Origin of the sequence: Ectopseudomonas khazarica, assembly GCF_004521985.1 — a bacterium.
GTDB classification, from domain to species: domain Bacteria; phylum Pseudomonadota; class Gammaproteobacteria; order Pseudomonadales; family Pseudomonadaceae; genus Aquipseudomonas; species Aquipseudomonas khazarica.
Map to the genome: position 1 here is coordinate 57,672 of NZ_SBHZ01000012.1, position 108,578 is coordinate 166,249.

The following is a 108,578-nucleotide window of genomic DNA, read 5'->3' on the forward strand; positions in this document are numbered from 1 at the left end:
TGCGGCGGCAGCGACGCCTTCTCCGGCATCACCGCCAACCCGGCCCTGGGCGTGGCCGCCGACCTGCTGGTGCGCGCCGGTGCCACGGTGATGTTCAGCGAGAACACCGAGGTGCGTGACGGTATCCATCTGCTCACTCCGCGTGCCGCCAGCGTCGAGGTGGCCGATGCGCTGATCCGCGAGATGGACTGGTACGACCGCTACCTGCAGCGCGGCATGGCCGACCGCAGTGCCAACACCACGCCGGGCAACAAGAAGGGCGGGCTGAACAACATCGTCGAGAAGGCCATGGGCTCGATCGCCAAGTCCGGCAACAGCCCGATCGCCGGGGTGGTCGCGCCGGGCGAGCGCATTCGCGGCAAGGGCCTGTGGTTCTGCGCCACGCCGGCCAGCGACTTCATCTGCGGCACGCTGCAGCTGGCGGCGGGGATGAACCTGCATATCTTCACCACCGGGCGCGGCACGCCCTACGGGCTGTCCATGGTGCCGGTGATCAAGGTGGCCACGCGCACCCAGCTGGCCGAGCGCTGGCCCGACCTGATCGACGTCGACGCCGGGCAGATCCTCTCCGGACGCATGACCCTGGAACAGATGGGCTGGCACATCTTCCAGCTCTACCTGGACATCGCCAGTGGCCGCAAGCAGGCCTGTGCCGAGCGCCTGCGCCTGCACAATGACCTGGTGCTCTTCAACCCGGCGCCGGTGACCTGAGATGACACGACTTCCCGAAGACCTGCTCCCGGCCCTGCACGACGCACTGGGCGAGGCCGGCCTGATCACCGATGCCGAGCGCATGCAGAGCTACCTCAGCGACTGGCGCAACGCCTACCGTGGCCAGGCTGCGGCGGTGTTGCGCCCGGGCACGACCGAGGAGGTCGCGGCGGCGGTTCGCCTGTGCGCGCAGGCCGGCGTCGCGCTGGTGCCGCAGGGCGGCAATACCGGCCTGTGTGGCGGCTCGATTCCGGATGCGTCGGGTGCGCAGATGGTGCTGTCGCTGACCCGCCTGAAGCGCATTCGCGAGGTGGATGTGGCCAACGCCACCATCACCGTCGAGGCCGGGGTGATCCTGCAGCAGCTGCAGGACGCGGCAGCCGAGGTCGGTCGTCTGTTCCCGCTGTCGCTGGGCGCCGAAGGCAGCTGCACGGTCGGCGGCAACCTGGCGACCAACGCCGGCGGCACGGCCGTGCTGCGCTACGGCAACATGCGCGACCTGGCGCTCGGCCTGGAGGTGGTACTGCCTGACGGGCGCATCTGGGATGGCCTGCGCGGCCTGCGCAAGGACAACACCGGCTACGACCTCAAGCAGCTGTTCATCGGCAGCGAAGGCACGCTCGGCATCATCACGGCTGCCGTGCTCAAGCTGTTCCCGGCGCTGCGCAGCCTGACCACCGCCTGGGTTGCGCTGCCCAGTCCGCAGGCAGCCGTGACGTTGCTCGGGCAGATGCGCGGGCTGTGCGGCGACCGCCTGACCGGCTTCGAGCTGATGTCACGGCAAAGCCTGGAGTTCGTCCTGCGCCATGTCGTGGGCTCCAGCGATCCCTTCGCCGAGGGGCATCCCTGGTACGTCCTGATCGAGCTGAGCGACACCCAGCCCGATGCCGCGTTGAACGACCTGCTGGAGCAGGGCCTGGGCGAAGCCTTCGAACAGGCGCTGGTGCTCGACGCCGTGGTCGCTGGCAGCCAGGCCCAGGTCGAGGCCCTGTGGGCGCTGCGCGAAGGCATTTCCGAGGCGCAGAACCACGAGGGGCCGAGCCTCAAGCACGACATCAGCGTGCCGGTCAGCCGCATCCCCGACTTCATCGCGCGTACCGACCGGGCGCTGCAGCAGGCCTTTCCCGGCGTGCGCATCGTGGCCTACGGTCACGTCGGCGACGGCAACCTGCATTACAACATCAGCAAGCCGCCCGGCAGCGACGATGCGCCCTTCAAGGCCCAGGCCGAGGCGATCATGCGGGTGATCTACGACTCGACCCTGGAGGATGACGGCAGCATCAGTGCCGAGCATGGCCTGGGGCAATCCAAGCGTGCGGCGGCGCAGCACTACAAGGCGCCGCTGGAACTGGAGCTGATGCGCAGCATCAAGCAGGCACTCGATCCCGCCGGGCTGATGAACCCGGGCAAGCTGTTGTGAACCCGACCGATATCCACGCCGCTGACGGCGTCCACAGACCGACGAGAGAGGAGGCATCATGAGCAAGGTCCGAGTGTTGCAAGTCGCGCCGCTGAGCGAGCGTTTCAATCGTGAGCTGGCCGAGCGGTACGAGGTCAGCGCCCTGTGGCAGCAGGCCGATCCGCTGGCCTTCCTGCGTGAGCAGGGCGAGCGGTTTCGCTACCTGGTGTCGTCGGCGCGCTTCGGTTGCAGCGCCGAGCAGCTGGCGCTGCTGCCCAATCTCGAGGTGATCAGCAGTTTCGGCGTTGGCTACGACCCCTATCCGCTGGAGCTGCTGCGTGATCGCGGCATCGCCATCAGCACCACCCCGGATGTGCTCAACGACTGTGTCGCCGACCTGGCCTTCGGCCTGATGCTCGACAGCGCCCGGCGTCTGAGCGAGTCCGACCGTTTTACCCGCAGCGGTGCCTGGAACGGTGCGGCGTTCCCGCTGGGGCGGCGGGTCAGTGGCAAGCGTCTGGGCATCGTCGGCATGGGGCGCATCGGCGAGGCGGTGGCCTTGCGGGCGTCGGGCTTCTCCATGTCGGTGCGCTACCACAACCGGCGCCCGGTCGCGGGCAGCAGCTACCAGCACGAGCCGGATCTGCTGACGCTGGCGCGCTGGGCGGACTTCCTGGTACTGACCTGCCCCGGTGGCAAGGCGACCCATCACCTGATCGACGCGGCGGTGCTCGCGGCGCTGGGCAGCGAGGGTTTCCTGATCAACGTGGCGCGTGGTTCGGTGGTGGACGAACCGGCGCTGATCGACGCCTTGCAGAACAATGTGATCGCCGGGGCCGGTCTGGACGTCTACGAGCAGGAACCCCAGGTGCCGGCGGCGCTGCGCGAGCTGGACAACGTGGTGCTGCTGCCGCACGTCGGCAGTGCCAGTGTCGAGACACGCCAGCAGATGGCCGACCTGGTGCTGGACAACCTGCGTGCTTATATCGACACCGGCACGCTGCTGACTCCGCTGTAGGGCGGCTGCAACCCGCCAACCAGGGCGCTGGGTTTCACCCGCCCTGCGGTTCTGAATACGCCGGGTTGGCAATCGCTGCCTGGCCTATCGTTGCCGCGCCACAAGCGCGGCGATCGTTTCTTTCCTCTCCTGCTGCATTCCGGCGCACCACAAGTGCGCCGTTTTTCATGCCGCGCGATGATCGGGCCGCACAAGCCCTGTAGACTGCGGTGTTTTCCGCAGGCAAGGGATCAGTCACCGTGCAGTCGGTCATTACCATCGAACAATTGAACAAGACCTATGCATCGGGCCACCCGGCCCTGCAGGGTATCGACCTGGACATCCGCCAGGGCGAGATCTTCGCCTTGCTCGGCCCCAACGGTGCCGGCAAGACCACCCTGATCAGCATCATCTGCGGCATCGTCAACCCCGGCGAGGGCAGGGTGCTGGTCGGCGGCAAGGACATCGTCCGCGACTACCGTGCGGCCCGCTCGCAGATCGGCCTGGTGCCGCAGGAGCTGGTCAGCGACGTGTTCGAAACCGTGTGGGCCACGGTCAAGTTCAGCCGTGGCCTGTTCGGCAAGAAGCCCGATCCGGCCTACCTGGAGCAGCTGCTCAAGGACCTCTCGCTGTGGGACAAGCGCAACGCCAAGATCATGGAGCTGTCCGGCGGCATGAAGCGCCGGGTGATGATCGCCAAGGCGCTCTCCCATGAGCCGCAGATCCTCTTTCTCGACGAGCCCACCGCCGGCGTCGACGTCGAGTTGCGCCGCGACATGTGGAACATGGTGCGGCGCCTGCGCGAACGCGGCGTGACCATCATCCTGACCACCCACTACATCGAGGAGGCCGAGGAAATGGCCGATCGCATCGGGGTGATCAGCGCCGGAAGGATCGTGCTGGTGGAGGACAAGCAGGTGCTGATGCACAAGCTGGGCAAGAAGCAGCTGACCCTGCAACTGCAGCAGCCGCTGTCCTGCGTGCCGGCGGAGCTGGCGCGCTACGGCCTGGAACTGGCGGACCAGGGCCATGCGCTGGTGTACACCTTCGATGCCCAGCACGAAAACACCGGCATCGCCGAACTGCTGCGTGATCTGGCGCAGCACGGCATCGATTTCAAGGACCTGCAGTCGAGCCAGAGCTCGCTGGAGGAGATCTTCGTCGGTCTGATCAAGGAGGCGCGCGCATGAGCCTGTATGCCATCAAGGCCATCTACCTGTTCGAGCTGGCGCGCACCTGGCGCACCCTGCTGCAGAGCATCGCCACCCCGGTGATCAGCACGTCGCTGTACTTCGTGGTGTTCGGCTCGGCCATCGGCTCGAGCATGACCCAGGTGCAGGGGGTGAGCTACGGCGCCTTCATCATTCCCGGGCTGATCATGCTGGCGCTGCTGACCGAGAGCATCTCCAACGCCTCGTTCGGCATCTACATGCCCAAGTACTCGGGGAGCATCTACGAGATTCTCTCGGCGCCCGTCTCCTACCTGGAGATTCTCATCGGCTACGTCGGTGCGGCGGCGACCAAGTCGGTGATCCTCGGCGTGGTGATCCTGATCACGGCGCGGCTGTTCGTCGACTTCGAGATCCAGCACCCGCTGTGGATGGTGGCGTTTCTGCTGCTCACGGCGCTGACCTTCAGCCTGTTCGGCTTCATCATCGGCGTCTGGGCCGATGGCTGGGAGAAGCTGCAGATCGTGCCCGCGCTGATCGTCACGCCACTGACCTTCCTGGGCGGCGCCTTCTACTCCATCAGCATGTTGCCGCCGACCTGGCAGACAGTGACCCTGTTCAATCCGGTGGTGTACCTGATCAGTGCGTTCCGCTGGAGCTTCTACGGGGTGTCCGACGTCAACGTCGGCGTCAGCCTGGCGATGGTGCTGGGCTTCCTGCTGCTGTGCATCGCCCTGGTGGGCTGGATCTTCAAGAGCGGTTACCGCCTCAAGAGCTGATGCCGCGCCTGTGCTCGGCTAACGTCGTGCGAGCCTCAAACTGTAGGAGCGGCTGCAGCCGCGAAACGAGGGCGCGAGGGCATCATGCCCTGCCCATGTTCAGCCGGTAGGGCGGCTGAAACCCGCCATGAATAGGTGGCGGGTTGCACCCGCCCTGCGAGTCGTCGCGGCTGAAGCCCTCTCACAGACGGCGTAGGCTGGATGTCGCTTTTCACATCCACCACCCGGCTGGATCGACAAGGCGCGATCCAGCCTGAGCAGTCGTCTGTCTCACTTCACCCGCAGTTCGCAGTCGAAGGTATCCGCGGGCGGTACGCTCGGCTCCCAGGGCTGCTGGTAGGTCAGCAGCAGGCGTCCCTCGCCCGGCTCACGGGCGCTGAAGCGCCAGGTGGAGATACCGCCTGCGCCCACCAGACCGGCATCCTCCGGGTTGGTGTAAACCTCCGGGCCAAGGCTTTGCAGCACGTTCGTCGCCGTGTCGCGCAGCATCCAGCGGAAGCCGGTGGTGGGGTTGCTGGGCAGGCTGAGAATCAGCAACTGGCCCTTGGTCAGCGTCAGTGGGCACTGCCGATCCTTCTTCAGCTCCAGCGTGCCGGACTGATGGGCGCAGGCCGTGAGCAGTGCCAGGGCGGACAGGGTGAGCAGGCGCAAGGGGGCGTGCATGATGAACTCCAATCGATGAAACCTGGCTCAGCATAGCCGCACGAGCAAGCCTCAAGCTACAGGTTGCACGCGACAAGCCGAAGCGCGCGCCGCTCTTTCCTGCAGCTTGAAGCTGGCCGTCAGCGGCTATTCGAAAAGCACCTTGGCCACGTCGCCAAAGCGTCTGGCGAAGTGCACCGTCAGGCCTTCCTTGAGGTAGTCGGGCAGCTCTTCGTAGCTGCCGCGGTTGGCTTCCGGCAGGATCAGCTCATGCAGCTTCTGCCGGCGCGCCGCGATGACCTTCTCGCGCACACCGCCGATCGGCAGGACCTGGCCGGTGAGGGTCAGTTCACCGGTCATGGCCACGCCTTTCTTCGGCGCCTGGTTGCGTGCCAGGGAGAGCAGGGCGCTGGCCATGGTGATCCCCGCGCTGGGACCGTCCTTGGGCGTGGCGCCTTCCGGCACGTGCAGGTGGACGAAGGCCTGGTCGAAGAAGCTCGGGTCGCCGCCGAACTGCTTCAGGTGCGAGCTGACGTAGCTGTAGGCGATCTCCGCCGACTCCTTCATGACGTCGCCGAGCTGCCCGGTGAGCTTGAAGCCGCGATTGAGGGTGTGGATGCGCGTCGCCTCGATCGGCAGGGTGGCGCCACCCATGCTGGTCCAGGCCAGGCCGGTGATCACCCCGGTGCCGGCGAGTACCCGCTCGTTGCGGAACACCGGCATGCCGAGGGCCTCTTCCAGGTCCTTGGCACCGATGCGGATCTTCGCCTCGGGGTCGTCCAGCAGTTTCACCACGGATTTGCGCACCAGCTTGCCCAGCTGCTTCTCCAGCTGGCGCACGCCGGCTTCACGGGCGTAGCCCTCGATCACCGCGCGCAGGGCGGCATCGCTGATGCCCAGGCGTGATTTCGGTACGCCGGCCTTTTCCAGCTGCTTCGGCCACAGGTGGCGCTTGGCGATGGCCAGCTTTTCCTCGGTGATGTAGCCGGACAGGCGGATCACCTCCATGCGGTCGAGCAGCGGCCCGGGAATCGAGTCGAGGGTGTTGGCGGTGCAGACGAACAGCACCTTGGACAGGTCCAGGCGCAGGTCCAGGTAGTGATCGAGGAATTCGACGTTCTGCTCCGGGTCCAGCGTTTCCAGCAATGCCGAGGCCGGGTCGCCCTGGTAGCTGGTGCCCATCTTGTCGATCTCGTCGAGCATGATCACCGGGTTCATCACCTCGGCTTCCTTGAGGGCCTGGACGAGCTTGCCGGGCATGGCGCCGATGTAGGTGCGGCGGTGGCCCTTGATCTCGGCCTCGTCGCGCATGCCGCCCAGCGAGAAGCGGTAGAACGGCCGGCCGAGGGATTCGGCGATCGACTTGCCGATGCTGGTCTTGCCCACGCCGGGCGGGCCGACCAGCAGCACGATGGAGCCGGCGATTTCGCCCTTGAAGGCGCCGACCGCGAGAAACTCGGTGATGCGCTGCTTGATGTCGTCCATGCCGGCGTGGTGCTTGTCCAGCACCTTGCGCGCGTGGCCGAGGTCGAGCTTGTCCTGGCCCTGGACGCCCCAGGGCAGGGCGGTGGCCCAGTCGAGGTAGTTGCGCGTGACGGCATACTCCGGAGAGCCGGCCTCCAGGATCGACAGCTTGTTCAGTTCTTCGTCGATGCGCTTCTGCGCGGCGGCCGTCAGGGTCTTGCCTTCCAGGCGGGCGAGAAACTCTTCGCGGTCGGCGCTCTTGTCGTCCTTGCTGATGCCCAGCTCCTGCTGGATCAGCTTCAGCTGTTCCTTGAGGAAGAATTCGCGCTGGCGCTCGCCGATCTGCTTGTTGACCTCGGCCGACAGCTCCTTCTGCAGGCGGCCGACCTCGACCTCCTTGCGCAGCAGCGGCAGCACCTTCTCCATGCGCTTGAGCATGGGCACGGTGTCCAGCACCTCCTGCAGCTCATGGCCGGAGGCGGTGGTCAGGGCGGCGGCGAAGTCGGTGAGCGGCGACGGCTCGTTGGGGCTGAAGCGATTGAGGTAGTTCTTCAGCTCTTCGCTGTACAGCGGGTTGAGCGGCAGCAGTTCCTTGATCGCGTTGATCAGCGCCATGGCGTACGCCTTGACCTCGTCGCGCGGATCGGCAGGCGCCTGCGGGTACTCCACCTCGGCCAGGTACGGGCCACGGCGGCTGAGCCAGCCCCGAATGCGCACGCGGGTCAGGCCCTGGGCGACGAACTGCAGCTTGCCGCCTTCCTCGCTGACATGGTGCAGGCGCACCAGCGTGCCGTGCTCCGGCAGGCTGTCGAGGTCGAACTCGCCGTGCTCGTCGGGCGGCGTGTCGACGTAGAACACCGCCAGGGATTTGTGCTCGGTATTCTCCACGCGCTTGAGCGTGCGTCCCCATGGGTGCTCGTTGACCATCACCGGCAGGACCTGCGCCGGGAAGAACGGGCGGTTGTTGATGGGGATGATGTAGAGCTTGTCCGGCAGTCGCTGCGCGGGCAGAACCAGACCGGTCGCGCCAGGCTGTACGGTTTCGTCGACTGCTTCGGGGTGGATGTCCTGATCGTTCATGGAGCACCTTTGCTTGCACGTTGCTTGCTACATGGGGCGGCAGCGCCAGGTTTTCAACGCTTCAATCCAGGCCCAGGCGAATACCCTGCAGGCGTTGTTCGATCAACGGCGTGAGCAGGGCGAAGCAGTCATCCGGGCTCAGTTGCACCTGAGAGGACTCGATCAGCTCGGTCTGCAGGCGCTCGATCAGGGCCTGCAACGGCGGCGCTTGCTGCTGGCTCAGCAGGCGCTCGCAGAGAAAGCGCAGCTGCATCTGCAGCCCCGGCGGACAGCGCTCGTAGCTCGCTGCGCGAACCGCCAGGCCGCGCAGGCGAGAGAGGTCCTCGAGCGAGCGGCAGGCTTCGCCCAGGCCGCGGATGGCAGGGTGGTCGTGGCGATAGAGGCGGTCTTCGAGCTGTTCGATCACCGCCAGCAGGGCTTCTATCAGGCGGCAATGCGCGTCGAAGTCGCCGGGCTTGCGCCGTAGCTGCGGCCAGTCCTGCTGCAGGGCTGGCAGCTGCAGGCTGGCGCCGGGCCAGTTCAGCCACAGGTCGTCGAGCTGCCGGGCCACTCGCGTGCGCTGCTCGAGTTTCCCGGCACCCTGCATGGCTCCCAGCCCGCGATGCAGCTGCAGTGCCTGGAGCAGGTCCAGGCAGCGCTGCGCGACCTGCCTGTGCTGCTGCAGGCGTGCCGACTGCTGGCGGGACTCCTGGCGCTTAGTCAGCCAGAAGCTCAATGCCAGCAGGGTGATCAGCAGGGTGACGGCGAAGAGGGTGGCATGACTCATGGAGGCTCGTGGGGGGCGGCGTGCAGGTTCATCCTTCGATGAAGCAACTCCCCTGCCAGCCGCAGAGGGGGCGGATTCCGGCCGTACGCGCCTGTCGCACTGCACGGAAATGGAGCAGGCGACCGCGCCGGGGTGCCTGATGGTGCCTGGGTTGCTAAAGGTGCAACCTTGTTGCTGATGGGTGGTTGCGGCGTTTTCTTGCGGAAAAGAGTAAAGTGCAACCCTTGTTTCGTGCTGTCAGTCTGCCGTTATGTTGCAAGCCCGTGTGATCCGCCTGGATGAACAGGCCCATGAACATGCCCATGATCATCATCAACTGGTGATGTCCCTGGTCGGTCGCGCCGAGTTCGAGGTCGGTGGCCGTGGTGGGGAGGTCTGCCGCATGCGTGCCTGCCTGGTGCCCGGGGATGCGGCTCACCAGTTCGCCGGCATGGGCGAGAATCGCATGCTGATTCTCGACCTGGACGAGCAGGACACGCCCAGCGAGGACCTCGAACTGCTTCACCGCCTGTTCGAGAAACCCTGCTACCCGGCGCTCGATGTCGACTTCCAGAACCTGCTCAATTACGCCGGCTCCGAGCTGGAGCGCTACGGCAGCGACTCGATCCTGGCGCGTTCGATCGGCGGCGTGCTGCTGCGTGCGCTGCACCTGCGGCTGTTCGGCGAGCAGCGTCGTCCGGCACAGGGCGCGCTGGACCTGCAGCGCCTCGATCACTACATCGGCGAGCACCTGGCGCGGCGCATCAGCGTTGCCGAGCTGGCCCAGGTGATGTGCCTGAGTCCGAGCCACTTCCATGCGCAGTTCAAGGACAGCGTCGGCCTCACCCCGCACCAGTACCTGCTCAAGACCCGTCTCGACCGGGCTGCCCGCCTGCTGCGCGAGAGCAACCTGCCGCTGGTACGGGTCGCCGAAGAGTGCGGCTTCTCCAGCCAGAGCGCCCTGACCACCGCGATGCGCCGCTACCTGGGGTTGACGCCCAAGCGGGTACGTGCCGCCTGAAGTCACCTCACCTTCTGCGCTCCGCGTCCTGTGTGCAGTAGCGTACCCGGTGCGCCTCGGTCGGTAGCGGTACTTCCCATTTGAACAGCATGCGCCGCAGCGCTTCATTGCTCAGGCTGGTATCGCGCTGCCTGTTGCGCTGGAAGATGGTCGCTTCGGGCATCTCCAGATAGACGATCTCGACCTGAGCCTGGTAGGCGTAAAGCAGGTCGAGTGTCTTCTTGCGCATCTGTGCCGACAAGTGGGTGGAGTTCCATACGAACGGGCGTTGTTCGCGCAGGAGCGCCTTGGCCTGTTCGATCGCATGGTGCGCTGCGGCGCCTTCGTTCTCGCCGTGGCGCAGGCCCAGCTGCTGGCGTGCGTCATCGAAGGACACCACCGGCAGCTGCGGATGCTGCTGCTCGACCCAGGTATTCTTTCCGCTGGCGGGCATGCCGGACAGCATGATCACCTGCGAGCCCGAGGGCTCATGCAGGGCGTAGTCCGGATGCACGCGGGCGCCACGCAGGTACTGCACGCGGGTGTAGTCGTCGGCATAGGCACGCGGGCCGTGCAGGCAGCCTTCCTCGGCGGCGAGCTGGCGAAACAGTTCGATGTCGTCGAGTACGGCGGCCTTGCCGATGTAGTCGCGGCCCTGCATGTCGGCCTCGGCCACTGCGCAGAGCATCCACACCGGTAACTCCCACGACAGCTTGTGAAGGATGAACTCGGCGCTGTGACCGCTACGCGAATCGCCCAGGGCGAAGAACGGCAACTGGTGCACAGCGATGATCCGACAGATCTGCTCGCGCCACTCGAATGGTACGCCCGCGCGCCAGAGCAGCAGGCGCGTGTCCACTGCGCCGCGCCGCGAGTGGCCGGGTTGGCCGATGCGTCCGCTTTCGCTGTCGATCACCGTGGTATCCGGTTTGGCGATGTCGTGCAGCAGGGCGGCGAAGAACAGCACGAAGCGTTGCGCGTCAGTCGCTTGCTGGTACGCGCGCTGCTCGAGCAGCGCCTCGACCACCATGCAGGTGTGAATCCAGACATTGCCCTCGGCATGGTAATGGGCGTCCTGCGGGGTTTCGGCCAGCCGGCCGAGGGCCGGAATGGCCGCGAGGCAGGCTGCCGGGTCGAAGCGCTGGCCCGCGTCGGGCACCAGGCGCTGCAAGTGTTGAATGTCCATCTCAGTAACTCCCTGAGTAACCCTCACGCGGGCCGTTCCAGTCCAGGGCCAGGCGAGGGGAATAAAGATCGGCCAGCGTGGCCAGCTGGTTGGCGATGAAAGGCTGGCTGGCGTGGTGCTGGTCGGCGTCGACGATCGCCTGAACGAAGTCCTGGCGAACCCATTTGAGGCGAGAACGGGTGCAGTGCTCGTCTTCCACCTTGAGGTACAGTCCTTCCATCAGGCTTGAGCGATCGCATTGACGCCAGGCACGAGGCAGGTCCAGTCCTTCACGCGCCACCGCTGCCTCGAAGGTTTCCTGCCAGATTGCGGACTTGGCCAGCGAGTGGCCGACCAGCTCCAGCAGGTCTTCCAGGCGCCTGGGCGCCGGCCCTTCATGCAGTACCGGTACCGACAGCACCGGGCCGTCCTGCAGCAGGTAGCGCCTTGCTGCGGTGGAGAGGTACAGCCCCTGGGCGCGGTCCCAGATGTCGAACTCACAGAAATAGTGCGGCAGCTGGTCGTAGAACACCGAGTGCTTCTTGTGCAGCCATTCGCCGAACAGCACGTAACGGTCTTCCAGGCGTTCCAGTAACCAGCGTTCGTGGGCCACGGCCCACTGCTTGAACAGATTGAACTGCCGCTCGCGACCGCCGCCGGTAAGGTAATGGCCGCGCGATTGCAGCAATAGCTCTCCGGCGCTGGAAAAGCTGATGCCGGCGTTGGCGCCATCGAGTTTTTCCTCGACCACCAGCCACTGGCCATGCAGTTCGTGGTAACGCACCTGGTCGGCGTTGCTGTCGCCAGGCTGCAGTCGCGAGCCTTGCAAATGCGGTGTGCGTGGGTACTTGTGCAGTTCGAGGTTGTGCAGATTGCACGATGAATCCATGTTCATGGGTTTTCTCCTTGGGTATCAGGGAAAACCGACGACAGGACTCGAGCAGCAGGGCGTGGGAAGCGTCCGCGCAGGTGCGCGGGCAGCCATCAGGCGCGATGGACCGTCGTCGGTATCAGGCGAGTTGGCAGGTGCAGGGCACGTCGTTCACCACTTGGGAGATAGGTTGAATAGCGAAGGGCGCGCATTCAAACGCCAACCTGGCCGGTTGTCAAGCACGGCCAGGGGCGAGAAGGGCGTTTCAGGCGTAGTTCTGCGGGCTCAGCTTGCGTTCGATCAGCTCGATGAGGATGTGCAGCACCTTGATGTGCAGTTCCTGCACACGGTCGGCGAAGTCGCCGCCGGGGGCGCAGATGCACACGTCGGCCAGGCCTTCCAGCAGCGAGCCGGGCTTGCCGGTCAGGGCGATCACCTTCACGCCGAGCGCCTTGGCGGCTTCGGCGGCCTTGACCACGTTGGGGCTCTTGCCGCTGGTGCTGATGGCGATCAGCACGTCGCCTTCGCGGCCGTGCGACTCGATGTAGCGCGAGAAGATGAAGTCGTAGCCGAAGTCATTGGCCACGCAGCTGATGTGGCTGGGGTCGCTGATCGACACGGCGGCGATGCCGGGGCGGTTCCTGCGGTAGCGTCCGGTCAGCTCCTCGGCGAAGTGCATGGCGTCGCACATCGAGCCGCCATTGCCGCAGGAGAAGGCCTTGCCCTTGTGCTCGAAGCTCTCGACCAGCAGCTCGGCAGCACGCTGGATGTTGGCCAGGGTCTGTTCGTTGCCGAGGAAGGCTTCCAGCGCGCGCTGGGCTTCCTGCAGGCTGTTGCGGATATGTTCGATCATGGCTGGTCTTGGAACCTCTTTGGCAGTTTCGCGAGCCAGAGCCATGCAAGGCGAAAGCTGGCGAGAAAGCGGAGTTTACGCGTTGTAAATGGGCATTTCGACCGGGCTGGCGCTTCAGCCGGTGCAACACGGCAGGGCTGAAGCGCAGCGGATTTCAACAGGTTTCAGGGCAGCTCGGGGCTCGAATAGAACGCGGTCAGGACCTTCACCAGGTGATCCAGGTCATGGCTGCCGGCGAGTTCGCGAACCGAGTGCATGGCGAAGGTGGGCAGGCCGATATCGACCGTACGCACGCCCAGCTGGCTGGCGGTGATCGGGCCGATGGTCGAGCCGCAGCCCATGTCGCTGCGCACCACGAAACTCTGCACCGGTACTTCGTTCTCCAGGCACAGGTGGCGGAAGAAACCGGCAGTCTCGCTGTTGGTGGCGTAGCGCTGGTTGCTGTTGATCTTGATCACCGGGCCGGCGTTGAGCTTCGGGCCGTGGTTGCCGTCGTGCTTGTCGGCGTAGTTCGGGTGTACGCCATGGGCGTTGTCGGCCGAGACCAGCAGCGAGCGCTGGATGGTGCGGACGAAGCCCTCGCCTGTCGGCAGGACGCGGCGCAGTACCTGTTCGAGGAAGGGGCCGTCGGCGCCACAGGCCGAGCAGGAGCCGACCTCTTCGTGATCGGTGCACACCAGTACGCAGGTTTCTTCGTCGCTGGAGTCGATCAGCGCCTGCAGACCGGCGTAGCACGACAGCAGGTTGTCCAGGCGCGCACTGGCGATGAAGTCCTGGTTGAGGCCGACGACGGCGGCGCTCTGGGTGTCGTAGAAGCTCAGCTCGTAGTCGAGCACCGCGTCCGGGTTGAAGTCATGCTCCATGGCCAGCTGTTCGGCGAGCAGGGCGCGGAAGTCGGCGGTCTCGCTGCTGGCGAGCTGGGCGAGAATCGGTGGCAGCTCGGTCTGCGGGTTGATCGCCCAACCCTGGTTGGCCTCGCGGTTGAGGTGGATGGCCAGGTTGGGGATCACGGCGATCGGCTGGTAGAAGTCGATCAGCTGGCTTTCCACCTTGCCGTCGCGCCGGTAGGTGACGCGGCCGGCCAGCGACAGGTCGCGGTCGAACCAGGGTGCGAGCAGGGCGCCGCCGTAGACCTCCACGCCGAGCTGGAAGTAGCCCTGGCGCTGTAGCTCCGGGCTGGGTTTCACCCGCAGGCAGGGGCTGTCGGTGTGGGCGCCGACCAGGCGCAGGCCGCCTTCGAGGGCCGGGCGCTTGCCCAGCTTGAAGGCGATGAGCGACGAGTCGTTGCGGGTCACGTAGTAGCGGCCGCCGGTCTCGAGATGCCAGGTCGCGCGTTCGTCCAGGTGGCGATAACCGGCCGCTTCCAGGCGCATGGCCAGGCTGGTGGTCGCGTGGAAAGGCGTGGGAGAGGCGTTGAGAAAGTCGATCAGCCCGATATTGAGTTCTTCGCGCATGCATGGCTCCAGACAGCGATGGCGCAGTTTAACCGTTTTACCCCGGCTTGGCAGAGACGTAACCGGCAGCTCAGAACGGCGCCGGGCACTCGAAGCGCATGCGCTCACCGCTTTGCGGGTGGGTAAGGGCGAGCATGCTGGCGTGCAGGCACAGGCGCTCGTGGGCGGCGAGGGCCTGTTCGTGCGCATAGAGGCGGTCGCCGAGCAGCGGGTGGCCGATGGACAGCATGTGCACGCGCAGCTGGTGCGAGCGCCCGGTGATCGGCGTCAGCTCCACCCGGCACCAGTCGCCACAGCGCTCGAGAATGCGCCAGTGGGTCAGGGCGTGCTTGCCCAGTTCGTGGTCGACGACATGGCGCGGCTTGGTCGGTGGGTCGTAGCGCAGGGGCAGGTCGATGCTGCCACTGTCGGCCGTGGGCTGGCCCCAGCACAGCGCGGTATAGGCCTTCTCGGTCTCGCGGTCGTGGAACTGCCGCGACAGTTCGCGGTGGCTGTCGGCGTCGCGCGCTAGCACGATGATCCCGGAGGTTTCCCAGTCCAGCCGATGGACGATGCGTGCCTCGGGGTAGCCATTTTCCTGCAGGCGGGTGACCAGGCAGTCCTTGTTGTCCTCGGCTCGGCCAGGCACCGACAGCAGCAGGGTGGGCTTGTTGATCACCAGCAGGGCGGCGTCCTGGTGAATGATTTCGATCTGGCTTAGCGGCATGGGCTGTGGCTGGTGTCGGAGCGAACGGATTCGCGATGTGTCTGGCCTGCGCAAGCGACGCAGATGATGCGCTCGTGCAGGTGCGTGTTGCTACAAATGAACACGGCGGCCGAAGCCGCCGTGAGCGCCGCCGGTGTCGATCAACGATCCGGCAGGGTGATGTTCAGTTCCAGGATCGAGCAGCTACCCTGGTCTTCCAGAGCGACTTGCACGTCCTTCTGGTCGATGTTGACGTACTTGCGGATCACCGCGACCAGCTCCTGCTGCAGGGCAGGCAGGTAGTCGGGCTGGCTGCGCTGGCCACGTTCGTGAGCCACGATGATCTGCAGGCGTTCCTTGGCGATGGATGCTGTGGTTTCCTTCTTGCGCGAACGCAAGAAGTCGAAAATATTCATTCTCGACCTCCAAATAGGCGCTGCAGGAAGCCCTGCTTCTTCACATCGAGGAAGCGATGCGGCATGTCCTTGCCCAGCAGGCGGTCGACAGCGTCGCTGTAAGCCTGGCCGGCATCGCTCTGGTCGTCGAGGATGACCGGGATACCCTGGTTGGAAGCCTTGAGCACGGCCTGCGACTCGGGAATGACGCCGAGCAGGCGGATGGCGAGGATTTCCTCGACGTCCTCGACGCCGAGCATTTCGCCCTTGGTCACGCGCTCGGGGTTGTAGCGGGTCAGCAGCAGGTGCTCCTTGATCGGCTCCTCGCCTTTCTCGGCGCGGCGCGACTTGCTCGCCAGCAGGCCGAGCATGCGGTCGGAGTCACGCACCGAGGACACTTCCGGGTTGGTCACGACGATGGCTTCGTCGGCGAAGTACATCGCCAGGTGCGCGCCTTTCTCGATACCGGCTGGCGAGTCGCAGACCACGTATTCGAAGTTCTCCGACAGCTCGGCGATGACCTTCTCGACGCCTTCCTGGGTCAGCGCGTCCTTGTCACGGGTCTGGCTGGCGGCCAGCACGTAGAGGTTTTCCAGGCGCTTGTCCTTGATCAGGGCCTGGGTGAGGGTGGCTTCGCCGTTGACGACGTTGACGAAGTCGTACACCACGCGGCGTTCGCAGCCCATGATCAGGTCGAGGTTACGCAGACCGACGTCGAAGTCGACGATGACGGTCTTGTGCCCGCGCAGGGCGAGGCCGGTACCGATGGCAGCGCTGGTGGTGGTTTTACCGACGCCACCCTTGCCGGAAGTGACTACGAGGATCTTGGCCAAGGTGATTCACCCCAAAAAAAGAAGATAACGCGGGAATCCGTGGCCATTTAAGGCTTCCAGATGCCCTTTCTGTGTCCCTGAAAAATGGCCGCAGTATCCGTTAAAGGCGGGTGATGTTCAACACGTCACCCGACAGGCTGACCTGGACGGCATCCCCCCACAGCGGGTCACGTCGCAGGTCTTCGGCGACCTTGTAATGGCCGGCGATCGACAGCATTTCGGCGCCCATCTGTTGACAGAATATGCGTGCCTTGGCGTTGCCCTTTATACCTGCCAGGGCGCGGCCGCGCATGGGCGCGTAAACATGGATGTTGCCATCGGCGAGAAGTTCCGCCCCGGCGCTGACCGGGGCGAGGACGATCAGGTCCGCACCCTGGGCATAGATCTGCTGCCCGCCACGCACCGGTGTGGTGACGATGCGGCTGGGCTTGTGCTCGGGTTCGGCGGGTTTCTCTTCCACCTTCTTCGGCGCCGGGTCGAGCGGGCGTTCGCGCGCGCCGGACGGCGGCAGCACCGGCAGGTCCAGGGCTTCGGCGGCGGCCACGTCGCTCTCGCGGCAGGCGCGGATGGCCAGGGTGCGCAGGCCATGGCGACGGCACACGGCCATCAGTTCGGCCAGGTCCAGCTGCCCTTCGCCTTCCGGGAGCTTGTCCAGCGCCAGGACCAGCGGGGTGTTGCTGAAGAACGCCGGGGCCTGGGCGACCTTTTCCGTCAGCTGGGCGTCGAGGCGTTCAAGGTCGTTGTGGGCCAGCTCCATCACGGTGATGGCCAGCATGCTGCCCTTGAGCTGGAATACGGGGTCTTGGGCGAGGAGATCGGCTTGGCTCATGGTCGAAAGAGGAGACTTCTGCAGCACTACGAAAGGTTGCCGGACTTATAGCGGTATCGACTGCGCACCGCAACTCGAAGGCCGGTTGCAGGACATTGACCGGCAAACCCTGACAGCGTTCGCATGGCGTGCGGCTGGTTGGCGAGTCAGGCCGGCAAAGTGGGGTAGAATGCGCGGCCCTGCCTGTGACCGGACCCGCTACATGGAACGCCCCCGCTTTCGCGCCTACTTTCTGCACCCGCGCTTCTGGCCACTGTGGCTGGGTTTCGGCGTGCTGTGGCTGGTGGTGCAGTTGCCCTATCGCCTGCAACTGCAGCTCGGGCGTCTGCTGGGCTGGCTGATGTTCCGCCTGGCCGGCCCGCGCCGGCAGATCGCCGAGCGCAACCTGCAGCTGTGTTTCCCGGGCAAGAGCGCGGCCGAACGCGAGCGGCTGCTGCGTGAGAATTTCGCCTCCACCGGCATCGCCTTCTTCGAGATGGCCATGAGCTGGTGGTGGCCCCGATCGCGCCTGGCCCGCCTGGCACATGTCGAGGGGCTGGAGCACCTGCAGCAGGCGCAGGCCGCCGGGCAGGGCGTGATCCTCATGGCGGTGCACTTCACCACCCTGGAGATCGGTGCGGCGCTGCTGGGCCAGCAGCACACCATCGACGGCATGTACCGCGAGCACGACAACCCGCTGTTCGATTTCATCCAGCGCCGTGGACGTGAGCGGCACAACCGCGACGCCACGGCCATCGAGCGCGAGGACATTCGCGCCATGCTCAAGGTGCTGCGTGCCGGTCGGGCCATCTGGTACGCGCCGGACCAGGACTACGGGCGCAAGCAGAGCATCTTCGTGCCGCTGTTCGGCATACCGGCCGCCACGGTCACGGCCACCACCAAGTTCGCGCGTCTGGGCAAGGCACGCGTGGTGCCCTTCACTCAGCAGCGCCTGGCCGATGGCAGCGGTTATCGCCTGGTGATCCACCCGCCGCTGGCCGATTTCCCCGGGGACAGCGAAGAGGCCGATTGCCTGCGCATCAACCAGTGGATCGAGCAGGTCGTCAGTGCCTGCCCCGAGCAGTACCTGTGGGCGCACCGACGCTTCAAGACGCGTCCCGAGGGCGAACCGAAGCTGTACGGGACGCGCAAGTAGCCCATCTATACTGCAACGAAAAACAGGACCGCCCGATGACCGTCATTGCCCACCCTCACGAGCCCGTTACCGGGCTGATTCTTTCCGGTGGCGGGGCGCGGGCGGCCTATCAGGTGGGTGTGCTGTCGGCCATTGCCGATCTGCTGCCGGACGCCTCGCACAACCCCTTTCCGGTCATCGTCGGCACCTCGGCGGGGGCGATCAATGCGGTCAGCCTGGCCTGCGGTGCGTTGCAGTTCGGTGAGGCGGTGCGCCGTCTCACCTCGGTCTGGCAGGGCTTTCATACGCGGATGGTGTACCGCAGCGACTGGCCGGGCGTGCTGCGCCAGGCTGCGCGCTTCGTGGGGCACAGCCTGCTGGGTATCGGGCGCGACATCCCGGTGGCGCTGCTCGACAGCTCCCCGTTGCGCGAGTTGCTGGCCCGTGAGCTGGATTTCTCCGGCATCGCCGCAGCGGTGCGCCATCGCCGCTTGCGGGCGATCGCCGTCACGGCATTCGGCTACGAAAGTGGCCAGGCGGTGACCTTCTACCAGGGGCGGGCGACCATCGACCCCTGGTTTCGCCATCGCCGTGTCGGCATTCCCACCCGCCTGAACCTCGAGCATCTGCTGGCCAGTGCGTCGATCCCGCTGATCTTCCCGCCGGTGAGAATCCACCGTGAGTACTTCGGCGACGGCGCTGTGCGGCAGGCGGCGCCCATCAGCCCGGCATTGCACCTAGGTGCCAGCCGGGTGCTGGTGATCGGTGTCAGCGGCAATACCCAGGGCGAATCGGAGGCGCCGGCACCACGGGTCTCCAGCAACCGGCCACCGAGCCTGGCGCAGATCGGCGGGCACATGCTCAACAGCACCTTCATCGACAACCTGGAAACCGATATCGAGCTGCTCGAACGGCTCAACCAGATGAGCGAACTGGTGCCGCCCGAGCTTCGGCCCAGGGGCCTGGGGCTGAACCCGGTGGACGTGCTGGTGATCGCCCCGAGCCAGCCACTGGATCAGATCGCGGCGCGCCACCAGCGTGAGCTGCCCCGCGCGCTGCGCCTGTTCCTGCGTGGTCCGGGGGCGACCAAGACCAGCGGCGCCGGGGTGCTCAGCTACCTGTTGTTCGAGCCCGGCTACTGCAGCGAACTGATCGAACTGGGTTACCAGGACGCCATGGCGCGCAAGGCCGAGCTGAGTCGCTTCCTCGGCCTCACCGAGCTGACACAGCCCGCCTGACGCGCGTTACGCCAGCACGCCGTCCCGGAAGTCGCGCAACGCCTGTTCGATCTCTTCGCGACTGTTCATCACGAACGGACCGTACTGCACGATGGGCTCGTTCAGTGGCGTGCCCGCGATCAGCAACACCCCCGCACCCTGGGCACTGGCCAGTTGCAGCTGGCCTTCGTCGGACAGTCGTACCAGGCGACCGGCGCCGACCGTCTGCGCGCTGGCAGCGGCGAGCTGCAGTTGACCCTCGTAGACGTACAGCATCACCCGTTGGCCATCGGCCAGACGCGGTGCGACCTGGCTGCCGGGCGCCAGGCGCAGGTCGAACAGCTGGGGCTGGGTATGCGGGCGCTGCACGGCGCCGACCTGGCGCTGTTCGCCGTCGTCGAACTCGCCCGCGATCACCACCACCTCCACGCCGGTGCGGGTGACGAGGCGTGGAATGTCGGCGGCCGGAATGTCGCGGTAGCCGGCTTCGCCCAGCTTGTCCCTGGCTGGCAGGTTGAGCCACAGCTGGAAGCCGCGCATGGCGCCGGACTCCTGCTCGGGCATTTCGCTGTGGATGATGCCGCGAGCAGCGGTCATCCATTGCACGCCACCGCTGCCCAGCAGGCCGACGTTGCCGAGGTGGTCCTCATGGCGCATGCGCCCCTCGAGCATGTAGGTGATGGTCTCGAAGCCACGGTGCGGATGAGGCGGGAAGCCGGCGATGTAGTCGTCGGGATTGTCGGTGGCGAATTCGTCGAGCATGAGGAACGGGTCGAAGCGCTCCAGGCCCGGTCCGCCGATCACGCGGTTGAGGCGCACGCCGGCGCCGTCGGAGGCCGGCTGGCCTGGCTGGATGCTGATGATGCGGCGCTGTTGGGTCATGGCAATGGGCTCCGTTCGAGGCGAGGAATGAGCCCATGCTATGCCGATCATGTCGATCGATGGTCGCAATTTTCCCGCGCTAAATATCGAACTGATCGATGTTTGGCGCGGGTATCTCAGTCGGCAATCTTGAGTTTGCGCGACTCATGGTAGAAGTAGCGGATCTTCTCGTACTCGAATGGCGAGTTGAGCTGGCCGTAGCGGAAGCTGGTGTTGGCCCTCTCATCGACGGCGCGTATCGCGATGGGCAGCGCCTCGCTCAGGCTGGCATCGACCACGCCGAGATAGTTGACCGTGCTCGCCAGGCTGTAGTCCACCGTCAGCCCGGCGGTGTCACGCAGGTTGGAGGGGCCCAGCAGTGGCAGCATCAGGTAGGGGCCCGCGGGTACCCCGTAGTGGCCCAGCGTCTGGCCAAAGTCTTCTTCCTGGCGCGGCAGCCCCATCATCGTGGCCGGATCCCAGATGCCACCCACGCCGATGATGGTGTTGAACAGCAGCCGTGCCGTGCTGTTCATCGCCCGCTGCCCCTTCAGCTGCAGCAGGCTGTTGGCCAGGGTCGGGATCTCCCCCAGGTTGCTGAAGAAGTTGTGCACGCCGCTCTGCACCAGGTTCGGGGTGACGTAGCGGTAGCCTTTGACGACCGGCAGGAACACCCACTGATCGAAACGGTAGTTGAAGTGGTAGACGCGGCGGTTCCAGGGTTCCAGCGGGTCATAGACCCGCAGTGCGTCGCTGGAGGCGCGTTCGAACTCCTGCTGGTCCAGTCCGGGGTTGAATTTCAGGTCCTGCAGCGGGTTGGTGAAGCCGTCGGCGTCGACCTCGCCGGCCCAGGCGTGTGCACTGGCCAGCAGCAGGGCGATGATCAGGGTGCTGTGCTTAGCCACGGAAGAACTCCAGCATGGCGTCGCTGTTGACGCGGTAATTGAGGTTGCCGCAGTGCCCGCCATGCGGGTACAGGGTCAGGCGCTCGCCGAAGGTGCGCCGCAGGAAACCGATGTCGCCCTTGCCGAGAATCAGGTCGTCGGCGTTGTGCATCACGGCGATCTTGTCGCTGCCGCTGAGGTAGTCCTCGAGGGCGTAGAGGCTGCTCTGTTCGATCAGCTGGTTGAGGCTGCCGCCGTCGTAGCGGGCACGCCACATGGGCATCAGTTGTTCGGCGATGTAGCAATCGAAGTCGCAGCGCAGCGCCAGCTGGAAGAACGGGGTGAGGCTGGTGCTCTCGGTGATGCGGTAGTCGCGCGGGGTGATCAGCCCGCGCCGGTTGAGCAGGTCCGAGGTGAAGACGATATCGGCGGAGGAGAAGCGGAACGAGGTGCCGATGAGCATGGCCATCTGCTCGTCGGAGAGCTTTTCCTTGGATTGCTGGAAGTCGTAGAGCATCGCCTCGTTGATATCGAGGTAGCCCTTGTCGTTGAAGTAGCGGGTCAGCTTGCCCAGCACCAGCTCATAGAAGTTGGTGCTGTTGTCGATGCCCTGCACCCGGGTCTGCACCAGCTTGTCGAGGTTGCTCACCGAGGTGTAGAGGTTCACCGGCGGGTTGAGCAACAGCACGCGCTTGAAGTTGAAGGCGCGGCGGGTTTCGTCGATCTGGCTGACGAAGGCGGCATGCAGCGCACCGAGGCTGTAGCCGGTGAGCAGGTATTCGCTGACTTGCAGCTTCGGGTGCTGGGCGCGCACCGCCTGCATCGCCCGGTACAGGTCGTCGGCATCGTCCGGGCTGTAGCCTGGCGTGGCGAAGCGCGAGGCGGCGGCCATGAAGTCGTAGCTGGTTGGCGAGGACAGCTGCACGACATGGAAGCCGGCACCGTAGAACAGCTTCTTCAGGTATTCGGTGATGCTGCTGGCGTAGCTGGCGCCGGTGCCGGAGATGATGAAGATCAGCGGCGCGCTGCCCTTCTGCTCGGCCAGGCGGTATTGCAGCTTGGTCACCGGCCAGAAGTTGTCCAGCAGTTCGAACTCCCGGTCCGGGCGCAGGCGAACCGAGTAGTCGCTCTGGTCGATGTCACGGTCATCCGGCAGGGCAGGGCGCAGTTCGGGCGGTGTGGTGGCGATGGTCGCCTCGAACGGGTTGGCCAGCGGATAGCCGTAGCTTTGCGCGTCCACATCGGCGGCCGTCGCGGAGACACAGAAGACCAGGCCGCCGAGCAGGGCGGCGAGTCGGGCAAGGCTGGGCATGTGGTAAGACCCTTTTAATAAGCGAACATCGGGATTGAAGCGCTCGCTTATGACAGCAGCAAGTCGGGCAAAGTGCCACGTTGCCGTCAACAAGATACATCGAGTCGGTCTGTCCAGCGTCCTTTTCGTCGCCTGCGGGTGTCGCCCTCGGGATAGGCGGATGCCGGCGTCACGCGTGGTGATGCAACCAGGCGTGCTTGGGAATCAAGTCCTCGCGCTTGCGCTGCTCCAGGCGTGCCCAGACTTTCTCGTGGAAGTAGAAACCGACCGAGTTGCACAGCGGCTCCACTGCAGCCACCAGGCCGCTGACCGCGATGCTACCGGTCAACAGGTAGGCCACGCCGAAGGCGATGCAGAAGTGCATGATGGTGAAGGTCAGGGTCTTGAGCATGGCGCACCTCGATGAGAATCATTTACCGATGAGGCTCAGGTTAGTACGCCGCGGGTGCCCGGTGAAATGCGCTGTGTCCATGGCCTCGATAGCCTGCGCACATGAAAGCTTCTCGTGTGAAAGCGGCCGTCTATTCACTTCTCCCGCTTGCCTGCGGCGCGCTAGAGTGCCGCTCTTCATCACAGGGAGTCCCGGTTCATGCACATCCGCGATATCGCCTTCGGCATCACCGACTGGTCCGCCGTCACGCCAACCGAGCACCCGGGCGAAACCGGTCTCGCGCGCTGGAGAACCTGCCAGTTTGGCGAGGTACGGGTGCGCATGGTCGAGTACTCGCCGGGCTATCTGGCCGACCACTGGTGCCGCAAGGGCCATGTGCTGCTGTGCCTGGAGGGCGAGCTGCACACCGAGCTGGAGGACGGCCGCGTCTTCGTGCTGCGTCCGGGGATGAGCTACCAGGTGGCTGACGACGCCGAAGCGCACCGTTCCTTCACCGAACAGGGCGCACGGCTGTTCGTGGTCGACTGAACCCTCGCCCGCCGTGGCAATTTGCCTTGCCTATTCATGAGTCTGATGGAGGGCGGTGTCCCCGGTCTTCCTCGCTACACTCTCTGGCATTCCCACAGGACATGTAAGGCAGGTTCGCTATGCAAAACCGCATGATGATCACGGGGGCCGGTTCCGGCCTGGGGCGCGAGATTGCCTTGCGCTGGGCTCGCGATGGCTGGCGCCTGGCGCTGGCGGACGTCAACGAGGCTGGCCTGGCGGAAACCCTCAAGCTGGTGCGCGAGGCCGGCGGCGACGGCTTCACGCGCCGCTGCGACGTGCGTGACTACAGCCAACTGACGGCACTGGCGCAGGCCTGCGACGAGCAGTTCGGCGGCATCGACATCATCGTCAACAATGCGGGGGTGGCTTCCGGTGGCTTCTTCAGCGAGCTGTCGCTGGAGGACTGGGACTGGCAGATCTCGATCAACCTGATGGGCGTGGTCAAGGGCTGCAAGGCGTTTCTGCCGCTGCTGGAGAAGAGCAAGGGCAAGATCGTCAACATCGCCTCGATGGCGGCACTGATGCAGGGGCCGGCGATGAGCAACTACAACGTGGCCAAGGCCGGCGTGGTGGCGCTGTCGGAGAGCCTGCTGGTGGAGTTGCGGCAGCAGGAGATCGGCGTGCATGTGGTCTGCCCGTCGTTCTTCCAGACCAACCTGCTGGATTCCTTCCGTGGCCCGACCCCGGCAATGAAGGCCCAGGTCGGCAAGCTGCTGGAAAGCTCGCCGATCAGCGCGGCGGACATCGCCGGCTACATCCATGACGAGCTGGCCAAGGGCAGCTTCATGATCCTGCCGCACGAGATGGGGCGCATGGCCTGGGCGTTGAAGCAGAAGAACCCGCAGGCGCTCTACGACGAGATGGCCGGCATGGCCGAGAAGATGCGCGGCAAGGCCCGATCCGTCAGCTGACCAACAGGTCAGTTATTTGCCCCTGCAGGCTTGCCTGGCAAGGCCTGCGGGGGTAGGGTGACGGCCCCGGCCTGCCTGCCGCCCTGACCTTGGATACTCCGTGAAACCAGCCTCTCGGGCCCTGTTGTTGATGGCCCTGGTGCTGGCGGCGATCAATTTGCGCCCCGGCATCACCTCCCTCGCGCCTCTCATCGAACGCATCGCCGACGAACTGTCGCTCAGTCGCGGTTTCATCAGCCTGACCACGGCACTGCCGGTGCTGTGCATGGGCCTGTTGGCTCCTCTGGCGCCCCGTCTGGCCGTGCGTTGGGGGCTGGAGCGCACGATCATGCTCTGCCTGGCCCTGATCGGCCTGGCCCTGCTGGCCCGTCTGGCCGCGCACCAGAGCGCCGTGCTGATCGGCAGTGCCATTGCCCTGGGCGCCGCCATTGCGGTCGCCGGGCCCTTGCTGTCCGGTTTCATCAAGCGCCATTTCGCCGGTCAGATGAGCCGTGTGGTGGGCTGGTACTCGCTGGGCATGGCCATCGGCGGCGCCGGTGGTGCCGTGCTGACTGCGCCGGCGACGCAGCTGTTCGGTGACGCCTGGCACCTGGGGCTGGCCATATGGGCGCTGCCGGCGCTGCTTGGGGTGATGCTCTGGCTGTGCCTGCCCAACCAGAGCGGCAGCACGGAGGAACGCGAAGGCGGCGGGCTGCCCTGGCGCCAGCCGCGCGCCTGGCTGATCAGCGGCTTCTTCGCGATTCAGGCCGGTCTGTTCTACGCCATCGCGACCTGGGCCGTGGCGCGCTACCACGAAGCGGGCCTGAGCATGCTGCACAGCAACTCGCTGCTGAGCTTCATCATGCTGATGGGCCTGCCCAGCTCCTTCCTGCTGCCCTGGCTGGCGCAGCGCTACGACGCACGCTATCAGCTGTTGCTGGCCTGCGGCGTGATCACCTGCAGCTGTCTGGCGATGATCACCTTCCTGCCACGCGTGGTGCCGGAACTGTGGGCGGTGATCATGGGCTTCTCCCTGGGCGGCTCCTTCGCCCTGTCGCTGGTGTTGCCGCTGTACGAGGCAGGCTCGCCGCTGGCGGTCAGCCGCTGGACCGCGATGATGCTCTTCACCGGGTATGGTCTCGGCTGCCTGACGCCGATTCTCACCGGTCTGGCGCGGGACCTGTCCGGCAGCTACCAGTTGCCGTTCATGGTGCTCACGGCCCTGGCCCTGGTGATGATCCTGATGGCCTGGCTGCTGGGGCGCGGTCGACGCCGGCAACGCTAGAATTCGCGCCAGTTCCTTTCTTGCCCTGGCAGGCTGTGTTAGAAGGCTTTCTGCTTATCCAGGAGTGCCGGTGTGGAGTCAGAATCCATCGTCTATGGCTGTATCCGCGACTGGCCCTCGGATGATCCCGAGCTACGTCGCTTGCGTCGTGAAACCAACCACGGTGTGCTCGCCGAACTGCCGGCCGGTGAACTCTGGCCGTTTCTCGGTCGCGAGATGTTCTCCTTCTGCGAACTGCCGGGGGCGGGGCTCTATCAGACCCAGGTGATCCACTTCGGCGCCAGCTACGGCGCGGTGGAATACGAATGGAACCTGTGGATCGAGGCCTTCGAGGCGCTGCTCAAGCGTCTGTACTGGGCCAGCGCGGTGGTCCATCTGGAAACCGAGCTCAACGGTATGCACACCTTCCGTTGGGAGTCCGACAGTGGCTTTCACAGCCCGCAGGAGGGTTCCCTGCGCGTGCGTTGTGCCTGGGAGCGCGAAGGCGCCTTGCGCGGCTAGGCTGGGGCGATGATCAATTACCTGTGGTTCCTGCTCGCGGCCGCGTTCGAGATCGCGGGCTGCTACGCCTTCTGGATGTGGCTGCGGCTCGACCGCAGTGCCTGGTGGATAGTGCCGGGGCTGCTCAGCCTGGCACTGTTCGGCCTTTTGCTGACCCGTGTCGAAGCCGCCTTCGCCGGGCGCGCCTATGCGGCCTATGGCGGCGTGTACATCGTCGCCTCGCTGGCGTGGCTGGCACTGGTCGAGAAGAGTCGGCCGCTACTCAGCGACTGGCTGGGGGCGGCGCTGTGCCTGGCGGGTGCCGCGATCATCCTGCTCGGGCCGCGCATCCAGGGCCCCTGATCCGCTTATAAGCAGTGGAAGTAAAAAAGTTCCGCTGTAATCAAATCTTTATATATCGGCAACTGAGCTGAAATAACCCCCCGCCAAGATTCCCCCCAACACGAACGAGCCCATCGCTCGGGTGTTTTCAACACTTAAAGTTCAACAGGGGAATCCTCGATGATCCGTAAGCACTTCGCCGGTTTCGCAGCCAGCGCTCTGGCTCTGGCCGTCTCCGCCCAGGCTTTCGCCGGTACTGTTACCACTGACGGCGCCGACCTCGTGATCAAGACCAAAGGTGGCCTGGAAGTCGCTACCACCGACAAGGCGTTCAGCTTCAAGCTGAGCGGCAAGCTGCAGTGGGATGCCACCAACTTCGATGGTCTGATGGCTGCCGATCAGAACCAGCCGTTCGACGATACCTTCAACACCTTCATCCGTCGTGGTGAGTTCGGTCTGGAAGGCACTGCCTACAGCGACTGGGACTGGGGTCTGCGTGTCAGCTATGACGAGTACGACGACACCAGCGTCGACCGTGCTTTCATCGCGTACAAGGGCCTGGACTTCGCCAAGATCACCGTTGGCCGCTTCGGTGTGGACTACGGTCTGGAAAACACCACCAGTTCGTCCTGGATTACCGCCATCGAGCGTCCGTTCATGTACGACTACCTGAACGGTGACGAGGACACTCAGTTCGGTGTGAACATCAAGCACTCCGGCGATAACTACGGTCTGATGGCTCAGGTCGCCACCTACGAAGACAAGTACGAGAGCGACGACAACAACGAGCTCTACGGTTACACCCTGCGTGCCCACTGGGCGCCGTACCTCAACGGCACCGATGTCATCCACCTGGCGGCCAACTACCACAACTCCGAAGCCGATGACGAACGTGCACGCGCACGTACCCGCATGGGCATCCGCAGCGACAATGACTTCCGCCTGACCCTGGGTGACGTCACCGTTGCAGACAAAGACAACGAGTGGGTTCTGGAGTCCGGCGCGCAGTTCGGTGCTTTCCGTGCCCAGGCCGAGTACTTCCAGCGCCAGATCAGCGGTGAAACCGCTGGTGGTGCCAACTCCGACGTCGATATCAGCGGCTACTACGGTCAGGTTTCCTACATGTTCAACGGCGTGCGTCAGTACAAGGCTGCCGATGGCAAGTGGGACAAGCCGGACAACATGAACGGCTCCTGGGAAATCTTCGCCCGTTACGAAAGCTCCACCGTCGACTCTGACGCCAATGCTATCCCCGCCAACCTGGGTATCGCTGGTCTGGTGGCTGATGACGCCAGCAAGGAGTTCGAAACCAAGGCCATGGTGCTGGGTGTGAACTACTTCGTGAACCCGGCGGTGCGCGTGAGCCTGAACTACGTCGACTATGAGGTCGACAACCTGGATACCTCCAGCCAAGTCAACGGCGAAGATGTACAGGACGACGGTAAGGCCATCGTAGGTCGCCTGCAGTACGTCTTCTAAGCTTCACTCCCTTGAAGTGTTGCTCCTGATTCGAGCCCCGCGTTTCGCGGGGCTTTTTTATTCCTTTGTATTGATGGAAAAGCGCTATGCGTAAGACTACCGCTCTGCTGCTATCGATCGGTTTCAGCGCCATTGCCCTGGCGCAGGATTACAGTGCGGCCAAACCGGGCGAATTGCTCCAGGTGCCGCTGACGTCCTTGCATCCGACTCAGGCAGCAGTGGGCTATGACCAGATTTTCTATAAGCTCGGGCGCTTCGCCAATGAGCGCAACAAGCTGTTCGATGAGTACTGCGAGGCCAACGGCCAGGGCGAGAGCGCCAGGGTGCCTGGCGATGCAGACCTGCACAAACCGGACAGCTTCAGCTGCCAGAACGCGGTTGGCACTCGCAGCAGCGAGATGAAAACCGTCGTGATCGGTCCGCAGGGCAAACTGTTCCTGACCGATGGCCATCACACCTTCACCGTGCTGCTGGAGCATCCCGATGCTGGCGCCGACCTGAACATGTGGGTGCGCGTTACCGACAACTTCAGCGACAGTGCCGACATGGCCAGCTTCTGGCAGCGCATGGCGCAGGCACGCAAGGTATGGCTCAAGGATGGCAATGGGCGAAGCATCGACCCGCAGCAGATACCTGCCCAGCTGGGGCTTCAGCACTTGGCCGACGACCCTTATCGTGCGCTGGTGTACTTCACCCGCGAGGTCGCTTATGACAAGCCGCGCTCCGGAGAGGTGGCCCCTGAGTTTCTCGAGTTCTACTGGGGTAACTGGCTGCGCTCGGTGATGCCGCTGGAAGGTTATGACCTGAGTGATCGTGGCGATTACCGGGACGCCGTCGAGGCCGCCGCGAAGAAGATGGTGGCCCTGGCCCCGGACGAGATCGTCGGTGACAGCGGCTTCAAGGCGCGCGAACTGGGCGGTTACTCGTCCATCGACCGCAAGGAGCTGAACAAGGTCGCTGGACGCAAACTGAACTATGCCACCCGTTACAAGAAGGCGCTGGCCGAGGGAAGCTGAGGCCTGTAACGAAAAAGCCCGGCGCTGGGCCGGGCTTTCTTCTGCGCTTGCTCGGCTCAGTTCTGCTTCTTGTAGTTGTCCAGCGCTGTCTGGATCATCTGCCGCGCTTCGGCGGCATTGCCATAGCCATTCAGCTCGACTTTCTTGCGGCCTTCCGGCAACTGCTTGTAGACGCGGAAGAACGCCTCGATGCGCTGGCGCTCGATGGCCGGCAGGTCGCCGATGTCCTTGATGCTGTCGTAGGTCGGGTCGATATCGCTGCTGGGGACGCCGATGATCTTCTCGTCGTGCTCGCCGCCGTCGATCATCTTCAGGTAGCCGATGGGGCGGAACTTGATCAGCACGCCCGGGTGCAACGGCTCACGAGTCAGTACCAGGCCATCCAGCGGGTCATTGTCGCCACCCAGGGTACGAGACAGAGAGCCATAGTTGGCTGGGTAGACGACCGGCATCGACTGGAAGCGGTCGACGAACACCAGGCCTTCCTCGTTGATCTCATACTTGGTGAAGCTGCCCGCGGGAATTTCCACCGCCATGTGAACGTTGTTCGGAGCATCCTTCGCCTGGCTCGCGTGAAACGGGTGGGTGATCGACTGCTGCGCGAGTGCGGCACCGCTACCGAGAAGCATGGCGACGCCAAGGGCGAGAAGGGACTTTTGCATGGATGACTCCTTTGCAGAGCTGAAGGTTATAAAGGTTGGCCTTCTCATATTGCGGGCGCATTGTTAGAGATATATTGCAACCTCGCTTCTGGGATTCGTTGTCATGCCCGTCACCACCCTCGATTCACTTCACGCGCTCTCCGCCGATACCTGGGACGCCCTGCTGCCCGGTGCTCAGCCGTTTCTGCGGCATGCATTTCACAGCGCTCTCGAAGACAGCGGCAGTGTCGGGGGCGACACTGGCTGGCAGCCGTCGCATCGTCTCTGGTGCGATGACCAGGGGCAGGTGAGGGCGGCGTTGCCGGCCTATCTGAAGCGGCATTCCTATGGCGAGTACGTGTTCGACCACGCCTGGGCCGATGCCTGTCGGCGCGCCGGGATCGCCTATTACCCGAAGTTGCTGGGCGCCGTGCCGTTCTCGCCGGTTGCCGGTGCGCGGCTGCTGGGGGAGCCCCGCTGTGCGGGCGCGATGCTCGATGAGCTGACGGCCGAGCTGGAGGCGCAGGGGTTGTCGAGCCTGCACATCAACTTCACCAGCCCGGCATGCGATGCGTTGCTGAACGGCCGTGACGGCTGGCTGGAACGCCTGGGTTGCCAGTTCCACTGGAACAATCGCGGTTACCGTGACTTTCAGGACTTTCTCGACGCGCTCAGCTCGCGCAAGCGCAAGCAACTGCGCAAGGAGCGTGAGCAGGTCGCGGGGCAGGGCATCGAGTTCGAGCGACGCCTGGGCCATGAGCTGAGCGAGCAGGAGTGGGACTTCGTCTACCACTGCTACGCCAACACCTATCACGTTCGGGGGCAGGCACCCTATCTGACGCGGGCCTTCTTCAGCCTGCTGGCCGAGCGCATGCCGGAGATGATTCGCCTGGTGTTCGCGCAGTTGCGCGGTCGGCCGGTGGCCATGGCATTCAGCCTGGTGGACGGGGATACCTTCTATGGCCGCTACTGGGGCTGCCTGGCCGAGTTCGACCGGCTGCATTTCGAAACCTGCTTCTACCAGGGCATGGAGCTGGCCATCGCCGAAGGCTTGCGGCGCTTCGATGCCGGCGCGCAAGGGGAGCACAAGCTGATCCGTGGTTTCGAACCGGTCATCACGCGTTCCTGGCACTATCTCTGCCATCCGGGGCTGCGTGCTGCCGTCACCGACTTCCTCGTGCAGGAGCGTTCCGGCGTGCTGTCCTACGCGGAAGAAGCACGCAGCTACCTGCCGTTTCGCCATGCTGGCGAGAGTTGACCAGTCGCTCAGGTAGTGCCGGCGGGCATGCAGCTGCCGTTCGCCGGAAGTTCCCCGGGGCGTAGGTTTCTGCAAAAACTCCAGAGTTTTCGGCAAGAAGCCCGTTCGGTTCTGCCACTAAATTCCGCCCTTCACTTTCGTTACGACCGTTTTTACCCTTATGTATTGGTCAGACCAGCGTTGCTGGGCTAGACCCTTAGCCAGGGCATTGCGTGATTGCAGTACGGTCGTGACGCGATTCGGTGGCCGCAGGCGTCAGCCTGGGAGATCGGGAAGGATGCTTCCTGGTCGTGCTCACCCGGCATCGGTGTGACGAGGAAAAGAGACCGAAGCCCGCATCCGCACAGGTGGATGCAGCATGCCTTCAGGGTTCGGTGCCCGAGAACAACAAACGAGAGGGGAGCCCCCCAATGACAGCTAGTACTCCAATGCTCGTCACCTTCGTGGTGTACATCGCAGCCATGGTACTGATCGGCCTGATCGCCTATCTGCGTACCAAGAACCTTTCCGATTACATCCTGGGTGGTCGCAGCCTCGGCAGCTTCGTGACCGCGCTGTCCGCAGGTGCCTCCGACATGAGCGGCTGGCTGCTCATGGGCCTGCCGGGCGCGATCTTCGTTGCCGGTATTTCCGAAAGCTGGATTGCCATCGGCCTGGTCATCGGTGCCTACCTCAACTGGCTGTTCGTCGCCGGTCGCCTGCGCGTGCAGACCGAGCACAATGGCAACGCCCTGACCCTGCCGGACTACTTCACCAATCGCTTCGAAGACAACAGCCGCATCCTGCGCATCTTCTCGGCAGTGGTCATCCTGGTGTTCTTCACCATCTACTGCGCCTCCGGCGTGGTGGCTGGCGCCCGTCTGTTCGAAAGCACCTTCGGCATGAGCTACGAAACCGCCCTGTGGGCCGGTGCCGCAGCGACCATCGCCTACACCTTCATCGGTGGCTTCCTGGCGGTGAGCTGGACCGACACCGTGCAGGCCACCCTGATGATCTTCGCCCTGATCCTGACCCCGGTATTCGTGCTGATCGGCACCGGTGGCTTCGATCCGGCGATGACCGCCATCGAGGCGGTCGACCCGAGCCACTTCGACATGCTCAAGGGCGCCACCTTCATCGGCGTGATCTCGCTGATGGCCTGGGGCCTGGGCTACTTCGGCCAGCCGCACATCCTGGCGCGCTTCATGGCCGCCGACTCGGTCAAGTCGATCCCGGCTGCCCGTCGCATCTCCATGACCTGGATGATCCTGACCCTGGCCGGTGCCGTGGCCGTCGGTTTCTTCGGCATCGCCTACTTCTCCGCGCATCCTGAACTGGCCGGCCCGGTCGGCGAGAACCCGGAGCGCGTCTTCATCGAGCTGTCCAAGCTGCTGTTCAACCCCTGGATCGCCGGTATCCTGCTGTCCGCCATCCTGGCAGCGGTGATGAGCACCCTGAGTTGCCAGCTGCTGGTGTGCTCCAGTGCGCTGACCGAGGACTTCTACAAGGCATTCCTGCGCAAGGGCGCTTCGCAGTCCGAGCTGGTCTGGGTCGGCCGCGGCATGGTGCTGCTGGTCGCGCTGGTCGCCATCGCTCTGGCGGCCAACCCGGAAAACCGCGTACTTGGCCTGGTGTCCTACGCCTGGGCCGGCTTCGGTGCCGCTTTCGGTCCGGTGGTGATCCTCTCGCTGCTGTGGAAAGGCATGACGCGCAATGGCGCGCTGGCCGGCATGCTGGTTGGTGCCACCACCGTGATCGTGTGGAAGAACTGGATTGGCATGGGGCTGTACGAGATCATCCCGGGCTTCATCCTCGCCACCCTGGCGATCGTGATCTTCAGCCGCATCGGTCAGGCCCCGAGCCAGTCGATGCTCAGCCGCTTCGATGAGGCCGAGAAGGAATACAAGTCGGCGTAAGTGCGCTGGCTGTAGCCGAAGGCGATGACTGGCAGACAGTCATCGCCTTTTTCTTTGCGCTGGCGTTAAGGTAGGCGCCTGCCATTTCGCAACGGATGTCCGCATGACCAGCAACGATCCTCTCCACGGCCTGACCCTGCAGGCGATTCTCGGCGCATTGGTGGAACGCCTGGGCTGGGATGGCCTGGCGCGGCAGATCGATGTGCGCTGTTTCAAGCATGAGCCCAGCATCAAGTCGAGCCTGGCCTTCCTGCGCAAGACGCCCTGGGCCCGTGCCAAGGTCGAGCAGCTCTACCTCCAGCAGTTCAAGTCCTGAGTCCGCTCAGTTGGGCGACAGGCCAAGCGTCTGCAGCGCCTGACGGTAGTTCGCACCGGCCATGCGCAGGCCGTTGTTGTGGTTGGCGCCGTCGATCAGCAGCAGTTGCTTGGGTTCACTGGCCGCGGCGAACAGCTCCTCGCTGAAGCGCGACGGCACGTAGCGATCATCACGACCGTGGGCGATCAGCACCGGCACACCGACTGCGCCAATCTTGCCGAGCGAGTCGAAATCCTGCGACAGCAGCCAGCGCACGGGCAGCGAGGTATGGGTGACTGCAGCGGCAATGTCGCCCAGGTTGGTGAAGCTGGATTCGACGATCAGCCCGCCGGCTTGTGCGCTGCTGTGTTCACTGGCCAGTTCATGGGCCAGGTTGACGGCCACGGCGCCACCGAGGGAGTGGCCGTAGATGAAGCGCTTGCCCGGCTCGGGTTGCAGGCGAGCCAGGTGCTGCCAGGCGATCGCGGCGTCCTGGTAGACGCTACGCTCGGAGGGCAGCGCGCCACGACTCTGACCGAAACCGCGGTAGTCCACGGCCAGCACCGAGAATCCCATGGCATGCAGCTGCTCGATGCGAAACAGCTGGCCTGTCAGGTTCCAGCGAGAGCCGTGCAGATAGAGCAGGGCTGGCGCGTCCTGCCGGCTGGCGGGCCACCACCAGGCATGCAGGCTTTCCTCGGCCGTCAGCTCGGGGGATTGCAGTTGCACGTCCTCGAGCCCGGCCGGCAGGCCATTGAACCAGCGGGCGGTGCCCGGCTCGATACGGAACACCAGTTCGCGCTCGGTCTGCTCCAGTTTGGCGCAGCCTATCGGCAGCAATGCCAGCAGGCACGCGAGGATGATCAGGCTCAGGCGACGACGGCGCAGCAGGGCCAGCCAGGACAGGGGCATGGGCGACACTCACGAAAGAAAAACGCTGGTGCTGCCATGGACTGCACAGGCGCTGCCGGGTTTCCTGCGCCTGCCCCCGCGCTGGTTACCAGGTGTTACCGCCAACTGATCTGAGGGGCGCTCAGGGGCGCCTGGCATCCGGTCGCGCTGCCTGGTTCCAGATAGGGCGCGAGTATCGGCGCCATGCCCTTGAGCACCTGCACCGGCAGCGCCGAGGTGAAGGTGAAGCGCTCGGCTTCGCGCCCCGGCACGAAGGCGGTGAGCGTGCCGTAATGGCGCGGGCCGAGGAAGAACACGAAGGTGGCCGTGCGGTTCATCGCCCGTGAGCTGATCACCCGGCCGCCGGCGCCAACGCTCTCGACACGGTTGTCGCCGGTGCCGGTCTTGCCGCCGAGCGTCAGGCTGTGGCCATCCTGCAACTGGAAGCTGCCTTGCAGCCGGCGTGCGGTGCCTCCCTCCACCACCTGGGACAGGGCGTCACGCAACGCGGCGGCGACTTCGGAGGCCATCACCCGCCTGCCGCCCTGGGTGTCGCGCTCGACGCGGGTTTCGTAGGGCGTGTCGGCGGCGAAGTGCAGCGCATCGATGCGCAGGACGGGCTGGCGAATGCCGTCGTTGAGGATGATGCCCATCAGCTCTGCCAGCGCTGCCGGCCGATCCCCGGAACTGCCCAGCGCGGTGGCCAGCGACGGCACCAGATGCTGGAAGGGGTAGCCCAGGTTCTGCCAGCGGCGATGGATGTCGGAGAAGGCTTCGACTTCCAGCATGATGCGGATGCGACTGTCGCGCGCGCTCTTGTGGCGGCTGCGCAGCAGCCAGCCGTAGACCTCCTGGCGCTCGTCGACGCTGGCGGCGACGGCGTCGTTGAAACTGGCCTGCGGGTGGTCGATCAGGTAGCCCAGCAGCCACAGCTCCAGCGGGTGCACACGGGCGATGTAGCCCTGGTCGGGGAGGCTGTAGGCGCCAGGCCCGTAGTCCTGGTAGAGGCGCGTGATGCGCTGCTCGCTGAGCCGTTCCTGCGGCAGCTGGGCGCGCAGGAACGCGGCGAAGCTGGCCTCGTCGGCGTGCGGCAGCAGATAGCGGTGCACGGCGGCGAGGCGCACCGAGGTCTGGCGCAGGCCGCTGATGAAGGTCTCCAGGCGCTGTTGCTCGGGCTGGCCCTGGTACTTGCGCCAGAAGCGCAGGAGAAAGGTGCGTCCTTCGCGGTCGGCGAAGCGCTGCAGGTATTTCAGGCGGCGCGGGTCCTTGTCGTCCTTGAGCAGCTCGGCGCTGTTCTGGTAGGTGCTGTAGCGCACCAGATCGCGCATCAGGCGCACGAAGGGCAGGTTGATCGACTCGCGCAGGGCCTCGCGCAGGGTCGGGTTGCGGGCATTGTCCTCGCGGCGGAAGTTGCCGAAGCTGTGCAGGCCGCCTCCGGTGAAGAAGCGTTCGTTGGGATTGGCCGAGTAGCGCCGCTCCAGCGCCGCCTGCAGCATGCCGGCCAGGTCCGCCTGCGGGTTGGCCTGCAGGTAGTCGACCGCCCAGCGGCTCAGGTGATCCTGGCGGGCGATGTCCACCTCACGCAACTCGGCCGGGGTCTTGCCTGCGTGCTGCCGATGCAGTTCGGCGATGATCTCCAGGTAGGTGGCCAGCACGCGCAGCTTGGCGGTCGAGCCCAGTTCGAGCTTGCTGCCCTCGTTGATATCGAACGGCTGGTCGGTACTGTCGGTCTGCACCCGCACCCGACTGCCAGTCGCGGTGCGCTCGAACAGGGTGAAGCTGTAGCGCACCTCTGCAGTCTTTTCCGGGGACAGCAGGCGCTCGCCGAACAGGCCGATCTGCCCGGCGAACTGCGGTTCGGCCAGCTGCTGCAGGTAGTGGCTGACCTGCTGCTGCAGGTCGTACTGCAGGGTGCTGCTGGCGGCGAGGTCGAGGCGGTCGAGGTCGTAGAACGGCATGCCCAGCAGGTTGGAGAGACGCGAACGGGCGACGCTGATGCCTTTGTCGTTCTCCTGCACGCGCAGGTTGGGCTCCAGTTGCCAGTCCCGATAGACCAGGCGCTGGCCCAGGGCGGCGTCCAGCAGGTCATGGTCGATCAGCCCGCCACTGGCCAGCAGGCGGATGTGGCTCTCGGTCAGGTCCTCCAGGTCGTGCCGGCCCTGGGCCAGGTAATAGGAGGGGCGGCGCTGGGCGATCATCAGCGACAACACCTGGCGCAGCGCCAGGCCACGTTCGGCGAGGCTGGCCTCGGTCGAGCGGGCGGGGTCGAGCAGCGCATTGATGCGTTCGAAGTCCGCGCCGTACCAGATGCGCAAGCCGTCCGCCAGGCCGTGCACCTCGCCATGGCCTGGCGCGGCGGAGAGCGGCACGCTGTTGAGGTAGTCGCGCACGATGCGCTGGCGCGTCTCCAGCGTCTGCGGGCCCTGCTGGTAGGCGCGCACGCTGGCGGAAATCATCTGCCGCAGCTTTTCCCCGGCAGACAGGGTCAGCCCGTCCGGGGAGTGACGGTACTTCTCCAGCTGGGTTGCCAGCGTACTGCCGCCGGCCGACTGGTCCTGAAGGTCGAGCACCTTGCCCACCTGGGACAGCGCGGCAATGGCGAAGCGTGGCCAGTCCACCGCTGGGTTGGCCAGCGGTTGTGCGTGGTCGAGCAGGTGACGGTTCTCGATGAACAGCAGGCTGTTCACCACCAGGGGCGGAATGCTGGCGAAATCGGCATAGCCCTGGCGTGGATAGAGAAATGTGTAGAAGGGGCTGCCACGGCAGTCGCTGATGCTCAGGCCACTTTGGCTCTTCTCGGCGAACGGCGGGAAGAGGCCGCGGCGGGTGTAGGCCAGCAGTGCGTCGGAGAAGCGCGACTGCGTGCTGATCAGGTAGTCGCGCTGCTGCAGGCGCTCCAGCATCAGCGGCAGGTAGGCATAGCCCTGGCGCTTGTCGAACGGCCCATCGGACGGGTAGACGATGCGTTCGCTGGGGCCGGGTTCGACCTGGTAGCCGAGGCTGGCCGCATAGCGGCTCAGCTCGCGTGACTGGAAGTGCGCGCTGCGCGACTCGTATACCAGCAGCGCCGTGCCGAGCAGCACCAGCAAGGTCAGCAGGAGATAGAGGTAGGTGCGCCAGCGACGCTTGCTGGTCGGCGCACCAGGCGAGTCCTGCAGGTCGGGCGAGCGGACCAGGACACCGTGCTGCGGGTTGGATTGCCATGATGCGCCCATATACCACCGGCCCGGCCTGTCGGCCCCATGTGAACTGCACCAGTGCTCGCGTGCCGGCAGCACTGCGTTCGTCGCCACTCATGCCCTACAGCTTAGTCGATGGCGCCTGCGGTATTGCTCCGCCAACAGGGCTGCTAGACTCGCTGCAACGCAAGATGCAGGGGGCCCCGCATGCAGCGCGACCATCGAGAACAGCTTCAGCAGAGCTGGCAGGCCAACGCCGATGCCTGGGCTGCCGCCGTGCGCGAGCAGCGCATCGAGAGCCGTCGCCTGGTCACCGATGCCGCCATCATCCAGGCGGTGCTGGCGCTGCAGCCCAGGCGTGTGCTGGACATCGGTTGCGGCGAGGGTTGGCTGTGCCGGGGGCTGGCCGAACATGGCATCGAGCCGGTCGGCGTGGATGCTTCGGCACCCCTGATCGAAGCCGCTCGTGCCGCCTGCGACGGGCGCAGCCAGTACCGTGTCTGTGGCTATGCCGAGCTGGATCAGCATGCCGAGCAGCTCGGGCGTTTCGAGGTGCTGGTGTGCAATTTCGCCTTGCTGGAGGAGCCCCTGCAGCCGGTGTTGCAGAGCCTGCATGCCCTGCTCGCACCCGGCGGTAGCCTGCTGATTCAGACCTTGCACCCCTGGCGCGCCAGCCATGGCGAACCCTACCAGGATGGTTGGCGGGTGGAGGACTTCGCCGGTTTTGGCGAGGGCTTCCAGGCGCCCATGCCCTGGTTCTTCCGCACCTTGCAATCCTGGCTGACGCTCTTCGGCGAGACCGGCTGGCGCCTGGAATGGCTGCAGGAGCCGTTGCACCCCGAAAGCGTCCAGCCGGTTTCCCTGCTGCTTCTGCTCAAGCCACTCTGAACCGGCCACGTTCGTCGGCCATGGCGCGGCAGTGAGCCGCGCTCAATCACTCGAGGATCTGTCGATGCGCAAGATTGAACTGGCTGGTAGCCAGGTACCGGTGATCGGGCAGGGCACCTGGCGCATGGGGGAAGACCGGCAGCAGCGCGCGCGCGAGGTCGCGTCGCTGCGTGAGGGGCTGGATCTGGGCATGACGCTGATCGACAGCGCCGAGATGTATGGCGAGGGTGGTGCCGAGCAGGTGGTGGGAGAAGCCATTGCCGGGCGTCGTGACGAGGTGTTCCTGGTCAGCAAGGTGTACCCGCACAATGCCAGCCTGGACGGTGTGCAGGCGGCCTGCGAGCGCAGCCTCAAGCGCCTTGGCTGCGAACGTATCGACCTGTATCTGCTGCACTGGCGCGGCCGTTATCCGCTGGCGGAAACCGTGGCAGGCTTCGAGCGCTTGCGCGAACAGGGCAAGATCGGCGCCTGGGGTGTTTCCAACTTCGACCTGGACGATCTGCTGGAGCTGGATCAGCCGGGCTGCAGCACCAATCAGGTGCTGTACAACCTCGAGGCACGTGGCATCGAATATGACCTGCTGCCCTGGCAGCAGCGTGCCGCGATGCCGTTGATGGCCTACTGCCCGCTCAGCCAGGCGGGGGCGTTGCTGCAGGCGCCGGCGTTGCGCGCGGTCGCCGAGCGGCATGGGGTTACGCCGGCCCAGCTGGCGCTGGCCTGGACACTCAGGCAGGACGGGGTGATCGCCATTCCCAAGGCGGTTGGCAGCGCGCACCTGCGCGACAACGCGGCGGCGGCTGCCATTGTCCTCGATACGCACGACCTGGAGTCGCTGGATGCGGCCTTCGCGCCGCCGCAGCGCAAGCGTCCGCTGGAGATGGTCTAGCGCCCCGGAGCGGGGCAGACCGGTGCTCAGTTGGCCGGGTCGGCGGCCAGACGCCCGGCATCCTTGAGCAGAGCCTTGAGGAAGGCATCCTGCAGCTCGGGGTCGTTGCGGGTCAGTTCGATCAGGCTCTGCTCCAGCTCGCTGGCTTCTTCCTCCAGGCCCAGATCGGAAAGGCGTTTGACCCGGTGCACCCACTGGGCGACATCATCGCCTTCGAGGTCGTCGAAGATCAGGTCGTGCGCCTCGCGCAGCTTGCCGCGCAGGGTGTGGCTGACCATCAGGGTCGTTTCGGCGCGGGCCAGGTCGTCGCCCAGCCGTTCCTCGACGCTCAGCTGCAACAGGTTCAGTCGCGTGATGTCCTGCTCGGTGAACGGGCTGTCCAGCAGATTGAGACGCAGCACGCCGGTGCTGTCGGTAAGCAGCTCGAAGCGTTGCTCCCCGGCCTGGACCTGTACCGCTCTCTCGGCCCAGGGCAGGTTGGTGTACTCCATGCGCCGATCGCGCTGCAGCTCCTCGATGCTCGCCAGGTTCTGCTCGGCACGGCCGTTGGATTCCACGTTCATGAACGGATTCAGGCCCGCCATGCCGTAGCTGACCCAGTCGCGGGTCGCGGTTTCCGGCAGGCTGCCGAGCAGCACCACGTTGAGCACGTTGGCGCCGACGCCGGCCACGACCGCGACGGCCCCCACCGGCACCTCGTAAAGCTCGCGCCAGGGCTGATAGGGCGTATAGCGGTCGTAACGGCGCGTGACCTCGAATGCGGTCACTTCGTAGCTCTTCTGGTCATGCACGCGGATACGCCGTTGCGGCAGCTCCAGCACCTTGGGCTCGCCCGTATCGATCTGCAACTGGTGATCCAGCAGTTTGCGCTCGATACGCTCCTCATGCTCGCTGCGCTGGGGGAGCTGGTTGGCGCAGCCGCTGAGAAAGAGGGAGCCGCACAGTGCGGCGCCAGTCAGGCGAAGGTTGTTGCTCGTGTGCATGATGTCTCGGTGCTACGTGATCAGCGGCTGATACGGGCTTGCAGGAAGGACAGGATTTCCGCCAGCGGTACAGCTTGCGGCTCGGTTTCGGCGCGGCTCTTGTACTCGAGGTTGCCCTCTGCCAGGCCGCGATCGCTGACCACCACGCGATGCGGGATGCCGATCAGCTCCATGTCGGCGAACTTGATGCCGGGGCTGGTCTTCTTGTCGCGATCGTCGAGCAGCACCTCGAAGCCCGCTGCGGTCAGTTGCGCATACAGCTTGTCGGTGGCTTCGCGCACCTGCTCGGTTTCGTAGCGCAGCGGTACCAGGGCGATGTGGAAGGGCGCCAGGGCGTCGTTCCAGCGGATGCCGCGCTCGTCGAAGTTCTGCTCGATGGCGGCGGCCACGACACGCGATACGCCAATGCCGTAGCAGCCCATGCTCAGGGTCACCGGCTTGCCGTTCTCGCCGAGCACCTGGCAGTTCATCGCTTCGCTGTACTTGGTACCCAGCTGGAAGATGTGCCCGACCTCGATGCCGCGTTTGATCTCCAGGGTGCCCTGGCCGTCCGGGCTGGGGTCGCCCGAGAGGACATTGCGCAGGTCGGCGACGGCGGGCAGGGGCAGGTCGCGCTCCCAGTTGACGCCGAAGTAGTGCTTGTCCTCGATGTTGGCGCCCGAGGCGAAGTCGCTCATCAGGGCGACACTGCGGTCGATCACGCAGGGAATCGGCAGATTGACCGGGCCCAGCGAGCCGGGGCCGGCGCCGATGGCGGCACGAATCTCGGCCTCGCTGGCCATCTGCAGGGGGCTGGCAACGAGTTCCAGGTTGGCGGCCTTGATCTCGTTCAGCTCGTGGTCACCACGTACCACCAGCGCGATCAGCTTGCCTTCCTCGGCGGCGTGCACCACCAGGGTCTTGATGGTCTTTTCGATGGCCAGGCCGAAACCGTTGACCAGCGCCTCGATGGTCTTGGTGTCCGGGGTGTCGACCAGGCGCATTTCCTCGGTCGCGGCGCCGCGCGCGCTTTCACGCGGCACGGCCTCGGCCTTCTCGATGTTGGCGGCATAGTCGGAGACGGTGCTGAACGCGATGTCGTCCTCACCGGATTCGGCCAGTACGTGGAACTCGTGCGAGCCGGTGCCGCCGATGGAGCCGGTGTCGGCCTGCACCGGACGGTAGTCCAGGCCCAGGCGGCTGAACACGTTGCAGTACGCCTGGTGCATGCGGTCGTAGGTTTCCTGCAGCGACGCCTGGTCGGCATGGAAGGAGTAGGCGTCCTTCATGATGAACTCGCGACCGCGCATCAGGCCGAAGCGCGGACGAATCTCGTCACGGAACTTGGTCTGGATCTGGTAGAAGTTGATCGGCAGCTGCTTGTAGCTGTTCAGCTCGTTGCGCGCCAGATCGGTGATCACTTCCTCGTGGGTCGGACCGACGCAGAACTCGCGGTCATGACGGTCATGAACCCGCAGCAGCTCGGGGCCGTACTGCACCCAGCGACCGGATTCCTGCCACAGTTCGGCGGGCTGGATGGCCGGCATCAGCACTTCCAGCGCGCCGGCGGCATTCATTTCCTCGCGCACCACGTTCTCAACCTTGCGCAGCACGCGCAGGCCCATCGGCAGCCAGGTGTACAGGCCGGAGGCCAGTTTGCGGATCATGCCGGCACGCAGCATCAGCTGGTGGCTGATCACCACGGCGTCGGAGGGAGTTTCTTTCAGGGTCGAGAGCAGGAACTGACTGGTACGCATGTTTGGCCGTTCTGTCGGTTGCTAGGGCTTGGAGTAGGCCGGCATTGTACGGTGCCTGTACAGTGGCGTACAGGACGGTTGCAGGTACTGCGACCGGCATTGGGCGCGGCGCTGCGTTAATCCAGGAGGGCGATGCTGTGGGACTGACTGCGCGTGAGGTTCAGACATTGATTCGGGCCGGGTTGCCCATGGCCGAGGACATCGACCTGCGTATCGACCGGCTCGACGAGGCGGGGGTGCTGGCGCGGGTTCCCTTTCATGCCAAATTGGTGCGTCCGGGCGGCACCTTGTCGGGGCCGACCATCATGGCGCTGGGCGATGCGGCGATGTACGCCGTGGTATTGGGGCGTCTGGGGCGCGTGGAGATGGCGGTGACCTCCAATCTCAACATCAACTTCCTGGTCAAACCTCAGCCGGTGGACCTGCTGGCCGAGGCGAGCATCCTGCGCTTGAGTCGGCGCCAGGCCGTCTGTGAGGTTTCGCTGTATTCGGCGGGGAACGAGGCTGAGCTGGTGGCCCACGTGACCGGGACATACGCCTTGCCAATCTGACCCGGCGTCCTGCCTATAAAAAGAAACCCGGCCTAGGCCGGGTTTCTTTGTTGTCGAATCACGCAGTCGTTACAGAACGCTCAGCGGGTATTCGACGATCAGGCGGAAGTCATTGACGTCGCCCTGGGTGTTGTTGCGGTAGAAGGCGTTACGAATGCGGAAGGACAGGTCCTTGGCCGCGCCTTCCTGGATCACGTACTTGGCTTCGAGGTCCAGTTCGCGCTCGGTGAAGCTGTCAGCACCGGTACCACGGATGTAGCGGCTCATGAAGCTCAGGCCCGGAACGCCGTAGGACGCCATGTTGATGTCGTAGCGAGCTTGCCAGGAGTTCTCGTCTTCGGCGTTGAAGTCGGAGTACTGAACCGAGTTGGCCAGCCAGATGGTGCCGCCGCCGTCTACGCCGTAGTCGTAGCCACGGTCGCCGGAGGAGCGCTGGTGAGCCAGGGTGAAGGTGTGGGCACCCATCGAGTAGGCAGCCGCGAGGCTCCAGATGGTGTTGTCTTCATCGCTGGTAGTGTTGGTGTACTGCTTGTCGTAGTCGGTCTTGTAGATGTTGAAGTCGAAGTTCAGAGCTTGTTCTTCAGCCAGCGCCAAGTTGTAGTTGACGTTGCCGTAGTACTTCTTCCAGTAGTCTTCTACATCCGACGCGTGGAAAGCCGCGCTCAGATCGTCGGTGAAGGAGTAGGAGGCGCCCACGATGTTTGCGTACTTCAGGCCAGACTCGCCTTTGCCGTTGATGTCATCGCGGCTGGAGCCGGTTTGGCTGCTCATGGCAGTGAAACGACCAGCGCTCAGCTCGAGGCCTTTGATTTCGTTGCTGACCAGGTAAGTACCGGTGGCAACTTCAGGCAGGATACGGCTGTCGTCGGTGGAGAACACCGGGCTGGCCACGAACTGGCTGCCATATTTCAGAACGGTATCGGAGATACGGAACTTGATGGCGCCGCCAACTTCGGTCTGGGTGTCGTCTGCGCGACCATCGTCGGTTGTGGCGAACAGGCCGTTTCCAACGCGGCCACGACCGCTGTCAATTTTGATACTGCTCAGGGAGTGAGCGTCAAAGCCGACGCCTACGGTGCCTTGGGTGAAGCCGGACTCATACAGCAGGCGGATGCCCAGACCTGTCTCTTCACGGTAACCGGCCCGGTTGGCGGAAGAGCTATTGCTGTTCGGGCCATTACGGAAGTCACGGTTCATGTACAGGGCACGGTTGAAGATGTTGAAGCTGCTATCTTCGATGAAACCGTTCGACTCGGACTGGCTGGATGCCACTGCCATCTGGGAAGTGCCCGCGGCGACTGCCAGGGCGATTACGCTCCACTTCATCACTTGCATCGTGATTGCTCCTTTGGTTTAGAAGAGTTGCGCTGCCCACTATTTTATTGTATGGGCGGCTCTTTCTTTTTGTGTCGGCGGTAACTTATAGCACGCAGCCAATTATGGCGATAGTTGCAGTCTATTCATTGCGGGTTCGTTCAGAACGGTGTCGCATGGCGTAATGAAGGATGTCGCAAATCTGTAGATCTTCACTTGCGTTGCGTTATGCCGACGCTCTCGCGGTTCTGGGTTGCCTGGTACCGCTGTTATTGATCGACTGCACGGCGTGCCGGGCATTGCTCTGACAGTTAGCAAAAGTCGTGCTCAAAACGCCAGGGATTCTGCAAAAACGTGATTTCCCGGTGCGAACCCCACGCGCGGCTGCGTGGGCGTTGCATTCTGTGGGCTTGCCTGTCGCCTGCGTGGGCGGTTGCGGCGTTTTCTCCCGGTGCGAAGGGTGCACTGTGGTGAGGCGTCGCGGTAACGCTTGAGGCGAGGTATTACGGGAGGAAACAAAATGGTGCACGCCGACGGTGCGGGTGCCTGTGACGTGCCTTGTACTGGTGCGACGCTTGCGGGTGAATTGTCGCGCGACCCTGCGTATGCTGCGCGCCATCGCGCCGGGTGTGGCTGGCGCTAAGCTTGATAGGGTCGGGTAAAGGAGGAAAACATCATGTTCACCCTGGATTCACGTCTTCAGCAGGACTGCCTGCTGGTCGGAGACTTTCCTCTCTGTCGCTTGCTGTTGATGAACGACGCCAGCTACCCCTGGTTCATTCTGGTGCCCCGGCGTGAAGAGGTCAGCGAGATCTTTCAGCTTGATGGCGCCGATCAGCGTCAGTTGTGGCAGGAGACTTCGTTGCTGGCCGAGACCCTCAAGGATACCTTCGCCGCCGACAAGATGAATGTGGCGACGCTGGGTAACGTGGTCAGCCAGTTGCACATGCACGTCATCGTGCGGCGACGTGATGACGCGGCGTGGCCGGCACCCGTCTGGGGGCGGCAGCCGGCCAGGCCTTACGGGGACGCGCAGATACGCCAGATCATCGACAAGTTGCGTCTGGTGTTGACCGAGGACTTCCAGTTTGCCGGAGGCCTGGCATGAGCCTGGAAGCCAGAATCATGGAGCTGGAAAGTCGTTTGGCCTTCCAGGACGACACCATCCAGGCGCTGAGCGACGAGTTGGTCGAGCAGAACAGGCGCATCGAGCGCATGCAGCTGCAACTGACAGCGCTGGCGCGTCGCCAGGAGGAGTTGAACGGCCAGGTCGGCATTGCCGAGGACGAAGCACCGCCACCGCACTACTGATATGAAAAAGCCCGGTTTCCCGGGCTTTTTCTTGTCGTCTTCAGCGCCGTGAGGGCGCGGCAGCGATCACATCTTCTGCCTGCAGGCCTTTGTCGCGCTGCATTACCGAGAACTCCACGCGCTGGCCTTCGATCAGGACGCGGTGGCCTTCACCGCGAATGGCGCGAAAGTGCACGAAGATATCCTCACCCGAGTCGCGGGAGATGAAGCCGAAGCCCTTGGAGGTGTTGAACCACTTCACCGTGCCGGTCTCGCGGTCTTCCTGGCTGGCGCTGTGCTGTGCGACGGCGCGTGGCTGGCTGTCACGCGGTTGCGGATTCAGCTGGGCGGTCAGTTGGAAGGCTACCGCGATACCGATGGTCAGTAGTGGCAGCCAGATCGCCGGCTGGCCGCCGATGTTGGGTAGCGGGGCGAGCAGGATCAGGCTCTGCACCACGGCCGCCAGGATCAGCAGTGCCGATGACAGGTTGGCCAGTTGCTGGCGCGGGGCAGGCGTGTTCTGTTGCGCTGCGGCAAGCAGGTTGAGCAGGCCGATCAGGGTCAGATAGATGGCATCGGGTGTGGCGAGGAACGCACTGGAAAAACCGGGAACGGCAGACAGCAGCAGGGCGGCAAACCCTGTCACGAAATGGGCAATCTTCAACATGTTGGACGAACTCACTGATTGAATGATGACTCAAGGTGTTGCGGAGGGAGCGCACGCTGTGGATGGCCAGTCGAACGGTCATCCTGGGCGCCTGTGGAGCAAGGTCGGCGCCGCCGCAGGGTGATAATGCGGCGTGCCGTCCTATTTAACAGCAAAGGCGGGGGCTTCTCAAATCAAGCGCTTAGCATTGTTTCGCTCTTGGCGGGGTGGACCTGGTTGCGGCCGCTGCGCTTGGCTTGATAGAGCGCATCGTCCGCTCGGGTCAGCAGCGACTCGAAGTCGTCTTCCGCCTCGGCCATCGCGCAGCCGAACGACGCGGTGATGCTGTCCAGGACCTGGTCGGTGCGCCTGACCTTGATGCGCAGCGACTGGATCTTGTTGCGCAGCTGTTCGGCGAACTCGATCACTTCGCTGAAACCCTTGCGGTCGCGCAGTACCACGCAGAACTCCTCGCCACCGTAGCGCGCCGCAAAGGCGCCGGGAGGCAGCAGGTCGCGCAGGAGTTGGCCGACATGCTGCAACACCCGGTCGCCGAGCGGGTGGCCGTACTGGTCGTTGAACTGCTTGAAGTGATCGATATCCAGGATCACCAGCGCCAGGCCCTGCTGGGACTCCGCGAGGGCGCGCTCCAGCAGGCGGGTGAAGGCGTGGCGGTTGAAGACGCGTGTCAGGCTGTCCAGCGTCGCGGCCATGTGCGCGCGCTCCAGCTGGCCACGCAGATGGGTGATCTCCTGTTGCGCGGCGCGCAGGCGATAGAGGAATTTCTCCTGCTGATCCTGCATCAGCTGGGTGCTTTCCTGCAGGTCGTTGAGGACGCTGGGCAGGTCGTCGATGATCGGTTCCTGCAGGGCGCTGAGGCCCTGGCTCAGGCTCTGCTGGTAGTGCTGGCTGCCGATGACGCTGTGCGAGACGTCGTCTTCGATGTCGTCGACCAGTTCGATCACCTGCTGCTGGCCGGCACGTGCCTCTTCCAGCTCGCCGCGGATGATGTAGTCGCGGAACAGCCGGCTTGCGGTCTCCGTCGGGAAGACATCGAAGTCTTCCACCGCCTTGTCCATGCGCCGATTGAGTTCCGGTTCGCTGCCCCGGCTGTAGGTGTACCACAGCGCGTAGTGCACCGGGTTCGGCGGTATGTCGTGGCGCATCATCAGGGGTACGGCCTGCTTCAGCAGCGAAGCCGCCTTGCGGGTTTCCTCCGGATACAGCTCGATGATGCTTGGCGGTCTGCTTGGTTGACTCATGGGGCGCGGGAACTCATTGGCGATTGGCCAGAGCATAGATCAGAGCGAGGCGGCGTGCCTAATGAAAAGGCCCGGATTACCGGGCCTCAGGGATGTTCAGGCAGCCAGCAGGCTACGCAGCATCCAGGCGGTTTTCTCGTGCACCTGCATGCGCTGGGTCAGCAGGTCGGCGGTGGGTTCGTCGCTGACCTTGTCCAGCAGCGGGAAGATGTTGCGCGCGGTGCGCACGACGGCTTCCTGACCCTGTACCAGCAGCTTGATCATCTCTTGCGCGCTGGGAACGCCTTCCTCTTCCTTGATCGAGGAGAGGCGGGCGTAGGCGGCATAGGTGCCAGGGGCCGGGAAGCCCAGTGCGCGAATACGCTCGGCGATCGCATCCACTGCCAGGGCCAGTTCGGTGTACTGCCCCTCGAACATCAGGTGCAGGGTGTTGAACATCGGGCCTGTGACGTTCCAGTGAAAGTTGTGGGTCTTCAGGTACAGAGTGTAGGTGTCGGCCAGCAGGCGCGAGAGGCCTTCGGCGATGGCGGCGCGATCCTGTTCAGCGATTCCGATGTTGATTTCCATGATCTTTCTCCTTTCAGGTGGGCCTGGGGAAGTCTGTTCCGCAATGTTGGGACGAGCCTAACATGCAGGATCCGAGAATAATCTTGGCTTCTGTCAATGAAAGCGATGTTTAGAAGCTATCGAGCGCGCACAGTTCATTTCTTATGACCAAATGGCCTGGTTCTGCGCCTGATGCTGTTCATTTTGGGCTCCCCTCGCCCATTCATGGGGGAGGGGCTGGGGGAGAGGGCTGAAACTGCCGCAAAACGGCCGGTTTCCCCCTCTCCCCAAGGGGGGCGTGGGGGCTGATCGCGTCCGACCACTTCCCATGTGAACAGCACTATGGCTCTGCCCCGGCGATCAGGGGTGCGCCAGGCCGGGGCGCTGTTGCAGCGTGCGATTGAACACCTCCACCCAGTGACGGCTGAACTGCTGGCCGGCGAGGTTGTTGATCTCGAGAATGGCGCGCAGTAGCGGGCGCTTGCTCAGGGTCTGGTGCGCGCGTTCGTGGGTGCGTGCATCGAAGGTGTCGACGATATGCAGGATCAGTGCGCCTGGGGTGATCTCCATTTCCCGCAGCCCCTTGGGGTAGCCGCTGCCGTCCGCATGTTCCTGGTGCTGCAGAACGATCTCCATGGCCGCAGCCCAGTCGGGCATGCGCTTGAGCAGTTCGCTGGCCAGGCGCGGGTGGCCTTGCATCAGGCGGCGCTCCTCGCGGCTGAAGTGGCTTTGCTTGTGCAGCAGATCCAGGGGCAGGAAGGCCATGCCGAGGTCATGCAGGCACACGGCCGCTGCCAGTTGCTCGGGGCGTTCCGCGTTGGCGCCGGCCGCGTTCATGCTGAGTGCCAGTTCGAGCAGGCGCAGGTTGCGTCCTTGCCAGTAGCTGGAACGTTGCTCGGCGGCCTCGGTGAGGGCGCAGAAGAACTGCAGGTCGGGGTGGATGGCGATGCCGTGGCGAACCAGCAGCGCTTCGGTCTGGCTGGGTTCGGCTGACGGGGGCGCTTGCAGGCGGGTGCTCGGGTCCATGTGCAGCAACAGCTCGCGGCGCACCTCGGTCTGTTGCCCGGCGGGCGCCATGGCCAGGGCGTGCAGGGCCTGACACAGCGTATCGAGCTGGGCCGCGCTCAGGGGCGCGTCCGCTCCGTCGAGTGCCTGGTCCACCAGGGCGCGCAGGTGATCGAGGCAGAGCAGGAGGATGTCGCCCAGCAGGCTGTCGAAGCTCAGGCGCCCCGAACGCAGGGCGTCGAGCACGTCTTCCATCGCCTGCGGCAATGGCATCAGCTGGTTGAGGTCGACGTAACCGAGATTGCCCTTGAGCGTATGTATCAGGCGAAACAGCTCGCGCAGCCGCTCCGTGCTCCTCGGTGCCTGCTCCAGCTCGATCAGCAGCTGCTCGCAACGCGGGAACTGCTCCGCAGCGTCGAGCCGGAAGTCTTCCAGCAGGTCGCTGGACAAATCGGTGTGGTGGGGCGTGGCCATGGCGATTCTCCACGGTGGCGGCCCCGTTCATTATAGAAGGCTCTTGCCGGGCGGCTGCGTCTCGGCGATTTACGCTATATAATCCCGCTCTTTATCGAAGCGCGGCGTGGACGTTCGCCGCGATGTGGCTCCTGCCCAAGGCGTTGGGGGCTGCCTGACCTATCCCAGACCTTAGAGAAGCGAAACACGATCATGATGCGCAGCCACTATTGCGGCCAGTTGAACGAGAGCCTGGATGGCCAGGAAATCACCCTTTGCGGCTGGGTACACCGTCGTCGCGACCATGGCGGGGTGATCTTCCTCGATATCCGTGACCGTGAAGGCCTGGCCCAGGTGGTGTTCGATCCGGATCGTGCCGAGACCTTCGCCAAGGCCGACCGCGTGCGCAGCGAATACGTGGTGAAGATCACCGGCAAGGTGCGTCTGCGTCCGGAAGGCGCGCGCAACGCCAACATGGCCAGTGGCGCCATCGAGGTGCTGGGTTACGAACTGGAGGTCCTCAACGAAGCGGAAACCCCGCCGTTCCCGCTCAACGAGTACACCGACGTGGGCGAGGAAACCCGCCTGCGCTACCGCTTCATCGACCTGCGTCGTCCGGAAATGGCCGAGAAGCTCAAGCTGCGTTCGCGCATCACCTCGAGCATCCGTCGTTACCTCGATGACAACGGCTTCCTCGACGTGGAAACGCCGATCCTGACCCGCGCCACGCCGGAAGGCGCTCGCGACTACCTGGTGCCGAGCCGCACCCACGCCGGCAGCTTCTTCGCCCTGCCGCAGTCGCCGCAGCTGTTCAAGCAGCTGCTGATGGTCGCTGGCTTCGACCGTTACTACCAGATCGCCAAGTGCTTCCGCGACGAAGACCTGCGTGCCGACCGTCAGCCGGAATTCACCCAGATCGACATCGAGACCAGCTTCCTCGATGAAAAAGACATCATGGACATCACCGAGACCATGGTGCGCAACCTGTTCAAGGAAGTGCTGGACGTCGAGTTCGACACGCTGCCGCACATGACCCTGGCCGAGGCCATGCGTCGCTTCGGTTCGGACAAGCCGGACCTGCGCATCCCGATGGAGCTGGTGGATGTCGAGGACCAGCTCAAGGACGTCGAATTCAAGGTCTTCGCCGGCCCGGCCAACGATCCGAAGTGCCGCGTCACCGCGCTGCGCGTACCGGGCGGGGCGAGCATGCCGCGCAAGCAGATCGACGACTACACCAAGTTCGTCGGCATCTACGGCGCCAAGGGCCTGGCCTACATCAAGGTCAACGAGCGTGCCGCCGGTGTCGAAGGCCTGCAGTCGCCGATCGTCAAGAACATCCCGCTGGACAACATCAACGTGATCCTCGATCGCGTCGGTGCCGTCGACGGCGATATCGTGTTCTTCGGCGCCGACAAGGCCAAGATCGTCTCCGAGGCGTTGGGCGCGCTGCGCATCAAGCTGGGTCACGACCTGAACCTGCTGACCTGCGAGTGGGCGCCGCTGTGGGTCGTCGACTTCCCGATGTTCGAGGAAAACGACGATGGCAGCCTGACCGCCATGCACCACCCGTTCACCTCGCCCAAGTGCAGCCCGGAAGAGCTCAAGGCCAACCCGGGCGCCGCGCTGTCGCGCGCCTATGACATGGTGCTCAACGGTACCGAGCTGGGTGGCGGTTCGATCCGTATCCACGACAAGAAGATGCAGCAGGCCGTCTTCGAGGTGCTGGGCATCAGCGAAGCGGAGCAGGAAGAGAAGTTCGGCTTCCTCCTCGATGCGCTGAAGTTCGGTGCGCCGCCCCACGGTGGCCTGGCCTTCGGCCTGGATCGCCTGGTGATGCTGATGACCGGTGCACAGTCGATCCGCGAAGTGATCGCCTTCCCGAAAACCCAGAGCGCGGCCTGCGTCATGACCCAGGCGCCAGGGCTGGTGGACGCCAAGTCGCTGCGCGAGCTACACATCCGCCTGCGCGAGCAACCCAAAGCCGAGTGATAACCTGCTGCGCTTGGTCATGCTGCGTTGGAAAGAGGTTCGAAATGCTCATTTGCTTCAGCAAACTGCGCTTTCTCACCTCTTCCCGCCTTGCCTGACCTGCGCTCGCGACGGCTCTCATCTCGGCTTGTGCCGGTTGTAGTTTGTTTTGAAAAAGATGGAGTGAGTTATGGCTGGTCATTCCAAATGGGCCAACATCAAGCACCGCAAGGGGCGTCAGGACGCCAAGCGCGGCAAGATCTTCACCAAGCTGATTCGCGAGCTGACCGTGGCCGCCAAGCACGGTGGCCCGATTCCTGCCGATAACCCGCGTCTGCGCCTGGCCGTGGACAAGGCGCTGACCAACAACATGTCGCGTGATGTCATCGACCGTGCCATCGCCCGTGGTGCCGGCAACAACGAAGCCGACAACGTCGTCGAGTTCAGCTACGAGGGCTACGCGCCCAGTGGCGTGGCGATCATCGTCGAGGTGATGACCGACAACCGCAACCGGACCGCCGCCGAAGTCCGTCATGCCTTCAGCAAGTGCGGTGGCAACCTCGGCACCGACGGGTCCGTGGCCTACATGTTCGAGCGCAAGGGCCAGATCAGCTTCGCTACGGGTGTGGACGAGGATGAACTGATGGAAGCCGCGCTCGAGGCCGGCGCCGATGACGTGGAAATGGGCGAGGAGGGCGCCGCGCTGGTGTCGACCAGCTTCAGCGAGTTCCATGCCGTGATCGAGGCGCTGGGGGCGGCGGGCTTCAAGGGTGAAGAGGCGGAAATCGCCATGATTCCCTCGATCAGCGCGCCGATCGATGACCTGGAGACCGCGCAGAAGGTCTTCAAGCTGATCGACATGCTCGAAGACCTGGACGATGTGCAGAACGTCTACCACAACGCCGAGGTCGCGGACGAGATCATGGAGCAGCTTGGCTGAACTGCCCGTTCGTGCTGGTCAGAAAGCCGGAAGCGTGCACAGCGTTTCCGGCTTTTTTGTCGGGCCATCGGCTTTTCACGGGGCCGGCGGATGACGGCGCCGGGGTCGCGCCGTATACTCGCGAACTGGATAAATAGACAGTTGCTGACATGACCCTGATCCTTGGCATCGACCCCGGCTCGCGCATCACCGGCTATGGCGTGATACGCGACACCGGACGGGGGTGCGAATACGTGGCTTCCGGCTGCATCCGTACCGGCAACGGGGCGCTGGCCGAGCGCCTGCAGATCGTCTTTCGTGGCGTCAGCGAGGTCATCGCCACTTACGGGCCCATGACCATGGGCATCGAGCAGGTGTTCATGGCGCGTAACGCCGACTCGGCGCTCAAGCTCGGCCAGGCGCGCGGTGCGGCCATCGTCGCGGCCGCCGAAGCGGGGCTGGAAATCAGCGAGTACACCGCCACCCAGGTCAAGCAGGCCGTGGTCGGCACCGGGGCTGCCGACAAGCAGCAGGTGCAGATGATGGTCATGCACCTGCTCAAACTGGTGCAGAAACCGCAGATCGACGCCTCCGATGCCCTGGGCATTGCCTTGTGCCATGCCCACCACCGGCAAAGTCTCATTCCCCATGGGCTGGCCAGCGCCAAGCGGCGCGGCGGTCGTCTTCGTTTATAACCTGTTAAGGAATCTCTGGTGATCGGACGTTTGCGCGGCACCCTGGCGGAGAAACAGCCGCCGCATTTGCTTCTGGATGTGAATGGCGTCGGTTACGAACTGGAAGTACCGATGACGACCCTTTATCGTCTGCCGGCGCAGGGTGAGACGGTGACCCTGCACACGCATCTGGTGGTGCGTGAGGATGCGCATCTGCTCTACGGTTTCTATGAAAAGCGTGATCGCGAGCTGTTCCGCGAGTTGATCCGCCTCAATGGCGTCGGGCCCAAGCTGGCGCTGGCGCTGATGTCGGGGCTGGAGGTCGACGAGTTGGTGCGCTGTGTGCAAGCGCAGGACACGGCGGCGTTGACCAAGGTTCCCGGCGTTGGCAAGAAGACTGCCGAGCGCCTGCTGGTGGAGCTCAAGGATCGCTTCAAGGCCTGGGAGTCGATCCCTGCCATTGCGCCCCTGGTGGTGGAACCTCAACTGGCCCAGGCAGTCTCAAGCGCGGAGAACGATGCGGTCAGCGCGCTGATTTCCCTCGGTTACAAGCCGCAGGAAGCCAGTCGAGCGGTTGCCGCCGTCAAGGAGGATGGCATGAGCAGCGAAGATTTGATCCGACGCGCACTGCGCGGCATGGCGTAGGCTGGATGACGCCGTTTTCATCCACCGGTTTTCCGGTGGAAAACGCTGCACCGCAATTCAATGGACTCTTAGTGGAACACCTCGATGATCGAAGCCGATCGCCTGATCACCTCCAGCCCGCGCGAGCGTGAAGAACAGCAGGACCGCGCCATTCGGCCGCTGCGGCTGGCCGACTACACCGGGCAGCCCGTCGTGCGCGAGCAGATGGCCTTGTTCATCCAGGCCGCGCGGGGGCGGGCGGAAGCGCTCGACCATACCCTGATCTTCGGTCCGCCCGGCCTGGGCAAGACCACCCTGGCCAACATCATCGCTCAGGAGATGGGCAGTTCGATCAAGAGCACCTCGGGCCCGGTGCTGGAGCGTCCGGGTGATCTGGCGGCGCTGCTGACCAACCTGGAAAGCGGCGATGTGCTGTTCATCGACGAGATCCATCGTCTTTCCCCGGTGGTCGAGGAAGTGCTGTACCCGGCCATGGAGGATTTCCAGCTCGACATCATGATCGGCGAGGGTCCGGCCGCACGTTCGATCAAGCTGGATCTGCCGCCGTTCACCCTGGTCGGCGCCACGACCCGTGCCGGCATGCTGACCAACCCGTTGCGTGACCGTTTCGGTATCGTCCAGCGCCTGGAGTTCTACGGTGTCGACGACCTGGCCACCATCGTCTCGCGCTCCGCCGGCATTCTGGGGCTGCCCATCGAAGCCAAGGGAGCCTACGAGATTGCCCGCCGCGCCCGGGGTACGCCGCGTATCGCCAACCGCCTGCTGCGCCGGGTGCGTGACTTCGCCGAAGTGCGCGGCTCCGGGCAGATCTCCCAGCTGATCGCCGACCAGGCGCTGAACCTGCTGGATGTCGACGAACGTGGCTTCGATCACTCCGACCGTCGCCTGCTGCTGGCGATGATCGAGAAGTTCGACGGTGGCCCGGTCGGGCTCGACAGCCTGGCGGCAGCCATCGGCGAGGAGCGCCACACCATCGAGGATGTGCTCGAGCCCTATCTCATCCAGCAGGGCTACATGATGCGTACCCCGCGTGGGCGTGTAGTGACTCGGCATGCCTACCAGCACTTCGGTCTTAACACGCCGTCACGCCAGGCCGAGCCGCCTGCCACCGACCTGTTCGCGGCGGGCGACGAATGACGAAAAAATTGTTACCAGGCCGGATTGGCAAGCGAAAGGCCGAGGAATAGAGTATGCGCGCGCCAAACGGAGTCCAGCCGTTCAGCCACCGCTGTCGGGTCTATTACGAAGACACCGACGCCGGCGGTATCGTCTACTACGTCAACTACCTCAAATTCATGGAGCGGGCTCGCACCGAGCGCCTGCGTGAGCTGGGTTATGCCCAGTCGACGCTGGCCGGTGAGGGCCTGTTGTTCGTCGTGCATTCGGCCGAAGCGCGTTACCACGCCCCGGCCCGCCTGGATGACGAGCTGCTGATCAGCGCCGATGTGATCGAATTGAACCGTGCCAGCCTGCGTTTTCGTCAACAGGTCAGGCGGGCTACGGATGATGCGCTGCTCTGCGAAGGGCAGTTCCTGGTGGCCTGTGTGCGCGCCGACAACTTGAAACCCCGGGCCATCCCCGAAACCCTGCGACATGCGTTCGCCGGGACGCAGGCGCGGACTTAAATTGCAGCAGGAGAGTAAGCGTGGAAGCTAACGCCGTTGACCATATGTCGATGTGGAGTCTGATCAGCAATGCCAGCCTGGTGGTCCAGCTGGTGATGCTTACCCTGGTGGCCGCGTCGGTCATTTCCTGGGTCATGATCTTCCAGCGCAGCAGTGCCCTGCGTGCCGCCAAGCGTGCGCTGGACAACTTCGAGGACCGCTTCTGGTCCGGCATCGACCTGTCCAAGCTCTATCGCCAGGCGGGCAGCAATCCGGACCCGGACTCGGGCCTGGAGCAGATCTTCCGCGCCGGCTTCAAGGAGTTCTCGCGCCTGCGTCAGCAGCAGGGTGTCGACCCGGACGCCGTGATGGATGGTGTTTCGCGCGCCATGCGCGTGGCCATCTCGCGTGAGGAGGAGAAGCTGGAAACCGCGCTGCCGTTCCTCGCCACCGTCGGTTCCACCAGCCCCTACATCGGCCTGTTCGGTACCGTATGGGGCATCATGAACTCCTTCCGTGGCCTGGCCCAGGTGCAGCAGGCCACCCTGGCCACCGTCGCTCCGGGTATCGCCGAGGCACTGATCGCCACGGCCATCGGCCTGTTCGCCGCGATCCCTGCGGTCATCGCCTACAACCGTTTCTCGGCGCGCGGCGAGATGCTGATCGGCCGCTACTACACCTTCGCCGACGAGTTCCAGGCCATCCTGCACCGCAAAGTGCACACCTCGGAAGACTAAGGGCAGGTTTCAGCCATGGCGAGAATTCGCAACAGACGCAAACCGGTCGCCGAGATGAACGTGGTGCCCTACATCGACGTGATGTTGGTGCTGCTGGTCATCTTCATGGTGACTGCACCGATGCTCAACCAGGGTGTCAAGGTCGACCTGCCGAAGGTCAGCAGCGAAGTGCTGCCGCAGGACAACGACGCCCAGGTGCTGACCATCTCCATCAAGGCCGACAAGACCTACTACTGGAACATGGGTAGCGAAGTGGACGTCGACACCGAGCAGGAGCGCGCCTCCACGCTCGAGCAGATGACCCAGGCCGTCACGGCGATCATTGCCGAGAACCGTCGCCAGGGTAAGCAGGTGCAGGTCTTCGTGCGCGGTGACAAGGCGGTGGACTACGGCACCGTGATGGCGGCCATGGGCGGTCTGCAACAGGCCGACGTCGGTAACGTCGGATTGATTACCGAGGCCCCCTGATGCAGCAAACCGAGCGTTCGCAATCGGAAAGCTACTTCTGGCCCATCGTCTGGGCCGTGGGTCTGCACGTCCTGATGTTCGCCATGCTGTTCGTCAGCTTCGCCTTCAGCCCGGAGCTGCCGCCGGCGCGTCCGGTGGTGCAGGCTACGCTGTATCAGCTGAAGTCGCAGAGCCAGGCCACCACCCAGACCACGCAGAAGGTGGCGGGCGAGGCGCAGAAGACCTCGGCGCCGCAGTTCGAGACGGAGCGTCTGGAGCAGAAGAAAGCCGAGGAGCAGAAAGTCGCCGCAGCCAAGAAGGCTGAGGAACAAAAGCAGGCCGAGCAGGCCAAAGCTGAGGCGGCCAAGGCCGAAGCTGCGAAGAAGGCCGAGGCCGAGAAAGCCGCCGAGCAGAAGCGCCAGGCGGATATCGCCAAGAAACGCGCCGAGGAAGAAGCGAAGAAGAAGGCGGCTGAAGAGGCCAAGAAAAAAGCGGCAGAGGAGGCCAAGAAGAAGGCCGCTGCTGCCGAGGCAGCGAAGAAGAAGGCAGCCGAGGACGCGAAGAAGAAAGCGGCCGAGGATGCCAAGCGCAAGGCGGCGGAGGAGCAGAAGGCAGCGGCGCTGGCCGAGCTGCTTTCCGACAACGTGCAGAACCAGCAGGCGCTGGCCGAAACCCATGGTGACCAGGTCGCGGGCAACCTCGACGATCTGATCATCAAGCTGATTACCGAGAACTGGCAGCGTCCGATGTCGGCGCGTCGCGGTATGAGTGTCGAACTGCTGATCCAGATGCTGCCCGATGGCACCGTCACCAATGCCAGCGTATCGCGCTCCAGCGGCGATGCCGCCTTCGACAGTTCGGCGGTGGCCGCCGTGCGTAACGTTGGTCGTATTCCCGAGATGCAACAATTGGATCGCGCTACCTTCGATCGTCTGTACAGGCAGCGCCGCGTCATTTTCAAACCGGAGGATTGAGCTCTGTGAATACCCTGATTCGTATCGCCCTGCTGGGGCTGGTCATGCTGGTCGGCAGCGTCCAGGCAGCCGACCCGCTGGTGATCTCGCATGGCGCCGACCGCGCCACGCCGATCGCCGTCGTCCCGTTCGGTTGGCAGGGCGGCAACGTGCTGCCCCAGGACATGGCCGAGATCATCGGCAACGACCTGCGCAACTCCGGCTACTTCGAGCCGATTCCGCGGCAGAACATGATCAGCCTGCCGACCCAGGCCAGCGAAGTCATCTATCGCGACTGGAAGGCCCTTGGCGCGCAGTACGTGCTGGTCGGCAACATCGTGCCCAACGGTGGTCGCCTGCAGGTGCAGTACGCGCTGTTCAACGTCAACACCGAACAACAGGTGGTGACCGGCAACGTCGGCGGTGGCACAGATCAGCTGCGCGACATGGCGCACTACATCGCCGATCAGTCGTTCGAGAAACTCACCGGCGTCAAGGGTGCGTTCTCGACTCGTCTGCTCTACGTCACTGCCGAGCGCATGGGCACCAACAACACCCGCTACACCCTGCAGCGCTCCGACTATGACGGTGCGCGCGCGGTGACCCTGCTGCAATCGCGTGAGCCGATCCTGTCGCCGTCCTTCGCCCCCGATGGCCGCCGTATCGCCTATGTGTCCTTCGAACAGCGTCGTCCGCGCATCTTCGTACAGCACATCGATACCGGTCGCCGCGAGCAGATCACCAACTTCGAAGGCCTCAATGGTGCTCCGGCCTGGTCGCCGGACGGTGCGCGCCTGGCGTTCGTGCTGTCCAAGGATGGCAACCCGGAAATCTACGTGATGGACATGGGCAGCCGGCAGATTCGCCGCGTGACGAATCATTATGCCATCGATACCGAACCTTTCTGGGGCAAGGACGGTCAGACCCTGTACTTCACCTCGGATCGTGCGGGTAAGCCGCAGATCTATAAAACCAACATCAATTCCGGTGCGGTAGAACGAGTCACCTTCGTCGGTAACTACAACGCCAACCCGAAATTGTCGGCTGACGAGAAGACGCTGGTCATGATTCATCGCCAAGACGGTTTCACCGTGTTCAAGGTCGCCGCCCAGGACCTTGAAACCAACCGTCTGCGCATACTCTCCGACACAAGTTTGGATGAGTCGCCCACTGTTGCGCCAAATGGCGCCATGCTAATCTACGCCACCCGCCAGCAGGGCCGGGGAGTCTTGATGTTGGCGTCCACCAATGGACGCGTGAGGCTCCCTCTTCCTACCGCTCAAGGCGAAGTTCGAGAGCCTTCTTGGTCCCCTTACCTGAACTGATGCGGCGCTTCACCAATCTTGCTTAACACAACTGGGGTTCATTAGGAGTTACATGATGGAAATGCTGAAATTCGGTAAGTTCGCTGCGCTGTCCCTGGCTCTCGCCGTTGCTGTAGGTTGCTCCTCCAAAGGCGGTGACGCTGCTGGCGAAGGCGCAGTAGACCCGAACGCCGGCTACGGCGCCAACACCGGTGCTGTCGACGGCAGCCTGAGCGAAGAAGCGGCCCTGCGCGCTATCACCACCTTCTACTTCGAGTACGACAGCTCCGACCTGAAAGCCGAAGCCATGCGCGCTCTGGACGTACACGCCAAGGACCTGAAAGCCAACGGCAACCGCGTCGTTCTGGAAGGCCACGCTGACGAGCGCGGTACCCGCGAGTACAACATGGCTCTGGGCGAGCGTCGCGCCAAGGCCGTTCAGCGCTACCTGGTTCTGCAGGGCGTTTCCCCGGCTCAGCTGGAGCTGGTTTCCTACGGTGAAGAGCGTCCGGTTGCCACTGGCAACGACGAGCAATCCTGGGCTCAGAACCGTCGCGTAGAGCTGCGCAAGTAATTTGCCATGCTTAAGTGCCGCCGTACTCTGACCGTTCTGACGCTCGCCTTGCCACTCGTGGCAATGGCGGAAGTTCCCGTGCTGGAAAGCAGCTCCATGCAAGGCAGCAGCTATCCTCCGGCGGGTTATGGTACGGCCGGCGCCTCCGCCGGTACCGGGGCAGGTGCCCAGGTATCGGCGCAGGGCATGCTGTTCAATCAGCTGCAGCAGATGCAGCAGGAGATCGCCCAGCTGCGTGGCATGCTGGAAGAACAGCAGAATGAAATCCAGCGCCTCAAACGGGAAGGCCTGGAGCGTTACCAGGATCTGGATCAACGCCTTTCCTCCGGCGCCGCTGCCGGTGGTACTCCCGCACAGAATTCTGCCGATGGCGCGGTGAACGCCAACGACACCCCGACGCCGCCTGCCGCTCAGCAGCAGGGCAGCGCCGAGGCGGCCGATCCGGCCAAGGAAAAGCTCTACTACGACGCCGCCTTCGACCTGATCAAGGCCAAGGACTTCGACAAGGCGTCTCAGGCATTCACTGCGTTCCTCAATCGTTACCCCAACAGCCAGTACGCCGGCAACGCGCAGTACTGGCTGGGTGAAGTGAACCTGGCCAAGGGTGACCTGCAGGCTGCCGGCAAGGCCTTCGCCAAGGTCAGCCAGGCCTACCCCAGCCATTCCAAGGTGCCGGATTCGCTGTTCAAGCTGGCCGATGTCGAGCGTCGCCTGGGTAACAACGACAAGGCGCGGGGCATTCTCCAGCAGGTGATTGCCCAGTATCCGGGCAGCTCTGCCGCACAACTGGCGCAGCGCGACCTGCAGCGTCTGTAAGGCGCACCATCGCTTGGCCACGAACCCGCGCTTGTCGCGGGTTTTGCTTATCTGCGCGAGCGACTTCCTTTAGAATGCGCGGCGCGTCGCACGCGGGGTTTCAGCTCGGCTGATGTTCCTGCGCTGGCGCCATTGCCGGATCGGGCTTTACTGCCTGTATCCATCGTCTTTCCCGCAACGGAGGCGGATGGCCTGTTTCGTCATCACGCCCGTGGCTATTTATGCAAGCAACCCTGCGCATCACCGAGATTTTCTACTCGCTGCAGGGCGAGACGCGTACCGCCGGCCTGCCGACGGTATTCGTACGCCTGACCGGCTGCCCCCTGCGCTGTCAGTACTGCGACACCGTCTATGCCTTCAGTGGCGGCGAAGTCGTCAGCCTGGACAGCATCCTGGCCCAGGTCGCGGCCTACAAACCGCGTTATGTCTGCGTCACCGGGGGTGAACCGCTGGCCCAGCCCAACTGCCTGCCGCTGCTGCAGCAACTCTGTGACGCCGGCTACGAGGTGTCGCTGGAAACCAGCGGCGCGCTCGATGTCTCGGCCGTCGATCCACGGGTGAGCAAGGTGCTCGACCTGAAGACCCCGGGTTCGGCCGAGGTGCAGCGCAATCGCTACGAGAACATCGAATGGCTGACGCGCAACGACCAGGTCAAGTTCGTCATCTGCTCGCGCGAGGACTACGACTGGGCGGTATCCAGGCTGATCCAGCACGACCTGGCTGCACGTGCCGGCGAGGTGCTGTTCTCGCCCAGCCACAAGCAGGTCGATGCGCGTGCGCTGGCTGACTGGATAGTGACGGACAACCTGCCGGTACGCCTGCAGCTGCAGCTGCACAAGATTCTCTGGAACGACGAGCCGGGACATTGAGCATGAGTGACAAGAAAGCGGTAATTCTTCTCTCCGGCGGCCTGGATTCGGCCACGGTGGTGGCCATGGCCAAGGCCGAGGGCTACAGCTGCTACAGCATGAGTTTCGACTATGGGCAACGCCATCGCGCCGAGCTGCAGGCGGCCGAGCGCGTGGCGCAGCAGCTGGGCGTCGTCGAGCACAAGGTCATCGGCCTCAATCTCAACGGCATCGGCGGTTCGGCCCTGACGGACAGCAGCATCGCCGTGCCCGAATCACCGACCGAGGGCATCCCGGCGACCTACGTGCCGGCGCGCAACACGGTGTTCCTGGCGCTCGCCCTGGGCTGGGCCGAGGTGCTCGGAGCACGCGACATCTTCATCGGCGTCAACGCCGTGGACTATTCCGGCTATCCCGATTGCCGGCCCGAGTTCGTCGAGGCCTTCGAGCGCATGGCCAACCTGGCCACCAAGGCCGGCGTAGAGGGGCAGGGCTTCAGCATTCGCGCTCCGCTGCAGCAGATGAGCAAGGGCGAAATCATCCAGGCCGGCATGCGCCTGGGTGTGGATTATGCGCTGACCGTGTCCTGTTACCAGGCCGATGACGACGGCCGCGCCTGCGGCAAGTGCGACAGCTGCCGGCTGCGTGCGGCCGGTTTCGTTGCGGCCGGTGTGCCCGACGCTACCCGCTATTTCTGAAAAATTTTTCGCAGAGTGTTGATTTCCTGAATTAAATCAGTATCATGCGCCTCGCGTTGGGTCGTTAGCTCAGTTGGTAGAGCAGTTGGCTTTTAACCAATTGGTCGTAGGTTCGAATCCTACACGACCCACCAAATCGCAAAAGCCAGTCGCAAGACTGGCTTTTTTTTGCCCTGAAAAAGCCCCCGGCCAGGTCCGTGTCCTGAGTGTGGCAGTAGCTGCGCAGAGCAGGGTGTATACTCGCGGCTCGCGTACGAGCGCCACAGGTTTGAGATATGTCGCAGATTTCCGAACGCCTTCTGGTTCAGGCCCACCTCGATGCCAAGCAGCCCAAGCCGCTGACGGCCGAAGAGGAGGCCTTCTATCGCCGTGAGATCGCCGCCGAGCTGAAGAAGCAGAACGCCGTACTGGTGGCGCACTACTACTGCGACCCGGTGATCCAGGCGCTGGCCGAGGAGACCGGGGGCTGCGTCTCCGACTCGCTGGAGATGGCCCGTTTCGGCAATCAGCATCCGGCGCAGACCGTGGTGGTGGCCGGGGTCAAGTTCATGGGCGAGACGGCGAAGATCCTCAATCCGGAAAAACGCGTGCTGATGCCGACGCTGGAGGCGACCTGCTCGCTCGACCTGGGTTGCCCGGTAGACGAGTTCAGCGCGTTCTGCGACCAGCACCCGGAGCGCACCGTGGTGGTCTACGCCAACACGTCGGCGGCGGTGAAGGCGCGTGCCGACTGGGTGGTGACCTCCAGCTGCGCGCTGGAAATCGTCGAGAGCCTGATGGACAACGGCGAGACCATCATCTGGGCGCCGGACAAGCACCTGGGCAACTACATCCAGCGCGAAACCGGCGCCGACATGCTGCTCTGGGACGGTGCCTGTATCGTCCACGAGGAATTCAAGTCCAAGCAGTTGCTGGACATGAAGGCGCTGTACCCGGATGCCGCCATCCTGGTGCACCCCGAATCGCCGCAGAACGTGGTCGAGCTGGCCGATGCGGTGGGTTCCACCAGTCAGCTGATCAAGGCCGCGCAGACCCTGCCGAACTCCACCTTCATCGTCGCCACCGACCGTGGCATCTTCTACAAGATGCAGCAGCTGTGCCCCGACAAGACCTTCATCGAGGCGCCCACGGCCGGCAATGGCGCGGCCTGCCGCAGCTGCGCGCATTGTCCGTGGATGGCGATGAACACCCTGGAGCGTGTGCTGACCGGGCTGCGCGAAGGCTCCGGGGAGATTCAGGTCGACCCGGCGCTGATTCCCAAGGCGATCAAGCCGCTCAAGCGCATGCTCGATTTCACCCAGGCGGCGCGCATGAAGGTGGCAGGCAACGCCTGAGCCTGTGCTGCCAACGAAAAAGCCCAGCCAGTGCTGGGCTTTTTGCTGTGTGTCACCCGGATTGCATCCGGGCTACGGGCGTGATGCCCAGTTCGCCGGCTCGTTGACGAAGTCCAGCAGCGCACGCAAGCGGCCGTAGTCCCGGCCGTTGAAGGCGAAGGCCAGACGAGTCAGGTGGCAGAGTTCCGGCTCGTCGCGCTCCTGCTCGCAGTACGGCTGCTGGACGAAGCCGCCTTCCTTGTACAGCCCGGCGAAACTGTCGTGCAGCTGCGCCAGTGCCGCGTCACTCAGCGGGTGGTTGAGGCGAATCACGAAGCGCTCCTTCAGCCAGCGGCTGGAGTGGAAGTTGCGGTAGAACCGCGCGATCTCATCCACCGCTTCCTCGGCGCTGTGGACTAGGTGCAGCAGGTTCAGATCCGTGGGCAGGATGTAGCCGTTGCCTTCGAGCTGGCGGCGAATGAAGCCCAGCGCGTCTTTCCAGTAGCTGCCCCCCGGCTGGTCGAGCAGCACCACGGGGACCAGTGGGCTCTTGCCGGTCTGGATCAGCGTCAGCACTTCCAGGGCTTCGTCGAGCGTGCCGAAGCCGCCCGGGCAGAGGACCAGGCCGTCCGCCTCCTTGACGAAGAACAGCTTGCGCAGGAAGAAGAAGTGGAACGACAGCAACTGGTGGCTGCCGCGCACCGTGGCATTGGCCGTCTGCTCGAAGGGCAGGGTGATGTTGAAGCCCAGGCTGTTCTCGCTACCGGCACCTTCGTGGGCCGCCGCCATGATGCCGCCACCGGCGCCAGTGATCACCATCAGGTCGCGTCGCGCCAGCAAGGCGCCCAGTTCGCGAGCCTGCTGATACAGCGGATGATCGGCAGGAGTGCGTGCCGAGCCGAATACCGTGACCTTGCGGCGCCTCTTCAGTTGCTCCAGCACGCCGAAGGCATGCTCCATCTCGCGCAGCGTCTGCAGCATGATCTTGGCGTCCCAGCGGTTGCGATCCGCCTGGGCCATGTGGATCACGGTAGTGAACATTTCCCGGTACAGCGGCAGGTTGGGGCTGTTGCCTGGCGCTGCCAGTGCCACCAGTTCGTCGACCCTGCTGCTCAGGTCGACTTCGCTGGTCTGCACGTGACGCGACAGATAGTCATCCGGTTCATAGGGCATGCGCGTTCTCCTCTGGTCCGGCGGGTTCCCGGTTCACATGCCCACAGCTTGCCACAGCCAGGTTGGCGTTTCGCTGTCGGTGCTACAGGGCGATCTGCTCGCTGGGTTCGGGAATGTTGGCGATCCAGTTCAGCCGTTCGCGCAGGGCTTGCTGCAGCGCCTGCATCTTCTCCAGTTCACCGTGCACCAGGTACAGCTCCGGGTGGTGTTCGAACCGGCTGGCCCAGTCGAGCAGCTGCGACTGCCCGGCATGGGCGGAGAAGCCGCCGAGGGTATGTACTTTGGCTTTCACCGCGATGCGCTGGTGCAGCACCTTGACCGTCTCGGCGCCCTCCACGATCAGGCGGCCGAGCGTGCCCTTGGCCTGGAAGCCGGGGAAGATCAGGTGACAGTTCTCGCGCCAGAGGTTGTGCTTGAAGTGATGGACGATGCGCCCGCCATTGCACATGCCGGCGCCGGCGATGATGATCGCGCCGCTCTTGATCCGGTTGATCGCCATCGATTCCTCGGCCGTCGGCGTGCAGCGCAGCACGGGCAGCCAGTCCTCGATGCGTTTCACCCCCTTGGCCGCCAGTGCCGCCCGGTCCGGGGCGGCGAACTGGTCGTGGAAGCGGCTGTAGATGGCGTTGGCGCGAATGGCCATGGGGCTGTCGAGGAACACCGCCTGCTGCGGCAGGCGGCCCTCCTGGTAGAAGCGTCCGAGGTAGTAGATCAGGTCCTGGGTGCGGCCGACCGCGAACGACGGAATCAGCACGTTACCCCCTTCGTTGTGTGCCTGCTGCAGGATCGCGGCCAGCTCTTCCAGGGTGTCCTCGCTGCAGCGGTGGTCACGGTCGCCGTAGGTCGACTCCATCAGCAGCACGTCCGCCCGGTTCAGGTGCGCAGGTGCCTGCATCAGTGGCGAGCAGGTGTTGCCCAGGTCGCCGGAGAACACCAGGTGGCGCTGCAGGTGATGATCCTCCACCTGCATCTCGACGATCGCCGAGCCGAGAATGTGGCCGGCATTGTGAAAGGTCACCGTTATGCCCTTGGCGACCTCGACCGCTTCGCCGTAGGCATGCGGCCGTCGCTGGCTGAGCGCCTGCTCCGCGTTGGCCTGAGTGTATAGCGGTTGAACGGCAGGCTTGCCCTGGCGCGCCCGCCAGCGGTTCTCCCACTCGGCGTCCTTTTCCTGGAGGAAGGCGGAGTCCAGCAGCATCAGCTCGAGCAGCTCGCAGCTGGCTTCGGTGGCGTGGATCGGGCCGCGGTAACCCTCCGCCACCAGGCGCGGAAGCAGGCCGCTGTGATCGAGGTGGGCGTGGGAGATGACCACGGCATCCAGGCTGCCCGGGTCGAACGGAAAGCGGCTGTGGTTCTGTTCCTGCTCCTGGCGGCGGCCCTGATGCATGCCGCATTCGAGCAGTACCCTGGCGCCGTCGCGGCTTTCCACGAGGTAGCAGGAGCCGGTGACTTGCTGGATCGCGCCGATGAAGGTGAGCAGGGCCATGGTTCTATCCTTGTCGTGGTGATGGCTCGAGTCTGCCGGCTCTGCGCGTGGTGAGGCTTGACGCAGATCAGCCGACGTCCGGGCGTGCAGCGCTACCTTCACTCAGCATAGTCATCCCGCAGCGCTGCCGTTCGTCCGAGTGGCCGGGCTGTGTTCGGTCGTCTGATTTACTTGTTGGATGCGGGGCCGATTCATCTGTGCGGCTGCTGCGCAGGGACGCCCGCGCCGGGTGCGGGCGACTCCGCCCGGCGTGTCCTGGCGACTACAGGCGCGCCATCTGCAAGCGACCAGGGCAGGGAAGGGGAACCTCGCTGTCGGCGTCGAGTCTGCTGTGAGGTAAACAGGAAGGGAGGGGCAGGTATGCCCAGTTTGATTCTGCAGGTCGAGGCGGAGCTCTACGACATGCTGCAACAGGCAGCACGCACCAACCAGCTGAGCCTCGAGGACGAATGCTTGCGACGTCTGGAGGGCGGTGTGCGCCGCTCGCGCTACATGGAGGCACTGCTCGCCGAGCTGCGCGCGGATGACGCGCAGCGCCGAGCGGAGAGGGGCTGAGCGAGGCGTTCGCTCAGATACCGCAGTCGCTCTTGTCGAAGACCTCGACGGTCACAGGGCGGTTGCTGCGGTATTCGCTGAACTGGTAGCGCAGCTGCGCGCCATCGGCCAGCAGCTTGCGATAGCCCGGGTTGCGGCAGACGCTCGCCGCCAGTTGCGAGCGAACGGTGTCCGGGTTGCCACGCATCTGCGCGGCATGCGCCGGACGCACGCTGAGATGGTTGATCAGCGTGTGCCCTTCCACCGTATAGCCCTGGTCGAGAATGTCCTCGTTGATCGCGCGTGGCGTGCCTTCGCTGCTCTGTCGGGCGACCTGTTCCAGTGTCCGAGTCAATTCCATTTCCTTCAGCGAAGCGGCCTGGGCGGTCGGCAGCATCAGGCTGAGCGCGAGAGCGGGAAGGATGTAACGCAACATGGGGTGTGACTCCTGAAAGCTTGGACGAGGGTTGGACAGGGCCCCCGCACGAATGTTCGCGAAATGGCCACTGGCCCCTTTGCCAGCGGTGTTACCGACGGCCACATGCTGGCCAAACGCTGTCTTCCGCCATCACGACCAAAGGCCGGGGATCATCGGCCAAACCTGCACGTCTCAACCTTGAGCCGCGTTGCAGTCGGACGCCGCCTGCGCAGACCTGCCTGAAGTCTGTCGCGAATGAGGCGTTGGCTGCTGGGTGTTCAAGCAGCGTGCAGGAGAATAACAATGACAAGACTCTATCGGCGTTGGCCATCGCATGTGATGGTCGGCAGTCTACTGGTTTCGCCCGTTACGCAGGTACAGGCATCCGGTTATCACTTTGGTTCGCAGTCGGTGGCGGCGCAGGGTTCCGCGCATGCCAATGGCGCCGAGGCGGCCGATCCTTCGACCATTTTCTACAACCCGGCGGGCCTGACCCGACTCAAGGGTACGCAGGTGACGTCCGGCCTGACCATCCTGCTGCCCGATGGTGACTACGAGGACAAGGGCAGCACGGACGTGTTCGGCAATCCGCTATCGGGGGATGCGGGCGAGTTTCTCCCGGATGCCGCCGCCGCGCCCAATTTCTACATCTCTCACGAGATCAATGACCGGGTCACGATCGGCCTGGGCATCTTCACGCCGTTCGGCGCCAAGCTGGACTACAAGGAGGACTGGGCCGGGCGCTACGCCATCCAGTCGGCCAGCCTGGAAACGGTGACGTTCAACCCGAGCATCGGCTTTCGCTTCAACGAGCATCACAGCATCGGCTTCGGCGTGTCGGCGCAGTACATCAAGTCGGTCCAGCGCGGTGCGGCGGACGTCAAGGGGGCGTCGAGGCAACTGGCGGGGCAGTTCGTCGACGCCAACTACCAGGACACCCGTAATGCCGCCAGCCCCATTCTGGGGCCTATAGTCGGAGGCATCGCCGGTGTTCCCGTCCCCGAGGAAATCCGCTCGTGCAACGGCGTGGCCGATCGGGATGGTTTCGTCGATTGCGTGGCCAGCAACTTTGCCGACAACGTCCAGGGCGATGGCTACTTCCGCGTCAAGGGCGACGACTGGGGCTTCGGCTGGAACATCGGCTACCTGTGGGAGCCCACCGAGTCGACGCGCTTCGGGGTGTCCTATCGCTCGCGTATCAAGCACACCCTCGAGGGCGAGAGCAAATGGAGCTTTGCCGATGTGCAGGGGGGCGTGCCCTCCCCGGACATATCCCTCAAGGGGGGCAGGAGAATCCTGGGTATCTACGTGCCGCCCGCCAGTGCGCTGCAGCAACTGTTCGACGAAGACAACTGGGTGAACCCCGGCGACTTCGCGGCGACGAGGCTGCACCCGAACTCCAGGGCTAAGACGGCCGTCGACACCCCGGAAATGCTCTCCTTCAACGTCTTCCATCAGCTCAACAACAGGGTGGCGTTGATGGCGGACCTGACCTTTACCCGTCATTCGCGACTGGACGAGGTGCGCATCGGCATCGATCAGGTGGCCGGCTATCCCTATTTCAATGGCGTCACCGAGGGGGATCTGAACGTCGAGCAGGACTGGAAGGACACCTACAAGATCTCCCTGGGCATGAACTACCAGTACAGCGACGACCTGCTCCTGCGCAGCGGGGTCGCCTACGACCGTTCGCCCGTCAACTCGCCGCAGCTGCGCCACCCGGCGTTCCCCGATGCGGATCGCTACTGGCTGTCGCTCGGTGCCAACTACAGGATGACCCCCGATACCTCGGTGGACCTGGCCTACAGCTACGTGCAGTTCTCCAGCGGCAAGATGGATTACCAGGACGGCTGCTCCCCGGCCGGCTGGGCACCGGGGGTCGGAGGTCTGTATCAGGACAGCGGAGTGCGCTGCACCGGCAACGGCGGCAACTTCCGTGGCGAGTACGAAACGCGCATCCACTTCATCGGCCTGGCGTTGAACCACCGCTTCTGAGGCGCCTGGGCGGCGGATGGGGGTGCTAGACTTGCGCCCCCTTTCGCCGTTGTCGCCTTCATGAGCCATCCCGCCCCACATGCCGTTGCCCGTCTGCGTGCAGAACGCCTGGCACGCAGCCTGAAACCCTTCGTCGCGCGCGGTTCCCGTGCCGAGCGTTGCCCGCATTGCCGCGTGCAGCCGGACTACTGCCTGTGCGCCTGGCGTCCGCAGGTGCAGGCGAATGCCGCCATGTGCCTGGTGATGCATGACATCGAGGCGCTCAAACCGAGCAACACGGGCTGGCTGATCGCCGACGTGGTGCCCGAAACCCATGCCTTCGGCTGGACGCGCACGGCGGTGGAACCGGCGCTGCTCGCGCTGCTGGCCGACCCGCAATGGCAGCCTTACCTGGTCTTTCCCGGCGAGTACGTGGCGCCGCAGCGCGTGGTGGAGGAGGTGCAGCTGACGCCCGGCAAGCGGCCGTTGTTCGTGCTGCTCGATGCCACCTGGACCGAAGCCCGCAAGATGTTTCGCAAGAGCCCCTACCTGGACGCGTTGCCGGTGCTCAGCCTGACCCCGGCGCAGCTGTCACGCTATCGCCTGCGTCGCTCCACGCGCGGCGAGCACCTGTGCACCGCCGAAGTGGCGGCCATGTGCCTGGAGCTGGCAGGCGACTCGCGCGCGGGCGAGGCCCTGGACGATTACCTGGATGCCTTCAGTCAGCACTACCTGGCAGCCAAGCGGCGCTTGCCGCTCGACCTCAACGACGCGTTGCATCAGCGCCTGCAGGGCTATCGCTGAGCGCGGCCGGCAGCGGCTTCGGCCACAACTGGGCCAGCAGCATGCCGCCGAACATCAGGGCACACCCCAGGTAACCGCGTGGCGCCAGCATCTCGCCCAGCAGCAGGGCGCCGGCGATGGCGGCGAACACCGCCTCGAGGGACAGGATGATCGCCGCATGCGAGGCGATCGCATGTTGCTGCGCGACCACCTGCAAGGTGAAGCCCACTGCGACGCCGAACAAGCCGCCATAGACGATCGCCGGGGCGGCCGCGAGGATGCCGTCCAGCGTGGCTGTCTCGAACACCAGGGCCAGCAGCAGGCTGATCACCGCGCAGGTGATGAACTGGATCAGCGCCAGGCGCAACGGGTCATGGCGGCTGGCGAAGAAGCCCACCAGCAGCACGTGAATACCCCAGACGAAGGCGCCGGCCAGTTGCAGCCAGTCGCCGGAGGCCACGGTGAAGCCCTCGCCGACGCTGAGCAGGAACATGCCGACCACGGCGAGGCTGGCGCCCAGCCAGATACCGGCGCTGCTGCGCTGGCCGATCAGCAGACCGAGAATCGGCACCACGATCACGTAGAGCCCGGTGATGAAGCCGGAGTTGGTCACCGTGGTGAACAGCAGGCCGACCTGCTGCAGGTTGATGCCCAGCGACAGGGCCAGGCCCATGACGATGCCCCCCAGCAGCAGGTTGCGATTCAAGGGGGCGGCGGGGCGCTTCTGGCGGCGTTGCAGCAGCATCAGTACCGGGAGCAGCGCCAGGCAGGCGAGGGCGAAGCGCAGGCCGGTATAAAGGAAGGGGCCGATGTTATCCATGCCCAGACGCTGGGCGACGAAGGCGCTGCCCCAGATCATCGCGGTAATCAGCATCAACAGGTCGGCGCGCAGGGCTTGGCTTCGCATCGGAGCTTCTCGGCAGGAAAGCTGCGCATCCTGCCGCAAAGCATTGAACTTGACCACCCCGTCACAGCTCGGCATGCTGGGCGCCGCCGTCGGTCCGAGTGGGGAGTCTGTCGTGATGGATGAACAGTCTTGAGCGGGTCGTCAGCCAATAAGCACTGTCATACTCACCTCAGTGCCACTCATAACAAGAGCAGGATCTGCCGATGGCCGCCTATGAAATCCTGATTGCCGATGACCACCCGCTGTTTCGCAGCGCGCTGCAACAAGCACTGACCCTGGGGCTGGGGCCGGATGTGCGCCTGGTGGAGGCTGCCAGCATCGCTGAGCTGGAGGCCTGCCTGGCCGACAAGAGTGATTGGGATCTGGTTCTGCTCGACCTCAACATGCCGGGTGCCTACGGTTTCTCCGGCCTGGTCCTGCTGCGCGGGCAATACCCGCAGATTCCGGTGGTGATGATCTCCGCACAGGAGGAAGCCTCGGTGGTCAACCGCTCCCGCGAGTTCGGTGCCAGCGGTTTCATTCCCAAGTCCAGCCCGCTGGAGACCCTGCAGCTGGCCGTGCGCCAGGTGCTCGACGGCGATACCTGGTGGCCGCCGATGGCCGAGGAGAGCGCCCCGGTTTCCGAGGAAGCCAAGGCCGCCAGCGCCGGGCTCGCCAGCCTGACCCCGCAACAGTTCAGGGTCCTGACCATGGTCTGCGAAGGCCTGCTGAACAAGCAGATCGCCTACGAGCTGAACGTCTCCGAGGCGACGGTCAAGGCGCATGTCACGGCGATCTTCCGCAAGCTCGGCGTGCGCACGCGCACGCAGGCGGCGCTGCTGCTGCAGCAGATGGAGTCGATTCCAGGCTGACGGGCCCCTGGCTCAGACGATGGCCGGCAGCACGATCTGGTCGCTGCGGGCCACCCCGGCGGTCAGCGCGCGGCACTGCTCGAGAAAGTCACGCATGGCGGCCGTCTGATACTTCTGCTTGTGCCAGATGAAATAGAACTGCCGGCGCAGATCGAGCTCGGGTGTTTCCACCGGCATCAGGCTGCCGCGCCGAAAGGCGTCACGCAGGGCCAGACGTGAGATGCAGCCGATGCCCAGGCCGGACTCCACGGCGCGCTTGATCGCCTCGGTGTGCTCCAGCTCCAGGCGGATATTCAGCTTGCGCGGGTGATGGCGCATGGCCTGATCGAAGGTCAGCCGGGTGCCCGAGCCCTGCTCGCGCAGAATCCACGCCTCGCAGGTCAGTTCCTCCAGGCTCGCCGTGCCACGTGCCGCCAGCGGGTGCTGCGGTGCGCAGAACACCACCAGTTCATCCTCGACCCAGGGCTGCACCTCGATATCCGGGTGCTGGCAGTGGCCTTCGATCAGGCCCAGGTCCAGCTCGTAGTGGGCGATCTGCTGTACCACGTGGGCGGTGTTGTGCACCTGCAGCTTCACCCGGCACTCCGGGTGCTGCTGCATGAAGCTGCCGATCAGCAGGGTGGCCAGGTAGTTGCCCACGGTCAGCGTGGCGCCGACGTTGAGCGAGCCGTAGCCGCTCTTGCCGCCCAGCAGGCGTTCGATCTCGCGTGCCTGTTCGAGCAGCGCCACCGCCTGGGGCAGCAGCTGGCGCCCCAGGGCATTGAGCGCCAGGCGCTTGCCGGCGCGGTCGAACAGCTGGCAGTCGGACTGGCGTTCGAGCTCGGTCAGTGAGGTGCTGGTGGCGGACTGCGAGAGCGCCAGCGACTGCGCCGCGCGCGAGACGCTCTCCTGCTGGGCGACCGCGACGAATACCTGGAGTTGTCTGAGAGTAAATCGCATATCGATATAACCGATTACCTATATCTTGATAATCCACTTAACAGATATTGTTGCCGCGAATAAAATGCCGCGCAATCGCGCCGAAGGCGCTGTGCTTCCCGAGGAAAGATCATCATGAGCAATATGAACGTCGAGCGCGTGCTCAGCGTCCACCACTGGAACGATACGCTGTTCAGCTTCAAGTGCACCCGCGATCCGGGCCTGCGCTTCGAAAATGGCCAGTTCGTGATGATCGGCCTGCAGCAGGACAATGGTCGCCCGCTGATGCGTGCCTACTCCATCGCCAGCCCGAACTGGGAAGAGCACCTGGAGTTCTTCAGCATCAAGGTGCCCGACGGCCCGCTGACCTCGCAGCTGCAGCACCTCAAGGAAGGCGACGAGATCATCATCAGCAAGAAGCCTACCGGCACGCTGGTGCTCGATGACCTGAACCCCGGCAAGCACCTGTACCTGCTCAGCACCGGCACGGGCCTGGCGCCGTTCATGAGCGTGATCCAGGACCCGGAAACCTACGAGCGCTTCGAGAAGGTGATCCTGGTGCACGGCGTGCGCTACGTGAACGAAGTGGCGTATCGCGAGTTCATCACCGAGCACCTGCCGCAGAACGAATTCTTCGGCGAGGCCCTGCGTGACAAGCTGATCTATTACCCCACCGTCACCCGCGAGCCGTTCGAGAACCAGGGCCGCCTGACCGACCTGATGCGCAGTGGCAAGCTGTTCGCCGACATCGGCTTGCCGCCGATCAACCCGCAGGACGACCGCGCCATGATCTGTGGCAGCCCTAGCATGCTCGACGAGACCGCCGAAGTGCTCGACAGCTTCGGCCTGAAGATCTCCCCGCGCATGCGTGAGCCGGGTGACTACCTGATCGAGCGCGCCTTCGTCGAGAAGTAAGCGCCTCTGGTAAACGAAAAAGCCGCCCATCGGGCGGCTTTTTCGTTGGTGCGCGGCTTACAGGCGCTTGGCGTCGATGATCAGCACCGGCTCGCGGGGGACGTTCTGGTGCATGCCGCGGTTGCCGGTCGGCACCTGGGCGATCTTGTCGACCACCTCCATGCCACGGGTCACCTTGCCGAACACGGCATAGCCGAAGTCACGCGAGCCGTGGTCGAGGAAGGCGTTGTCCTTGTGGTTGATGAAGAACTGGCTGGTGGCCGAGTCGCGTACCTGGGTGCGGGCCATCGCCAGGGTGCCGCGCACGTTGTGCAGGCCGTTGTCGGCCTCGTTCTTGATCGGTGCGTCGGTGTCCTTCTGGCGCAGCTCGGCATCGAAGCCGCCGCCCTGGATCATGAAGCCGGGAATCACGCGATGGAACTGGGTGCCGTTGTAGTAGCCGCTGTCCACGTACTTGAGAAAGTTCTGCGTGCTGATCGGCGCCTTGTCGGCGGCCAGTTCCACTTCGATTTCGCCCATGCTGGTGGTCAGCAGTACCTTGGGGTTTTCCGCAGCCAGCAGGCTGGTCGACAGCAGCAGGGCGCCGGCGGCGATAACGAGTTGCTTGAGCATGATGGTCAGTTTTCCTTGTTGGCAGTGGTGTCTGCTTCACCGAGAAAGGCGAGCAGGGCGCTATTGAAGCGTTCAGGTTGATCCAGTGGTGTGGCGTGGCGCGAATTTTCGATCACCAGCAGGCGCGCGTCAGGCATTTCTGCCACGTATTCGCGCTTGCGTTCAACCGGGGTGTAGTCGCGGTCCGCGGTGATGACCAGCGTAGGACAGGTGATGCGTGCGAGGCGTTCCCGCACGCCCCAGCCGATGATCGCGTCGAGACTGGCGAGGTAGGCGCGCTTGTCGTTCTGTGGCCAGCGTTCCTCCACCTTGCGCCGCAGGTCGGCCTGCTCCGGTCTGGGGAACAGCAGCCTGGCGAGGGCCTTGGCGATGCTGTCCAGGCTGAGCAGGCGGGACAGCGTCCAGCGTTTGCCGACCTCCAGCCAGTCACGCGCGCTCCTGGCCTTCACCTCGGGGGCGCTGTTGACGATGGTCAGGCTGCGCAGCAGCTCGGGGCGGTCGACGCCGAGCTGGAAGCCGATCATGCCGCCCATGGAAATGCCCACCAGGTGCACGGCGGGCAGCTGCAGGTGTTCGATCAGCGCGGCCACGTCGTCGGCGAAGTCGGCGATCTTATAGGCCTCGCGCGGCTTGTCCGAACGGCCATGTCCGCGCACGTCGAGGGCGATGACCCGGTAGTGCGGGCTGAGGGCGGGAATCTGGTACTCCCAGTCGCGCGTACTCGAACCCAGGCCGTGCACCAGCAGCAGCGGCGTACCGTGACCGTAGTCCTCGTAGTGCAGCTGGCAGCCATCGTTGTCGAAGTAGGGCATGGGGCGGCTCTCAGTGGCTGGACTGCGGCGCGGCGAACGGAGCGTCCAGCGGCGCGGCGTCGAAGTTCTTGATCAGTTCGATGAGAATCTGCGTGGCCGGGCCCAGGACCCGGTCCTTGTTGCTGTAGAGAAAGAAGCGAGGCTTGCGCAGGCCGCCCTGGGCCAGCGGCAGGGGCTTGAGCAGGCCCTCCTGCAGTTCACGCGCGATCAGGTGGCGCGGCAGCCAGGCGAAGCCCAGGCCGCTGCTGACGAAGGTCCGCGCGGTCGGCAGGCTGCCCACTGTCCAGCGTTGTTCCGCGCCGAGCCAGCCGGCGTCGCGTGGCTGCAGGCGACCGCTGTCGCGGGTCACTACCTGCATCTGGCCCTCGAGGTCCTGGAAGCTCAGTTCCCGTTGCAGGCGATGCAGGGGGTGCTCGGGGTTGGCCACGGCGACGAATTCCACTTCGCCGAGTTCGATGCCCAGGTGGCCGGTGATGTTCAGGGCGCTGATGGCCAGGTCGGCGGTGCCTTCCAGCAGCACTTCCTCGACCCCGGACAGCACTTCCTCGCGCAGGCGTACGCGGCAGCCACGGCTCTGCGGCATGAAGGCGGTCAGCGCGCGGACGATGTTCGCCGTCGGATACGCGGCGTCGACCACCAGGCGCACCTCGGCCTCCCAGCCCTGTTCCATGTGGTGGGCCAGGTCTTCCAGCTGGCTGGCCTGCTTGACCAGCTGCCGCGAGCGGCGCAGCAGGACGTCGCCGGCCTCGGTCAGCACCGCCTTGCGCCCGTCGATGCGCAGCAACGGCACGCCGAGCTGCTCCTGCATGCGCGCCACGGTATAGCTCACCGACGATTGCGAGCGATGCAGCACCTCGGCGGCCTGGGCGAAACCGCCCTGGTCGACCACCGCCTGCAAGGTACGCCACTGGTCCAGGGTTACACGGGGAGCTTTCATGACACTGTCCTGTTACCGGCTGTCATCGCCGGCGATCTCGACCTACACTGGCGCTCCGATGATGGAGAGCACCGATGAAAAAAATCTTCTGCCTGTTGTTCGCCCTGCTGCCCCTGGCTGCCCACGCCTATCCGATCGATGTGGAGAAACAGCTGAACGGCGCCGAGGTATCGGCCACCACTCAGGAAATCGATCACAACATGGCAGCGCTGGTGCTCTACAACTACGGCGAGAGTGAAGCAGAATGCAGCGCCGTGTTCCGCAACGGCCCGGAAGCGCCACGTACGCGGCGAGCCGTGCTGACACCGGGGGCCAGCAACAACATGACGGTGAAGTTCAGCCGCAGCGTGATTCGCCTGCGGGTCGACCTGACCTGTGGCCTGAAGTAACCAGAGCCTAGACCCGGCCCATCCATAAATCAACTTTGTCGATATATGTAAGCGGATATTTGCGCTTTTTAATCGAATGTTGTGGACCTAGTCTGTGCTCCATCGATTCCTACCCACCTCGATGGAGCCTCAGGTATGTCCCGTATTCTCGTGATCGAAAGCAGCGCCCGCCAACAAGGCTCGGTCTCCCGTGAGCTGACCCAGCAATTCATCGGCAACTGGCAGGCCGCTCACCCGGCCGACCAGATCCAGGTTCGCGACCTGGCCGTCGACCCGGTGCCGCACCTCGACGCCACGCTGCTGGGCGGCTGGATGACGCCGAGCGAGCAGCAGAGCGAGGCGGAGAAGGCCGCCCTGGCGCGCTCCAATCTGCTCACCGACGAAGTGCTGGCAGCCGATGTGCTGGTGCTGGCGGCGCCGATGTACAACTTCGCCATCCCCAGCACCCTGAAAGCCTGGCTGGACCACGTGCTGCGCGCCGGCGTCACCTTCAAGTACACCGAGACCGGCCCGCAGGGCCTGCTGACCGGCAAGCGCGCCTTCGTGCTGACTGCCCGTGGCGGTATCTACGCCGGCAGTGCGCTGGATCACCAGGAGCCCTACCTGCGCCAGGCGCTGGCCTTCATCGGTATCCACGATGTGCAGTTCATCCACGCCGAAGGCCTGAACCTGGGGGCCGAGTTCAGCGAAAAGGGCCTGGCCCAGGCCAGGGCCAAGGTGGCCGAGGTCGCCTGATCCCACTCTCTCTCCTGAGCGCCCGTCCACGGGCGTGTTGCGCCGGTCGCTTCGCTACGAGGTGGCCGGCTTTTTTGCATGGCCGGCCGCTCGCTGGCCGGGCATGCATTGTCCGCTGCCGGCGAACGCGCTAAGGTCGCCGCCTTCCTTCGGAGGTGGCTGTGCGATATCTGCTGATAGTGACCCTGCTGTGGGCCTTTTCCTTCAGTCTGATCGGCGAGTACCTGGCCGGTCGGGTCGACAGCTATTTCGCGGTGCTGACGCGCATCGTCATCGCCGGCCTGCTGTTCCTGCCGCTGACCCGCTGGCGCGGTCACGCCCCGGCCTTCGTGCGCGGCATGCTGGTGATCGGTGCGCTGCAGTTCGGCATCACCTACGTCTGCCTGTACCTCAGTTTCTCGGTGCTGACGGTGCCGGAGGTGCTGCTGTTCACCATCCTCACGCCGTTGCATGTGACGCTGATCGAGGATGCGCTCAACCGCCGCTTCAACCCCTGGGCGCTGCTCGCCGCTCTGGTGGCCGTGCTGGGCGCCGGGATCATCCGCTATGACGGGATCAGCAGCAGTTTCCTGCTGGGCTTCCTGCTGCTGCAGGTGGCCAATTTCACCTTCGCCGCCGGCCAGGTGCTGTACAAGCACCTGCTGCTGAAGTTTCCCTCGAGCGAGCCGCAGTACCGGCGTTTCGGCTTCTTCTACCTCGGCGCCTTGCTGATCGCGTTGCCGGCCTTCCTGCTGCTGGGCAATGGCGAGCGGCTGCCGAGCAGCGCCTTGCAATGGGGCGTGCTCGGCTGGCTCGGCGTGGTCGCCTCCGGCCTGGGTCTGTACTGGTGGAACAAGGGCGCCAGCCTGGTCGACGGCGGCACCCTGGCGGTGATGAACAACGCCCTGGTGCCGGCCGGCCTGCTGGTCAACCTGCTGATCTGGAACCATGACGCCGATCTGCTGCGCCTGGCCATCGGTGGCGCGGTCATCGCCCTGTCACTGCCGGTGGCGGGTCTGGGGCGCAAGCCCGCGAGGATTGGCTGATGCAGCTTTCCGGGCGCGGTGTGGCGCTGTCCGTCGGCGCCTCGGTGCTGTTCTCCGTGCTGCCCGGCTACGTGCAATGGCTGACGCCGCTGGACGGCATACAGGTGTTCGCGCAGCGCGTGCTCTGGTCCATTCCGCTGGTGTTGCTGCTGGTGCTGCTGGCCCGGCAGACCGCGCTGCTGCGCGAGACGTTCGTGCGTCTGCGCCGCGAGCCGCTGCTGCTCGTTGCCTGCCCCGTGGCGGCGGCCCTGATCGGCGTGCAGTGGGGGCTGTTCGTCTGGGCGCCGTTGGCGGGGCACATGCTGGAAGTGTCCATGGGCTACTTCCTGCTGCCGCTTGCCCTGGTGCTGACCGGGCGGGTGTTCTACGGCGAGCGCCTGCGCCCGTTGCAGCGACTGGCGGTGACCTGCGCCGTGCTTGGCGTGCTGCATGAGCTCTGGCGCACCCAGGCGTTTTCCTGGCTGACGCTGGTGACTGCGCTCGGCTACCCGCCCTACATGATGTTGCGCCGCTGGATGCGTTTCGATGCGCTGTCCGGCTTCGTGCTCGAGATGTTGCTGCTGGCGCCGCTGGCGATCTGGCTGATCGTCGCCCATGGCCCCGTGGATGCCTTTGCCAATCGGCCTGCGCTGTGGTTGCTGGTACCGGGCATGGCGCTGATCGGCACCCTGGCCTTCGCCGCGATGATGGCGGCGAGCCGGCTGTTGCCGCTGGGGCTGTTCGGCATTCTCAGCTATGTCGAGCCGGTGCTGCTGTTCGCCGTTGCACTGCTGGTGCTGGGGGAGACCTTCGATGCCGGGCAATGGCTGACCTACCTGCCGATCTGGGCAGCCGTATTGCTGGTCGGTTGGGACAGCGCGCGTCTGCTGCGCAAAACGCCAGCCTGAGGTGATCAGGCCGCGTTGATGCGCGAGGGCGATTGCTGCGAGGCGGGGTTCTGCACCTTGTAGTGCACCTGCAGGGTGCCGCTGTTGAAGCGGCGCTGGTCGCTGAGCGTGAGGCTGCGCTCCATGCCCGTCGCCAGCAGCGGGATGCCGGCGCCGAGGAGGTGGGGCACCAGGTTGATCACCACTTCGTCGATCAGCCCGGCGGTGTAGCAACTGCCCGCCAGCAGGCTGCCACCGACCAGCCAGACACGCTGGAAGCCGGCTTCCCCCAGGGCGGCGACCGCCTGAGCGGGAGTGCAGTGGGTCAGTTGCACCTCGTCCGAGGCGCGCGGCAGGGGCAGGCGGGTGAGCACCACGCAGGGCTTGCCGGGGTAGGGCCAGGCGCCGCCGCGCTTGAGCAGCGCCTCATAGGTGCCGCGGCCCATCAGCAACGCATCGATGCCGGAGTAGAAGTACTGGAAGCTGTACTCCTCATCGGCCTGGCGCAGCGAAGCGAACCAGTCGATGTGGCCATCGGGGCGGGCGATGTAGCCGTCCAGGCTGGAGGTGACGTGATAGATCAGTGACGGGCTCATGGGGCGTTCTCGGCTGGCCATCTGACGATTTGAGCGATGCCGTGGAGACAAGTTCGTCAGTGGCCATACCGCTTGTCGGCAGACCGTCGGAAGACCACTCAGTCCAGCACGTTACGCAGGATTTCGTAGACGATGCCCGTCGCGACCGCCACCAGCACCACGTCGGTACCGATCTGCTTCCATTCGTAGCCATCGTAGTGCGGCAGGCGCGCGTTCAGGCGGCTGTCGAAGTTCTTGGCGATGCCCGGCGGCAGCGGCTTGCCGCGAGCCAGGTTCTTGGCGATGCCGGGTGGCAGGGACGAGGTCGGGCCGATCAACTGGCGGTTGTCGCCGAGGACGATACGCACCCGGCCGATATCGACGCTCGGGCCGCGCAGGTCGATCCGCACGTCTTCCTGCTGACCCTGCTGACCCTGCTGGCCTTGGTGACCCTGCTTGCCCTTGCCCGGTGGCGGGCTGGCGAGGACCGGGGAGGCCGCCAGCAGCGCGCAGAGGCTCAAGGCTACCGCTGAGTGAGGCTTCATGAACATGAGAGAGACTCCTCTGGAGTGATATCAATCTGACTCCCGGCGGGGCGCTCGGTTCCACCCGCCGGTAGGAAAGCGTAGCGGCGAACGCATCGACTATCGTTGGCCGAGTGCAAAGAAATTCGGCCCGGACGCCGGAAACCGTTAGGCTATGCACCGTTTTGTCGATTTCTCGAGGTAGTGCCCCCGTGTTTGCCCAATTCGCCCTGCATGAACGCCTGCTGAAAGCCGTGGCCGAGCTTAAATTCGTCGAGCCGACGCCGGTACAGGCCGCAGCGATTCCTCCTGCGCTGGAGGGCAAGGACCTGCGAGTGATCGCCCAGACCGGCAGCGGCAAGACCGCCGCTTTCGTCCTGCCGCTGCTCAACCGCCTGCTCGGCGACGGCAACTCCAAGCAGCGCCTGAGCATTCGCGCGCTGATCCTGCTGCCGACCCGCGAGCTGGCGCAGCAGACGCTCAAGGAAGTTGAGCGCTTCGCCCAGTTCACCTTCCTCAAGGCCGGACTGGTTACCGGCGGCGAGGACTTCAAGGTGCAGGCCGCACTGATGCGCAAGATCGACATCCTCATCGGCACGCCTGGCCGTCTGATCGAACATGCCAATGCCGGCAACCTGCCGCTGGATGAGGTCGAGGTGCTGGTGTTCGATGAAGCCGACCGCATGCTCGACATGGGCTTCGCCGAGGACGCCCAGCGTCTGGCCGAGTCCTGCGGGCCGCACCAGACCCTGCTGTTCTCCGCCACCACCGGTGGCAACGGGCTGCGGGAGATGGTCGCCAAGGTGCTCAAGCAGCCGCAGCACCTGATGCTCAACAGCGTCAGTCAGCTCAACGAAGGCACCCGTCAGCAGATCATCACCGCCGACCACAACTACCACAAGGAGCAGCTCGTCGACTGGCTGCTGGCCAACGAGACCTATGACAAGGCCATCGTCTTCACCAATACCCGGGTGCAGGCCGATCGCCTCTACGGCAAGCTGGTGGCGGCCGGGGTCAAGGCCTTCGTGCTGCATGGCGAGAAGGACCAGAAGGACCGCAAGCTGGCCATCGAGCGCCTGCGCCAGGGCGCGGTCAAGGTCCTGGTCGCCACCGACGTGGCGGCACGCGGTCTGGACGTCGATGGCCTGGACCTGGTGATCAACTTCGACATGCCGCGTTCCGGTGACGAGTACGTGCACCGCATCGGCCGCACCGGCCGTGCCGGTGGCGAGGGCCTGGCGGTGTCGCTGATCTGCCACAACGACTGGAACCTGATGTCGAGCATCGAGCGCTACCTCAAGCAGCGTTTCGAGCGCCGCACCGTCAAGGAACTCAAGGGCGTCTACCAGGGGCCGAAGAACCTCAAGGCCTCGGGCAAGGCCGCCGGCAGCAAGAAGAAAAAGGCCGAGAAGAAAGAGCCAAAGAAAGCCGCCGCGCCCAAGCGCAAGAGCGGCCCGCGCCCGGCCGGCAAACCCTCCGCGCTGGTCAGCGCCGACGGCAGCGCACCGCTCAAGCGCAAGAAGCCAGCCGCGGAGTGATTCCGTAGGGTGGACGACGCTTCACCCGTCCACCGGGCGGTGAGTGCAATGGTGGATGAAAAGAGCGTCATCCACCCTACGTTTGTGTCGTGCGCAGCAGCCGGCGGCGGGGGATTCCGTAGGGTGGACGACGCTTCATCCGTCCACCGAGCGGTGAGCGCAATGGTGGATGAAAAGAGCGTCATCCACCCTACGGTTGCGCCAGTCGCAGCAGCCGGCGCCGAGGTGATTCCGTAGGGTGGACGACGCTTCACCCGTCCACCGCGCTGTGAACGCAATGGTGGATGAAAAGAGCGTCATCCACCCTGCGGCCTGTCCTCGTGTTTATTCGACGCCGACGAAACCGCCGGTCTGATGCTGCCACAGGCGCGCATACAGGCCGCCATGGGCGATCAGCTCGGCGTGGCTGCCGGTTTCGATGACCTGCCCCTTGTCGATCACCACCAGGCGGTCCATGCGCGCGATGGTCGACAGGCGGTGGGCGATGGCGATCACCGTCTTGCCCTGCATCAGGCTGTCCAGGCTTTCCTGGATGGCCGCCTCCACTTCCGAATCGAGCGCCGAGGTGGCTTCGTCCAGCACCAGGATCGGTGCGTCCTTGAGCAGCACGCGGGCAATGGCGATGCGCTGGCGCTGGCCGCCCGAGAGCTTGACGCCGCGCTCGCCCACCTGGGCGTCCATGCCGCGCCCGCCCTGGCTGTCGTCGAGCGTCGGGATGAAGCTGTCGGCGCGTGCCTTGCGTACTGCCTCCCAGAGCTCATCGTCAGCGGCATCGGGCTTGCCGTAGCGCAGGTTGTCGCGGATCGAGCGGTGCAGCAGGGAGGTGTCCTGGGTCACGACGCCGATATGCGCGCGCAGGCTTTCCTGGGTCACCGTGCCGATGTCCTGGCCGTCGATCAGGATGCGTCCGCTCTCCAGGTCGTAGAGGCGCAGCAGTAGATTGACCAGGGTCGACTTGCCGGCCCCCGACGGGCCGACCAGGCCGATCTTTTCGCCGGGGCGGATGTCGATGTCCAGGCCGCTGATCACGCCGCCGCGCTTGCCGTAGTGAAAGTGGATGTTCTCGAAGCGCACGCCGCCGTGCGGCACCTGAATCGGCGTAGCATCCTCGCGGTCGGCGACCTGGCGCGGCTGGACGATGGTCTGCATGCCGTCCTGCACGGTACCGACGTTCTCGAAGATGCCGTTGACCACCCACATGATCCATTCGGCCATGTTGTTGATGCGGATCACCAGGCCGAGCGCCAGGGCGATGGCGCCGGTGCTGATCAGCGCCTGGCTCCACAGCCACAGCGCCAGGGCACCGGTGCCGACGATCAGCACGCCGTTGAGGCAGGTGATGAGAAAGTCCAGGGCGGTGATGGTGCGCGACTGCAGGCGGAACTTGTCGAGCAGGTCCTGCATGGCTTCGCGTGCGTAGCTTTCCTCTTCCTGCGAGTGGGCGAACAGCTTGAGCGTGGCGATGTTGCTGTAGCCATCGACCACGCGGCCCATCACCTTGGAGCGCGCGGCCGAGGCGGCGGCCGAGCGTGCCTTGATGCGTGGCACGAAGTACCACAGCGCGGCGCTGTAGCCGACGATCCACAGGGCCAGCGGCAGCACCAGGCGCAGGTCGGCGGCGGCGAACAGGTACAGCGCGCTGCCGGCGTAGACCACCACGTGCCACAGCGCGTCGATCACCTGCATGGCCGAGTCGCGCAGCGACGGGCCGGTCTGCATCACGCGCTGGGCGACGCGACCGGCGAAGTCGTTCTGGAAGAAGCTCAGGCTCTGCTTGAGTACGTAGCGGTGGTTCTGCCAGCGGATCAGGTTGGTCAGCCCGGGGTTGACCGCCTGATGCGTGAGCAGGTTGTGCAGGCCGAACACCAGGGGGCGGATGACCAGCGCCACCAGCAGCATCCACAGCAGTGCGTCGCGGTGTTCGGCGAAGAAGCTGCCGGCATCCGTGCTGGCCTGCGCCATGTCGATCAGCTGGCCGAGGAAGCTGAACAGCGCCACCTCGATCACGGCGGCGAAGAAGCCCACGATCAGCACCGCGACCATCAGCGGCCACACCTGTTTCAGGTAGTGGCCGTAGAAGCGCAGCATACCCGGCGGTGGCGCGATGTCCGGGCTGGGTTTGAAGACGTCGATCAACGACTCGAAGCGGCGAAACAACATTGCAGGCATCCTGCCTCGGCATGGAGGGACGCCGATAGTACGCCCTTAGTGCGAGCGAGTCTCAGTCAAAAGTGGTTTCTGCAGTTCGCTGGCCCAGGCCAGCAGCGGCACGTCCAGCTCGGGCTGCCAGATGCGCTTGAGCAGCAGGTTCAGGTGCTCCATCTCCCCGCGTTCGAAGGGCAGGCGTGCGATGTGTTCCTGTAGCTGCCAGCGACCGTCGCGCAGGTGGGCGAAATCGAAGCGGAACGGATGGAACCCGGTCATGCCCAGGCGCAGGTCGGTGACGATCAGGTGATCGCCGACCTGGTCATAGCGCAGCACGCCACCGGTGAACCAGTCCAGGCGCTCGTGCATGGCCGAGCCCGCGAGCTGTTCGCGCAGCTGCGTACCGCGTGGCAGGCGCTGCAGGTGCGGCGTGTCGTCGTCGAGCCAGCCGACCAGGGCCTCGTGGTAGTCCTCGCCGTCGAGCACGATCACCCGCCAGAGGAGGGTGTTGAAGGGCGTCGGGGTGACGAACAGGCGTTCTGCCTGGATGCCCTGACGCGCCAGTTCCTGCTCCACGCGCTGTTCGGCCATGAACTTGCCGGCCAGGCTGAAACCGATGTACAGCGTCGACAGGGCCAGGGCGACGGCGGGTACGCGCCAGCTCTGCTCGCGTAGCCCGCTGAACAGGCTGATGACTACGGCCGCGATCAGCGGCACGGTATACAGCGGGTCGATGATGAACAGGCTGGACCAGGCCGTGGGTGTCGGCGTCAGCGGCCAGAACAGCTGTGTGCCATAACTGGTGAAGGCATCCAGCAGCGGGTGAGTGACGAGCACCAGCCACAGGGTCAGCAGCAGGCGCTGGGCCGAGTAGCCGGGATGAGGCCGAAAGCGCCTGGCCAGCCAGGTCAGCAGCAGGGCGAAGCCGCTGAGCACGAACAGCGAGTGGCTGAAACCTCGGTGGTAGGTCATGTTGGCCACCGCGTCGCCGTACTCCATGATCACGTCCAGATCGGGTACGGTGGCGAGCATGGCGCCGTAGAGCAGAGCCTTGCGTCCCTGCCAGCGGCCGAGCAGTGCGCCCTGGATGCTGGCGCCGAGTACCGCCTGGGTTATGGAGTCCATCGTGTGCTTCCGCAAGAGTAGAGGCCGCTACGTTAGCCGAGGTGCTGCCGGCGTGGCGTGGGGAAATTTCAAGCAAAGATTACAGACCGCGGAGGTATCCTGATGCGCATGTTCATCCAGAAACCCTGCTCATGCTGATCCTGTCCAACAGCGTCCACCTCCCGCTCGATGAAATCGAGCTGACCGCCATTCGCGCCCAGGGCGCCGGCGGGCAGAACGTCAACAAGGTGTCCAGTGCCGTGCACCTGCGCTTCGACAGTCAGGCTTCGTCGCTGCCGCCGTTCTACAAGGAACGCCTGCTGGGGCTTGCTGACAGCCGCGTCACCGCAGACGGCGTGGTGATCATCAAGGCGCAGCAGTACCGCACCCAGGAGCAGAACCGCGCCGATGCGCTGGAGCGACTGCTCGAACTCATCCGCAGTGCGGTCAAGGTGGACAAGAAGCGCCGCCCGACCAAGCCGACGCTGGGGTCGAAGAAGCGCCGCCTCGATGGCAAGAGCAAGCGTGGGGCGATCAAGGCGGGGCGCGGCAAGGTGGATTTCTAGCGCGTTGCTCAGCTGCGTCCGGCCAGATAGGTCTGATAGTCGGGAATGCGGTAGCTGTGCTCGCGCTCCATCAGGCTGCTGCTGAGCAGGTAGTCGGCGCTGCTCTCGTTGCACGCCACCGGAATGTTCCACACCGCAGCGACGCGCAACAGGGCCTTGATGTCGGGGTCGTGCGGCTGCGGTTCGAACGGGTCCCAGAAGAACACCAGCATGTCCACACGCTGCTCGGCGATGCGTGCGCCGATCTGCTGGTCACCGCCCAGCGGGCCGCTGATCATGCTTTCCACCGGCAGCTCCAGGCGCTGGCCCAGCAGCAGGCCCGTGGTGCCGGTCGCCAGCAGCTGGTGCTGGCGCAGCCGCTCGCGCTGGCGCTCGCACCAGTCGAGAAGGAAGCTCTTGCAGTGGTCGTGGGCGACCAGGGCGATGCGCTTGCGAGCGGGCAAGGTCGCCTGGGTGAAGCTGATGCGGCTCATCGGACCTCCTCTTTCAGTTCATGCGCGCCAGGAGCAGGCAGTTGTCCAGCATGCGGTTGGAGAAGCCCCACTCGTTGTCATACCAGGCCATGACCTTGAGCAGCCGGCCGCTGACCTTGGTGTGGTTGGCATCGAAGATCGACGACAGCGGATTGTGGTTGAAGTCGCAGGACACCAGCGGCAGCGCGTTGTAGCCGAGCACTGGCGAGCGTTCGCTGGCCGCCTTGAGCAGGGCGTTGACCTCGCTCGCGTCGGTGTCGCGTTTGACCTGCAGGGTCAGGTCGACCAGCGAGACGTTGATCACCGGCACCCGCACCGCCATGCCGGTGAGCTTGCCCGCCAGCTCCGGCAGGACCAGGCCGACGGCCTCGGCGGCGCCGGTCTTGGTCGGGATCATCGACTGGGTGGCCGAGCGCGCGCGATAGGGGTCGCTGTGATAGACGTCGGAAAGGTTCTGGTCGTTGGTGTAGGCGTGAATGGTGGTCATCAGGCCCTGTTCGATGCCCAGCTCGCGTTGCAGCACCTGAGCCACGGGCGCCAGGCAGTTGGTGGTGCAGGAGGCGTTGGAGATGATCTGCATGGCCGGCGTCAGGACTTCGTCGTTGACCCCGTAGACCAGCGTCGCATCGGCCCCTTTGGCCGGAGCCGAGATCAGCACCTTGCGCGCACCCGCGGCCAGGTGTGCGGCGGCCTTGTCGCGTTCGGTGAACAGCCCGGTGCATTCGAGCACCACGTCGACCTGGTGTGCCCGCCACGGCAGGTCGGCGGGGTTGCGGATGGCGCTGACGGCGATGCGGTCACCCTTGATCCACAGGCATTCGCCATCGACCCGCACCTCTTCGGGGAAATGCCCGTGTACGCTGTCATAGTGCAGCAGGTGGGCGTTGATCGCGCTGTCCCCCAGGTCGTTGATCGCCACGACCTGCAACTGCTGGCGGTAGTTCTGGGTATAGAGTGCTCGCAGCACGTTGCGACCGATGCGGCCAAAACCGTTGATGGCGATTCGTAGCGTCATGGTGAGGGTCTCGTAATTTTGTTGTTAGAATTACAAGATTATTCCCGTTGTCGTGGAAATCAAGCCCAATGAGTGGCAGAATTTTGTTGTAAATATAAATATGCGCTAGCTGTTAACCTGGAGATTCCTCATGCATCCCCGTGTTGTCGAAGTGACCGACCGTCTTATCCAGCGCAGCCGAGCCACGCGCCAGCGCTACCTCGAGATGATTCGCACGGCGGCCAGCGAAGGGCCGCAGCGTGGCAAGCTGCAGTGCGCCAACTTCGCCCATGGTGTTGCCGGTTGCAGCGGGCACGACAAGCAGACGCTGCGCCTGATGGATGCGGCCAACGTCGCCATCGTGTCCGCCTACAACGACATGCTGTCGGCGCATCAGCCGTATGAGCAGTTCCCCGAGCAGATCAAGCAGGCCCTGCGCGAGCTGGGTTCGGTCGGGCAGTTCGCCGGTGGCGTGCCGGCCATGTGCGACGGCGTCACGCAGGGCGAGCCGGGCATGGAACTGGGTATCGCCAGTCGTGAAGTGATCGCCATGGCCAGCGCGGTGGCGCTGTCGCACAACATGTTCGATGCCGCGCTGTACCTGGGGGTATGCGACAAGATCGTTCCGGGCCTGCTGATGGGCGCGCTGCGCTTCGGTCACCTGCCGTCGCTGTTCGTCCCGGCAGGGCCGATGACCTCGGGCCTGTCCAACAAGGAAAAGGCCGACGTGCGGCAGCGCTACGCCGAGGGCAAGGCGAGCCGCGACGAGCTGCTCGCGGCGGAGATGGCCGCCTACCACGGGCCGGGCACCTGCACCTTCTACGGCACCGCCAACACCAACCAGTTGTTGATGGAGGTGATGGGACTGCATCTGCCGGGCGCCTCCTTCATCAATCCGGGCACGCCGCTGCGTGATGCCCTGACCCGCGAGGCCGCGCAGCAGGTCACGCGCCTGACCCGGCAGAGCGGCCAGTTCATGCCCATTGGCGAGATCGTCGACGAGCGCTGCCTGGTCAACTCGATCGTCGCCCTGCACGCGACGGGCGGCTCGACCAATCACACCCTGCACATGCCGGCCATCGCCCGTGCCGCCGGGATTCTGCTGACCTGGCAGGACATGGCCGACCTGTCCGAGGTGGTACCGACCCTGGCGCACGTCTATCCCAACGGCAAGGCCGACATCAACCACTTCCAGGCCGCCGGCGGCATGGCCTTTCTCATCCGTGAACTGCTGGATGCCGGCCTGCTGCATGAAGAGGTCAATACCGTGGCCGGGCGTGGCTTGTCGCGTTACACCCGCGAACCCTTCCTCGAAGCCGGCAAGCTGGTATGGCGTGACGGGCCGGATGCGAGCCTCGAGGAAAGCGTGTTGCGTCCGGTGGCCCGGCCCTTCTCGGCCGAGGGTGGCCTGCGCCTGATGCAGGGCAACCTGGGGCGTGGGGTGATGAAGGTGTCTGCGGTGGCGCCGGAGCACCAGGTGGTCGAAGCGCCGGCGCTGGTCTTCGAGGACCAGCTGGAGCTGGTGGAAGCCTTCAAGGCCGGCAGGCTGGAGCGCGATTTCGTTGCTGTGGTGCGCTTCCAGGGGCCGCGCAGCAACGGCATGCCGGAGCTGCACAAGATGACGCCTTACCTTGGTGTGTTGCAGGACCGAGGCTTCAAGGTGGCGCTGGTGACGGACGGGCGCATGTCCGGCGCCTCCGGCAAGATCCCGGCGGCCATTCATGTGTGTCCGGAAGCGTTCGACGGCGGGCCGCTGGCGCGGGTGCGCGATGGCGACGTGCTGCGTGTCGATGGTCGCAGCGGTGAACTGCTCCTGAGAGTCGCAGACGCCGAGCTGGCTTCCCGTGAACTGGCGGCCAGACCGGCGCCGGCCAGTGGCTGCGGGCGCGAGCTGTTCGCCTTCATGCGTCACAACTTCAGCACGGCGGAGCAGGGCGCCAGCGCCTTCACCGAGAGCCTCGAATCCTTGACCTGAACAGGGGCGGTGGGCAACGCGAAGCGTGTCCACCGCCTGTCCGGATGGTGGATGAAAGACGCGTCATCCACCCGGCGGGTTATCAGATGCCTTGCGGAATCTCTTCGCCGCCCAGTGCGGTGAACAGCTCCGGGAGGAACTCCACCAGGGTCATCATCATCAGCACGAAGCTGGCATCCTGCTGGGCTAGGGCGTCATCGCCACCGTCCTGCTCGGCCTGCTCCTGCAGGACGTCCTCGAAGCGCAGGCGCTTGATGGTCAGCTTGTCGTCGAGCACGAACGACAGCTTGTCCTGCCAGGCCAGCGACAGCTGGGTGACCTGCTTGCCGGTGGACAGGTGCAGCTGGATTTCCTCGCTGGTCAGGTCCTGGCGCTTGCAGCGCACCACGCCACCGTCTTCATGGGTGTCGCGCAGCTCGCACTCGTCGAGCACGAAGAAGCCTTCGGCGGCACTCTGGTTCTTCAGCCAGTCGGTCAGGGTGGCGGTCGGTGCTATCTTCACCGACAGCGGGCGTACCGGCAGCGAGCCGATGGCCTCGCGCAGGGTGGAGAGCAGGTCCTCGGCTTTCTTGGCGCTGGCGCTGTCGACCAGGATCAGGCCCTGCTTCGGCGCGATGGCTGCGAAGGTGCCGGACTTGCGGATGAAGGCGCGAGGCAGGAAGGCCTGGACGATCTCGTCTTTGATCTGATCGCGCTCCTTCTTGTACACCTTGCGCATCTGGGTGTTCTCGATCTCGTCGACCTTCTCCTTCAGCGCGTCACGCACCACCGAGCCCGGCAGGATGCGCTCTTCCTTGCGCGCGCCGATCAGCAGGAAGTCACCGCTGACATGCACCAGCGGGGCATCGGCACCCTTGCCGAAGGGCGCGGTGAAGCCATAGGTGGTCAGCTCCTGGCTGGCGCAGGGACGGGCCTGTTTGCCGGACAGTGCGGCTTCCAGCGCGTCGGCGTCGAACGGGATGTCCTGAGTGAGGCGGTAGACCAGCAGGTTACGAAACCACATGAGCAGGTGACTCTCCATTGGTGTTGAGGTCGCGGGGTGGCGCCATCCATGAACCTTTCCCGCATGAGAAAGGAGGCGCACCGCGACGGATGAAGGTGATGGACAGGGATTCGTCCACTCGGCACAGAGCGCGCATTATTCTCCGCTGGCGGGCTCAGGCCAACCCTGACCACGGTGCGTCGAGAAAATTCGCTGGTCTCACCTAAGTTCTTGCTGGGCCGGTAAATTTTTTTGCAAAGAGGGCTTGCCAAGGTGCGGATCGCTCTCTAGAATGCGCCCCACTTCGAGAGCGAATGGGTGGTTAGCTCAGCCGGGAGAGCATCTGCCTTACAAGCAGAGGGTCGGCGGTTCGATCCCGTCACCACCCACCAATCTCGCAGTTACGCGCAGCGGTAGTTCAGTCGGTTAGAATACCGGCCTGTCACGCCGGGGGTCGCGGGTTCGAGTCCCGTCCGCTGCGCCATTCTTCTCCTCGCTTCATCCCCTCCTGTGACAATGCTTCGGCGCCCGCCGAATCTCTTCGAAAAAATCCTTTGTTTGCTTGAACTTATGCGCATTGCACGGCTCCTATGCCGTAGCCAGTGATCGCGGCGTACTGCTAAGCTCGCGCTTTCACACGACGGCCTTCGGGCGCATCTACAAGGAACAAGCATGAAACAGCATCGTTTGGCGGCAGCGGTTGCCCTGGTGGGCCTGGTGCTTGCCGGTTGCGATTCGCAAACCAGCGAAGTCGAACTCAAGAGCCCCGCGCAGAAAGCCTCCTACGGCATCGGCCTGAACATGGGTCGCAGTCTGTCCGAGGAAGGCATGGACGATCTGGATTCCAAGGCCGTCGCCCAGGGCATCGAAGACGCGCTGGCGAAGAAGGAGCCGCGCATCAAGGACGAGGACATGATCGAGGCCTTCTCCTTCCTGCAGAACCGTGCGCAGGAGCGCATGACCGCGCTGAACAAGGAAGCGGCCGAAGCCGGCAAGAAATTCCTCGAAGAGAACGGCAAGCGTGAAGGTGTCGTGACCACGCCGTCCGGCCTGCAATACGAAGTGATCAAGAAGACCGACGGCGCGCAGCCGAAGGAAAGCGACGTGGTGACCGTTCACTACGAGGGCAAGCTGACCGATGGCAGCGTCTTCGACAGCTCCGTCGCACGTGGCAGCCCCATCGACCTGCCGGTCGGCGGCGTGATCCCGGGTTGGGTCGAAGGTCTGCAGCTGATGCACGTGGGTGAGAAGTACAAACTGTACATCCCCAGCGAGCTGGCCTATGGCGAGCAGAGCCCGTCCCCGGCCATTCCGGCCAACGCGGTGCTGGTGTTCGACCTGGAGCTGATCGGTATCAAGGATCAGGCGGCAGAACCGGCTGAGCCAGCCGAGCCGGCAGCGCAGTAACACTGCATGGCTTCATGACAACGCCCCGTCTTGACGGGGCGTTGTCGTTTCCGGGCCTTGGCTGGCACCTGCAGTGTTACGCTTATGCACATTGTGGGAAAGGTTCCTAACAAGCGTGCGCTACCCTTGCAAGCTGCTCATGTCAATCGGCAACTCGTTGATTTTCATGGGTTTTATGGGCTGTATAAAAAATGCCCGATCTGAGCCCAGGCCCCATGCCACGGGGCTTTGATAAGCTTGTCGAAAGTCTTTGCACAGATTTATCCACAGCTTCGGTGGATAAGCGAAGCAAGCCCAGGCAGCGCCTGGCTTGCCGAGGAGGTCCGATGAAAACCCCGTGGAAACTGACGCGTTACCTGCCGCTGGCGGCCCGTTTTCTTCGTGAGGGGCGGCTGCCTGAGTTGCTGCGCGCGCTGGGTGACAAGCGCACCCCGCAGGGCCAGCGCTTCGCCGCGCTGAAGGATGACCTGCAGCTGTTGCGCGCGCTGAGCCTGGCCTGGTTCAAGGGGGAATACCGGCAGATCAGCCGCCAGGCGTTGCTGATGGTGGTCGCCGCGCTGCTGTATTTCATCACCCCGCTGGACGCCATTCCCGACTGGCTGGTAGGGGTGGGTTTCGTCGATGACCTGGCCGTGCTGGCCTGGGTGATGCGCACCTGGCAGGGGGAACTCGAGGCATTCAAGGCCTGGCGTGCCAGGCAGGCCCCGGAGAAGCTGGCGCTCATCGAGCACCTGCCGGCCGAGCCGTTGCATTCCTGATCGCGGGCGCTTGTGCGGCGAGACGCGGCGCGCTGCGTGGAGTGCCTGCACGGATCACGCCCCAGGCGGCTTGGCCCTGTTAAGATGGCCGCTTGCAAGGAAAGGATCGAGGCCATCGGTCCTGCTTTCCAACGGAGAGACTCATGAGTGTGCAAATCATTGCCCGCGATGGTGAGCCGGAGTACGCGGTACTGCCCTGGGCCGATTATCAGGCCCTGCTGCAGGCCGCAGGACACCAGCCTGCCGTCGAATCTGGTCGCGAACAGCCTGATCCGCAGGCCGTGAGACCCGGGCTCGATCAACTGCGGGCACTGCGTGAAGGCAAGGGACTGACGGCCGAGGCGCTGGCGCGCAGTGTCGGTATCAGCCCGCACTATCTGGCGATGATCGAGCGTGGCGAGCGTCAACCGGATGCGGCCATCCTGCGCTCCCTGGCATGGTTGCTGGGGTTGGAGGGCTGGTCTTGAGCGTACGTATCAGTCGCCAACACTGGCAGGCGTTGCTTGACGAACTCGATGATGCGCGCCGGCAGCGCCATCTGCTTACCTACCGGGCGCTGATCGAGCGCCTCGACCTGCCGACACCGGCCATGCAGACCCTGACCGCAGCACTGGAGCATCTGGCGGCGCTGGATGCCCGTGCCGAACGGCCACTGCGCAGCGCGCTGGTCATCAGCCAGGGGGCCAGCCGTCTGCCGCGTACCGGCTTCTTCGACTGCGTGATGCGCCTGGGGCGCTTCAGCGGAGCCTCCGATGGTGTGGCGGCCGCATCCTGGCATGCCGCAGAGGTGGTCCGGGTGTTCGAATTCGACTATCCCGTCGATGTCTAGGCTGCTCTGGCAGGTGCGCGCGCGCCTGGGCTACTGGTTGGCCCGGCGCCTGTTTCACTGGTCGTGGACGTTGCGCCAGCCGCGTCTTTGGCAGTGGATGCAGGGCCAGTACGGGCGCATGGCCAACCTGGGCGATACCCCGGCGCAAAGCTTCTACGGGCATATCCTGCTGTTTCGCGGTCAGGGCCTCGGTGCGCGCGAGGAGGGGCTGAGGCTGTTGCGCCTGGCTGCCAGCGGCGGCGACGGCAAGGCCGCTTATCAGCTGGGTGTACAGGCGTTGCAGGGTGACACGCGACAGGCGCCGGACGGTGTGCAGGCGGTGCGCTGGTGGGAGATGGCGCTGGCGGCTGGCCATCCGCTGGCGGCGCGGCGCCTGAGCCAGGTGTATCTCGACGGCGCACCGGGCGTCACGCCTGATCGGGCCCTGGCCGAGCACCATGCCGCGCTGGCGCAGGAGACGCAGGCTTCAGCTGGCTGAACCGGCGAGGATGTGCAGGCTGTAGCCGGGCACAGCCTTGGCGTGGCGCTTGGCTTCGGAGGCGAGTTCCGCCAGGCGCGAGGCGTCGAGCTGCAGGCAGTCTTCCTTGCTCACGTGCACCACGCCGATGGACAGCGACAGCAGGGCGTATTCCTGGCGCTGGCCGTGACGGTTGTGGGCGACGAAACAGCCGGCCTGCAGGTGTTCTTCGCGGTAGAAGCGGCGGCACTGGCTCTGGAAGTCCTCGATCAGGCGACCGAGCTTTTCGCGCCAGTCGGTCGAGCCGAGCACCAGCATGAAATCATCGCCCCCGATATGACCGACGAAATCGCGCGCCGGGTCCACCCGCTCGTTCAGGCACTGTGCCAGGCACAGCAGGACCTCGTCGCCCTTGGCGTAGCCGTAGAGGTCGTTGAAGGGCTTGAAGCTGTCGATGTCGACATAGCACACCGCCGCTTCCCGCTGTTGTTGCAGCAGCCGGCTCAGGCACTGCTGGATGGGCACGTTGCCCGGTAGCAGGGTCAGCGGGTTGGCATGACGCGCCTGCTGCAGCTTCTGTTCGGTGATCAGCTTGAGCACGTCGATCACCCGCCCCAGGCCGAGGTAGCGGCCGCCCTGGATGATGATGAAGTCCTCTTCGATGCGCTGCCGCGCGCGGCTGGTGAGCAGGCGGCTGACCTTCTGCAGCGATTGCTTCAGTTCCACCGCGAGAAAGTCCTGGCTCATCAGGCGGCTGATCGGTTTGCGCGCGAACAGGTCGGTCGCGAACGGCTTCAGCAGCGCTTCGGAGAGCGAATGGCGGTGCACGATACCTACCGGCTGTTGCTGCTCGTCGAGCACCGCCAGTGAGTTCAGATTGGCCTGGGCACGAAACAGATCCAGCACCTCGGCGATGGCGGTGCGCTGGTCGACGGCGGGCTGCTCGTTGAGCAGGGCGCTGAGGTCATGGTTGTCCTCGTTGAGGCTGCTGTGCTGAGTGCTCTGCAGCTGTGGCAGCAACTGGCGGGCGTCCCGTGGCGGTTTTTCCTGCGGCCTGCTCAGCAGGTAGCCCTGCACCAGATCCACCCCCATCTCGGCCAGTACGGTCAGCTCTTCGGTCAGCTCGATGCCCTCGGCGATGACCTGTGCGCGCGAGGCCTCGGCCATCTTCAGGATCGAGCCGACGAACTCGCGCTTCACCGCGTCCTGGTGGATGCCGTCGATGAAGTGGCGGTCGATCTTCACGTAGTCCGGGCGCAGCTCGGACCACAGGCGCAGGCTGGAATAGCCGGCGCCAAGGTCGTCCAGGGCGATGGAGAAGCCCATGGCGCGGTAGTGGTGCAGGGCATTGTCGAGCAGCGCGAAGTCTTCGGTCGGCGACTGCTCGGTGAGTTCGATCACCACCTGGCTGGGCGGTATGCCGAAGGTCTGCAGCAGCTTCAGGGTACGCCCGGGCTGGTGGCTGGGGTCGAGCAGCGATTCGGGAGACACGTTGAGGAACAGCTTGCCCTCCAGCCCCAGCGCGCTGAAACCCCGGCACGCGCTCTTGCGACAGGCCATTTCCAGCTCGCTCAGACGGCCGGCATGGCGGGCGACGGCGAACAGGGTCAGGGGCGAGTGCAGCGGGCTGTTGGACGGGCCACGGGTCAGCGCCTCGTAGCCGAGGATGCGCTGCTCGGAAAGCGAGACGATGGGCTGGAACAGGCTACTGAGGTCGCCGTGAGCGAGGATGTTCCCCAAGGCGCTCAACTGCTCGGTGACGGTCATGGTGTTCTCGATCTGCCGGAAACGAAGAGGCCGGCTTTTTAGCCGGCCCCTGCATTTCACGACAGTTCGATGACAATTTGATGACGTTCCCTAATCCCTGATCAATGGATGGCCAGGGACGGGTTCAGGCTCAGGTAGTCGATGAGGATGTGGCCGGACTCGGACAGATAGGCGTCGTCTTCCGGCTTGCTGCCCTTGTCTTCAACGGGCAGGGCGTCTTCGTCTTCCTTGGCCAGTTCCGCGAGAGGCTTCTCACCCTTGGCCACGCGACGATCGTTCTCCAGCTTGAGCTGCTTGGCCTCGATGGCGGCCTGCTGTGCACGGCGTTTGACTTCGTTGAGGCTGACGGTGGTTTCGGCCATCAGCTGCTTCGACAGGTCGATGCTGGCGCGGGTGAAGAGGAAGTCCGGGTCCTGCGCGGTGCGCTGGTCGTGCTTGCTCTGCAGCTGGGTGAGGAACGGTTTGATCGGGTCCAGCTCCGGCTTGATCGCCGGGCGGATGCTGTCCCAGGGCATGGCGGCGGGCAGGGCGCTCTCACCGATGTCCTTGGTGTGCATCACATCGGGGTAGGCGATGTCCGGCAGTACACCCTGGTGCTGGGTGCTCTGCCCCGATACACGGTAGAACTTGGCCAGGGTCAGCTTCAGTTCGCCGTGATTGAGCGGCTGGATGGTCTGCACCGTGCCCTTGCCGAAGGTCTGGCCGCCGAGGATCAGTGCGCGGTGATAATCCTGCATGGCACCGGCGAAGATCTCCGAGGCAGAGGCGGAGAGGCGATTGACCAGTACGGCCAGGGGGCCGTTGTAGTAGATGCCCTTGTTCTCGTCCGCCAGCACGTCGACGCGGCCATCGGCGTTGCGTACCAGTACGGTCGGGCCCTGCTCGATGAACAGGCTGGTCAGCTCGGTGGCTTCCTGCAGGGAACCACCACCGTTGTTGCGCAGGTCGATGACCAGGCCGTCGACCTTCTCGGCACGCAGCTCGTCGATCAGCTGTTTCACGTCACGCGTGGTGCTCTTGTAGTTGGGGTCGCCCGCGCGGAAGGCCTTGAAGTCGAGGTAGAAGGCCGGCAGTTCGATCACCCCGAGCTTGTAGTCGCGGCCATCCTGCTTGAGGTGCAGGACCTTCTTCTTCGCCGCCTGCTCTTCGAGCTTCACCGCCTCGCGGGTGATGGTGACCACCTTGCTGGTCTGGTCGGTCGGCGGGTTGCTGGCCGGAATGACTTCCAGGCGCACCGTGGAGCCTTTCGGGCCACGAATCAGCTTGACCACTTCGTCCAGGCGCCAGCCGATCACGTCGACCATCTCGTCGTTGCCCTGGGCGACGCCGACGATCTTGTCGGCCGGTGCGATCTGCTTGCTCTTCTCCGCCGGGCCGGCGGGCACCAGGCGCACCACCTTGACGTGCTCGTTGTCGCTCTGCAGCACGGCGCCGATACCTTCGAGCGAGAGACTCATGTTGATATCGAAGTTTTCCGCGTTGTCCGGCGACAGGTACGTGGTGTGCGGGTCGTAGGTGGTGGCGAAGGCGTTGATGTAGGCCTGGAACACATCCTCGCCACGGGTCTGCTCGAGGCGCTTGAGCTGGTTCTTGTAGCGCTTGGTCAGCAGCTCCTGGATATCCTTGGTTTCCTTGCCGGCGATCTTCAGTCGCAGCACTTCATCCTTGACGCGCTTGCGCCACAGGTCGTCGAGCTCGGCACGGTCCTTCGCCCAGGGCGCTTTCTCACGGTCGACCTGCAGGTCCTCGTCGACGCTGAAGTCGATCTTGTCGACACCCTTGGTCAGCTCGGCCAGGGCGAAGTCGAGGCGCTCCTGCAGGCGCGTCAGGTGCCGGCGGTAGATGGCGAAGCCCGGTTCGAGGTTGCCGCTCTTGAGCAGGTCATCGAACTGGTTGCGCCACTGGTTGAATTCGGCGATGTCCGACGCCATGAAGTAGCTGCGCGATGGATCGAGCAACTTCAGGTAGTTGTCGTAGATCTTGATCGAGCGCTCGTCGTTGAGCGGCGGTTTGTTGTAGTGGTGGCGCTTGAGCAGCTCCACGACGTTGAGACTGGCAATCACCTGATCGCGGTCCGGCTGCAGGTAGTCCCAGCTGGTCGCTGGAGTGGTCTTGGCCGCCAGCGGCAGGGCACTGAAGCCGAGTACTAGGGCGAGGGCGGTACTTGCTAGAGAGCGTTTCATGCGGATTCGACGTAGTGGCAGGTGATAACGCATATTAGGCCGTATCTGAGGGCGCCAGGTTCCGTTGGCGCTAGACGAAAGCCTCGCGCAAGGCGCGAGGCTCGTTTCACTTGCACTATGGAGGCAGCATGAAGGCATTGCAAGGCGTCGAAGGGCGTGCGGAGTGGTTGGAACAACCCACCCAGGCCTGCGACGCGGGGCAGATTCGAGTGAAGGTCGCCGCCGCAGGGCTCAATCGGGCCGATCTGCTGCAGCGCGCGGGGCTCTACCCGCCACCGCCGGGGGCCAGCCAGGCTCTGGGCCTGGAGTGCTCCGGCGTGGTCACCGAAGTAGGCGCCGGCAGCGCCTGGCAGGTGGGTGATCGGGTCTGCTGCCTGCTGGCGGGCGGCGGTATGGCCGAAGAGGTGGTGGTCGATGCACGCCATGCCATGTCGGTGCCCGAGGGCCTCAGCCTGGTCGAGGCCGCCGTGGTCCCCGAGGTGTATGCCACGGCCTGGCTCAACCTGTTTCAGCTCGGCGCGCTGCATCCTGGCGAGAAGGTTCTGCTGCATGCCGGTGCCAGTGGTGTGGGCTCGGCGGCGATCCAGCTGTGCAAGGCGTTCGGCAACCCCTGCTGGGTCAGCGTCGGCTCCGCCGAGCGGCTGGCCTACTGCGAAGGGCTCGGCGCCCAGGGCGGCGCGCTGCGTGGCGAAGATCTCCAGGCGCTCAGCGATTTCGGGCCGTTCGACGTGATCCTCGACCCGGTCGGTGGCCAGTACGCGGCCCTCAACCTGGAGCTGCTGGCGCGTGACGGGCGCTGGATCAACATCGGTCTGATGGGCGGGCGCGAGGCCAAGCTGGACCTGGCGCAGGTGCTGGGCAAGCGCATCCAGCTGATCGGTTCGACCCTGCGCAACCGCGACGATCAGTTCAAGGCGGATCTGTTGCATGACCTGCAGCAGCAGGTCTGGCCGCTGTTCGCCGAAGGCCGATTGCAGCCGCAACTGGAGCGCACTTTTGCGATCGAAGACAGCGAAGTGGCGTTCGAGACACTCGCTGGTAACCAAGTCGCAGGTAAACTGGCGCTATTGATCGATCCCGACCTGGCCTGAGCCAGGGCTGCAGCCCGCGTCTGGCGCGGGCTTCGTTATCGATTGGTGCAATCAATCGATATCATGGCCGTAATCAATAAGCTTTTTTCCGTTAGGTAGCTAAGATAGCAACCGTAAATTTTCAACCCTCACAGAAACCTCAGAAGGAGTCAGAGATGTCCCTCATCAATACTCAAGTTCAACCGTTCAAGGTCAACGCTTTCCACGCTGGTGAGTTCGTCGAAGTGACCGAGCAGTCCCTGCAGGGCAAGTGGTCCGTGCTGATCTTCATGCCGGCTGCCTTCACCTTCAACTGCCCGACCGAGATCGAAGACGCCGCCAACAACTACGCCGAGTTCCAGAAGGCGGGTGCCGAGGTTTACATCGTGACCACCGACACTCACTTCTCGCACAAGGTCTGGCACGAAACTTCGCCGGCCGTTGGCAAGGCTCAGTTCCCGCTGATCGGTGACCCGACCCACCAGCTGACCAACGCCTTCGGCGTGCACATTCCGGAAGAAGGCCTGGCGCTGCGCGGCACCTTCATCATCAACCCGGAAGGCCAGATCAAGACCCTGGAAATCCACTCCAACGAAATCGCCCGTGACGTGTCCGAGACCCTGCGCAAGCTGAAGGCCGCTCAGTACACCGCCGCCAACCCGGGTCAGGTTTGCCCGGCCAAGTGGAAAGAAGGCGAAGCCACTCTGGCTCCTTCGCTGGACCTGGTCGGCAAGATCTAAGAACGGCTTCAGAGCTGCTGCGCTCGGCCAGGCAGCGGGGTAATCGGACTCGGGCTTGTCATGTACGTCGGTACATTCCGCGCCGTCATCGGATTACGCCTTGCCTGGCCGTCGCTCGCGACGCTCTGAAACCCGTTTTGCACTTGCTACCTGCGCTGTTTGGGCCATCACCGGCCCTTGTGGTGCCCGATGCCCGGGCGCGATCCGTCCGGGCATTTTATTGCCCGAATTTTTTGTTTCTGAGGACTGTTCGCCATGTTGGACGCCAATCTTAAAGCCCAGTTGAAGGCCTACCTGGAAAAGGTCACCCAGCCGTTCGAGATCGTCGCGTCCCTCGATGACAGCGCGAAATCCCAGGAGCTGCTTGGCCTGCTCAACGACATCGTCGGCCTGACCGACAAGATCACCCTGAAGACCGATGGCAGCGATGCCCGTCGTCCTTCGTTCGCCCTGAATCGTCCGGGCGAAGACACCGGCGTCGCCTTCGCCGGCATCCCCATGGGCCATGAGTTCACCTCGCTGGTGCTGGCGCTGCTGCAGGTCGGTGGCCACCCGTCGAAGCTGGACGCCGATACCATCGCCCAGATCAAGGCCATCGAAGGCCGCTTCGAGTTCGAGACCTATTTCTCGCTGAGCTGCCAGAACTGCCCGGACGTGGTCCAGGCGCTGAACCTGATGGCAGTGCTGAACCCCAATATCCGCAACGTCTCCATCGACGGTGCGCTGTTCCAGGAAGAAGTCGAGCGTCGCCAGGTCATGGCCGTGCCGAGCATCTACCTGAACGGCGAGGTATTCGCTTCCGGCCGCATGGAAGTGAAGGAGATTCTCGCCAAGATCGACACCAAGGCCGGTAGCCGCGACGCCGAGAAGATGAGCGCCAAGGAAGCCTTCGATGTGCTGGTGGTCGGCGGTGGCCCGGCTGGCGCCTCGGCGGCCATCTACGCTGCGCGCAAAGGTATCCGCACGGCCATCGCTGCCGAGCGTTTCGGTGGCCAGGTGCTCGATACCATGGCGATCGAGAACTTCATTTCGGTGAAGGAAACCGAAGGGCCGAAGCTGGTGCGCGCCCTGGAAGAACACGTCAAGGAATACGAAGTCGACGTGATGAACCTGCAGCGCGCCTCCGCGCTGGTGCCGGCCAATGGCGAAGGCGGCCTGCACGAGGTGCAGTTCGAGAACGGCGCCTCGCTCAAGGCCAAGACCGTGATCCTCTCCACCGGCGCACGCTGGCGCGAGATGGGGGTGCCCGGCGAGCAGGAGTACAAGGCCAAGGGCGTGTGCTTCTGCCCGCACTGCGACGGCCCGCTGTTCAAGGGCAAGCGCGTGGCGGTGATCGGTGGCGGCAACTCCGGCGTCGAGGCGGCCATCGACCTGGCCGGGATCGTCGCCCATGTGACCCTGCTGGAGTTCGCCGACACCCTGCGTGCCGACGCCGTGCTGCAGAAGAAGCTGTACAGCCTGGCGAACGTGACCGTGATCAAGAGTGCGCAGACCACCGAGGTCAAGGGCGATGGCCAGAAGGTCAACGCGCTGGTCTACAAGGACCGCACCAGCGAAACGCTGCACACGGTCGAACTGGAAGGCATCTTCGTGCAGATCGGCCTGCTGCCCAACAGCGACTGGCTCAAGGGCACTCTCGAGCTCAACCGCTTCGGCGAGATCGTGGTCGATGCCAAGGGCCAGACCAGCGTGCCGGGCGTCTTCGCTGCCGGTGACGTCACCACTGTGCCGTACAAGCAGATCGTCATCGCCGTGGGTGAGGGTGCCAAGGCCTCGCTGAGCGCCTTCGATCACCTGATCCGCCACAGCTGATCAGCGCGCTGGAACGACAAAGGCCACCTTCGGGTGGCCTTTGTCGTCATGGGCGTATTGCGGTGACTGCTTCGCGGCTGAAGCTGCAGGTGTTCATGCTGCATGCCGCGGATTTCCTCCGGGCTACGGTTGTGTAGCCCGGATGCAATCCGGGGCGGCTCGTCAGCCCGCGGCTAGAGCCACGCCTGCACTCAGCGCTTGAGGCCGCCCAGGGTCAGCGGCATCTGGCGGTTCACATCCTTGTACAGCAGGTAGCGGAAGCGACTCGGGCCACCGGCGTAGCAGGCCTGTGGACAGAAGGCGCGCAGCCACATGAAGTCACCGGCTTCGACTTCGACCCAGTCCTGGTTGAGGCGATACACCGCCTTGCCTTCCAGCACGTACAGGCCGTGTTCCATGACGTGGGTCTCGGCGAAGGGGATCACGCCGCCCGGCTCGAAGTTGACGATGTTGACGTGCATGTCATGGCGCATGTCGCTGATTTCGACGAAGCGCGTGGTGCTCCAGCGACCTTCGGTGCCCGGCATGACGATCGGCTCGATGTCCTGCTCGTGGGTCACGAAGGCTTCCGGGTAGGGCACGCCTTCGACGGGCTGGTAGGCCTTGCGCAGCCAGTGGAAGCGCACCGCTTCGCTGCCGTTGTTGCGCAGTGACCAGTCGCTCTGCGGCGGGATGAAGGCGTAGCTGCCCGGACGCAGGGCATGCCGGGTGCCGTTCAGGGTCAGGTTGCACTCGCCTTCGACGACGAAGATCACGCCTTCGGCGCTCGGGTCGAGCTCGGGCTTGTCGCTGCCGCCGTTGGGGGCGACTTCGACGATGTACTGCGAGAAGGTTTCGGCGAAACCGGTCAGCGGGCGGGCGATGACCCACATGCGCATGTTGTCCCAGAACGGCAGGTGGCTGGTGACGATGTCACGCATCACGCCTTTGGGGATCACGGCGTAGGCTTCGGTGAACATGGCGCGATCGGTCAGCAGTTGCTCCTGACCGGGATGGCCGCCATGCGGGGCGTAGTAGTAGGGCGATTTGCTCATCGAGAGATTGCCTCGGCGGGTGAAAGGCACCGGGATCGACCCGGCGCGGAAAACGGTCTCCCATGCACTATAGGAATTTGCGCCTGGATTCGGAAATTAAATAGTAGAATCCCTGTCAGTGGGTTTCATGATAGGTGTCGATATGCTCGATCCCGTGCTGTTGCGCAGCTTTCTCGCCGTGGTCCAGACCGGTGGCTTCACCCGTGCCGCGGCCAGCCTGCACCTGACCCAGTCCACGGTCAGCCAGCAGGTGCGGCGCCTGGAGGAGCAGATCGGCGCCGAGCTGCTCGACCGCAGCGGCCGCTACGTGGTGACCACCACCGAAGGTGAACGCCTGCTCGGTTATGCCAATCGCATCGTTGCGCTGATGGACGAAGCGCTGCTCGCGCTGGGCCAGAGTGCGGTGGAGGGCGAGGTGCGGCTTGGCGTGCCGGACGATTTCGCGGCCAACAGCCTGACCCCTTACCTGGCGGATTTCGCCGACGCGCACCCTGGCATCCGCCTGGAGATCACCAGCGGCCTCAGTCACGACGTGTGGCGTGCGTTCAACGCCGGCGAGCTGGATCTGGCGCTGATCAAGCAGCGCGCCGGCAGCGCCAAGGGGCTGGCCAGCTGGGCCGAGCCCCTGGCCTGGCTGGACAGCCGCGCACGGCCGGTGCTGGCGCGCAACCCGGTGCCGCTGGCGGTGTTCCCGCCCAACGGCCTGTATCGCCTGGAGATGACCCACGCCCTGGATGCCATGGGCAAGCCCTGGCGCATCGCCTATGTCAGCAGCAGCCTGCCGGGCGTCAGCGCGGCGGCCGAAGGCGGTCTGGGCCTGACTCTGCTGCCGCGCCGCCTGATCACCGCGGCGCACCGCGAACTGGGGGCCGCCGAAGGCTTTGCCGCCGTGGCACCGGTGGAGGTGGCCCTGCACGCGCGCAACCAGTTGCCCGGTTATGCGCGTGAGTTGGCGGCGGCGTTGATCGAGGCGTGCGAAGGGATCATGCAGGCCCCGGCTGGCGCGCTCAGCGCCAGTTGAGGATGGGCCAGCCCGCCTGTTCGGCGTGGGCGCGCAGGACCGGGTCCGGGTTGACGGTGAAGGGCTTTTCCACCAGTTTCAGCAGCGGCAGGTCGTTGCGCGAGTCGGAGTAGAAGGCGGCCCCGGCCAGGCTCTCGCCCTGTTCGCTGAGCCAGGCATGCAGGCGCGTCACCTTGCCTTCGCGATAGGTCAGCACGCCTTCGGTGCGTCCGGTGTAGAAGCCCCGCTGTTGTTCCAGGTCGATGGCCAGCACTTCGCCGATGCCGAAGCGTTCGGCAATCGCGCTGACCAGGAAGTGCGCCGAGGCGGAGATCACCAGCAGGCGGTCGCCGGCTTCGCGGTGCCGGGCCAGGCAGCGGCTGGCGTCGCTGTAGAAGATCGGCTCGATCACGTCCTCGACGAAGGGCTCGACCACGTGGGCGACTTCCTCGGGCGTGCGCCCGACCAGCGGCGACAGGGTGAAGGCCATGTAGTCCTCCATGGCCAGGGTCCCGCTGGCGTACTGGCGCATCAGCTCCTGCTCGTGGCTGATGAAGGAATCGCCATCGGCCCAGCCGATCTTCACCATTTCCTCGGTCCACAGGGTGGAGCAGTCGCCGTGGATCAGGGTTTCGTCCAGATCGAATATGACCAGGGCCATCACGCCACCTCCCGGATTGCGCCGACATCGATCTGCAGGCTGACCTGCTGGCCGCAGCTGTAGAGTTCATCCGCCGAGCGATTGAGCACGTCGACGAACAGCTCCACACCGCGGGCGTCGATGCGGTAGCGCACGACGTTGCCCAGCAGGCTGTGGCTGACGATTTTCGCGCCGATGCCATGCTCGGCGAAGGCGATGGCTTCCGGACGAATCGCCACGCGCGAACTCACCTTCTGCTCCAGCAGGCGGCTGGCGGCATCGGCCTCGAGCAGGTTGTAGTTGCCGATGAAACCGGCGGCGAAGGCGTCCACGGGGGCGGTGTAGAGGGTCTCGGCGTCGCCGCTCTGGACGATCTTGCCGGCGTTCATGAGGAAGATGCGGTCGCTCATGGTCAGCGCCTCTTCCTGGTCGTGGGTGACGAAGATGGTGGTCAGGTTCAGTTCCTGCTGGATGGCGCGGATCTGCTCGCGCAGGTGTTTGCGAATGCGTGCGTCGAGGGCCGACAGCGGCTCGTCGAGCAGCAGCAGGCGCGGGCGGGTGACCAGCGAGCGGGCCAGGGCCACGCGCTGGCACTGGCCGCCGGAAAGCTGGTGCGGGTAGCGTGTGGCGAACTCGCCCAGCTCGACCATGTCCAGGGCTTCCTGCACGCGCTTGTCGCTCTCGGCCCTGGCCACTTTCTGCATGCGCAGGCCGAAGGCGACGTTCTGCGCCACGGTCATGTTGGGGAACAGCGCATAGCTCTGGAACACCATGCCGATGCCACGTTTCTGCGGCGTCAGCGGCACCAGGTCCTGGTCGCCGAGGATGATCTGCCCGCCATCGACGCCGGTCAGCCCGGCGATGCAGCGCAGCAGGGTGGACTTGCCGCAGCCGGAGGGGCCGAGCAGGGTGACGAACTCGCCCTGGGCGATCTCGCAGTTGATGTCGCTGAAGATGCGGGTGTCGCCGTAGCTTTTATGCAGGTTTTGGATGCTCAGGAAGCTCATGCCTTGTCCCTGTTCAAACGGTTGGCCGCCCAGGTGAAGACCAGGACGAAGAAGAAATAGGAGATCACCAGCGCGCTGTTGAAGTGGCCGCTGCTGTTGCGCATGTTGTTCAGGTACACCTGCAGCGTTTCATAGCGGGTGCCGACCAGCATGTTGGCGAAGACGAACTCGCCGAACAGGAAGCTGAAGGAGAGGAACAACGACACCATCAGGCCCTTGCGCAGATTCGGCAGCACCACCAGGAAGGCCGCCTTCCAGGTGCTGGCGCCGAGCAGGTGGGCGGCGTCCATCAGGTCGCGCAGGTTGATCGCCTGCAGGTTGTTGCTGATGGCGCGGTACATGAACGGCAGGGCGATGGTGAAGTAGCAGCCGAACAGGATCCACGGCGTGCCGGTCATCGCCAGCGGGCCGGAGCCATAGAGCTGCAGCAGGCCCACCGAGGACACCACCGGCGGTACCGCGAACGGCAGCAGGATCAGCACGTTCATCAGCGTGTCGAGCCTGGGGAAGTGGTAGTGCACCACGAACATCAGCGGCAGGATCAGCACCACCGACAGCGCCAGGGCGCCGACGCAGACCAGCAGCGACTGGGCGAAGGCGCGCAGGAAGCGCTCGTCGCTCCACAGGGCGGCGTACCACTTCAGTGTCAGGCCATCCGGCAGGATGGTCGCCGACCAGCTGGTGGACAGCGAGTAGAGCAGGGTGCCGGCCAGCGGCAGGAGCAGGATGAGGAACAGCAGCCAGACCACGACGCGGTGGTAGAGGCTGGCGGCAGGGGCGTCAGCGCGTGACATGGTTGCTCCTTTTCAGCAGCAGCTGGTGAACGATGGTGATCAGCACCATCAGCCCGACCAGGATCATCGACAGGGCGCTGGCCAGGTTCGGGTTCAGCGAGATGTCACCGGAGACCATCGCCGCGATGCGGATCGGCAGCACGTTGAAGTTGCCCGTGGTCAGGTAGTACACCGTGGCGTAGGCGCCCAGGGCATTGGCCAGGAGGATGACGAAGGTGCCGAGCAGGGCCGGGGTCAGCACCGGCAGGCCGATGTGGCGCCAGAAGTCCCAGGTGCCGGCGCCGAGCAGCGCCGCCGACTCGCGCCAGTCCTGGCGCAGGGCGTCGAAGGCGGGGTAGAGCAGCAGCACGCCCAGGGGAATCTGGAAGTAGGTGTAGAGGACGATCAGGCCGTTCTTCGAGTAGAGGTTGAAACCGTCGATCAGCCCGGCCTGGATCAGCAGCAGGGTCAGCGCACCGTTGAAGCCGAGCAGGATGATGAAGGCGAAGGCCAGCGGCACGCCGGCGAAGTTGCTGGTCATGTTGGAGAAGGCGATGACGAAGTCGCGCAGCTTCGAGTCCACCTGGCGCAGCGAGTAGCTGCCGAGGATGGCGATGGCCATGCCGAACAGGCTCGACCAGAAGGCGATCTGCAGGCTGTGCTTGATCGCCTGCAGGTAGAACTTGGAGGCGAAGATCTTCTCGAAATTGCCCAGGCCCCAGCCATCGGGGCCGTTCAGGCTGTTGACCGCCACCCACACCAGCGGCGCGACCTGGAACACCAGGAAGAACACGGCGAAAGGCAGCAGGCACAGCAGCGGTAACCAGCGTCGCAGGGAAGACGGCGCGCTCATTTCAACAGCTCCGCGCAGTAGGGTTTGTCATGGGGCACACCGAGCAGTTGGCAGATGCTGCCGCACAGTTCGACCTGCCGTGGGCGGGCGGCCGCGTCGAGGCTGAAGGCGTCGCCGATGACGAACAGCGGCACCTGGCGCTCCTCCGGCAACAGGCCGTTGTGCGAGCGGTCGACGTTCATGCCGTGGTCGGCGGTGACCAGCACCTGGTAGCCGGCATCGACCCAGTTCTGCAGGTGGTCGGCCAGCAGCACGTCGGCCATGCGTGCCGCGTTGCGGTACTGCGGGCTGTCCAGGCCGTGCTTGTGCCCGGCGTCGTCGATGTTCATCGGGTGCACCAGCAGCAGGTCCGGCTCGTGCTGCAGGCGCAGGCTCTCGGCGTCGACGAACAGGTGCGAGTCCGGGTAGTGGTCGGCGTAGTAGAAATGGCCGTGCTGGATCGGCAGGCCCGGATCGCTGCTGTGGCGATCGCGCACGGCGACGAAGGGCGAGCGGTTGTACAGCTCGCTGACCCAGTGATAGGCCGCGGCGGCGGTCGTCAGGCCGGCATCGCGCGCGTAATGAAACAGGCTGTGCTCACGCGACAGGCGCGAGACGTCGTTGTGCACCACGCCGCTGTCGATCGGGCGTACGCCGGTAAGGATGCATTCGTAGAGTGGGCGCGACAGCGCCGGCAGCTCGCAGTCCAGGCGGTAGTAGGCCGCCCGCCCGGCTTGGCACCAGGCATGCAGATGGCCCATGGCGTGTTGTGCGACCGAATGGCTGAGGCCGTCGAGCACGACGAGGATGACCTTGGAAGGCATGGGGGAAATCCTGAAAACGATGGAAGCGCTTAGCGGCTGAAGCCGCTCCCACAGGTACTGCCTGAGGGAGCGGCGTTTGTCGTGCGCAGGGTGGATGACACTCTTTTCATCCACCATCCGCGGTATCGAATGGTGGACGGGTGGAGCGTCAGCTACGCGCCCCGGTCCCCCCTGCGCCTCAACCTATCACTCCATGTTGATGATGACGTGCTCCTGCCACAGCTGCGGCAGCGCCTTGGACGTGGCTTCCCAGGCCGCAGCGTCCTTGATCGGCTGGACCTTGGCGTACTGCTCGTTGGGCAGCAGCTTGGCCTGCACGTCGGCCGGCAGGGTCAGGTGCTCGGCGCGGATCGGCCGGGCGTTACCCTTGGCCAGGTTGATCTGGCCGGCGTCGGAAAGGATGTACTCACGCGCCAGCTTGGCCGCGTTCGGGTTCTTGGCGTACTTGTTGATGATGGTGCTGTAGCCGGAGATGACCGAGCCATCGGACGGAATCAGCACTTCGAAGCGGCTGGGGTCGATCTGGTCGCGGTAGGACAGGCCGTTGAAGTCCCACACCACGCCGACTTCCACTTCGCCCTTCTCCAGGGTCTGGATGGTCGGGTTGGACAGCGACAGGCGGCCCTGTTCGGCGATGCTGGCGAAGAAGTCCAGGCCCGGCTGGATGTTCTTCTCGTCGCCGCCGTTGGCGATGGCTGCAGCCAGTACGCCGTTGACGGCCTGGGCGGCGGCACTGACGTCACCGATGGCGACGCGGTACTTGCCGTTCTTCAGGTCGGCCCAGGACTTCGGTACGTCCTTGACCAGTTGCTTGTTGACGATGAACGCGATGGAGCCGGTGTAGGCCAGCATCCAGTGGCCGTCGGCGTCCTTGGCCCAGCTCGGGATCTGTTCCCAGGTGCTCGGCTTGTAGGGCTGGGTCACGCCCTGCTGCACGGCGATGGGACCGAAGGCGGCGCCTACGTCGCCGATGTCGGCGGTGGCGTTGTCCTTCTCGGCGGCGAACTTGGCGATCTCCTGGGCCGAGCTCATGTCGGTGTCGGAGTGCGTGAGACCGTACTTGCTATTCAGGTCGTTCCAGGTGTCCTTCCAGTTGGCCCAGCTGTCGGGCATACCCACGCTATTGACCGCGCCTTCGGTGCGAGCGGCTTTTTCCAGCGCTTGCAGGTCGGTGCCTGCAGCCATGGCGGAAGTGGCGAGGGCAATCGCCGAACCCATCAGAGAAGCCAGCAGCAGTTGTTTCATCGGAAACTCCTTTGCGGTGTGTGTGTTGGTCTAGATCAGCAATACCCGAGCCAATCTAAGCGCCTTCGATGACAGTTTTATGTCCGTTTGCCAGCTGCAGATGTCTAGGCCTGTACGGATGGCGCGCTCAGCAAGCGTAGACCATGGATAAGTAACTGATTTAACGGGTTGTGCACGAAGGTCGTAGTGGCATGCGGCATGCTTGCAGCATAGCTGTCATCTATCAGTCATCTAGACTGCCTAGTCTTGTCACCCATTCGAGCGAATGACGTGTGCCCCGTGTTGGGGCTGGACTAGTCCAAAAGGGGAGAAATTGATGCGCGATGAAGCGCCGCGAGCGGTCACCATCATCTGCCGCGCATTGCAGGAGCAGATCGACCGGGGCCTGTTGCCGTCCGGCAGCAAGTTGCCGGCCGAGCGCAAGCTCAGCGAACTGTTCGACACCACCCGCATCACCCTGCGTGAGGCCCTGGGGCAACTGGAGGCTCAGGGGCTGGTGTACCGCGAGGAACGCCGTGGCTGGTTCGTTTCTCCGCAGCGGGTGTCTTACAACCCGCTGGTCCGCACCCACTTCCATGCGATGGTCGCCGAACAGGGGCGGGTGCCCGCCACCGAGGTGCTCAGCGCGAGGCTGATGCCGGCCAGTGCGCAGGTCTGCCAGCTGCTGGAGCTGCCGGCGCTGTCCAGCGTCTACCAGGTGTGCCGGGCGCGGCGCATCGACGGGCGCCTGGTGCTGTACGTCGAGCATTACCTGAACCCGGCCTACTTCCCCGGCATTCTCGAGTTCGACCTGACGCGCTCGCTGACCGACCTGTATGCCAGCGAGTACGGCATTCATTACGGTCGGGTGCGCTTCGACATGGTGCCCACCGCGTTGCACGCCGAGGCAGCGGCCAGCCTGCGGGTGGCGCCAGGCAGCCCGGCACTGCGGGTCACCCGGGTCAATCGCGACCAGCATGGGCGCATCATCGACTGCGACCTGGAGTTCTGGCGCCACGACGCGATCCACGTCAGCGTCGAGGTGCCGCAGTAGTTCGCGCCTGACCGTTCGTCGGCTTAGACGCTGTTTTTTCGGCCATTGTCGAAACGGCGTCGTCGCGTTCGACTATCCAGTACCCACCGCCAAGGAACTGGAGCGCGACATGAAATACCTCTGCCTCGTCTATGCCAATGAGCAGGAGCTGCACAGCTCCCCCGACAGCCCCCATGACAGTGAGTGCCACGCCTACGCCCAGCAGGTGCAGGGCAGCGGGCGCATGCTCGCGGCGGAGGCGCTGCAGCCGGTGCAGACCGCCACCACGGTGCGTATGCGCGCTGGCCGGCTGACGATCACCGATGGGCCGTTCGCGGAAACCAAGGAGCAGTTGGCCGGCTTCTATCTGATCGAGGCGCGCGATCTCAACGAGGCGCTTCAGCTCGCCGGCCACATTCCCGCTGCCCGTGTCGGTTGCGTCGAGGTGCGACCGGTACGTGACCTGGATATCGACCCCGCCGCGCAGCACTGAGTCGCTGTCGTTCAGCCACAGGAGAACCGTCATGGATCGTCACCCTGTCCCCGAGGTCGCCACGCGTGAGCAATGGCTGGCCGCCCGCAAGGCATTGCTGGAGCAGGAAAAGGCACTGACCCGCCAGCGTGATGCGCTCAACCGTGCCCGTCGCGCCCTGCCCATGGTGCGGGTGGAGGAGAACTACCGTTTCCAGGGGCCGCAAGGCGAGGTCGGGCTGGAGGCGTTGTTCGACGGCCACAGCCAGTTGATCGTCTACCACTTCATGTATCACATGGACCGTGGCAAGGGCTGCGCCGGGTGTTCCAGCCTGGTGGACAACATCGGCCATCAGTCCCACCTGCATCAGCGCGACACCAACCTGGTGCTGGTCT

The 108,578-nt window shown here is 64.6% G+C and carries 111 protein-coding genes, 3 tRNA genes and 1 pseudogene (2 of these 115 cut by a window edge); 66 read left to right on the forward strand and 49 right to left on the reverse strand.

The annotated features are described in order from the left end of the window. The 5 genes from garD to EPK82_RS16340 form a co-directional block, all read left to right on the forward strand. Positions 1-711: the final stretch of a galactarate dehydratase gene (garD, locus tag EPK82_RS16320; RefSeq protein ID WP_134677299.1), read on the forward strand. The gene continues 846 nt to the left of window position 1, outside the view; 711 of the gene's 1,557 nt are visible here — the last part of the coding sequence; its start codon lies off the left edge, out of view; its stop codon occupies positions 709-711. 1 nt (position 712) lies between these two features. Further along, positions 713-2,131 carry an FAD-binding oxidoreductase gene (locus EPK82_RS16325; protein ID WP_134677301.1) on the forward strand — a complete coding sequence of 473 codons (1,419 nt, stop codon included), beginning with the start codon at positions 713-715 and terminating at the stop codon, positions 2,129-2,131. A gap of 58 nt (positions 2,132-2,189) precedes the next feature. Then, positions 2,190-3,128, forward strand: a complete 939-nt coding sequence (locus tag EPK82_RS16330) for a 2-hydroxyacid dehydrogenase (protein WP_134677303.1) — start codon at positions 2,190-2,192, stop codon at positions 3,126-3,128. 239 nt (positions 3,129-3,367) lie between these two features. Beyond that, positions 3,368-4,297: an ABC transporter ATP-binding protein gene (locus EPK82_RS16335; protein WP_047591735.1), complete on the forward strand. Its 930-nt coding sequence runs from the start codon at positions 3,368-3,370 to the stop codon at positions 4,295-4,297. Further along, positions 4,294-5,055: an ABC transporter permease gene (locus EPK82_RS16340; RefSeq protein ID WP_134677305.1), complete on the forward strand. Its 762-nt coding sequence runs from the start codon at positions 4,294-4,296 to the stop codon at positions 5,053-5,055. The genes EPK82_RS16335 and EPK82_RS16340 overlap by 4 nt, the downstream gene beginning before the upstream one ends. Positions 5,056-5,325: 270 nt before the next feature. Here the strand turns inward: EPK82_RS16340 and EPK82_RS16345 are convergent, their stop codons facing one another. From EPK82_RS16345 to EPK82_RS16355, 3 genes are all read right to left on the reverse strand, one after another. After that, positions 5,326-5,718 (reverse strand): protease inhibitor I42 family protein, encoded by a 393-nt coding sequence (locus EPK82_RS16345; RefSeq protein ID WP_037047429.1) that lies wholly within the window; start codon positions 5,716-5,718, stop codon positions 5,326-5,328. A 126-nt stretch (positions 5,719-5,844) separates the two neighbouring features. Continuing rightward, on the reverse strand, positions 5,845-8,241 hold the full coding sequence (gene lon / locus EPK82_RS16350; RefSeq protein WP_134677307.1) for an endopeptidase La: 2,397 nt from the start codon (positions 8,239-8,241) through the stop codon (positions 5,845-5,847). A 61-nt stretch (positions 8,242-8,302) separates the two neighbouring features. Continuing rightward, positions 8,303-9,007 (reverse strand): hypothetical protein, encoded by a 705-nt coding sequence (locus EPK82_RS16355; protein WP_134677309.1) that lies wholly within the window; start codon positions 9,005-9,007, stop codon positions 8,303-8,305. 250 nt (positions 9,008-9,257) lie between these two features. On the opposite strand from EPK82_RS16355, the gene EPK82_RS16360 reads away from it, so the two are divergent. Continuing rightward, a complete protein-coding gene (locus EPK82_RS16360) occupies positions 9,258-10,007 on the forward strand; it encodes an AraC family transcriptional regulator (RefSeq protein WP_134677311.1) in 750 nt (249 codons plus the stop codon). Positions 10,008-10,014: 7 nt separating this feature from the next. Here EPK82_RS16360 and EPK82_RS16365 read toward each other — a convergent pair whose 3' ends face one another. The 8 genes from EPK82_RS16365 to minC all read right to left on the reverse strand — a co-directional run bounded on the left by EPK82_RS16365 (position 10,015) and on the right by minC (position 17,071). Further along, on the reverse strand, positions 10,015-11,172 hold the full coding sequence (locus EPK82_RS16365) for an AAA family ATPase (RefSeq protein WP_047591745.1): 1,158 nt from the start codon (positions 11,170-11,172) through the stop codon (positions 10,015-10,017). Position 11,173: 1 nt separating this feature from the next. Continuing rightward, positions 11,174-12,046, reverse strand: coding sequence for an RNA ligase family protein (locus tag EPK82_RS16370; protein ID WP_134677313.1), 873 nt, complete (start codon positions 12,044-12,046; stop codon positions 11,174-11,176). A gap of 241 nt (positions 12,047-12,287) precedes the next feature. Further along, the gene (gene lpcA / locus EPK82_RS16375) at positions 12,288-12,875 is read right to left on the reverse strand and encodes a D-sedoheptulose 7-phosphate isomerase (RefSeq protein ID WP_037047170.1); all 588 of its coding nucleotides are present in this window, start codon (positions 12,873-12,875) and stop codon (positions 12,288-12,290) included. 164 nt (positions 12,876-13,039) lie between these two features. Continuing rightward, the gene (locus EPK82_RS16380; RefSeq protein WP_037047172.1) at positions 13,040-14,329 is read right to left on the reverse strand and encodes a M18 family aminopeptidase; all 1,290 of its coding nucleotides are present in this window, start codon (positions 14,327-14,329) and stop codon (positions 13,040-13,042) included. 70 nt (positions 14,330-14,399) lie between these two features. Beyond that, the gene (locus EPK82_RS16385; protein ID WP_269319939.1) at positions 14,400-15,065 is read right to left on the reverse strand and encodes an RluA family pseudouridine synthase; all 666 of its coding nucleotides are present in this window, start codon (positions 15,063-15,065) and stop codon (positions 14,400-14,402) included. A gap of 110 nt (positions 15,066-15,175) precedes the next feature. Beyond that, a complete protein-coding gene (gene minE / locus EPK82_RS16390) occupies positions 15,176-15,430 on the reverse strand; it encodes a cell division topological specificity factor MinE (protein ID WP_037047177.1) in 255 nt (84 codons plus the stop codon). Then, positions 15,427-16,242 carry a septum site-determining protein MinD gene (gene minD, locus EPK82_RS16395; protein ID WP_037047179.1) on the reverse strand — a complete coding sequence of 272 codons (816 nt, stop codon included), beginning with the start codon at positions 16,240-16,242 and terminating at the stop codon, positions 15,427-15,429. Before minD ends, minE begins: the two co-directional genes overlap by 4 nt. 100 nt (positions 16,243-16,342) lie before the next feature. Then, a complete protein-coding gene (gene minC / locus EPK82_RS16400) occupies positions 16,343-17,071 on the reverse strand; it encodes a septum site-determining protein MinC (RefSeq protein ID WP_037047187.1) in 729 nt (242 codons plus the stop codon). Positions 17,072-17,273: 202 nt separating this feature from the next. On the opposite strand from minC, the gene EPK82_RS16405 reads away from it, so the two are divergent. Next, the gene (locus EPK82_RS16405) at positions 17,274-18,206 is read left to right on the forward strand and encodes a lipid A biosynthesis lauroyl acyltransferase (protein ID WP_134677315.1); all 933 of its coding nucleotides are present in this window, start codon (positions 17,274-17,276) and stop codon (positions 18,204-18,206) included. Between the two features lie 35 nt (positions 18,207-18,241). Next, entirely contained in the window at positions 18,242-19,423 is a 1,182-nt protein-coding gene (locus tag EPK82_RS16410) for a patatin-like phospholipase family protein (RefSeq protein ID WP_134677317.1), read from the forward strand. Between the two features lie 6 nt (positions 19,424-19,429). Here EPK82_RS16410 and EPK82_RS16415 read toward each other — a convergent pair whose 3' ends face one another. The 4 genes from EPK82_RS16415 to EPK82_RS16430 form a co-directional block, all read right to left on the reverse strand. Continuing rightward, positions 19,430-20,284: a pirin family protein gene (locus EPK82_RS16415; RefSeq protein ID WP_134677319.1), complete on the reverse strand. Its 855-nt coding sequence runs from the start codon at positions 20,282-20,284 to the stop codon at positions 19,430-19,432. Positions 20,285-20,400: 116 nt separating this feature from the next. Continuing rightward, positions 20,401-21,168, reverse strand: coding sequence for an MlaA family lipoprotein (locus tag EPK82_RS16420; RefSeq protein ID WP_037047204.1), 768 nt, complete (start codon positions 21,166-21,168; stop codon positions 20,401-20,403). Further along, a complete protein-coding gene (locus tag EPK82_RS16425) occupies positions 21,161-22,459 on the reverse strand; it encodes a type 1 periplasmic-binding domain-containing protein (protein ID WP_134677321.1) in 1,299 nt (432 codons plus the stop codon). The genes EPK82_RS16420 and EPK82_RS16425 overlap by 8 nt, the downstream gene beginning before the upstream one ends. A 169-nt stretch (positions 22,460-22,628) precedes the next feature. Further along, positions 22,629-22,850 (reverse strand): DUF2061 domain-containing protein, encoded by a 222-nt coding sequence (locus EPK82_RS16430; RefSeq protein ID WP_134677323.1) that lies wholly within the window; start codon positions 22,848-22,850, stop codon positions 22,629-22,631. A 198-nt stretch (positions 22,851-23,048) separates the two neighbouring features. Here EPK82_RS16430 and EPK82_RS16435 point away from each other — a divergent pair, with 198 nt between their 5' ends. From EPK82_RS16435 to EPK82_RS16465, 8 genes and pseudogenes are all read left to right on the forward strand, one after another. Then, positions 23,049-23,378 (forward strand): DHCW motif cupin fold protein, encoded by a 330-nt coding sequence (locus EPK82_RS16435; RefSeq protein ID WP_037047219.1) that lies wholly within the window; start codon positions 23,049-23,051, stop codon positions 23,376-23,378. Positions 23,379-23,497: 119 nt separating this feature from the next. Next, positions 23,498-24,310, forward strand: a complete 813-nt coding sequence (locus EPK82_RS16440; RefSeq protein WP_037047221.1) for an SDR family oxidoreductase — start codon at positions 23,498-23,500, stop codon at positions 24,308-24,310. Between the two features lie 130 nt (positions 24,311-24,440). Beyond that, positions 24,441-25,574: an MFS transporter gene (locus EPK82_RS16445; RefSeq protein ID WP_047592669.1), complete on the forward strand. Its 1,134-nt coding sequence runs from the start codon at positions 24,441-24,443 to the stop codon at positions 25,572-25,574. A gap of 72 nt (positions 25,575-25,646) precedes the next feature. Further along, a complete protein-coding gene (locus EPK82_RS16450) occupies positions 25,647-26,075 on the forward strand; it encodes a hypothetical protein (protein ID WP_037047227.1) in 429 nt (142 codons plus the stop codon). Between the two features lie 9 nt (positions 26,076-26,084). Continuing rightward, on the forward strand, positions 26,085-26,417 hold the full coding sequence (locus EPK82_RS16455) for a YnfA family protein (RefSeq protein WP_037047228.1): 333 nt from the start codon (positions 26,085-26,087) through the stop codon (positions 26,415-26,417). Between the two features lie 159 nt (positions 26,418-26,576). Next, positions 26,577-26,784, forward strand: a pseudogene (locus EPK82_RS25255) (porin); the annotation flags it as partial. Next, positions 26,784-27,875, forward strand: a complete 1,092-nt coding sequence (locus EPK82_RS16460; protein WP_455708953.1) for an OprO/OprP family phosphate-selective porin — start codon at positions 26,784-26,786, stop codon at positions 27,873-27,875. The pseudogene EPK82_RS25255 and the gene EPK82_RS16460, both read left to right, overlap by 1 nt. 86 nt (positions 27,876-27,961) lie before the next feature. Then, positions 27,962-28,891, forward strand: coding sequence for a ParB/Srx family N-terminal domain-containing protein (locus EPK82_RS16465; RefSeq protein ID WP_134677327.1), 930 nt, complete (start codon positions 27,962-27,964; stop codon positions 28,889-28,891). 56 nt (positions 28,892-28,947) lie between these two features. On the opposite strand, the gene EPK82_RS16470 is transcribed toward EPK82_RS16465, so the two are convergent. Further along, the gene (locus tag EPK82_RS16470) at positions 28,948-29,553 is read right to left on the reverse strand and encodes an inorganic diphosphatase (RefSeq protein ID WP_037047231.1); all 606 of its coding nucleotides are present in this window, start codon (positions 29,551-29,553) and stop codon (positions 28,948-28,950) included. A gap of 103 nt (positions 29,554-29,656) precedes the next feature. On the opposite strand from EPK82_RS16470, the gene EPK82_RS16475 reads away from it, so the two are divergent. The 3 genes from EPK82_RS16475 to EPK82_RS16485 all read left to right on the forward strand — a co-directional run bounded on the left by EPK82_RS16475 (position 29,657) and on the right by EPK82_RS16485 (position 33,001). Further along, positions 29,657-30,790: a GNAT family N-acetyltransferase gene (locus tag EPK82_RS16475; protein ID WP_134677329.1), complete on the forward strand. Its 1,134-nt coding sequence runs from the start codon at positions 29,657-29,659 to the stop codon at positions 30,788-30,790. A 410-nt stretch (positions 30,791-31,200) separates the two neighbouring features. Next, positions 31,201-32,685, forward strand: a complete 1,485-nt coding sequence (putP, locus tag EPK82_RS16480) for a sodium/proline symporter PutP (protein ID WP_037047237.1) — start codon at positions 31,201-31,203, stop codon at positions 32,683-32,685. 103 nt (positions 32,686-32,788) lie between these two features. Then, positions 32,789-33,001, forward strand: a complete 213-nt coding sequence (locus tag EPK82_RS16485; protein ID WP_037047239.1) for a VF530 family protein — start codon at positions 32,789-32,791, stop codon at positions 32,999-33,001. Positions 33,002-33,007: 6 nt separating this feature from the next. Here EPK82_RS16485 and EPK82_RS16490 read toward each other — a convergent pair whose 3' ends face one another. Further along, positions 33,008-33,892 carry an alpha/beta hydrolase gene (locus EPK82_RS16490; protein WP_134677331.1) on the reverse strand — a complete coding sequence of 295 codons (885 nt, stop codon included), beginning with the start codon at positions 33,890-33,892 and terminating at the stop codon, positions 33,008-33,010. 95 nt (positions 33,893-33,987) lie between these two features. Next, positions 33,988-37,086, reverse strand: a complete 3,099-nt coding sequence (locus tag EPK82_RS16495; protein WP_134677333.1) for a transglycosylase domain-containing protein — start codon at positions 37,084-37,086, stop codon at positions 33,988-33,990. A gap of 171 nt (positions 37,087-37,257) precedes the next feature. Here EPK82_RS16495 and EPK82_RS16500 point away from each other — a divergent pair, with 171 nt between their 5' ends. Together EPK82_RS16500 and EPK82_RS16505 are read left to right on the forward strand one after the other, a co-directional pair. Further along, a complete protein-coding gene (locus tag EPK82_RS16500) occupies positions 37,258-37,938 on the forward strand; it encodes a class I SAM-dependent methyltransferase (RefSeq protein ID WP_037047246.1) in 681 nt (226 codons plus the stop codon). Between the two features lie 64 nt (positions 37,939-38,002). Continuing rightward, positions 38,003-38,824, forward strand: coding sequence for an aldo/keto reductase (locus EPK82_RS16505; RefSeq protein ID WP_134677335.1), 822 nt, complete (start codon positions 38,003-38,005; stop codon positions 38,822-38,824). A gap of 26 nt (positions 38,825-38,850) precedes the next feature. Here the strand turns inward: EPK82_RS16505 and EPK82_RS16510 are convergent, their stop codons facing one another. Further along, a complete protein-coding gene (locus EPK82_RS16510) occupies positions 38,851-39,807 on the reverse strand; it encodes a hypothetical protein (RefSeq protein WP_134677337.1) in 957 nt (318 codons plus the stop codon). A gap of 20 nt (positions 39,808-39,827) precedes the next feature. After that, positions 39,828-41,543, reverse strand: a complete 1,716-nt coding sequence (locus tag EPK82_RS16515) for a proline--tRNA ligase (protein WP_134677339.1) — start codon at positions 41,541-41,543, stop codon at positions 39,828-39,830. A 143-nt stretch (positions 41,544-41,686) separates the two neighbouring features. On the opposite strand from EPK82_RS16515, the gene EPK82_RS16520 reads away from it, so the two are divergent. Beyond that, the gene (locus tag EPK82_RS16520) at positions 41,687-42,094 is read left to right on the forward strand and encodes a PaaI family thioesterase (RefSeq protein ID WP_134677430.1); all 408 of its coding nucleotides are present in this window, start codon (positions 41,687-41,689) and stop codon (positions 42,092-42,094) included. Positions 42,095-42,163: 69 nt separating this feature from the next. Here EPK82_RS16520 and EPK82_RS16525 read toward each other — a convergent pair whose 3' ends face one another. Continuing rightward, positions 42,164-43,429, reverse strand: coding sequence for an OprD family porin (locus EPK82_RS16525; RefSeq protein WP_037047253.1), 1,266 nt, complete (start codon positions 43,427-43,429; stop codon positions 42,164-42,166). Positions 43,430-44,084: 655 nt separating this feature from the next. Between EPK82_RS16525 and EPK82_RS16530 the strand changes: the two genes are divergently transcribed. Together EPK82_RS16530 and EPK82_RS16535 are read left to right on the forward strand one after the other, a co-directional pair. Continuing rightward, a complete protein-coding gene (locus EPK82_RS16530) occupies positions 44,085-44,516 on the forward strand; it encodes an HIT family protein (RefSeq protein ID WP_134677341.1) in 432 nt (143 codons plus the stop codon). Further along, positions 44,513-44,719 (forward strand): SlyX family protein, encoded by a 207-nt coding sequence (locus EPK82_RS16535; RefSeq protein WP_037047258.1) that lies wholly within the window; start codon positions 44,513-44,515, stop codon positions 44,717-44,719. Before EPK82_RS16530 ends, EPK82_RS16535 begins: the two co-directional genes overlap by 4 nt. Before the next feature lie 40 nt (positions 44,720-44,759). On the opposite strand, the gene EPK82_RS25215 is transcribed toward EPK82_RS16535, so the two are convergent. The 4 genes from EPK82_RS25215 to EPK82_RS16555 form a co-directional block, all read right to left on the reverse strand. After that, on the reverse strand, positions 44,760-45,365 hold the full coding sequence (locus EPK82_RS25215; RefSeq protein WP_037047261.1) for a cold-shock protein: 606 nt from the start codon (positions 45,363-45,365) through the stop codon (positions 44,760-44,762). A 173-nt stretch (positions 45,366-45,538) separates the two neighbouring features. Continuing rightward, positions 45,539-46,606, reverse strand: a complete 1,068-nt coding sequence (locus EPK82_RS16545) for a GGDEF domain-containing protein (RefSeq protein WP_167494367.1) — start codon at positions 46,604-46,606, stop codon at positions 45,539-45,541. A 96-nt stretch (positions 46,607-46,702) separates the two neighbouring features. Further along, positions 46,703-47,173 carry a Dps family protein gene (locus EPK82_RS16550; protein WP_037047267.1) on the reverse strand — a complete coding sequence of 157 codons (471 nt, stop codon included), beginning with the start codon at positions 47,171-47,173 and terminating at the stop codon, positions 46,703-46,705. 339 nt (positions 47,174-47,512) lie between these two features. Further along, positions 47,513-48,631 carry an HD domain-containing phosphohydrolase gene (locus tag EPK82_RS16555; RefSeq protein WP_134677345.1) on the reverse strand — a complete coding sequence of 373 codons (1,119 nt, stop codon included), beginning with the start codon at positions 48,629-48,631 and terminating at the stop codon, positions 47,513-47,515. Positions 48,632-48,823: 192 nt separating this feature from the next. Between EPK82_RS16555 and aspS the strand changes: the two genes are divergently transcribed. The 16 genes from aspS to nadA all read left to right on the forward strand — a co-directional run bounded on the left by aspS (position 48,824) and on the right by nadA (position 62,131). Then, positions 48,824-50,599 (forward strand): aspartate--tRNA ligase, encoded by a 1,776-nt coding sequence (aspS, locus tag EPK82_RS16560; RefSeq protein WP_037047271.1) that lies wholly within the window; start codon positions 48,824-48,826, stop codon positions 50,597-50,599. A gap of 169 nt (positions 50,600-50,768) precedes the next feature. Then, positions 50,769-51,518, forward strand: coding sequence for a YebC/PmpR family DNA-binding transcriptional regulator (locus tag EPK82_RS16565; protein WP_134677347.1), 750 nt, complete (start codon positions 50,769-50,771; stop codon positions 51,516-51,518). 149 nt (positions 51,519-51,667) lie between these two features. Continuing rightward, the gene (ruvC, locus tag EPK82_RS16570) at positions 51,668-52,192 is read left to right on the forward strand and encodes a crossover junction endodeoxyribonuclease RuvC (RefSeq protein ID WP_047592699.1); all 525 of its coding nucleotides are present in this window, start codon (positions 51,668-51,670) and stop codon (positions 52,190-52,192) included. 18 nt (positions 52,193-52,210) lie between these two features. Beyond that, positions 52,211-52,816, forward strand: coding sequence for a Holliday junction branch migration protein RuvA (gene ruvA, locus EPK82_RS16575; protein WP_134677349.1), 606 nt, complete (start codon positions 52,211-52,213; stop codon positions 52,814-52,816). 84 nt (positions 52,817-52,900) lie between these two features. Continuing rightward, positions 52,901-53,953, forward strand: a complete 1,053-nt coding sequence (gene ruvB / locus EPK82_RS16580; protein WP_134677351.1) for a Holliday junction branch migration DNA helicase RuvB — start codon at positions 52,901-52,903, stop codon at positions 53,951-53,953. A gap of 53 nt (positions 53,954-54,006) precedes the next feature. Beyond that, entirely contained in the window at positions 54,007-54,441 is a 435-nt protein-coding gene (gene ybgC / locus EPK82_RS16585) for a tol-pal system-associated acyl-CoA thioesterase (protein WP_134677353.1), read from the forward strand. A 20-nt stretch (positions 54,442-54,461) separates the two neighbouring features. Further along, positions 54,462-55,157, forward strand: a complete 696-nt coding sequence (gene tolQ / locus EPK82_RS16590; RefSeq protein ID WP_037047286.1) for a protein TolQ — start codon at positions 54,462-54,464, stop codon at positions 55,155-55,157. 15 nt (positions 55,158-55,172) lie between these two features. Beyond that, positions 55,173-55,625, forward strand: a complete 453-nt coding sequence (tolR, locus tag EPK82_RS16595) for a protein TolR (protein WP_037047288.1) — start codon at positions 55,173-55,175, stop codon at positions 55,623-55,625. Next, positions 55,625-56,578, forward strand: a complete 954-nt coding sequence (gene tolA / locus EPK82_RS16600) for a cell envelope integrity protein TolA (RefSeq protein ID WP_134677355.1) — start codon at positions 55,625-55,627, stop codon at positions 56,576-56,578. Before tolR ends, tolA begins: the two co-directional genes overlap by 1 nt. Positions 56,579-56,583: 5 nt before the next feature. After that, positions 56,584-57,882: a Tol-Pal system beta propeller repeat protein TolB gene (gene tolB, locus EPK82_RS16605; protein WP_037047293.1), complete on the forward strand. Its 1,299-nt coding sequence runs from the start codon at positions 56,584-56,586 to the stop codon at positions 57,880-57,882. Positions 57,883-57,937: 55 nt separating this feature from the next. After that, entirely contained in the window at positions 57,938-58,435 is a 498-nt protein-coding gene (gene pal, locus EPK82_RS16610) for a peptidoglycan-associated lipoprotein Pal (RefSeq protein WP_037047296.1), read from the forward strand. Between the two features lie 6 nt (positions 58,436-58,441). Next, positions 58,442-59,251: a tol-pal system protein YbgF gene (gene ybgF, locus EPK82_RS16615; protein ID WP_134677357.1), complete on the forward strand. Its 810-nt coding sequence runs from the start codon at positions 58,442-58,444 to the stop codon at positions 59,249-59,251. Positions 59,252-59,472: 221 nt separating this feature from the next. Next, the gene (queE, locus tag EPK82_RS16620; RefSeq protein ID WP_134677359.1) at positions 59,473-60,120 is read left to right on the forward strand and encodes a 7-carboxy-7-deazaguanine synthase QueE; all 648 of its coding nucleotides are present in this window, start codon (positions 59,473-59,475) and stop codon (positions 60,118-60,120) included. Between the two features lie 2 nt (positions 60,121-60,122). Beyond that, complete coding sequence (gene queC, locus EPK82_RS16625) at positions 60,123-60,797, forward strand: 7-cyano-7-deazaguanine synthase QueC (protein ID WP_134677361.1); 675 nt, start codon at positions 60,123-60,125, stop codon at positions 60,795-60,797. A gap of 58 nt (positions 60,798-60,855) precedes the next feature. After that, positions 60,856-60,931, forward strand: a tRNA-Lys gene (locus EPK82_RS16630). A 141-nt stretch (positions 60,932-61,072) separates the two neighbouring features. After that, positions 61,073-62,131, forward strand: a complete 1,059-nt coding sequence (gene nadA, locus EPK82_RS16635) for a quinolinate synthase NadA (RefSeq protein ID WP_037047304.1) — start codon at positions 61,073-61,075, stop codon at positions 62,129-62,131. A gap of 72 nt (positions 62,132-62,203) precedes the next feature. Here nadA and EPK82_RS16640 read toward each other — a convergent pair whose 3' ends face one another. Continuing rightward, positions 62,204-63,283 carry an LOG family protein gene (locus EPK82_RS16640; protein WP_037047305.1) on the reverse strand — a complete coding sequence of 360 codons (1,080 nt, stop codon included), beginning with the start codon at positions 63,281-63,283 and terminating at the stop codon, positions 62,204-62,206. An 82-nt stretch (positions 63,284-63,365) separates the two neighbouring features. Further along, a complete protein-coding gene (locus EPK82_RS16645) occupies positions 63,366-64,769 on the reverse strand; it encodes an MBL fold metallo-hydrolase RNA specificity domain-containing protein (protein ID WP_134677363.1) in 1,404 nt (467 codons plus the stop codon). Positions 64,770-65,129: 360 nt separating this feature from the next. On the opposite strand from EPK82_RS16645, the gene EPK82_RS16650 reads away from it, so the two are divergent. Then, positions 65,130-65,324: a hypothetical protein gene (locus tag EPK82_RS16650; RefSeq protein ID WP_037047308.1), complete on the forward strand. Its 195-nt coding sequence runs from the start codon at positions 65,130-65,132 to the stop codon at positions 65,322-65,324. A gap of 13 nt (positions 65,325-65,337) precedes the next feature. Here the strand turns inward: EPK82_RS16650 and EPK82_RS16655 are convergent, their stop codons facing one another. Beyond that, positions 65,338-65,739 (reverse strand): quorum-sensing-regulated virulence factor family protein, encoded by a 402-nt coding sequence (locus tag EPK82_RS16655; RefSeq protein WP_037047310.1) that lies wholly within the window; start codon positions 65,737-65,739, stop codon positions 65,338-65,340. Between the two features lie 285 nt (positions 65,740-66,024). Between EPK82_RS16655 and EPK82_RS16660 the strand changes: the two genes are divergently transcribed. Both EPK82_RS16660 and EPK82_RS16665 read left to right on the forward strand, forming a co-directional pair. Next, positions 66,025-67,716, forward strand: a complete 1,692-nt coding sequence (locus tag EPK82_RS16660) for an OmpP1/FadL family transporter (RefSeq protein WP_134677365.1) — start codon at positions 66,025-66,027, stop codon at positions 67,714-67,716. A 60-nt stretch (positions 67,717-67,776) separates the two neighbouring features. Beyond that, complete coding sequence (locus EPK82_RS16665; RefSeq protein ID WP_047592720.1) at positions 67,777-68,499, forward strand: tRNA-uridine aminocarboxypropyltransferase; 723 nt, start codon at positions 67,777-67,779, stop codon at positions 68,497-68,499. Here EPK82_RS16665 and EPK82_RS16670 read toward each other — a convergent pair. Next, positions 68,459-69,385 (reverse strand): DMT family transporter, encoded by a 927-nt coding sequence (locus EPK82_RS16670; RefSeq protein ID WP_037047315.1) that lies wholly within the window; start codon positions 69,383-69,385, stop codon positions 68,459-68,461. The genes EPK82_RS16665 and EPK82_RS16670 overlap by 41 nt on opposite strands. A 203-nt stretch (positions 69,386-69,588) precedes the next feature. Here EPK82_RS16670 and erdR point away from each other — a divergent pair, with 203 nt between their 5' ends. Then, entirely contained in the window at positions 69,589-70,236 is a 648-nt protein-coding gene (gene erdR / locus EPK82_RS16675) for a response regulator transcription factor ErdR (protein ID WP_037047317.1), read from the forward strand. Between the two features lie 12 nt (positions 70,237-70,248). Here erdR and EPK82_RS16680 read toward each other — a convergent pair whose 3' ends face one another. Further along, positions 70,249-71,175 carry a LysR family transcriptional regulator gene (locus EPK82_RS16680; RefSeq protein WP_037047319.1) on the reverse strand — a complete coding sequence of 309 codons (927 nt, stop codon included), beginning with the start codon at positions 71,173-71,175 and terminating at the stop codon, positions 70,249-70,251. Between the two features lie 114 nt (positions 71,176-71,289). On the opposite strand from EPK82_RS16680, the gene fpr reads away from it, so the two are divergent. Next, positions 71,290-72,069, forward strand: a complete 780-nt coding sequence (fpr, locus tag EPK82_RS16685; protein WP_037047321.1) for a ferredoxin-NADP reductase — start codon at positions 71,290-71,292, stop codon at positions 72,067-72,069. Between the two features lie 57 nt (positions 72,070-72,126). Here the strand turns inward: fpr and EPK82_RS16690 are convergent, their stop codons facing one another. From EPK82_RS16690 to EPK82_RS16700, 3 genes are read right to left on the reverse strand one after another with little or no spacing between them, the layout of a single operon-like run. Continuing rightward, a complete protein-coding gene (locus tag EPK82_RS16690; protein ID WP_037047323.1) occupies positions 72,127-72,681 on the reverse strand; it encodes a peptidylprolyl isomerase in 555 nt (184 codons plus the stop codon). A gap of 5 nt (positions 72,682-72,686) precedes the next feature. Continuing rightward, the gene (locus tag EPK82_RS16695) at positions 72,687-73,493 is read right to left on the reverse strand and encodes an alpha/beta fold hydrolase (protein WP_134677367.1); all 807 of its coding nucleotides are present in this window, start codon (positions 73,491-73,493) and stop codon (positions 72,687-72,689) included. A 10-nt stretch (positions 73,494-73,503) separates the two neighbouring features. Then, positions 73,504-74,430: a LysR family transcriptional regulator gene (locus tag EPK82_RS16700; RefSeq protein ID WP_037047327.1), complete on the reverse strand. Its 927-nt coding sequence runs from the start codon at positions 74,428-74,430 to the stop codon at positions 73,504-73,506. 74 nt (positions 74,431-74,504) lie between these two features. Between EPK82_RS16700 and EPK82_RS16705 the strand changes: the two genes are divergently transcribed. The 4 genes from EPK82_RS16705 to rarD all read left to right on the forward strand — a co-directional run bounded on the left by EPK82_RS16705 (position 74,505) and on the right by rarD (position 77,466). Next, positions 74,505-74,819 carry a hypothetical protein gene (locus tag EPK82_RS16705; RefSeq protein ID WP_037047329.1) on the forward strand — a complete coding sequence of 105 codons (315 nt, stop codon included), beginning with the start codon at positions 74,505-74,507 and terminating at the stop codon, positions 74,817-74,819. A gap of 135 nt (positions 74,820-74,954) precedes the next feature. Further along, on the forward strand, positions 74,955-75,554 hold the full coding sequence (locus tag EPK82_RS16710) for an FMN-dependent NADH-azoreductase (protein ID WP_037047331.1): 600 nt from the start codon (positions 74,955-74,957) through the stop codon (positions 75,552-75,554). Between the two features lie 161 nt (positions 75,555-75,715). Continuing rightward, a complete protein-coding gene (locus EPK82_RS16715; protein ID WP_134677369.1) occupies positions 75,716-76,579 on the forward strand; it encodes a carboxylate/amino acid/amine transporter in 864 nt (287 codons plus the stop codon). Further along, positions 76,579-77,466: an EamA family transporter RarD gene (gene rarD / locus EPK82_RS16720; protein WP_134677371.1), complete on the forward strand. Its 888-nt coding sequence runs from the start codon at positions 76,579-76,581 to the stop codon at positions 77,464-77,466. Before EPK82_RS16715 ends, rarD begins: the two co-directional genes overlap by 1 nt. A 5-nt stretch (positions 77,467-77,471) precedes the next feature. On the opposite strand, the gene EPK82_RS16725 is transcribed toward rarD, so the two are convergent. Both EPK82_RS16725 and EPK82_RS16730 read right to left on the reverse strand, forming a co-directional pair. Next, positions 77,472-78,041, reverse strand: coding sequence for a dihydrofolate reductase family protein (locus EPK82_RS16725; protein WP_037047338.1), 570 nt, complete (start codon positions 78,039-78,041; stop codon positions 77,472-77,474). Positions 78,042-78,139: 98 nt separating this feature from the next. Further along, on the reverse strand, positions 78,140-78,571 hold the full coding sequence (locus EPK82_RS16730) for an anti-virulence regulator CigR family protein (RefSeq protein WP_134677373.1): 432 nt from the start codon (positions 78,569-78,571) through the stop codon (positions 78,140-78,142). A gap of 185 nt (positions 78,572-78,756) precedes the next feature. Here EPK82_RS16730 and EPK82_RS16735 point away from each other — a divergent pair, with 185 nt between their 5' ends. Further along, positions 78,757-80,082, forward strand: coding sequence for a DEAD/DEAH box helicase (locus tag EPK82_RS16735; RefSeq protein ID WP_037047343.1), 1,326 nt, complete (start codon positions 78,757-78,759; stop codon positions 80,080-80,082). Positions 80,083-80,406: 324 nt separating this feature from the next. Here EPK82_RS16735 and EPK82_RS16740 read toward each other — a convergent pair whose 3' ends face one another. Then, a complete protein-coding gene (locus tag EPK82_RS16740) occupies positions 80,407-82,242 on the reverse strand; it encodes an ABC transporter ATP-binding protein (RefSeq protein ID WP_047588101.1) in 1,836 nt (611 codons plus the stop codon). Between the two features lie 45 nt (positions 82,243-82,287). Then, positions 82,288-83,352, reverse strand: a complete 1,065-nt coding sequence (locus EPK82_RS16745) for a metal-dependent hydrolase (RefSeq protein WP_134677375.1) — start codon at positions 83,350-83,352, stop codon at positions 82,288-82,290. A 131-nt stretch (positions 83,353-83,483) separates the two neighbouring features. On the opposite strand from EPK82_RS16745, the gene arfB reads away from it, so the two are divergent. Further along, complete coding sequence (gene arfB / locus EPK82_RS16750) at positions 83,484-83,897, forward strand: alternative ribosome rescue aminoacyl-tRNA hydrolase ArfB (protein WP_037047351.1); 414 nt, start codon at positions 83,484-83,486, stop codon at positions 83,895-83,897. An 8-nt stretch (positions 83,898-83,905) separates the two neighbouring features. Here arfB and EPK82_RS16755 read toward each other — a convergent pair whose 3' ends face one another. Then, positions 83,906-84,370, reverse strand: a complete 465-nt coding sequence (locus EPK82_RS16755; RefSeq protein WP_134677377.1) for a methylglyoxal synthase — start codon at positions 84,368-84,370, stop codon at positions 83,906-83,908. Positions 84,371-84,383: 13 nt separating this feature from the next. After that, positions 84,384-85,385 carry a type I glyceraldehyde-3-phosphate dehydrogenase gene (gene gap / locus EPK82_RS16760; RefSeq protein ID WP_134677379.1) on the reverse strand — a complete coding sequence of 334 codons (1,002 nt, stop codon included), beginning with the start codon at positions 85,383-85,385 and terminating at the stop codon, positions 84,384-84,386. A 130-nt stretch (positions 85,386-85,515) separates the two neighbouring features. Here gap and edd point away from each other — a divergent pair, with 130 nt between their 5' ends. Then, positions 85,516-87,339, forward strand: coding sequence for a phosphogluconate dehydratase (gene edd / locus EPK82_RS16765; protein ID WP_134677381.1), 1,824 nt, complete (start codon positions 85,516-85,518; stop codon positions 87,337-87,339). An 82-nt stretch (positions 87,340-87,421) separates the two neighbouring features. Here the strand turns inward: edd and rdgC are convergent, their stop codons facing one another. After that, entirely contained in the window at positions 87,422-88,342 is a 921-nt protein-coding gene (gene rdgC, locus EPK82_RS16770; protein WP_037047431.1) for a recombination-associated protein RdgC, read from the reverse strand. A 295-nt stretch (positions 88,343-88,637) separates the two neighbouring features. On the opposite strand from rdgC, the gene EPK82_RS16775 reads away from it, so the two are divergent. From EPK82_RS16775 to EPK82_RS16805, 7 genes are all read left to right on the forward strand, one after another. Next, positions 88,638-88,713 (forward strand) — tRNA-Val (locus EPK82_RS16775). Positions 88,714-88,728: 15 nt separating this feature from the next. After that, positions 88,729-88,805: transfer RNA gene (locus EPK82_RS16780), tRNA-Asp, on the forward strand. A gap of 188 nt (positions 88,806-88,993) precedes the next feature. Beyond that, on the forward strand, positions 88,994-89,728 hold the full coding sequence (locus EPK82_RS16785) for an FKBP-type peptidyl-prolyl cis-trans isomerase (protein ID WP_134677383.1): 735 nt from the start codon (positions 88,994-88,996) through the stop codon (positions 89,726-89,728). A 326-nt stretch (positions 89,729-90,054) separates the two neighbouring features. Beyond that, positions 90,055-90,486 carry a YkvA family protein gene (locus EPK82_RS16790; protein ID WP_037057442.1) on the forward strand — a complete coding sequence of 144 codons (432 nt, stop codon included), beginning with the start codon at positions 90,055-90,057 and terminating at the stop codon, positions 90,484-90,486. A 143-nt stretch (positions 90,487-90,629) separates the two neighbouring features. Then, the gene (locus tag EPK82_RS16795; RefSeq protein ID WP_134677385.1) at positions 90,630-90,953 is read left to right on the forward strand and encodes a helix-turn-helix transcriptional regulator; all 324 of its coding nucleotides are present in this window, start codon (positions 90,630-90,632) and stop codon (positions 90,951-90,953) included. After that, positions 90,950-91,315, forward strand: coding sequence for a hypothetical protein (locus EPK82_RS16800; protein ID WP_037057444.1), 366 nt, complete (start codon positions 90,950-90,952; stop codon positions 91,313-91,315). The genes EPK82_RS16795 and EPK82_RS16800 overlap by 4 nt, the downstream gene beginning before the upstream one ends. Further along, complete coding sequence (locus EPK82_RS16805) at positions 91,308-91,793, forward strand: SEL1-like repeat protein (RefSeq protein WP_134677387.1); 486 nt, start codon at positions 91,308-91,310, stop codon at positions 91,791-91,793. Before EPK82_RS16800 ends, EPK82_RS16805 begins: the two co-directional genes overlap by 8 nt. Here the strand turns inward: EPK82_RS16805 and EPK82_RS16810 are convergent. Together EPK82_RS16810 and EPK82_RS16815 are read right to left on the reverse strand one after the other, a co-directional pair. Beyond that, the gene (locus EPK82_RS16810; RefSeq protein WP_037057446.1) at positions 91,782-93,539 is read right to left on the reverse strand and encodes a bifunctional diguanylate cyclase/phosphodiesterase; all 1,758 of its coding nucleotides are present in this window, start codon (positions 93,537-93,539) and stop codon (positions 91,782-91,784) included. The genes EPK82_RS16805 and EPK82_RS16810 overlap by 12 nt on opposite strands. A gap of 101 nt (positions 93,540-93,640) precedes the next feature. After that, the gene (locus EPK82_RS16815) at positions 93,641-95,722 is read right to left on the reverse strand and encodes a carboxy terminal-processing peptidase (protein ID WP_167494368.1); all 2,082 of its coding nucleotides are present in this window, start codon (positions 95,720-95,722) and stop codon (positions 93,641-93,643) included. A gap of 128 nt (positions 95,723-95,850) precedes the next feature. Here EPK82_RS16815 and EPK82_RS16820 point away from each other — a divergent pair, with 128 nt between their 5' ends. The 3 genes from EPK82_RS16820 (at position 95,851) to ahpF (ending at position 99,344) form a co-directional block, all read left to right on the forward strand. Then, on the forward strand, positions 95,851-96,813 hold the full coding sequence (locus EPK82_RS16820; protein ID WP_134677390.1) for an NAD(P)H-quinone oxidoreductase: 963 nt from the start codon (positions 95,851-95,853) through the stop codon (positions 96,811-96,813). A 155-nt stretch (positions 96,814-96,968) separates the two neighbouring features. Then, a complete protein-coding gene (ahpC, locus tag EPK82_RS16825; protein ID WP_037004971.1) occupies positions 96,969-97,532 on the forward strand; it encodes an alkyl hydroperoxide reductase subunit C in 564 nt (187 codons plus the stop codon). Positions 97,533-97,787: 255 nt separating this feature from the next. Beyond that, the gene (gene ahpF, locus EPK82_RS16830; protein WP_037056949.1) at positions 97,788-99,344 is read left to right on the forward strand and encodes an alkyl hydroperoxide reductase subunit F; all 1,557 of its coding nucleotides are present in this window, start codon (positions 97,788-97,790) and stop codon (positions 99,342-99,344) included. 191 nt (positions 99,345-99,535) lie between these two features. Here ahpF and EPK82_RS16835 read toward each other — a convergent pair whose 3' ends face one another. Then, entirely contained in the window at positions 99,536-100,378 is an 843-nt protein-coding gene (locus tag EPK82_RS16835; protein WP_037056954.1) for a bifunctional allantoicase/(S)-ureidoglycine aminohydrolase, read from the reverse strand. A gap of 142 nt (positions 100,379-100,520) precedes the next feature. Between EPK82_RS16835 and EPK82_RS16840 the strand changes: the two genes are divergently transcribed. Next, the gene (locus EPK82_RS16840) at positions 100,521-101,399 is read left to right on the forward strand and encodes a LysR substrate-binding domain-containing protein (RefSeq protein WP_047587649.1); all 879 of its coding nucleotides are present in this window, start codon (positions 100,521-100,523) and stop codon (positions 101,397-101,399) included. On the opposite strand, the gene EPK82_RS16845 is transcribed toward EPK82_RS16840, so the two are convergent. From EPK82_RS16845 to EPK82_RS16870, 6 genes are all read right to left on the reverse strand, one after another. Continuing rightward, the gene (locus EPK82_RS16845) at positions 101,386-102,039 is read right to left on the reverse strand and encodes an HAD family hydrolase (protein WP_134677392.1); all 654 of its coding nucleotides are present in this window, start codon (positions 102,037-102,039) and stop codon (positions 101,386-101,388) included. The two genes, EPK82_RS16840 and EPK82_RS16845, sit on opposite strands and share 14 nt — an antisense overlap. Next, on the reverse strand, positions 102,039-103,025 hold the full coding sequence (locus EPK82_RS16850; protein ID WP_134677394.1) for an ABC transporter ATP-binding protein: 987 nt from the start codon (positions 103,023-103,025) through the stop codon (positions 102,039-102,041). Before EPK82_RS16850 ends, EPK82_RS16845 begins: the two co-directional genes overlap by 1 nt. Further along, entirely contained in the window at positions 103,022-103,819 is a 798-nt protein-coding gene (locus EPK82_RS16855; protein WP_047587654.1) for an ABC transporter permease, read from the reverse strand. The genes EPK82_RS16850 and EPK82_RS16855 overlap by 4 nt, the downstream gene beginning before the upstream one ends. After that, the gene (locus EPK82_RS16860) at positions 103,806-104,651 is read right to left on the reverse strand and encodes an ABC transporter permease (RefSeq protein ID WP_134677396.1); all 846 of its coding nucleotides are present in this window, start codon (positions 104,649-104,651) and stop codon (positions 103,806-103,808) included. Before EPK82_RS16860 ends, EPK82_RS16855 begins: the two co-directional genes overlap by 14 nt. After that, positions 104,648-105,454 carry an alkaline phosphatase family protein gene (locus EPK82_RS16865; RefSeq protein WP_037056972.1) on the reverse strand — a complete coding sequence of 269 codons (807 nt, stop codon included), beginning with the start codon at positions 105,452-105,454 and terminating at the stop codon, positions 104,648-104,650. The genes EPK82_RS16860 and EPK82_RS16865 overlap by 4 nt, the downstream gene beginning before the upstream one ends. A gap of 186 nt (positions 105,455-105,640) precedes the next feature. Beyond that, on the reverse strand, positions 105,641-106,699 hold the full coding sequence (locus EPK82_RS16870) for an ABC transporter substrate-binding protein (RefSeq protein ID WP_134677398.1): 1,059 nt from the start codon (positions 106,697-106,699) through the stop codon (positions 105,641-105,643). 316 nt (positions 106,700-107,015) lie between these two features. Here EPK82_RS16870 and EPK82_RS16875 point away from each other — a divergent pair, with 316 nt between their 5' ends. The 3 genes from EPK82_RS16875 to EPK82_RS16885 form a co-directional block, all read left to right on the forward strand. Continuing rightward, positions 107,016-107,732 (forward strand): UTRA domain-containing protein, encoded by a 717-nt coding sequence (locus EPK82_RS16875; protein WP_037056975.1) that lies wholly within the window; start codon positions 107,016-107,018, stop codon positions 107,730-107,732. Between the two features lie 109 nt (positions 107,733-107,841). Next, complete coding sequence (locus EPK82_RS16880; protein ID WP_037056978.1) at positions 107,842-108,204, forward strand: YciI family protein; 363 nt, start codon at positions 107,842-107,844, stop codon at positions 108,202-108,204. 31 nt (positions 108,205-108,235) lie between these two features. Further along, positions 108,236-108,578: the 5' portion of a DUF899 domain-containing protein gene (locus EPK82_RS16885; protein WP_134677400.1), read on the forward strand. The gene runs 446 nt beyond the window's last position; only the first 343 of its 789 coding nucleotides appear in the window; the start codon lies at positions 108,236-108,238; the stop codon falls past the right edge of the window.

Bases quoted from the DNA above. Each gene is read 5' to 3' on its own strand.
- EPK82_RS16325 (WP_134677301.1), top strand. From the start codon at position 713: ATGACACGACTTCCCGAAGACCTGCTCCCGGCCCTGCACGACGCACTG.
- EPK82_RS16330 (WP_134677303.1), top strand. From the start codon at position 2,190: ATGAGCAAGGTCCGAGTGTTGCAAGTCGCGCCGCTGAGCGAGCGTTTC.
- EPK82_RS16340 (WP_134677305.1), top strand. From the start codon at position 4,294: ATGAGCCTGTATGCCATCAAGGCCATCTACCTGTTCGAGCTGGCGCGC.
- EPK82_RS16345 (WP_037047429.1), bottom strand. From the start codon at position 5,718: ATGCACGCCCCCTTGCGCCTGCTCACCCTGTCCGCCCTGGCACTGCTC.
- lon (WP_134677307.1), bottom strand. From the start codon at position 8,241: ATGAACGATCAGGACATCCACCCCGAAGCAGTCGACGAAACCGTACAG.
- EPK82_RS16355 (WP_134677309.1), bottom strand. From the start codon at position 9,007: ATGAGTCATGCCACCCTCTTCGCCGTCACCCTGCTGATCACCCTGCTG.
- EPK82_RS16360 (WP_134677311.1), top strand. From the start codon at position 9,258: ATGTTGCAAGCCCGTGTGATCCGCCTGGATGAACAGGCCCATGAACAT.
- EPK82_RS16365 (WP_047591745.1), bottom strand. From the start codon at position 11,172: ATGGACATTCAACACTTGCAGCGCCTGGTGCCCGACGCGGGCCAGCGC.
- EPK82_RS16370 (WP_134677313.1), bottom strand. From the start codon at position 12,046: ATGAACATGGATTCATCGTGCAATCTGCACAACCTCGAACTGCACAAG.
- lpcA (WP_037047170.1), bottom strand. From the start codon at position 12,875: ATGATCGAACATATCCGCAACAGCCTGCAGGAAGCCCAGCGCGCGCTG.
- EPK82_RS16380 (WP_037047172.1), bottom strand. From the start codon at position 14,329: ATGCGCGAAGAACTCAATATCGGGCTGATCGACTTTCTCAACGCCTCT.
- minE (WP_037047177.1), bottom strand. From the start codon at position 15,430: ATGAATATTTTCGACTTCTTGCGTTCGCGCAAGAAGGAAACCACAGCA.
- minC (WP_037047187.1), bottom strand. From the start codon at position 17,071: ATGAGCCAAGCCGATCTCCTCGCCCAAGACCCCGTATTCCAGCTCAAG.
- EPK82_RS16405 (WP_134677315.1), top strand. From the start codon at position 17,274: ATGGAACGCCCCCGCTTTCGCGCCTACTTTCTGCACCCGCGCTTCTGG.
- EPK82_RS16410 (WP_134677317.1), top strand. From the start codon at position 18,242: ATGACCGTCATTGCCCACCCTCACGAGCCCGTTACCGGGCTGATTCTT.
- EPK82_RS16415 (WP_134677319.1), bottom strand. From the start codon at position 20,284: ATGACCCAACAGCGCCGCATCATCAGCATCCAGCCAGGCCAGCCGGCC.
- EPK82_RS16425 (WP_134677321.1), bottom strand. From the start codon at position 22,459: ATGCCCAGCCTTGCCCGACTCGCCGCCCTGCTCGGCGGCCTGGTCTTC.
- EPK82_RS16430 (WP_134677323.1), bottom strand. From the start codon at position 22,850: ATGCTCAAGACCCTGACCTTCACCATCATGCACTTCTGCATCGCCTTC.
- EPK82_RS16435 (WP_037047219.1), top strand. From the start codon at position 23,049: ATGCACATCCGCGATATCGCCTTCGGCATCACCGACTGGTCCGCCGTC.
- EPK82_RS16440 (WP_037047221.1), top strand. From the start codon at position 23,498: ATGCAAAACCGCATGATGATCACGGGGGCCGGTTCCGGCCTGGGGCGC.
- EPK82_RS16445 (WP_047592669.1), top strand. From the start codon at position 24,441: ATGGCCCTGGTGCTGGCGGCGATCAATTTGCGCCCCGGCATCACCTCC.
- EPK82_RS16455 (WP_037047228.1), top strand. From the start codon at position 26,085: ATGATCAATTACCTGTGGTTCCTGCTCGCGGCCGCGTTCGAGATCGCG.
- EPK82_RS16460 (WP_455708953.1), top strand. From the start codon at position 26,784: ATGGCTGCCGATCAGAACCAGCCGTTCGACGATACCTTCAACACCTTC.
- EPK82_RS16465 (WP_134677327.1), top strand. From the start codon at position 27,962: ATGCGTAAGACTACCGCTCTGCTGCTATCGATCGGTTTCAGCGCCATT.
- EPK82_RS16470 (WP_037047231.1), bottom strand. From the start codon at position 29,553: ATGCAAAAGTCCCTTCTCGCCCTTGGCGTCGCCATGCTTCTCGGTAGC.
- EPK82_RS16475 (WP_134677329.1), top strand. From the start codon at position 29,657: ATGCCCGTCACCACCCTCGATTCACTTCACGCGCTCTCCGCCGATACC.
- putP (WP_037047237.1), top strand. From the start codon at position 31,201: ATGACAGCTAGTACTCCAATGCTCGTCACCTTCGTGGTGTACATCGCA.
- EPK82_RS16485 (WP_037047239.1), top strand. From the start codon at position 32,789: ATGACCAGCAACGATCCTCTCCACGGCCTGACCCTGCAGGCGATTCTC.
- EPK82_RS16490 (WP_134677331.1), bottom strand. From the start codon at position 33,892: ATGCCCCTGTCCTGGCTGGCCCTGCTGCGCCGTCGTCGCCTGAGCCTG.
- EPK82_RS16495 (WP_134677333.1), bottom strand. From the start codon at position 37,086: ATGGGCGCATCATGGCAATCCAACCCGCAGCACGGTGTCCTGGTCCGC.
- EPK82_RS16500 (WP_037047246.1), top strand. From the start codon at position 37,258: ATGCAGCGCGACCATCGAGAACAGCTTCAGCAGAGCTGGCAGGCCAAC.
- EPK82_RS16505 (WP_134677335.1), top strand. From the start codon at position 38,003: ATGCGCAAGATTGAACTGGCTGGTAGCCAGGTACCGGTGATCGGGCAG.
- EPK82_RS16510 (WP_134677337.1), bottom strand. From the start codon at position 39,807: ATGCACACGAGCAACAACCTTCGCCTGACTGGCGCCGCACTGTGCGGC.
- EPK82_RS16515 (WP_134677339.1), bottom strand. From the start codon at position 41,543: ATGCGTACCAGTCAGTTCCTGCTCTCGACCCTGAAAGAAACTCCCTCC.
- EPK82_RS16525 (WP_037047253.1), bottom strand. From the start codon at position 43,429: ATGCAAGTGATGAAGTGGAGCGTAATCGCCCTGGCAGTCGCCGCGGGC.
- EPK82_RS16530 (WP_134677341.1), top strand. From the start codon at position 44,085: ATGTTCACCCTGGATTCACGTCTTCAGCAGGACTGCCTGCTGGTCGGA.
- EPK82_RS16535 (WP_037047258.1), top strand. From the start codon at position 44,513: ATGAGCCTGGAAGCCAGAATCATGGAGCTGGAAAGTCGTTTGGCCTTC.
- EPK82_RS25215 (WP_037047261.1), bottom strand. From the start codon at position 45,365: ATGTTGAAGATTGCCCATTTCGTGACAGGGTTTGCCGCCCTGCTGCTG.
- EPK82_RS16545 (WP_167494367.1), bottom strand. From the start codon at position 46,606: ATGAGTCAACCAAGCAGACCGCCAAGCATCATCGAGCTGTATCCGGAG.
- EPK82_RS16550 (WP_037047267.1), bottom strand. From the start codon at position 47,173: ATGGAAATCAACATCGGAATCGCTGAACAGGATCGCGCCGCCATCGCC.
- EPK82_RS16555 (WP_134677345.1), bottom strand. From the start codon at position 48,631: ATGGCCACGCCCCACCACACCGATTTGTCCAGCGACCTGCTGGAAGAC.
- aspS (WP_037047271.1), top strand. From the start codon at position 48,824: ATGATGCGCAGCCACTATTGCGGCCAGTTGAACGAGAGCCTGGATGGC.
- EPK82_RS16565 (WP_134677347.1), top strand. From the start codon at position 50,769: ATGGCTGGTCATTCCAAATGGGCCAACATCAAGCACCGCAAGGGGCGT.
- ruvC (WP_047592699.1), top strand. From the start codon at position 51,668: ATGACCCTGATCCTTGGCATCGACCCCGGCTCGCGCATCACCGGCTAT.
- ruvB (WP_134677351.1), top strand. From the start codon at position 52,901: ATGATCGAAGCCGATCGCCTGATCACCTCCAGCCCGCGCGAGCGTGAA.
- ybgC (WP_134677353.1), top strand. From the start codon at position 54,007: ATGCGCGCGCCAAACGGAGTCCAGCCGTTCAGCCACCGCTGTCGGGTC.
- tolR (WP_037047288.1), top strand. From the start codon at position 55,173: ATGGCGAGAATTCGCAACAGACGCAAACCGGTCGCCGAGATGAACGTG.
- tolA (WP_134677355.1), top strand. From the start codon at position 55,625: ATGCAGCAAACCGAGCGTTCGCAATCGGAAAGCTACTTCTGGCCCATC.
- pal (WP_037047296.1), top strand. From the start codon at position 57,938: ATGGAAATGCTGAAATTCGGTAAGTTCGCTGCGCTGTCCCTGGCTCTC.
- ybgF (WP_134677357.1), top strand. From the start codon at position 58,442: ATGCTTAAGTGCCGCCGTACTCTGACCGTTCTGACGCTCGCCTTGCCA.
- queE (WP_134677359.1), top strand. From the start codon at position 59,473: ATGCAAGCAACCCTGCGCATCACCGAGATTTTCTACTCGCTGCAGGGC.
- queC (WP_134677361.1), top strand. From the start codon at position 60,123: ATGAGTGACAAGAAAGCGGTAATTCTTCTCTCCGGCGGCCTGGATTCG.
- nadA (WP_037047304.1), top strand. From the start codon at position 61,073: ATGTCGCAGATTTCCGAACGCCTTCTGGTTCAGGCCCACCTCGATGCC.
- EPK82_RS16640 (WP_037047305.1), bottom strand. From the start codon at position 63,283: ATGCCCTATGAACCGGATGACTATCTGTCGCGTCACGTGCAGACCAGC.
- EPK82_RS16645 (WP_134677363.1), bottom strand. From the start codon at position 64,769: ATGGCCCTGCTCACCTTCATCGGCGCGATCCAGCAAGTCACCGGCTCC.
- EPK82_RS16650 (WP_037047308.1), top strand. From the start codon at position 65,130: ATGCCCAGTTTGATTCTGCAGGTCGAGGCGGAGCTCTACGACATGCTG.
- EPK82_RS16655 (WP_037047310.1), bottom strand. From the start codon at position 65,739: ATGTTGCGTTACATCCTTCCCGCTCTCGCGCTCAGCCTGATGCTGCCG.
- EPK82_RS16660 (WP_134677365.1), top strand. From the start codon at position 66,025: ATGACAAGACTCTATCGGCGTTGGCCATCGCATGTGATGGTCGGCAGT.
- EPK82_RS16665 (WP_047592720.1), top strand. From the start codon at position 67,777: ATGAGCCATCCCGCCCCACATGCCGTTGCCCGTCTGCGTGCAGAACGC.
- EPK82_RS16670 (WP_037047315.1), bottom strand. From the start codon at position 69,385: ATGCGAAGCCAAGCCCTGCGCGCCGACCTGTTGATGCTGATTACCGCG.
- erdR (WP_037047317.1), top strand. From the start codon at position 69,589: ATGGCCGCCTATGAAATCCTGATTGCCGATGACCACCCGCTGTTTCGC.
- EPK82_RS16680 (WP_037047319.1), bottom strand. From the start codon at position 71,175: ATGCGATTTACTCTCAGACAACTCCAGGTATTCGTCGCGGTCGCCCAG.
- fpr (WP_037047321.1), top strand. From the start codon at position 71,290: ATGAGCAATATGAACGTCGAGCGCGTGCTCAGCGTCCACCACTGGAAC.
- EPK82_RS16690 (WP_037047323.1), bottom strand. From the start codon at position 72,681: ATGCTCAAGCAACTCGTTATCGCCGCCGGCGCCCTGCTGCTGTCGACC.
- EPK82_RS16695 (WP_134677367.1), bottom strand. From the start codon at position 73,493: ATGCCCTACTTCGACAACGATGGCTGCCAGCTGCACTACGAGGACTAC.
- EPK82_RS16700 (WP_037047327.1), bottom strand. From the start codon at position 74,430: ATGAAAGCTCCCCGTGTAACCCTGGACCAGTGGCGTACCTTGCAGGCG.
- EPK82_RS16705 (WP_037047329.1), top strand. From the start codon at position 74,505: ATGAAAAAAATCTTCTGCCTGTTGTTCGCCCTGCTGCCCCTGGCTGCC.
- EPK82_RS16710 (WP_037047331.1), top strand. From the start codon at position 74,955: ATGTCCCGTATTCTCGTGATCGAAAGCAGCGCCCGCCAACAAGGCTCG.
- rarD (WP_134677371.1), top strand. From the start codon at position 76,579: ATGCAGCTTTCCGGGCGCGGTGTGGCGCTGTCCGTCGGCGCCTCGGTG.
- EPK82_RS16725 (WP_037047338.1), bottom strand. From the start codon at position 78,041: ATGAGCCCGTCACTGATCTATCACGTCACCTCCAGCCTGGACGGCTAC.
- EPK82_RS16730 (WP_134677373.1), bottom strand. From the start codon at position 78,571: ATGTTCATGAAGCCTCACTCAGCGGTAGCCTTGAGCCTCTGCGCGCTG.
- EPK82_RS16740 (WP_047588101.1), bottom strand. From the start codon at position 82,242: ATGTTGTTTCGCCGCTTCGAGTCGTTGATCGACGTCTTCAAACCCAGC.
- EPK82_RS16745 (WP_134677375.1), bottom strand. From the start codon at position 83,352: ATGGACTCCATAACCCAGGCGGTACTCGGCGCCAGCATCCAGGGCGCA.
- arfB (WP_037047351.1), top strand. From the start codon at position 83,484: ATGCTGATCCTGTCCAACAGCGTCCACCTCCCGCTCGATGAAATCGAG.
- EPK82_RS16755 (WP_134677377.1), bottom strand. From the start codon at position 84,370: ATGAGCCGCATCAGCTTCACCCAGGCGACCTTGCCCGCTCGCAAGCGC.
- gap (WP_134677379.1), bottom strand. From the start codon at position 85,385: ATGACGCTACGAATCGCCATCAACGGTTTTGGCCGCATCGGTCGCAAC.
- edd (WP_134677381.1), top strand. From the start codon at position 85,516: ATGCATCCCCGTGTTGTCGAAGTGACCGACCGTCTTATCCAGCGCAGC.
- rdgC (WP_037047431.1), bottom strand. From the start codon at position 88,342: ATGTGGTTTCGTAACCTGCTGGTCTACCGCCTCACTCAGGACATCCCG.
- EPK82_RS16785 (WP_134677383.1), top strand. From the start codon at position 88,994: ATGAAACAGCATCGTTTGGCGGCAGCGGTTGCCCTGGTGGGCCTGGTG.
- EPK82_RS16790 (WP_037057442.1), top strand. From the start codon at position 90,055: ATGAAAACCCCGTGGAAACTGACGCGTTACCTGCCGCTGGCGGCCCGT.
- EPK82_RS16795 (WP_134677385.1), top strand. From the start codon at position 90,630: ATGAGTGTGCAAATCATTGCCCGCGATGGTGAGCCGGAGTACGCGGTA.
- EPK82_RS16805 (WP_134677387.1), top strand. From the start codon at position 91,308: ATGTCTAGGCTGCTCTGGCAGGTGCGCGCGCGCCTGGGCTACTGGTTG.
- EPK82_RS16810 (WP_037057446.1), bottom strand. From the start codon at position 93,539: ATGACCGTCACCGAGCAGTTGAGCGCCTTGGGGAACATCCTCGCTCAC.
- EPK82_RS16815 (WP_167494368.1), bottom strand. From the start codon at position 95,722: ATGAAACGCTCTCTAGCAAGTACCGCCCTCGCCCTAGTACTCGGCTTC.
- EPK82_RS16820 (WP_134677390.1), top strand. From the start codon at position 95,851: ATGAAGGCATTGCAAGGCGTCGAAGGGCGTGCGGAGTGGTTGGAACAA.
- ahpC (WP_037004971.1), top strand. From the start codon at position 96,969: ATGTCCCTCATCAATACTCAAGTTCAACCGTTCAAGGTCAACGCTTTC.
- ahpF (WP_037056949.1), top strand. From the start codon at position 97,788: ATGTTGGACGCCAATCTTAAAGCCCAGTTGAAGGCCTACCTGGAAAAG.
- EPK82_RS16835 (WP_037056954.1), bottom strand. From the start codon at position 100,378: ATGAGCAAATCGCCCTACTACTACGCCCCGCATGGCGGCCATCCCGGT.
- EPK82_RS16840 (WP_047587649.1), top strand. From the start codon at position 100,521: ATGCTCGATCCCGTGCTGTTGCGCAGCTTTCTCGCCGTGGTCCAGACC.
- EPK82_RS16845 (WP_134677392.1), bottom strand. From the start codon at position 102,039: ATGGCCCTGGTCATATTCGATCTGGACGAAACCCTGATCCACGGCGAC.
- EPK82_RS16850 (WP_134677394.1), bottom strand. From the start codon at position 103,025: ATGAGCTTCCTGAGCATCCAAAACCTGCATAAAAGCTACGGCGACACC.
- EPK82_RS16855 (WP_047587654.1), bottom strand. From the start codon at position 103,819: ATGTCACGCGCTGACGCCCCTGCCGCCAGCCTCTACCACCGCGTCGTG.
- EPK82_RS16860 (WP_134677396.1), bottom strand. From the start codon at position 104,651: ATGAGCGCGCCGTCTTCCCTGCGACGCTGGTTACCGCTGCTGTGCCTG.
- EPK82_RS16865 (WP_037056972.1), bottom strand. From the start codon at position 105,454: ATGCCTTCCAAGGTCATCCTCGTCGTGCTCGACGGCCTCAGCCATTCG.
- EPK82_RS16870 (WP_134677398.1), bottom strand. From the start codon at position 106,699: ATGAAACAACTGCTGCTGGCTTCTCTGATGGGTTCGGCGATTGCCCTC.
- EPK82_RS16875 (WP_037056975.1), top strand. From the start codon at position 107,016: ATGCGCGATGAAGCGCCGCGAGCGGTCACCATCATCTGCCGCGCATTG.
- EPK82_RS16880 (WP_037056978.1), top strand. From the start codon at position 107,842: ATGAAATACCTCTGCCTCGTCTATGCCAATGAGCAGGAGCTGCACAGC.